Below are 113,961 nucleotides of genomic sequence, written 5' to 3' on the forward strand. Positions count from 1 at the left end.
CAAGCGTGCAGCCGGCGCCTGGCGGCGAGGGCGGCGGCCTGCGTCCTACGGCCTTGGGGCGAGCCGGCGGCCTTGCGGGGCGAGCCTGCGGGCCGGCGTCCGGGCGCGAGACCGGCGGCCTGCGAGCCCAGCGGCCTGGGTCGGGGGCCGGCGAGCCACCGCCGACCGCCCCCGCGGCCGGCGCCGGTGAACCAGTGGTCTGCGGGCCTCCCGCCAGCCACCCAACCGCCCGGCCGCCCAGGCACCCATCCGCCCGGTCGCCGCCCAGCCGGCCGCCCAGCCGCCGGCGCGCTCGAAGCGGTCCAGTGGGCGGGGGCGGCAGGCCCTACAGGCGGCGGTCCAGGGCATCCAGTGCCCGGCGGGCGACGGACGAGCTGCGGACGAGGCCCCCCAGGGTCGTGACCCCGCGGGTGATGTCCGTGAACGCCCGCCACGCCGGGCGGAAGCCGGTGATCGTCGCGTGAAGCAGCCCCGGCCGCTTCTCGAACAGGGCGAGCATCCGCCGCCCGACCGCCATCTCCACGCCCAGCCCCGCCTTGATGGCGAACGCGTAGTTCAGCGCCTGGCGCCGCGCGTCCACGGCGTCGTTCGCCTCGGCGATCCGTACCGCCCACTCCCCCGCCAGCCGCCCGGAACGCAGCGCGAAGGAGATGCCCTCGCGGGTCCACGGCTCCAGCAGCCCGGCCGCGTCGCCGCACACCAGCACCCGCCCGCGCGACAGTGGCGAGTCGTCGCTGCGGCACCGCGTCAGGTGCCCCGACGAGATGGCGGGCTCGAACCCGGCGAGCCCGAGCCGGGCGATGAAGTCCTCCAAGTACCGCTTCGTGGCCGACCCCTCGCCCCGCGCCGAGATCACGCCCACGGTCAGCGTGTCGCCCTTGGGGAACACCCACCCGTAACTGCCCGGCATCGGCCCCCAGTCGATGAGCACCCGCCCCGCCCAGTCCTCCGCGACCGTCTGCGGAACCGGGATCTCCGCCTCCAGGCCGAGGTCGACCTGGTCCAGCTTGACCCCGACATGCGCGCCTATCCGGCTGGCACTGCCGTCCGCGCCGACGACCGCCCGCGCGAGCACGACCTCGCCGTCGGCCAGCACGACCGCGACCGTACGCCGGTCCGGCACCGCCGTGCCGTGCTGCTCCACGCGCGACACCGTCACGCCCGTACGCAGTTCGGCGCCCGCCTTCTGCGCCTGCTCGACCAGGCCCGCGTCGAACTCGGGCCGGTTGAGCAGCCCGAAGAGCATCCGCTTCGAGCGCCGCGTCCGGGCGAAACGGCCGTTCAGGGAGAACGTGACGGCGTGCACACGGTCGCGCAACGGCAGTTCGAAGCCCGGCGGCAGGGCGTCGCGCGACGGGCCGATGATGCCGCCGCCGCACGTCTTGTAGCGCGGCAGTTCCGCCTTCTCCAGCACCAGCACCCGGCGGCCCGCGACGGCCGCCGCGTAGGCCGCGGACGCTCCCGCCGGCCCCGCGCCGACCACGACGACATCCCACACCGGCGCGGAGTTCTCGTTACCGGCGTCTGCGTTCTCGCTGCTCACGATGTGCTTCTGCTCCTGATCCCGACGCGACCCATGGCCCATGCTTGTGATCGCATCCTACGGCGCGGGCCGCCGACACCCGTTGTGGGAGGATCGGACTCGCGTTCGCCGTACGCACATGACACACCACGTCAGTCCTCACGTCGCACCCACCAGGAGCGTGCCCATGACCGCCCACCCGACCCGGCCGATCCCGCCGATCGCCGAGACCGTCGCCTCCCTGATGCCCCGCGCGAAGGCGGAGCTCGCGGAACTGGTGGCGTTCCAGTCGGTGGCGGACCCGGCTCAGTTCCCGCCGAGCGAGTGCCGGGCCGCGGCGGCCTGGGTGGCGGACGCGCTGCGGGCGGAGGACTTCCAGGACGTGTCGGTGCTCGACACCCCGGACGGTTCGCAGTCGGTGTACGGCTACCTCCCTGGACCCGAGGGCGCGCCGACGGTGCTGCTGTACGCGCACTACGACGTGCAGCCGCCGCTCGACCTGGCCGGCTGGGTCACCCCGCCGTTCGAGCTGACCGAGCGGGAGGACGGCCGCTGGTACGGGCGGGGTGCCGCCGACTGCAAGGGCGGCTTCATCATGCACCTGCTCGCGCTGCGCGCCCTCAAGGCGAACGGCGGGATACCGGTCGGCGTCAAGGTGATCGTCGAGGGTTCGGAGGAGCAGGGTACGGGCGGCCTGGAGCGGTACGCGGAGGCGCACCCCGAGCTGCTCGCCGCGGACGCGATCGTGATCGGTGACGCCGGGAACTTCCGGGCGGGTCTGCCGACCGTCACGGCGACGCTGCGCGGGATGACGATGGTGCGGGTCACGGTGGACACGCTGCAGGGCAACCTGCACTCGGGGCTGTTCGGCGGGGCCGCGCCGGACGCGCTGGCGGCGCTCATCCGCGTACTGGACTCGCTGCGGGGCGAGGACGGTTCGACCACGGTCGACGGGCTGGTGGCCGAGGGTGAGTGGCAGGGCCTGCAGTACCCGGAGGAGGACTTCCGCGGGGACGCCAAGGTGCTCGACGGGGTGGGGCTGATCGGTCATGGCTCGGTCGGCGACCGGCTGTGGGCGCGCCCGGCCGTCACGGTCATGGGCATCGACTGCCCGCCGGTCGTCGGCGCCACGCCGTCCGTCCAGGCCGGCGCCCGCGCTCTGATCAGCCTGCGGGTGCCGCCGGGCCAGGACGCCGCCGAGGCGACGAAGCTGCTGACCGCGCACCTGGAGGCGCACACGCCGTGGGGCGCGCGGGTGTCGGTGGAGCAGGTGGGACAGGGCCAGCCGTTCCGCGCGGACGTCACGAGCCCGGCGTACACGTCGATGGCGGAGGCGCTGCGGGCGGCGTACCCGGGTCAGGAGATGCAGGTCGCGGGTATGGGCGGGTCGATCCCGCTGTGCAACACGCTGGCGGCGCTCTACCCGGACACCGAGATCCTGCTGATCGGTCTGAGCGAGCCGGAGGCGCAGATCCACGCGGTGAACGAGAGCGTGTCGCCGGACGAGCTGGAGCGCATGTCGGTCGCGGAGGCGCTGTTCCTGGCGAACTACGCGGCTTCCGGGCGGGGTTGAGCCGAGAGCGGATCTGCTCACGGCAGAGGGGGCGGCGGCGGACGGGCGCCGGTGCGTACGTTCGCGGCATGACCATGAACGTGGATGTCATCGACGTACGGCCGCCCCGGCTGCTCATGCTCCGTTTCCCGATCGGCCAGGCGTATCTGTGGTGCGACGGGGACGGCGACGACCTGACCCTGATCGACGCGGGGTGGGCGGGCGCGGCGCCGCAGATCGAGGCGGCGGTACGGAGCCGGCGCCTCCGCCCGGAGAACCTGCGCCGCATCGTGCTCACCCACGGCCACCGCGACCATGTGGGTGCGGCGGGTGAGCTGGCCGAACGGTACGGGGCCGAGGTGCTGGCGCACGCCCTGGACGCGCCGGTCGTCCGCGGCGAGGCGCCGGTCCCCGACCCCGTCCTGCTCGACTGGGAGGTGCCGCTGTACGAGCACGGGCTGACGGTTCCGGTGGCGCCGCCGACGCGGGTGGACCGCGAGCTGGGGGACGGGGACGAGCTGGGTTTCGGCGACGGGGCGCGGGTGGTGCACACGCCGGGTCACACGGACGGTTCGATCGCGGTCCACCTGCCGCGCCACGGCGTGCTGTTCACCGGCGACACGGTGGCGTCGGTCGGGCAGGTGGCGCTGGGCGTGTTCCACGTGGACCGGGAGCGGGCCGAGGCGTCGATGCGGCGGCTGGCCGCGCTGGCACCGGAGACGGTGTGTTTCGGCCACGGGGACCCGCTGACGCGGGACGCGGCGGCGGTGCTGCGGGCGGCGGCGGACCGGGACGCCGCCGTCGCCACGACCGTACGGCCGTAGGGAGCCACCACCGCTCCACGCGAGACCGTGGCGTGCGCGCCTCAGCCGACCGGAACGCCGGCCTCGAGGTTCAGCACGGTGCCGCGTTCGCGGGCGCGCAGGGCCCAGCGGAGCCGTTCGTAACGGACCGGGGGCAGCATCCCGGACGCCTCGCCCTCGGTGACGAACCGCCAGCCGCGCAGCTCGGCGCCCGGCAGCAGGACGCGCCGGGCCTGGGCGGCGGTGAGCCGGCCGCCGTCGAAGAGGAACCGGAGGCCGCCGTAGCCGGGCGGCCGGGGCGGTTCCCAGTCGACGAGCAGGAGCCTGGGCACGGCGTCCAGTTCGAGCCCTATCTCCTCGGCGACCTCCCGCATCCCGGCGCGGGCGGGCGGTTCGCCGCGTTCGACGACCCCGCCGGGGAACTCCCAGCCGGGCTTGTAGGTGGGGTCGACGAGCAGCACGCGGTCCTGCTCGTCGAAGAGGAGGACCCCGGCGGCGAGGGTCTCGCCGGTCGGCTCCGGCGTCTGCACGATCCCGCACGCGCCGGCCGCCCCGCTGCGTACCGCCTCGGCGATGGCCCGGGCGGTCTCGGACGGGGTGAGGCGGCTGTTGTCGACGGCGTGGGCGTCTGTGGCCAGCCAGCCGCCGAGCGCCGCGCGGTACGGCTCGATGTGGTCGTACGCCCATTGCCGGACCCGCTCGTTGCCCTCCGGGTCGTCCTCGAGGTCCTCGCGAGCGGCGATACGTCCGCGCAGTATCGTTTCATCCGGCGTCAGAAGCACATGGTGTACGGCGATGCGACGGGAGGCGAGCCCGCCGAAGATCTCGTCGCGGTACTCCTGGCGCAGCAGCGTCATCGGCACCACCAGCACCCCGCCGACCTCGGCGAGCATCGCGGCGGCGGCGTCCACGACCATGCGCCGCCACATCGGCAGGTCCTGGTAGTCGGCCACCTCGGCGAGCCGCTTCTGCGGCAGCAGGTAACGCAGCGCCCCACCGATGATCTCGGGGTCGTAGACGGTGCTGTTCGGGATCAGATCGATCAGCTCGCGCGCGGCACTGGTCTTGCCGGCACCGAACGCACCGTTGATCCAGACGATCACGGTTCCCCCTCCTCCGTAGCCCCCAGTGGCTTGCCCGCAACACCCTGCCACGGAAACCCGCCGGGGTATGCGGGTGGCTGATCGCGCACGGAACTGTGGCCGGGCTGTTGCGCTTTCACGACCTCGGGCGGGGCAACGGAAACGTCTCACTGTACGAAGAGATGCCTGCGCGAGCCGTAACACTCCCGGGCGGGGTGTCGTTGGAGCAGGCGAGGGACAGGGGGTGCGCAATGACACGCACGGTGCTGGAGAGGTTTCCGGCGGGAGGTCCGCGTGGCTCGTGGCCGGCGGAGGAGTTCGCCCGGGCACGCCGGGACGAGGGCCTGGCGGCGGAGGTCGTCATGGACATCGACGCGGACGCGTTCCTCGTGATCGTCCCCCAGCCCCGCCCCCCGAAGCCCCGGGTCCCGGCCCCCACACACTGACGCGCTCCATCGGCCCGTGCGGGACCTCATGAGCGCCGCCCGGCACGGGACGGCCGGCGGCCCCGCACTCCGCCGGGCCCGTCTGCCCGTCGGCCCCATCGGCCCCTGGGCCCCATGGACGCCCGCCCGGCCCGGCGGCCCTGCATTCGCTCAGCCCCGTCGGCCCGTGGGGCTGTAAGGCCGTCGGGCTCCCCGGCACCCGTGCACGTCGGGGGCGGCGTCCCGGCGCGTCAGACGGTGGAGGTGGCCGCCGCGCGGTTGCGGGTGGGCGGGGTGGCCGCGGCGGCGGCGCCGAGGAGGCCGGCGTCCGTGCCGGTGAGGGCCGGGGCGACGGTGAGGCGCTGGACGAAGGAGAGCGTGGCGTAGTCGCGCAGGGACCGCCGCAGCGGGGCGAACAGGACGTCGCCGGCGCCCGCGACTCCGCCGCCGATCACCGCGATGTCGATCTCGACCAGCGTCGCGGTGGCGGCTATCCCGGCCGCCAGCGCCTGGGCGGCGCGTTCGAAGGACGCGGTGGCGACCGGGTCCCCGGCGCGGGCCGAGGCAGCCACCGCGGCGGCCGTGGTGTCGCCGTCGGGCCCGGGGCGCCAGCCGTTCTCCAGGGCGCGGCGGGCGATGTTGGGGCCGCTGGCGATCCGCTCGACGCAGCCGCGCGCCCCGCACGGGCACGGGTCGCCGTCCAGGTCGACGCTGATGTGGCCGATGTGACCGGCGTTGCCGGTCGGACCGGTGTGCAGGCGGCCGCCCAGCACCAGCCCGCCGCCGACGCCGGTGGAGACCACCAGGCACAGCGCGTTGTCGTAGCCGCGGGCGGCGCCCTGCCAGTGCTCGGCCGCCGTCATCGCCACGCCGTCGCCGACCAGCTCCACGGGCAGGCAGCCGCCGGTGGCCCGCCGTACCCGCTCGACGAGGGGATAACCGCGCCACCCGGGTACGTTGACGGGGCTGACCGTGCCCGCCGAGGCGTCCACCGGGCCCGCGCTGCCGATGCCGACGGCGCCGACGCCCGGCCACAGCGGTGACGCCGCGAGCTCGGCGAGGACCGCCTCGACGGCGCCCATCACCGTCTCGCCGTCCTCGCGCGCCGGGGTCGGCCGCTGCACCCGCAGCAGAATGCCGCCGCTGCCGTCCACCAGCGCGCCGGCGATCTTGGTGCCGCCTATGTCCAGCGCGGCGACGAGGTCGGAATGCATCGGTGTCGGATCCCCCGGTGAGAGCGTAAAGGCCCACGAACGACTGGCGGACCAGCGGTTTCGCGGCCTCGTTCAAGAGCGGTTCAAGAACCGTCCACCTCAGTCTCCCCTGCCCTGACAACGTTGTCCAGGCCCTATGCTCGACGCCACAGCCTTGCACACCCACCCGCACGCCGGACGACGAACGACAGGACAGCGCACTGTGGCCGAGACCGCCCGCCACCCCGCCCACCGCTACGGCAACCGGCCGACCATGAAGGACGTGGCCGCCCGCGCGGGCGTCGGGCTCAAGACCGTCTCCCGCGTGGTCAACGGCGAGGCGGGCGTCACGCCCGACACCGAGCGCCGCGTCCAGGAGGCCATCGAGGCGCTCGGCTTCCGCCGCAACGACAGCGCGCGGGTGCTGCGCAAGGGCCGTACGGCCTCCATCGGCCTGGTCCTGGAGGACCTCGCCGACCCGTTCTACGGCCCGCTCAGCCGCGCCGTCGAGGAGGTCGCCCGGGCGCACGGCGCGCTGCTCATCAACGGTTCAAGCGCCGAGGACCCGGACCGAGAGCAGGAGCTGGCCCTGGCACTGTGCGCCCGCCGCGTCGACGGGCTGATCGTGATCCCCGCCGGTACCGACCACCGATACCTGGAGCCGGAGATCCGGGCGGGCGTCGCCACGGTCTTCGTGGACCGCCCGGCCGGGCGGATCGACGCGGACGTGGTGCTGTCCGACAGCTTCGGCGGTGCCCGCGCGGGCGCCGCGCACCTGATCGCGCACGGGCACCGCCGGATCGGTTTCATCGGCGACCAGCCGCGCATCCACACCGCCGTGGAGCGGCTGCGGGGCTACCGCGCGGCGATGGAGGACGCCGACCTGGCGGTGGACGACGCCTGGGTGTCGCTGGGCTCGACGGAACCGGAGCGGGTACGGGAGGCCACGGCCGCGATGCTCTCCGGCCCGGAACCGGTGACGGCGGTCTTCGCGGGCAACAACCGGGTGACGGTGACCGTCGTACGGGAACTGGCCGGGCGGGACCGGCCGGTGGCGTTCGTCGGCTTCGACGACATCGAGCTCGCCGACCTGCTGGGCATCACGGTGATCGCGCAGGACGCCGCCGCGCTGGGGCGCACGGCGGCGGAGCGGCTGTTCCGGCGGCTGGACGGCTTCGACGACGCCCCGGCGCGGACCGTCCTGGACACGGTGCTGATCCCGCGCGGCTCGGGCGAGATCCCGCCGTCCTCCTGAGGAAGGGTCAGCAGACGGGGAGTCCGGGCACCGGCTGGTCGTTGTCGCCGCCCTGGATGTAGACGTCGCTGACGTACACACCGGTGTTGCCGCTGTCGTCGTCGGTCCGGCCCCACCAGACGTTGGTCCACTCGCCGTGGGTCTCCCGGCGGCCGAGGTTCGCCTGGCAGTAGAAGTAGTTGGTGCCCGCGTTGAGGATGCCGGCCTCGCTGCCGTCGGCCCGGTAGGACTTCGCGGTGCGCCAGACCTGGCAGTTGTACTTGCCGCCGCCTATGGAGTGGCAGACGGGCGCGGGCTCGCCCCCGCCGCCGGTCGTTGTCGTGGAGCCGCCGCCCGTACCGGAACCACCGCCGGTGGACCCCGATCCGGAGCCGGAGCCGGAGCCCGAGCCCGGTCCGGAGCCCGATCCCGTCGTGCCCGATGCGCCGCCGGTTCCGGTGGAAGCGCCTCCGTCCGTGCCGCCGCCGGCGGCCGGGGCGGAGGCGCGCGGCTTGTCCGCCGCCGTGGAGGACTTCAAGGGCGCCGGCGCGGAGGCGGACGGCTTGGCGGTGGGCGTCGCGCGTGACGCGGAGGGGACGGGGACGAGCGGGCGGCCCGGCTCCGGGCTCCCGCTGCGGTCGCCCTGCCGACCGGCCAGTTCCTGACCGGTCGGCACCTTGTCGCCGCCCATGAAGGCGTACGTCACGCCTCCCCCGGCCAGCAGAACGGCCACCGCCGCCACCGCGACGAGGACCCTGGCGCGGCTCTTGCGCCGCCCTACGGGGGCTCCGGGAACCGCCTGGGCCGGCGGAGCCGCTGGAGCGGCCGAAGCGACCGGCGCCGCCGGGCCGAAGCCCTGCGGCTGGTGCGGCAGGACGGTCCGCTCGGTCGGTACGTAGCCGGGAGCAGCGGGCCCGGGTTCACGCCCCTCCGCGACCTCCGCCAGGAGCCGCGCCGCACTCGCCGCGTCCGGCCGCCGCGCCGGGTCCTTGTCCATCAGCTGCCGCAGTACGGGTCCGAGGGCGCCCGCCCGCCGCGGTTCGGGCAGCGGGTCGGCGACGATCGCGGTGAGCGTCGACCACGTCGACGTACGCCGGAAGGGCGAGGCGCCCTCGACCGCCGCGTACAGCGTGGCGCCCAGCGCCCAGATGTCGGACGCCGGGGCCGGCTCCTGGCCCTGCGCCCGCTCGGGGGCCAGGTAGTCGAGCGAGCCGACGATCTCGCCGCTGCGCGTGAGGTGGGTGGTGGAGCCGTCACCGGGGTCGTCCATGGCGGCGATGCCGAAGTCGGTGAGGACGACCCGGCCCCCGCGGTCCAGCAGCACGTTGCCGGGCTTGACGTCGCGGTGGAGCACGCCGACCGCATGCGCGGCGTCGAGCGCCTCCAGCACCTTGGCGCCGATGGCGGCGGCCTCGCGCGGGTCCATGACGCCGCGCTCGGCGAGGACGTCGTCCAGGGAGGGCCCGTCGATGAGCTCCATGACGATGACCGGGCGGCCCTGGTGGTCGGCGACGTCGTGGACGGAGATGACCCCGGGGTGGCGCACCCGCGCGGCGGCCCGAGCCTCGCGCTGCATCCGCAGCCGCAGGTCGGCCAGCTCGTGGCCGGAGGAGTCCGTGTACGTACGGAGTTCCTTGAGCGCCACCTCGCGGCCGAGGACCTCGTCGACGGCGCGCCAGACGACGCCCATGCCGCCGCGGCCGAGCTGCCGGATCACCCGGTAGCGCCCGGCGATCAGTTCGTTCTCCCCCGAAGACACCGCTGCCCCGTTCCCTGTGTCGTGTTCCCGTCCGAACGCGTACAGAGTACGGGGCAGCTGTGACAGCGCCCGCAGGCGCTGGGCTTATTGGGCGGTGGCCGTCAGGTCGCCGCGGCGCGGGGCGGCGAAGCCGTCGAGGTCCGCGCGGGTCAGTCCGGTGAGGCGGGCGACCTCGTCGGTGTCGAGGGCGCCGCAGTCGATGCCGCGCAGCAGGTAGGAGCTGAGGGCCTTGGCGGTGGCGGGCTCGTCCATGACGTCGCCGCCGGCGTGGTTGGCGTACGCGGCCAGGCGGGCTGCGGCCTGCTCGAAGCCTTCCCGGTAGAAGGCGAAGACGGCGGCGTACCGGGTCGGCAGGTGGCCGGGGTGCATGTCCCAGCCCTGGTAGTAGGCGCGGGCCAGGGCGCGGCGGGTGAGGCCGTAGTGCAGGCGCCAGGCGTCGTGGACCTTCTCGGTGGTGCCGACCGGCAGGACGTTGGTGGAGCCGTCGGAGACGCGTACGCCGGTGCCGGCGGCGGCGACCTGCATGATCGCCTTGGCGTGGTCGGCGGCCGGGTGGTCGCTGGCCTGGTAGGCGGCGGAGACGCCCAGGCAGGCGCTGTAGTCGAAGGTGCCGTAGTGCAGGCCGGTGGCGCGGCCCTCGGCGGCGTCGATCATGCGGGCGACGGTGGCGGTGCCGTCGGGCGCGAGGATGGCCTGGCTGGTCTCGATCTGGATCTCGAAGCCGAGGCGGCCGGCGTCGAGGCCGTGGGCCTTCTCGAAGGCCTCCAGGAGCCGTACGAAGGCGCTGACCTGCTCGGCGTAGGTGACCTTGGGGAGGGTGAGGACGAGGCCGTCGGGCAGGCCGCCGGCCTCCATCAGGCCGGTGAGGAAGATGTCGGTGGTGCGGATGCCCCGGTCGCGTACGGCGGCCTCCATGCACTTCATGCGGATGCCCATGTACGGGGCGGCCGTGCCCTGCGCGTACGCCTCGGAGATCAGGCGGGCGGCGCGGGCGGCGTCGCTGTCCTCGTCCTTGCCGCCGTACCCGTCCTCGAAGTCGACGCGGAGGTCCTCGATGGGCTCGCGCTCCAGCTTGGCCCGTACGCGCGCGTGGACGTCGTCGGCGAGCTCCTCCGAGAGGCCGAGGACGGCGGCGAGGGAGGCGGCGTCGGGGGCGTGCTCGTCGAGCATGGCGAGGGCCTGGTCGCCCCAGGAGCGGATGGTTCCGGCGTCGAAGGCGTCGCCGGGCACGTACACGGTGTGGACCGGCTGGCGGGTGCCGGGGTCGCCCGGGTAGCGGCGCGCGAGCTCCTCGTCGACCGAGACGAGGGAGGCGCTGATGCCCTCGCTGACCGCGCCGGCGAGGCTCGTTGCCACCTTCTCCTGCTGACCCATTCCCACACCCTCCAGATTTCCACTACACGGAATCAACAATCCGTATGGTGAAGTTAATGGGTGGTCGTGACATGCGTCAATGGTCACCCCAACGGCGCGGGGCCGCGCGGTGGAGTTCACCGCACGGCCCCGGGGGCGGAGAGACGTCGCAGGTCAGCCCTTGCGGGACTTGATCTCCTCGGTCAGCTGCGGCACGACCTGGAAGAGGTCGCCGACCACGCCGTAGTCGACGAGGTCGAAGATCGGGGCCTCGGCGTCCTTGTTGATGGCCACGATGGTCTTCGAGGTCTGCATGCCCGCGCGGTGCTGGATCGCGCCGGAGATGCCGGAGGCGATGTACAGCTGCGGGGAGACCGACTTGCCGGTCTGGCCGACCTGGTTGGAGTGCGGGTACCAGCCGGCGTCCACGGCGGCGCGCGAGGCGCCGACGGCGGCACCGAGGGAGTCGGCGAGGGCCTCGATGATCGCGAAGTTCTCGGCGCCGTTGACACCGCGGCCGCCGGAGACCACGATCGCGGCCTCGGTCAGCTCGGGGCGGCCGGTCGACTCGCGCGGCGTGCGGGAGACGACCTTGGTGCCGGTGGCCTTCTCGGAGAACGAGACGGACAGGGCCTCGACGGCGCCGGCGGCCGGGGCGGCCTCCACGGGGGCCGAGTTCGGCTTGACCGTGATGACCGGGGTGCCCTTGGAGACACGGGACTTGGTGGTGAAGGAGGCGGCGAACGCGGACTGCGTGGCCACCGGGCCCTCGTCGCCGGCCTCGAGGTCGACGGCGTCGGTGATGATGCCGGAGCCGATGCGGACCGCCAGGCGGGCCGCGATCTCCTTGCCCTCGGCGGAGGACGGGACGAGCACGGCGGCGGGCGATACGGCCTCGTACGCGGCCTGGAGCGCGTCCACCTTCGGTACGACGAGGTAGTCGCCGAACTCGGGGGCATCGGCGGTGAGCACCTTGACCGCGCCGTGCTCGGCGAGCGTGGCGGCGGTGGCCTCGGCGCCGGAGCCGAGGGCGACGGCGACCGGCTCGCCGATGCGGCGGGCGAGGGTCAGCAGCTCCAGGGTGGGCTTGCGGACGGCGCCGTCCACGTGGTCGACGTAGACGAGAACTTCAGCCATGGGACTTCAATCTCCTGCGATGCGAAGAGTCTGGGGGCGGTGAGTGGCTCGCGCGAGCCTCAGATGCTGTGCTGGCCCGGGGGCAACCCCCGGACCCCCGGCAACTAGATGAACTTCTGGCTCGCGAGGTACTCGGCCAGCTGCTTGCCGCCCTCGCCCTCGTCCTTGACGATCGTGCCGGCCGTGCGGGCCGGACGCTCCGCCGCCGAGTCGACCGTGGTCCAGGAGCCCTCGAGGCCGACCTCGTCGGCGTCGATCTCCAGGTCCTCCAGGTCCAGGGACTCCACCGGCTTCTTCTTGGCGGCCATGATGCCCTTGAAGGACGGGTAGCGGGCCTCGCCCGACTGGTCCGTCACGGACACGACGGCCGGCAGGGACGCCTCCAGCGCCTCGGACGCGGTGTCGCCGTCACGGCGGCCCTTGACGGTGCCGTCCTCGACGGAGACCTCCGACAGGAGGGTGACCTGCGGGACGCCCAGGCGCTCGGCGAGGATCGCCGGCAGGACGCCCATGGTGCCGTCGGTGGACGCCATGCCGCAGATGACCAGGTCGTAACCGGTCTTCTCGATCGCCTTGGCGAGCACCAGCGAGGTGGCCATGACGTCCGAGCCGTGCAGGTCGTCGTCCTCGACGTGGACGGCCTTGTCGGCGCCCATGGACAGCGCCTTGCGCAGCGCGTCCTTGGCGTCCTCGGGGCCGACGGTCAGCACGGTGATCTCCGCGTCGTCGGCGTCGTCGGCGATCTGCAGCGCCTGCTCGACCGCGTACTCGTCCAGCTCCGACAGCAGGCCGTCGACGTCGTCGCGGTCGACGGTCAGGTCATCGGCGAAGTGCCGGTCGCCGGTGGCGTCGGGCACGTACTTCACACAGACAACGATCCTCAAGCTCACGCCGGCTCTCCTACACATCGTCATAACTGGGCTGCCTTGTTGCACGCAGCATAGGCGCCTGATGGGACGGTTTCCGCTTGGGGCGGTGGACGCCCCTCACGAAATATTACTCGTCAGTACACCCATTGCTTTCCCGGTAAGCAAGCGCTTTGAACTGTGACCTTGCCAACGCTCCGTAACCGGAATCTCCCGGCCGCCGGCTCAGTCGCGCAGAGCGTTGAAGCGGCCCTCGTGGTACAGCAGCGGACGGCCCGCGCCGTCCGGGTCACCGGCGACGACCTCGGCCACCATGAGGCGGTGGTCACCGGCCGGGACACGGGCGACGACCCGGCACACCAGCCAGGCGAGTACGCCGTCGAGCACCGGTACGCCCTCCGGGCCCGCACGCCAGCGGGTCGGCGCGCCGAAGCGGTCCGCGCCACTGCGGGCGAAGGTGGCCGCCAGGTCCCGCTGGTGCTCGCCGAGGATGTGGACGCCGACGTGGTCGGCCTCGGCGAGGACGGGCCAGCTGGAGGAGGAGGTCCCTACGCCGAACGAGATCATCGGGGGTTCGGCGGAGACCGAGGTGAGTGAGGTGGCGGTGAAGCCGACGGGCCGCTCCCCCTGTGCGGTGATCACGGCGACGCCCGCCGCGTGCCGCCGGAAGACGGAGCGGAGCAGGTCGGGCGTGGCGGGCCGGGAAGCCCCGGCGGCACGGGACGCCCCGGCGGCACGGGCAGTTCCAGCGGCATGGGAAGTGGCGAGGTCGGGCGAGACCGTCATGGAAGGGTCCTTCTGCGGATGGCGCGGGGAGGTGATCCGTGGTTGCTCAGACACCCGGACAGCGCGCGCTCGCGTCGCGGGCCAGGTCGGCAGTGGCCCGCCCATGAAGAAGGAGTTCCTGGGTCACGGCGTCAGCCTGACGAGGGATGGCATGCACAGTCAAGGGCGTCCCGGGAAGTGGGAGATGCGTCACGGCTCGTCACATGGCGTGTCCGAGCGCGACGATGACGTCGGCCTTGCGGGGCTGTCCGACCGCCTTGCGGACGATCCGGCCCTCGCGGTCGAGCACCAGCACGGTGGGGGTCTTCACGATCTCCAGCTCGCGTACGAGGCCGAGGTGGAGCTCGGCGTCGATCTCGACGTGGACCACGCCGTCGACCATCGCCGCGACCTCCGCCAGGGTGCGCCGGGTCGCGCGGCACGGCTGGCAGAAGGCGCTGGAGAACTGCACGAGCGTCGCCCGCTCCCCCAGCTCCGCACCCAGCTCGCCCGCACCGAGCGCTCTTCCGTGCACCTGCACCCCGGTCTCCCGTTCTCTCCCGCGTTCTCTTCCGTGATGACGCCGTCAAGGTGCAGCGCGCCGGAGGCGCGCGAGATTCCCGGCACGCCCTTGAAACGCCTCACCGGCGGACGTGACGTGATGAGAATCTCGCTGTCCGGAGTCGTCAGGACTGGCCTGTACGGCGCACATGGTGCACGATCGGCCCAATGCCGGATACCTACGGCTGCGTAACTTCTGGGGGAGAAGCCTCCCCAGGGATTGAAGAAGGGTCTTCTTCCAGATGGCAGAACTCGTCTATCGGCCGGTCATCGGCGCCGCCCTCACGATGTTCAAGGCGCTCGACCTGAAGATCGACACTCAGGGTTCGGAGAACATCCCGCGCACCGGCGGGGCGGTGCTGGTCAGCAACCACATCAGCTATCTGGACTTCATCTTCTCCGGCCTGGCGGCGCTGCCGCAGAAGCGCCTGGTCCGGTTCATGGCCAAGGACTCGGTGTTCCGGCACAAGATCTCCGGTCCGCTGATGCGCGGTATGAAGCACATCCCGGTCGACCGCGAGCAGGGCGAGGCGGCCTACCACCACGCGCTGGAGTCCCTGCGCGCGGGCGAGATCATCGGAGTCTTCCCCGAGGCGACCATCTCGCAGTCGTTCACGCTCAAGAGCTTCAAGTCGGGCGCCGCGCGACTGGCGCAGGAGGCCGGCGTACCGCTGATCCCGATGGCCCTGTGGGGCACCCAGCGGCTGTGGACCAAGGGGCGGCCGCGCAACTTCAAGCGCAGCCACATCCCGGTGACGATCCGGGTGGGCGAGCCGGTGGAGGCGCCGACCGACCAGTACGCGGGCGCGATCACCCGGCGGCTGCGCGAGCGGGTGCAGGAGCTGCTCGAAGCGGCGCAGCGCGCCTACCCCGTACGCCCCAAGGACGCGAGCGACACCTGGTGGGTCCCGGCACACCTCGGGGGCACCGCCCCGACCCCGGCCCAGGTCCGCGAAGCCGGCTGACCGGCATCCCGGCCCCCGACGGGGCTGGACCGCCGCACCGACGCACGCGACCACCCCGGCCACGGCCCGCCCGGCCGGGGTGACCCGGGGGCACGCCGCCACACCGGACGCCACCGACCGTCCCGGACACCGCCCGCCACCCCGGGCGAGCCCCCGCGCCGATACGCCGCCACCCCGGACACGGGCCATCTGCCTCCGGCTGAGCCGACGGCGCGGGGCGCCGCCACCCCGGGCAACGGCCACCCGCCCCCGGCGGGCGGAACTGGTTCGGCTTCTACAGGCCCGTGGGGAGCGTCCTGTCCAGGTGGGGCCGGTCCCGGGCGGCCTTCAGGGCGCCCAGACACGCCGGATGCGGTGCGGCGTACAGCAGCGGGTGGTCCACGTCATCGGACTCAGGCCGTACGGGGAACGCCAGCTGCTCACGGTCGGCCCTGAACTGCGCGTCCACGCCCGGCTTGTTGCCGCGCGGATCCTGCCGCACCCACCCACCCCGACCCGGCAACTTCACCGCGACCAGACCGTGCACCACCTCGAACCGCTGATAGCACAGGGCGGTGGGGATGGACCGGGCGCGCAGCAGCGCCGCCAGCGCGTGAGCCTTGGCGTAACAGATCCCGGTGCGCTGCTCCAGTACGTCGGAGGCGCGCCAGGTGACGCGTGGATCGTCGGCGTCCATCGAATGCGGAATGGTGTCGCGTACGAACTCGAAGGCGGCCTTTGCGTATGAGTATGCGTCACCATGCTCGGCAGCGAGCCGGTTCACGACCTCGCGGACGCGCGGGTGCTCATGGTCGATGACCTCATCTGCCGCCAGATACGCCGACAGTTCAGGGACTTGCTGGATCAGTTCCATGAGCGTTGACCATAGGGATGCGGCCGATCGGAGTCAATCAATTTCCGGTCGACCGCATACCTATGCAGGCACAGTCAGTGCGCCATCTCTCCCTTCAGCGCCAGGACGAACGCGTCCACGTCGTCCTCCGTGGTGTCGAAGGAGCACATCCAGCGCACATCGCCGGCCGCCTCGTCCCAGAAGTAGAACCGGAACCGCTCCTGCAGCCGCCGCGTCACCTCGTGCGGCAGCCGCGCGAACACCGCGTTCGCCTGGACCGGGTAGAGGATCTCCACGCCGTCCACGGCGCGCACGCCCTCCGCGAGCCGCTGCGCCATCGCGTTGGCGTGCCGGGCGTTGCGCAGCCACAAGTCCTTGGCGAGCAGCGCCTCGAACTGCACCGACACGAAACGCATCTTGGAGGCGAGCTGCATCGACATCTTGCGCAGGTGCTTCATATGGCTCACCGCGTCCGGGTTGAGCACGACCACGCACTCGCCCATGAGCATGCCGTTCTTCGTCCCGCCGAACGACAGGACGTCCACGCCGACCGCGTTGGTGAACGCCCGCATCGGTACGTTCAGCGAGGCGGCCGCGTTGGCTATCCGGGCACCGTCGAGGTGCACCTTCATGCCCAGGCCGTGGACGTGCTCGACGATGGCGCGGATCTCGTCGACCGTGTAGACGGTGCCCAGCTCGGTGTTCTGGGTGATCGAGACGACCTGCGGCATGGCGCGGTGCTCGTCGTCCCAGCCGAACGCCTGCCGGTCGATCAGCTCGGGCGTCAGCTTGCCGTCCGGGGTCGGGACGGTCAGCAGCTTCAGCCCGGCCATGCGCTCCGGCGCGCCGCCCTCGTCCACGTTGATGTGCGCGGTCTCGGCACAGATGACCGCGCCCCAGCGGTCGGTCAGCGCCTGGAGGGCGGTGACGTTGGCACCGGTGCCGTTGAACACCGGGTAGGCCTCGGCGGTCGGGCCGAAGTGGCTGTGCATCACCCGCTGGAGGTGCTCGGTGTACACGTCCTCGCCGTAGGAGACCTGGTGGCCTCCGTTGGCGAGGGCGAGGGCGGCGAGGATCTCGGGGTGGGCGCCCGCGTAGTTGTCGCTGGCGAAGCCCCGTACGTTCGGGTCGTGACGGCGCCGCGCATCTGTCCGGGTGGTGCTGGGTGTCACGGCTTGGGGGTCAGCCACAGGCGCTGTCCATTCACTTCCGGGGCGGGCTTGTCCCAGATGCCGGCGATCTCGTCGGCCAGATCCTTGACGTCCGTGAAGCCCGCGAACTTCGCGTTCGGGCGCTCGGCGCGCATGGCGTCGTGCACCAGAGCCTTCACGATCAGGATCGTAGCCGCGGCCTTCGGCCCCTCCTCGCCGCCCGCCTTGCGGAAGGCGTCGCCGAGCGCGAGCGTCCACGCCTCGGCCGCGGCCTTGGAGGCGGCGTACGCGGCGTTCCCGGCGGTCGGCTTGCTGGCGCCCGCCGCGCTGACCAGAACGTAGCGGCCGCGGTCACTGCGCAGCAGCCCGTCGTGGAAGGCGAGCGAGGTGTGCTGGACCGTACGGATCAGCAGCTTCTCCAGCAGGGTCCAGTCGGCGAGGTCGGTCTCGGCGAAGGTGGCGCTGCCGCGCCAGCCGCCGACCAGGTGGACCAGGCCGTCCACCCGGCCGAACTCCTTCTCGGTCTTGTCGGCCCACTCACGGGCCGCGCCGAGGTCGAGCAGGTCGACGGTGTCACCGATGACGGTCGCCCCGCCGTGCGCGTACCGGGCCGCGTCGACCGCCTCGGCGAGCCGCGCCGGGTCCGCGTCGGAGGCGACCACGGTCGCGCCGGCCTCCGCGAGGCGCAGCAGGGCGGCGCGGCCGGCCGCGCCCGCCGCTCCGGCCACCGCGACGACGGCGCCCTCGAGCGGGCCGCCGTTTCCGTTGCCCTTGCCGTTCATGGTCGTCGTCTCCTCCGTACGAGAGCTCACGCGGCGACCCTCTCGGTGGCCTTCTCGCCGGCCTGCTCGGCGGTGATGCCCTTGGCGGTGATCCCCTTGGTGGAGGCAATCACATTCTTCAGCTTCTTGGAGAGGGCCTCATAGAACATGCTCAGCGGAAACTCGTCCGGAAGCACGTCGTCGACGAGCTTGCGGGGCGGCAGGCTCAGGTCGAGGGCGTCGGGGCCCTTGGCCCAGCGCGAGCCGGGGTGCGGGGCGAGGTAGGTGGAGACCAGGTCGTACGCGGCGAACCAGTGGACCAGCTTCGGGCGGTCGATGCCGTCGCGGTACAGCTGCTCGATCTCGCCGCACAGCTGGTTGGTGACCTGCGGGGCGCGCTGCCAGTCGATCTTCAGCGTGTTGTCGGTCCAGCGCAGCACGTCGTGCTTGTGCAGGTACGCGAAGAGGAGCTGGCCGCCGAGGCCGTCGTAGTTGCGGTTGCGGTCGCCGGTGACCGGGAAGCGGAACATCCGGTCGAACAGCACCGCGTACTGGACGTCACGGCCGTGCGGGTTGCCCTCGGCGTCCAGCTTCACGGCCTCCTTGAAGGCGGTGAGGTCGCAGCGCAGCTCCTCCAGGCCGTACATCCAGAACGGCTGGCGCTGCTTGATCATGAAGGGGTCGAACGGCAGGTCGCCGTGGCTGTGGGTGCGGTCGTGGACCATGTCCCAGAGCACGAAGGCCTTCTCGCAGCGCTCCTGGTCGCCGAGCATCTCGCGGATGTCGTCGGGCAGGTCGAGGCCGAGGATGTCCACGGCCGCCTCGGTGACGCGGCGGAAGCGGGCGGCCTCGCGGTCGCAGAAGATGCCGCCCCAGCTGAAGCGCTCGGGGGCCTCGCGCACGGCGATGGTCTCCGGGAAGAGGACGGCCGAGTTGGTGTCGTACCCGGAGGTGAAGTCCTCGAAGGTGATGCCGCAGAAGAGCGGGTTGTCGTAGCGGGTGGCCTCCAGCTCGGCGAGCCACTCCGGCCAGACCATGCGCAGCACGACCGCTTCCAGGTTGCGGTCCGGGTTGCCGTTCTGCGTGTACATCGGGAACAGCACCAGGTGCTGGAGGCCGTCGACCCGGTTGGCGGCGGGCTGGAAGGCCAGCAGCGAGTCCAGGAAGTCCGGCACCGCGAAGCCGCTGTCGGCCCACGTGCGCAGGTCGGCGACGAGCGCCTGGTGGTACGCGGTGTCGTGCGGCAGCAGCGGGGAGAGCTGCTCGACGGCGGCGACGACCCGGTCGAGGGTGGTGTCGACGACCGCCCGGGAGGGCGCGCCCTCGGCGTCGAAGTCGATGGAACCGTCCGCCGACTGCCAGGGGCGGATCTCTTCCACGGCATTCTTGAGCTCGGGCCACGCCGGGTGCTCGACCACCCTGGCGTCCTGCCTGGCGTCGGCGGACATGTCCCCGCCGGCAACGTCCTGCACAAGAATTTCCGTCATCACACTTCCTCCACGGGAGAACCTCGCGTCAAGGCACCGTATCCATGGGTGGTTCTCCGCCACAAGGGGAGCAGGAAGAAATTATCCTGCCGACCCCCACCCTGGCCGCTGTTTTTCCTGTCCGGGGTGAGTGATGCAGCGGCATCCACCGAGCGGCGTCGCCAGTCGGCGGTCGGCGCGTACACCTCCGTCAACACCTCAAAGGCGCGCCCACGCACGGGTGAAAGAGCTCGCGGCGCGCCGGGCGGCACCGGTACGACGGACGGGGTCCTCCTTCCTCATCCGATCCTCCCGGAGCCGTACGCCATGAGCATCCGCGCCGTCCTGGTCGCCGCCCTCCTCACCGGCTTCGTCCTGGGCGTCGCCGCGCCCGGGCCGGATCACTCCCCTTCCCCGCGCGGGACGGGTTCCGTATCGGGCATGGATCGTTAGGCTGCGACGGTGCCGCGGGTGGCACGGCACCGCGCGGCAACCGCCGTCGACGGAAGCGAGAAGATCTTGAGTTTCCTCACCATCGGTCATCGCGGAGTCATGGGTGTCGAACCGGAGAACACCCTGCGGTCCTTCGTCCGCGCGGAGCACGCGGGCATGGACGTCATCGAACTGGACCTGCACCTGAGCAAGGACGGCGCGCTCGTCGTCATGCACGACGCCGACGTGGACCGGACGACCGACGGCACCGGGCCCATCGCCGACAGGACCCTCGCCGAGCTGCGGGAGCTCGACGCCGGGCTCGGCGAGCGCATCCCGGTGTTCGAGGAGGTCCTGGACGCGGTGCGGACACCGCTCCAGGCGGAGATCAAGGACGTGGCGGCCGCCCGGGCGCTGGCCGAGGTGATGCACCGGCGCGACCTGGCCGGGCGGGTGGAGGTGTCGTCCTTCCACGACGAGGCGGTCGCCGAGATCGCCCGGCTGGTGCCGGGAGTGCGGACGGTGCTCATCGCGAGCCACTGGGGCGACGACATCGTGGCGCGAGCGCGCGCCGTGGGCGCCGCCACGCTCGCGCTGAACATCCGCCGGCTCACGCTGGAGACCACGGAGCGGGCGCGCGCGGCGGGGCTGCGGGTCATCGGCTGGGTGGTCAACACGCCCCAGCACCTGCGGCTCGTCCGCGCCCTGGAGCTGGACGGCGCGACCACGGATCACCCTGAGATCCGGCGTACGGGCCGCTTCACGGCCTGACGGACCCGGTTCTGCTCATACGGCTCCGTCCGGCGGCCCGTGCCGGGCGGAGCCGGTGTGTCCCGTTCGTCACAGGTGTAACCGGAATGCGCTCGGGAACCCGCGACCTGGATCCAGCAGGTCTTCTCGTACAGCGTGTCCCGGCCATTCCCGGACACCGGAACGGACGCATATGAGCAGCGGTTTCATGGGTCCGGAGGGTTACGGCTCCGACCCGTTCAGCGAGTTTCTGGCCCGCTTCTTCGGGAGCGGGGCGGGATCGTCGCCCGCGGGTGGGCGGCCCATCCCCCGGTACATCGACATAGGGCGCCTCATGAGCGAGCCCGCGCGCCGGATGGTCGGCGACGCCGCCTCGTACGCGGCCGAACACGGCAGCACGGACCTGGAGACCGAGCACCTGTTGCGGGCGGCCCTGGCCACCGAGCCCACCCGTGACCTGATCGCCCGCGCGGGCGCCGATCCGGACGCCCTGGCCGAGGAGATCGACCGGACGGCCGGCGAGGGCCCGCCGCAGTCCCGGATCGCCGTCACGCCCGCCGTCAAGCGGGCGCTGCTCGACGCCCACGACCTGGCGCGGCACACGGGCGCGTCGTACATCGGTCCCGAGCACGTGCTCGCGGCGCTCGCCTCCAATCCGGATTCGGCGGCGGGGCGGATCCTGAACGCGGCCAAGTTCGACCCGGGCTCCGTGCAGGGCTCCGGCGCCGGGCGCGGCGGGCAGGGCCCGTGGGTGGGTGAAGCCGACCAGCGGCCCGCGCCGCAGCGCGGCACCCCGACGCTGGACAAGTACGGCCGCGACCTGACCGACATGGCCAAGGCGGGCCGTATCGACCCGGTGATCGGCCGGGACCTGGAGATCGAGCAGACCGTGGAGGTGCTGTCCCGGCGCGGCAAGAACAACCCCGTACTGATCGGTGATGCCGGTGTCGGCAAGACGGCCATCGTCGAGGGGCTGGCCCAGCGCATCGCCGAGCACGACGTACCGGACACGCTGCGCGACCGCCGGGTCGTCGCGCTGGACCTGTCCGGCGTCGTCGCCGGCACCCGCTACCGGGGCGACTTCGAGGAGCGGCTGAACAACATCATCGAGGAGATCCGCACCCACTCCGGCGAGCTGATCGTCTTCATCGACGAGCTGCACACGGTCGTCGGTGCGGGCGCGGGCAGCGGCGGCGGCGACAGCGGCTCCATGGACGCGGGCAACATGCTCAAGCCCGCCCTCGCCCGGGGCGAGCTGCACGTCATCGGCGCGACGACCATGGAGGAGTACCGCCGCTACATCGAGAAGGACGCGGCGCTCGCCCGCCGGTTCCAGCCGATCCTGGTGCCCGAGCCGAGCCCGGAGGACGCGCTGGAGATCCTGCGCGGCCTCCAGGACCGCTACGAGGCCCACCACCAGGTCCGCTACACCGACGAGGCGCTGCTGGCCGCCGTCGAGCTGTCCGACCGGTACCTCACCGAGCGGTTCCTGCCCGACAAGGCCATCGACCTGATCGACCAGGCGGGCGCCCGGGTGCGGCTGCGCACGCACACGAACACCGACGTACGGGCGCTGGAGCGGCAGGCGGAGCAGCTGGCCCGGGACAAGGACCAGGCGGTGGCCGCCGAGCAGTACGAGAAGGCGATGGAGCTGCGCGACCGCATCCAGGAGATCACCGAGCGGATCAAGGCGGGGCGCGTCGCACAGCCGGCCGGTGACGGGCCGGCCGTCGAGGTCACCGCGGAGGACATCGCGGAGGTCGTCAGCAGGCAGACCGGCATCCCGGTCAGCAGCCTCACCCAGGAGGAGAAGGACCGGCTCCTGGGCCTGGAGGAGCACCTGCGGCAGCGGGTGATCGGCCAGGACGAGGCCGTGACGGCCGTCGCCGAGGCGGTGCTGCGCTCCCGCGCGGGCCTCGCCGACCCACGGCGCCCGATCGGCAGCTTCCTGTTCCTCGGCCCGACCGGGGTGGGCAAGACGGAGCTCGCGCGGGCGCTGGCGGACGCGCTGTTCGGCAGCGACGAGCGGATGGTGCGCCTGGACATGAGCGAGTTCCAGGAGCGGCACACCGTCAGCCGGCTGGTCGGCGCCCCGCCCGGGTACGTGGGGCACGAGGAGGCCGGGCAGCTCACGGAGGCGGTGCGCCGTCACCCGTACTCGCTGCTCCTGCTGGACGAGGTGGAAAAGGCTCACCCGGACGTGTTCAACATCCTGCTCCAGGTGCTGGACGACGGGCGGCTGACCGACTCGCAGGGCCGTACGGTCGACTTCAAGAACACGGTCATCGTGATGACCAGCAACCTCGGCTCCGAGGCGATCGGTACCGGCCGTGGCCTGGTCGGCTTCGGCGCCACGGGCAGTGGTGCGGAGGGCGAGGCGATGCGGGAGCGGGCGCTGCGGCCGCTGCGCGAGCACTTCCGCCCCGAGTTCCTCAACCGTATCGACGAGATCGTCATCTTCCGGCGCCTCGACGAGGACCAGCTGCGCCGGATCACCGATCTGCTGCTGGAGGAGACGCGGCGGCGGATGCGCGCGCAGCACATCACGGTCGAGTTCGACCCGGACGCCGTCGACTGGATCGCGCAGCGCGGCCACCAGCCGGAGTACGGGGCGCGCCCGCTGCGGCGGACCATCCAGCGCGAGGTCGACAACCGGCTGTCCCGCCTGCTGCTGGACGGCCGCCTGCCGGCGGGCGCGCACGTGCGCGTCACGGTCGGCGACGGCCGGTTGGCGTTCCACACGGACGAGCCGCGTGAGGCGGACAGGCAGGGCGCGCCGCCCGGCGGAGCCGGCACAGTGGGCAAGCCGGGAGCGATGGACCGGCCGCCGGGGACGCCGCGTGAGCCGGGCTCGTCCCTGGGAGACGAACTGGGCGGGCCACCGCCCGCCGCCTAGGGTCCGGGCTCGGGGCCCGTGCCCAGGGGCCGCGCCCGGGGCCCGCGCCCAGGGCCCGCCTGGAACCCGCCGCCCAGGACACGCCCAGAACCCGCCTCCTAGGCCAGGTCCTTGACCAGCAGCTCGAACTGGAGGTCGTCGCGCTGCGGCACGCCGAATCGCTCGTCGCCGTACGGGAACGGCGTCATCCGTCCCGTACGGCGGTAGCCGCGCCGCTCGTACCAGGCGATCAGCTCGTCCCGTACCGAGATCACCGTCATGTGCATTTCGCGTACGCCCCACTCGGCGACGGCGAGCCGCTCCGCCTCCGCCATGACGCGCCGGCCGAGACCCCCGCCCTGGAGACCGGGACGGACCGCGAACATCCCGAAGTACGCGGCGTTCCCGCGGTGTTCGAGCTGGCAGCAGGCGATCGGCTCGCAGCCCCGCTCCACGACAAGGAGGCGGGAGCCGGGCGTGGCGATGACCTCGCGGACGCCGTCGGGGTCCGTGCGCTGCCCCTGGAGGATGTCCGCCTCGGTGGTCCAGCCGACCCTGCTGGAGTCGCCCCGGTATGCCGACTCGACCAGCTCGACGAGCGCCGGTACGTCGGCCTCGGTGGCGTCGCGGTAGGTCAGTTCGTCCGCGCTCCGGGGCGCTGCGGTGTCCATGGCTCTCCTTGAGGCTGGCGGTCCGCCACCGAGCCTAACGCGCCCTGTTCACGCTCCCCCTGTACGCCCCTGCGCTCGCGTGCGCCCTCGCCGGTCCGGGCATCGTCCCAGGAGCCGTCTCGTCGAGGGGGAGGTACGTCGTGCACGGACCTGCGATGTCCGGCTGGCTGCTGGTGGCACTGTGCGTGACGGCCGGTGCGTACTGCCTGGCGCGGATGAGGAGCTGTAGCGGCGCCGAGCGCCGGGCGGCGGTGGACGAGGCGGTGATGGGTTTCGGGATGGCCGCGATGGCGGTGCCCGCGGCGGTGGTGGCGCCGCCGGAGTGGGCGTGGGCGGTGTACGCGGTGGTGTTCGGCGCCGCGTCGGTACGCGCGCTGTGGTCGGCCCGGCGCGGCGCCGGCCACCATGTGCACCACCTGGTGGGCTCGCTGGCCATGGTCTACATGGCGGTGACGATGGCCGGGGGCGGCGGAGGGGCGCACACGGCGCACGGTGCGGCGGGCGGAGTGCCACTGGTGACGGGCCTGCTGCTGGCGTACTACACCGTGTACGTCTTGCGATCGGGTCTGCGACTGGTGCCGGTGGCTGTGGGGGCGTTCGGGCCGGTGGGGGGCGGCGGTTGGGGGACGGGTCCGGAGGTGGCTCTGGCCTGCCGTGTGTCGATGGGCCTGGCCATGGTGGCGATGCTGGTGGCCGTGTGACGGGTGCGGACCCGTTCGTGCCGTGAGTCGACCCGCCCTTTTCCTCTTGTCGGTTCCAGAGGCCTGAGGGGTTCCTTACGCCGGGTAACAAGATGATCAAGCGGCGGATCAATTTGTCCGCTGCTGTGATTCCGTGCGGCCTTGGTGAAGATTATTTGATCTTTTCTTGTGGATCCCGGGTGTGACATCGTCACGGCGTAAAGCGGCAGCGCCAGTTCGTGGGAGAGGCGAGCGCGCTGGCACATGCCGTGCGGAGGGATGGTGCGGTCTGGACGGCGAGCCGTTCAGCTGTCATGCCCATGACTGAAGCTGCCGACCGGCCGAGAGATTGCCAGGCAGAACATGTCAATGCTCAGAGACGTCGGCAGACGCCGGCGTCGCATACGGGACACACTGACCGGAGCCATCAGCGCGACGGCGCTCACAACCGCCGCCGCCGTCCTGCTGGGTGTGATCCAGGCCGTGCCCGCCGCGGCAGACACGGTGCCCGAAGAGGACGACACCACCTTCATACGTAACAGCGTCGGCGAGAGTCGGCGCCTCGACCGCTGTATCGCCGGCGTGGCGCTGCACGTCGGCGGTCCGAACATGAAGGCCAAGGCCGTCGAGGGCCTCACCGGCACCGTCGAGCAACTCCGCGAGACCGTCGGGAACATCGGCTGGATCGGCTTCGGCCCGCTGGGCCAGGCCTCCACCGCCGACGAGGAGGCGGCCAACGTCTTCGGCGACACGATCAGGGCCCGCAAGGAAGGCCTCGAAGCCGCCAACAAGCCCTACTGGGACTCGGCCTGGGCCAGCGACGACATGCAGGTGCACGCGCCGGACTTCGGCAAGAACGTGCTCGGCTTCACCTTCGTCGTCCAGAGGGAACTGGCCTGGCGCCTCGGCTGGGACGGCCACAGCAACGCCAGCCCGGAGGCCGTCGCCAAGGCCCACGAGATCACCGAGCAGAACCGCGGCAAGGACAGCTGGCACGACTGGGCCGCCGACGCCATGCTGTACCCGGGCTCGGTCGACGAGACCCGGTACTCGGGCGGTACGACCTCCAGTGACATCGCGTCCTACCTGCGGCGCGGCGGCTTCGCCGTCGAGGCGCCCGCCAAGGACTCCGCCGAGTACCGCGTCGAGGTCGAGGACCTCAAGCAGGCCTGGGCCGCCTGTGATTACCAGAACCCGATCGACCCCCGGCGCAAGCTCAACGATCCGGTCATGGCCGCGATGGCCGAGTGGGAGCTGGAGTACACCGGACAGGCCGCCCAGCGCGCCACGATCATCCAGGCGGAGGCCGACGCCGCCGGCGCCACCCGCGCCGCGGCCGACCACCTGATCGAGGCCCTCGGCCAGGCCTGGCTCGCCGACCAGATCCTGACCTGGCGCAAGTACTGGCAGGACGAGCTCGCCACCGACCCCGATCCCGTCTTCGACAAGCCCGACCAGGCGATGTACGAGCAGGCCGACGCGGACCTCGCCAAGATCCGCTCGCACGTGGCTTCCCTGGCCACCCAGGCCAAGGAGCAGGCCACCACGGCGGCCACCGCGGCGCAGAGGGCCGCGACCGCGCAGCAGGAGGCCTGGGCCGTCGCCGACACCACCCACGTGCCGCGCGGCCGCGGGCTGATGTACGCCCAGCAGTCGGTCCAGGTCGCCCGCGCGTCCTCCGCCGCCGCGGCGGCAGCCGCGAAGGCGACCGAGACCGCGCTCGCCGCCGCCAACGCCACGATCGCCGACAGCGACGCGCTGCTCGCCAAGGCCCAGACGCAGTCGCACGCGATCAACACGGAGTTCCGCCGCGTCGCCGCCGAGGAGGCCGCCTCCCAGGCCAAGGCCGCAGCCGACAGCGCCGAGGCCGGCGCCACGGCCGCCGCCACCAGCGCGACCGCGGCCAGGAGCGCGCAGACCACGGCCGAGCAGAAGCGGGACAAGGCCAGGACCGCCGCCGCCACGGCCGCCACCGAGCGCGCCAAGGCCCAGGCGGAGCAGGCCACCGCCGTCGCCTCCCGGGCCAAGGCCGCCACCGAGCGTGCCAAGGCGGAGGAGGCCGAGCAGCGGGCCGCCGCCCAGCAGACCACCGCGAAGAACGCCGATACGGCCGCCGGGAGCGCGACCAGCGACGCGACGGCGAAGCGCAAGGTCGCCGACGAGAAGGCGAAGGCCGCGCAGACCGCGCGAGAGAAGGCGATCGCCGCCCTCCAGGCGAGGCAGGCCACAGCGGCCCGCGCCGCCGCTCTCGAAGCAGCGGCCTCCGCCGCCGAGGGCACGGCCGCCGCCGCCGAAACCCGTGCCGCCGCCAACACCGCCCGTACGGCCGCCAACCAGGCCGCTGAGGCCGCGACCGCCGCCCAGGCCGCCGCGGACGAGGCCACCACGGCCGCCGTCACCGCCCGCGCCGCCGCCACCACGGCGGAGGGCGCCGCCAAGCGGGCCCAGGCCGGCGCGAACAGCGCGTGGTCGGCGTACTACGCCTCCGCCGGCGCGGCCTCCACGGCGCGCGCCGCCGCCGCTGCCGCGCTCGACGCGTCCCAGGACGCGGCGCTCCGCGCCGACAACGCCGCCACCGCCTCCGAGAACGCCACCGCGCTCGCCAAGAAGGCCGTGCAGGAGGCGGTCGCCGCAGGGACGAGCGCGGCCGAGGCGGTGAAGTCGGCCGCGACCGTCGTCGGCCGCGCCTACGCCGCCGGCCAGGCCGCGCTCGCCGCTCGCGACAGCGCCAAGGAGGCGGTCGCCGCCTCCGCCGAGGCCGTCACCATGGGCAGCCCGTACCAGGAGAAGGACAGTTCGGCAGCGTTCGCCGTGCTCGTCGGCCAGTCGTCGAAGACGATCGCCGAGCAGCAGGCGGCGGCGGCCGAGGCCAAGGCCAGCGAGGCGGCGGAGGCCGCCGAGGCCGCGCGGCAGGCCGCCGCGCAGGCGACCGGCGACGCGAAGCTCGCCGCCGAGGCCGCGGCCCGCGCCGCGGCCGACTCGGCCCGTGCCGTCGCGGCCGTGGCCCGCGCCCAGGCGTCCGCGGCCGAGGCCGCTGCTGCGCGGACGGCCGCGAAGACCGCGGCCGACACCGCCTCCGGCCACGCCGAGCAGGCCGGGAACGACGCCCTCAGCGCCCGTATCACCGCGGACGCGGCCAGCAGCGCGGCCCTGGAGGCCGACCGCGAGGCCACCGACGCCGAGCGGCACGCCGCCGAGGCGAACGGAAAGGCGGGACGCTCCGCCGAGGCCGCCGCGGAAGCCGCGCGCAAGGCGGCCGAGGCGGAGCAGGAGGCCAAGGCCGCGGAGGGCAAGGCGTCCGACGCGACGGGTCACAGCACCGCCGCCGAGGAGGCCGCGAAGAAGGCCGAGCAGGAACAACGTGAGAAGAACGAGGCCGCGCACAAGGCGGCCCTCGCCGAGGGCACCACGCCCATCAAGGGCGGCGCGGACAACTGGCCGAAGCTCGGCGGGCGCGAGGAGAAGATCCTCCTCGACGCCTGCGGCCAGGCCTGCGTCGACGACTACCGGAACGGCATCGCCGCCGTCTCCGTGAACGTCGTCGAGTGGGCCGGCGCCAACGGCGGACAGATCCTCTTCGCGCAGCTCGACCCGGCCAGGGTCAAGGAGTGCCTGGCCGCGTCGGACGTGGAGGAGTGCCTCTGGGAGCTGGTCGACATCCCGTCGTCCGCCGTGATCGTGGGCCGTATGCCCGCGCTCGCGGAGGCGATCGAGAAGGTCTCCACCGGCATGCGGAAGATCTTCGTCGACGCCGACCACGCCCTGCGCCGGCTCAACGAGCTGACCGCCGTCATCAGTGACGTCCGCAGCACCCCGCGCCTGGAGCGCTGCGTCGCGGGAGTCGCCCTGCACGCGGGCGGCGCCAAGATGAAGGCCAAGGCCATCGAGGGTCTCAGCGGCACCAACGGCCAGCTGCACGCCGTCATCGGCGACATCGGCTGGCTCGGGCTCATGCCGCTGGGGCAAGCCCGTGACCTGGACCGGCAGGCGAGCACCGCCTACATGGACGCGGTCGCGGCCCGTGAGGCCCTTCTGGAAGACGCCAACCGCCCGTACGCGATGAGCTCGTTCGACGACGGCATCACGCTGCACGCACCGGAGTTCGGCGCCGAGGTCCTCGGCTTCACGCTCGCGGCGCAGGCGAAGCTGGCAGATCGTCTCGGCTGGGACGCGCACACCAACGCCGGCCCGGAGGCGATCGCCAAGGCCCGGGAGATCACCGAGCAGAACCGCGGCAAGGACAGCTGGCACGACTGGGCCGCCGACGCCATGCTGCGGGACTCCAGCCTGACCAACACCCGGTTCACCGGCGGCACCACCTCCACCGACATCGCCACCTACCTGCGGCACGGCGGCTTCCCCGCCGGGAAGGTCGCCGAGGGCTCCGCGGCATTCCGCATCGAGGTCGAGAACCTCAAGCAGGCGTGGGCCACGTGCAACCACCAGGACCCGGTGGACCCGCGCAACGCCCTGAGCGAGGCCGTCTCGCAGGCCTCGGCCGAGTGGGAGGCGGAGTACGCCGCCCAGGCCGCCCCGCGCGCGGTCATCATGCAGGCGGAGGCCGACGCCGCCGCCGCCACGCGGGCCGCCGCCGACACCATGGTGGAGGCGATCGGGCAGGCGTGGCTCGCCGACCAGATCCTGCGTTGGCAGAAGTACTGGCACGACCAGCTCAAGAACGACCCGGACCACATCCTCAAGCCGAAGCAGGCCCTGTTCGACCGGGCCAAGACGGACCTGGCGAAGGCCCGCGGCAAGGTCCAGGCCCTGGTCACGACCGCCAAGGAGCAGGCCGGTCTGGCCAACACCGCCGCCCAGCGCGCGGTCACGGCCCAGCAGGACGCCTGGGCCGTCGCGGATGCCGCCGAGGTGCCGCGGGGCCGTGGCCTGATGTACGCCCAGCAGTCGGTCCAGGTCACCCGCGCCTCGGGCGCCGCGGCCACGGCCGCCGCGAAGGCGACCGAGACGGCGCTGAACGCGGCGAACGCCACGGTCGCGACGTCCGAGGCGCTGCTCGCCCTGGCGCAGACCCAGGCGCACGCGCTGAAAACCGAGTTCCGCCGTATCGCCGCCCAGGAGGCCGCCGCCCAGGCGAAGGCCGCGGCGGACAGCGCCGACGCCTACGCGGCCTCGGCCGCGGCGAACGCCGCGACGGCCAAGAAGGCCAAGGAGACCGCCCTCGCCGAGGAGGAGCAGGCCCGTCAGGCCGCGGCCGACGCCCAGGCGTCGCGCGCCGTCGCCGAGCTGGAGCGTGCCAACGCGGCGGCCTACCGGGCCACCGCGGAGAGCGAGCGGGACAAGGCCAAGGCCCACGAGGCCGACGCGGTCGCGCAGGGCCGGATCGCCGGTGACGCCCGACTCTCGGCCGAGGCCGCGGGGTCCACGGCGGCGGCCCGCAGGGGCGACGCCGAGCAGGCGGAACGCGATGCGGTCGCCGCCCGCGACAAGGCTTTGGAGGCCGAGCAGCGGCGGGACTCGTTGAACGCGAAGGCGGCGGCCCTGGAGGCCCATGCCGCCGCCGTCGACGGTACGGACGCGGCCGAGGCCGCCCGGGCCGCGGCGAACGACGCCCGTGCCGCCGCGAACACGGCGACCACGGCGGCCACCAACGCCCGCGCGGCTGCCAACGCGGCCACCGCCGCGGCCACCAACGCCCGCACGGCGGCCACCCAGGCCCAGGGCTCCGCGGCCCGTGCCAAGGCGGCGGCTGACGACACCTGGGCGTCCTACCTGGTCGCGGCCGGTTCGGCGGCCGCGGCGCACGCTGCTGCGGCCGAGGCCATCGACGCCTCCCAGGCGGCTGCGGCCGACGCCAAGGGCGCCAAGGAGCAGTCGGAGAAGGCCTCCGCGGCGGCCAAGGTCGCCAAGACGGAGGCGGCTGCCGCGCGTACCGAGGCGCTGCAGACCGCGTCCTGGGCGGCGATCACGGCCGGCAAGGCTCACGCGGCCGTGCAGGCCTCGCTCGCGGCCCGGGACTCCGCGGCAGCGGTGATCAAGCCGGCCAACGAGGCGATCGCCCTCGGCGGCCCGTATCAGGAGGTCGACAGCTCCGCCGCGTTCGCGGTGCTGACGGGCCAGCAGTCCCTGACGGTCTCACAGCAGCAGGCGGCGGCGGCCGCCGCCACCGCGTCCATGGCGGAAGGGTTCTCCGCCGAGGCGAAGGCTCTGGCCGAGCAGGCCGCCGCGGACATGAAGCTCGCGGCGCAGGCCGCCTCGGCGGCAGCAGCCGACGCCCTCCGTGCCGCCAAGGCGTACCAGCGCGCCCAGGCCTCGGCCACCCAGGCCGCGGCGGACGCCAAGGCCGCCCAGGCCTCGGCGAACCGGGCCGACGGCTACGCCCAGTCGGCGGGCGATGATGCGATGAAGGCCTGGTGGGCGGCGAGCGACGCCGAACAGGACGCCGCCGCGGCCGACAACGCGGCCACCGAGGCGGAGAAGGACGCGGCCAGCGCCCGCGCCGCCGCCACCCAGGCGGAGGCCGACGCCGCCAGTGCCCGCGACACCGCCACCCAGGCGGAGGCCGACGCGACGGCGGCGGAAAAGGCCGCCGTCGGAGCGTGGGACGCGGCGGCGGAGGCCCAGCAGGCCGCGGACCGCACGGAGACGGCGGGCAACGACCAGCAGATCTCGGAGGGTGTCACCACCGGGATCGGCGGGGTGTGGGCCGTCCTCGACCACATCGAGTACATCGGCGAACCGAAGAACGTCGTCAAGGACAACTGCAACCCGATCATCCACTTCGGCGACTGCACGGTCACGGCCGACATCACGTACAAGTCGCACGTCGACCTCTTCATGTGCCTGGCCTCGCCGGAAACCTATACGGGTGGCTGCCCGGACGCGGACACCGTCTACCTCGGCCCCGAGGTGGCGGAGGCCAAGACCGAGCGGCTCAGCTACACCCTCACGATGGTCGAGTTCAACTCGGGCATCGACCCGATCGACGTCCTGCTCGGCGACTTCATCGGGTGCGCCCAGAAGATCACACCGGGCGGCGCGTCGGGCAGCTGGGGCGACTGCGCGTGGGCTGCGGGCTGGTTCGTCGCCGGCGCGCTGTTCAAGTCGGCGAAGGCCGCGGTGACGGCGATGGACGCCGCCATCAAGACAGGCGTCGGCTTCACCGACGCCTGGCTGGCGCTGCGCTCGCTGGGCCTGGCCGAGGGCGCGCTCGCCGGTATTGCCGCCAAGGTGATCCAGCGGCTGCAGAAGGCCTGCCAGAAGGTCGACGACGTCACCCCCCGCGCCTACTCGTTCGCCGCCTACTCCACCTCCAGTACCTCGCCCGATCCGGGGTGCTGGTTCGAGACGGGAGGGCCCGGTTTCTGGGTGTTCACCAACGAGAACAAGTCGGCAAAGGCCGTCGCCTACGAATTCCAGATCACCGGAATCCCCGCTGGGTTGGGATACCAGCTCAGGAACACGCCGAACGACACCGGGGTGGTGGCGATCGACGGTTACAAAGCGGGTGTTCTGCAGGAGGCCAAGGGACCCACGTACGCGTTTCTGATGGGTATCCGGCCGACGCTCATTGCGGATGACTGGGTGCCGCAGGCTCTGAGGCAGGTCCGTGGGGCTCCTCCGGGTACTCCCATCAGTTGGTACATCGCCGAAGAGGCGCCTTATCTGGAGGCCAAGAAGCTGTTCGCGGCGAATCCTGAGCTCGCGCACATCAAGGTGATCTTCGAGCCGCCCGCCGCCCCGTAGCCGAGTCGTCGGCGACCCCGGGCCTCCCGGGGTCGCCGACGCCCGTCCGTGATACGGAGAGACCATGAGTTTTGACATCTTCGTGTGCCGGTTCGAGAACGGCGAGCCGGCACCCCTGGACATGAGCGCCGCACACGAGGTCCTCGCCCCCCATGTGGTGGCACGGGACCCCGGGTTGAACTTCCTGCAGGTGAGCACCGGGGCAGGGGAAGGGGCTGACGTCTACCTCAGCAGCCCCACCAATATCACCGTCAACCGCTTCGGAGGGGAGGGGATCATGAACCTCCTCGCCGAGCTGCTGCGGCGGCTCGACGCCGTGCTCATCGTTCCGGGCGGGCCGCTGATCCTCCTGCGGGACGAGGACCGAGAGCGCCTGGCCCCCGCGATGAGGGACGAGTGGCCGCTCGTCGTCGCCCACACCGGCGCGGAGATCACGGAGGCGATCCGGGCCTCCTGAGAGCACGCGGAAGGGGGCCGTCCCCGGTGACTCGCACGGGGACGGCCCCCTTCTCGTTCGTACGGGGAGCAACTTCTCGTTCGTACGGGAGCGGCTTCTCCTTCGTACGGGGAGCGGCCTCAGCCCTTCGTGCTCCCGATCTTCTCCAGCTGCGCCTTGACGACCGGCTCCGGGATCGCGGACTTCTTCGCGTCCAGCATGTTCACACCGTAGAACGCCGCGATCACCCCGCCGCTGCGCACGACCGTGTACGTCATGGGCACCTTCTGCTTGCCGATGTCGCCGGTGATCCGGTAGGCGACGGCCTCGTCGCCCAGCTTCGGCGCCGTGAGGCCCGCGACCTTGCCGTAGGTGAGGCCCAGCGTCTTGAAGCCCTTGGGACACGCGGTGACGGCCGCGCGGAGGTCCTTCATCACCCGGACGGCGTTCTCCTCGGAGTGGGAGACGAGCCACATGGAACCCACAGTGGCGTTGGTCGCCTCGACGGGCTGGAGCGAGCGGTGCGCCGCGCTGACCGGCTTGATGTGGGTGAAGCCGCCGATGAGGCTCGCGAGGGGCTGGCAGGTCTTGTTGTCGGCCTCCATGTTGCGGCCGGCCTCGACCTCCGCCTTCGCGATCTTCTTGGCGTCGAATCCGGCGGCCTTTCCGGTGAGGACCACCTTTTCGAGTGCCTTGCTGTCCAGGGCCCCCAGACGCTTCGCTTCGGCCTCCTCCTTGGCGTCCGCGCCCGACGTGCTTTTCGCGCTCGCCTTCGGCTTGTTCTCGCCGGAGTCCGCCGATTCGCCGCTGCATGCGGATATCGCCAGCAAGGCCGGCAATACGGCGGCAACGGGAAGGGCCCTTCGCAGTCTCATGTTCATTCCTGGCATCTCTCGCGGGCGTAAGAATGTGCAAAATGATCTTACCGGCGGCGGAGACGTGTTCTTATTACGTTTTGACGTCAGCTCAATCCATTCCGGTCCCCCGTCCGTCCACGTCGGCTCCGCCCGGGCGGCGGCTGGACACCTCGTCGCGCTCGGGCCCGTTCGGCGAGGGGCCGGCGCCGCGCTGGAATCCGTAGCGCGGGTGCTTCGGATTCCGTGGTGTGCGTCACTTGACGTCCCAGGCCATACCGGTGGGGAGTCCCCCGCTCCTATGGTGAGGGCATGCTGGTCTCCCTCGCGCTGCTCGGGCTCGGCCTTCTCACCGCCGTAGCGGCACCGCGTCTGCTGGCGCGGGTCGACTGGCCGGAGCGCGAGCCGGTCGTGGCGCTGTGGGTGTGGCAGTGCGTGGTGGCGGCCGTTCTGCTGTGCTTCGCGCTGTCGATGACGTTCAGCGCGGCGGCCGCCTGGCAGGCGGTACGGGGCCATGTGTTCGCCCCCGCGCCGCGCGCGGTGGTCGAGGCCTACGAGCTGGGCGCGCACGGCCCGTGGTCCGCCGTGCTGGCGGTGCTGCTGGCGTGCGGCGGTCTGTGGACGGGCGCGATGCTCACCCGGGAGGTACGCCGGGCCCGGGCGCGGCACCGGCGGCGGCACGCCGAACTCCTCGTACGTTCACCGCTGTTGCCGGGCGAGGAGCCCGGGGCGGAGCCGCTGGTGCTCCTGGAGGGCGAGCGGCCGGACGCCTGGTGGCTGCCGGGGACGGCACCCCGGCTGGTCGTCACCACGGCCGCGTTGCGCCGCCTGAAGGGGCGTCAGCTAGATGCGGTGCTCGCCCATGAGCAGGGGCACGCGCGGGCGCGGCACGACTGGCTGTTGCACTGCTCCACGGCGCTGGCGACCGGGTTCCCGCAGATCCCGGTGTTCGGCGCCTTCCGGGACCAGATGCACCGGCTCGTGGAGCTGGCCGCGGACGATGTGGCGTCCAGGCGGTACGGGCGGCTGACGATCGCGCTCGCGCTGGTGGAACTGAACGAGCACCGCGGGGTGTTCGGCCCGTGTCCCACCCCGGACGCCCAGCTGCCGCACCGGGTGAACCGCCTCCTGACGGCCGCGCCCCGCCTCACGGCCGGGCGGCGCGTGCGCCTGACGGCCGCCGCCGCGCTCGTACCGGTGGTGCCACTGCTGGTGGCGTTCGTACCGGCGCTGAGGGCCCTGGGGTAGCCGGCGCTGAGGGCCCTGGGGTAGCCGGAGGGCCGGCAGGGGATAGCCGGGCGGAGGTCGGGGAGGATCATCCCATGCCCTCCCCCACACGCTCTCCTTCCGTCTCCGTCTCCACCTCCGCCGTCGCCCTGTCGACGGGCGCCCTCGTGGCCGTGCTGCTGGTGCTCGTCGCCGCCGAGTGGGGGCCGCTGGTCTCGTTCGACCGGGTGGTGGCGGACCGGCTGCACGACTCGGCCGTACGCTCTCCGGGGCTCACTGTGACCAACCGGATCCTCAGCGACTGGGTGTGGGATCCGTGGACGATGCGCGTGCTGGTCGCGGTGGCCGTGGTGTGGTTGTGGTGGCGCCGGGAGCGGCTCCTGGCCGTGTGGGCGGGGGCGGCGAGCGTGTTCGGTGCGGCCGTGCAGCACCTGCTGAAGGCGGTGGTGGGCCGCGACCGGCCGCGGTGGCCGGATCCGGTCGACTCGGCGCACTTCGCGGCGTTCCCCTCGGGTCACGCGATGACGGCGGCGTTCACCTGCGGGCTGCTGCTGTGGCTGCTGACCCGGTTCGGCGCGGGCCGGCGCCTGCGGGCCGCCGCCCTGGTCGTCGGTGCCGTCTCCGTGGTGGGCGTGGGGCTGACCCGGCTGTACCTGGGCGTGCACTGGGCGTCGGACGTGGTGGGCGGCTGGCTGCTGGGGGTGTGTCTGGCGGCCGTCGCCGTCCTGACGTACGAGCGGACGGTCTTGTCGCGCCGCGGCTGAGCGGGCAAGGATCACCGCATGACGATCAAGAGCGTGCTCTTCGACTTCTCCGGAACCCTCTTCCGCGTCGAGCCCACCGACGTCTGGCTGCGCGCCGTCCTGGACGCGGCAGGCATCCAGGGCTCGGCGGCCGCCCCGGGGGCCGTCGCCCGGTGGGCGCGGGAGCTGGAGGCGGCCGGGGCCCTGCCCGGCGGGGCGGCTCCGCGACGCGTACCGGAGCGGCTGGCCGAGCTGTGGGCGACCCGCGACATGACCACGGAACGCCATCGCGCCGCGTACACCGGTCTCGCCCGACAGGTGGAGCTGCCCGCTCCGGGGCTGTACGACGCGCTCTACGACCGCCACATGACACCCGCCGCCTGGCGGCCGTACCCGGACGCGGCCGAGGTCCTGGGGGCGCTGCGCGAGCGGGGCCTCGGGGTCGCGGTGGTCAGCAACATCGGCTGGGACCTGCGGCCGGTGTTCCGCGCGCACGGCCTGGACCGCTTCGTGGACACCTACGTCCTGTCGTACGAACATGGTGTCCAGAAGCCGGACACCCGGCTGTTCCGGGTGGCGTGCGAGGCGCTCGGGCAGGAGCCGGGTGATGTGCTGATGGTCGGTGACAGCCGATATGCGGACGGCGGGGCGGCCAGCCTGGGCTGCGCCGTGCACTTCGTGGACCATCTGCCGGCCGAGGAGCGGCCCGATGGCCTCCGTCCGGTGCTGGAACTGCTCGGTTGACCGCGTGCGTCGGCGGCCATACCCGCCGGTCGGCCGCACGCGTCGATACAGGCCGTCCCGGACCGGACGATCCCCCGCGTCGCCCGGTCCGGTCGGCACGCCTCTGAGTATATTGGCTGCGAGCCAGTCAACGCAGGAGTTAAAGCATGTCCCCGCGCAGCGCATCGGTCAATGAAGAGCTGCGGCGGCGTTCGCGGGAGCGGCTGCTGCAGGCGACGGTGGAGCTGGTCTCCGAGCGGGGGTACGAGGCGACGACCCTGGCGGACATCGCGGACCGGGCCGGTTCGGCGCGTGGGCTGGTCTCGTACTACTTCCCCGGCAAGCGGCAGTTGCTCCAGTCGGCGGTGCACCGGCTGATGCACCTGACCCTGGAGGCGGCGCTGGAGCGCGAGCCGCGCAGCGAGGACGGGCGCGAGCGGCTGGCGCGAGCCATCGACGCGATCCTGGGCCTCGCGGTGGAGCAGCCCAAGCTGATGCGTACGCACATGGCCGGGATCCTCCAGGCGGAGGGGTTCGTGCAGTGTCCGGAGCAGCAGCGGCTGGCGTCCCTGTTGCGGGACACGGTGGACCGGTACGGGGTGCGGGACGTGGACGCGGATTATCCGTTGCTGCGGGCGCTGCTGATGGGGGCGGTGTTCGCGGTGCTGCTGCCGGGTGCGCCGATGCCGCGGGCGCGGCTGCGCGCCGAGCTGTTCCAGCGGTACGGGCTGGACTGGGAGCTGGGCGTCCCGCCGGACGACGGGCCGCCCGGCGGAACGCCCACGGGGCCGGCTCAGTCGTCGTCGTTGTCGTCGTTGTCGTCGTCGAAGTCGTCGAAGTAGTCCGGCTGGGTCTGGACGTTGAGCTCGTCCATCCGCACGCGCTTCGCCGCATCCGTACGACGGTCGTCGAGCCTGAGGACGTCGAAGCCCTTGCGTTCGTCGTTCGAGTAGATGTGACCGTTGTAGTAGTAGGCGGACCAGGAGCCGCCGCTCATGATCGTGTCCGTGGTGAGCGGTCCGCGCTCGAAGTAGGCGATCTCCCTGGGCTTGGCGGAGTCGGTGAAGTCCCATACCGAGACGCCGCCCTGGTACCAGGCCTGGACCATGAGGTCCTTGCCCTTGACCGGGATGAGGGAGCCGTTGTGGGCGACGCAGTTCTCGGTGTCCGCCTGGTGGCGGTCGATCTTGAAGTAGCTGCGGAAGACGAGCTTGCGCTTGTCGCCCTTGCCGACGATGTCGTAGATGCCGTCCGCGCCGCGGTGGGGGCCGGTGCGCTCGTTGCAGGTGGCGGCGGAGCCGCCGCCCAGCTCGTCGGTGAAGACGACCTTGTCGGCCTTCTGGTTGAAGGTCGCGGAGTGCCAGAAGGCGAAGTTGACGTTGTCCTGGACGCGGTCGATGACTCTCGGGTTCTCCGGGTCCTCGATGTTCATGAGGATGCCGTCGCCCATGCAGGCGCCGGCCGCCAGGTCCTTGGAGGGCAGCACGGTGATGTCGTGGCAGCCGGTGGTCTTGGAGACGCCCGGGTTGGTGGGCGCGCCGGGGTTGCCGCCGCCGTCGGGGCCCTCGCCCGGGAAGAGGACGGGGAAGTTCACGACCGCGGCCTTCTCGGGGGCCTTGCGCGGCACCTTGATGACCGAGATGCCGTCGTGCGGTGGCCGGCAGTCGGGGAAGGCGGCGTTCGGCGAGTACGAGGAGACGTAGACGTAGACGTTCCTGCGCTCCGGGACGAGGGTGTGCGTGTGCGAGCCACAGGCGGTCTCGACGGCGGCGACGTACTTGGGGTTCCGCTTGTCGCTGATGTCGAAGATCTTCATGCCCTCCCAGGAGGACTTCTCGGTCGCGGGCTGCGTAGTGCTGGTGCAGGAGTTGTCGCTGCGCGAGGAGTCGGTGGAGAGGAAGAGGAGGTTGCCGGAGACGGATACGTCGTTCTGGGAACCGGGGCAGAGGACCTGGGCGACGGTCGTGGGCGACGCGGGGTCGCTGATGTCGAAGATGCGGAAGCCGTCGTAGTTGCCGGCGAAGGCGTAACGGCCCTGGAAGGCGAGGTCCGAGTTGATGCCGGTGAAGGCATCGCGCGGGACGTTGGCGACGTGCGTGATGTTGTCGCTGTGGACGATCTCGTCCACGCCGGGAGTCTCACCGGAACGGATGGCCGCGAGGGCTTCCGCCTGCTGCTGTGAGGAGACCGTGCCCTGTGGGGCGGGAGCGTCTCCGGGGTCGGGTACGGCGGCCGCGGGGCCGGCCGTCAGGAGTGTCGCGAGGAGACCGGCCGCGGCGGTGGCCACGCCCAGACGTCTGCGTCGCACGTGAGTGGTGCGCAACGAGGTCACTGTGTCGTCCTCCCTTGTCGCCGTTCGGAGGTGAACGGGTCATGGACCCCGGCAGTATCTTCCTTTGCATGCACATCTCAATAGATGGCAACAGAGACTTCATGACGCGCCTCTGGAGGGTCCTCGTGTCGAAGCGCAGCGCAGGTGTCGCGGCGGCGGCCGCCCTGACCGCCGTACTCGCCCTGGCGGCATGCGAGTCCGCACCCGCCAGAACGGAGGACGGACCTCAGCCCCAGGCGGCGGCCGGGAAGGGCGGCCCGGCGGTGGTCGCGCCCGGAAAGCCGGGCGAACCCGCGCGTACGCTCTCGCCGGAGGAGGCGCGCGAGGCCGTCCCGCCCGACACGCCCAACTCGGCGGACTTCAGCTACGCGCAGATGATGATCGTCCACCATGGCCAGGCCCTGGAGATGACCGCGCTCGCCGCGAAGCAGGCGGCATCGACGCAGGTGAAGCAGGTGGCCGCGCGCATAGCAGCGGCGCAGCAGCCAGAAATCGACGCGATGCGGGGATGGCTGAAAAACAACGGTGGACCCAGGCCGCACACGGGCCATGACCACGGCACGATGCCCGGTATGGCGACGGACGCCCAGTTGGCCCAGTTGCGCGACGCGCGTGGCGAGGCCTTCGACGAGCTGTTCCTGAAGCTGATGATCACCCATCACCAGGGCGCGGTCACCATGGCCGGCGAGGTGCTGTCGGAGGGGAACAACGTCCAGGTGGAGGAGATGGCCAACGACGTGATCGCCCAGCAGACGGCCGAGATCAACCGTATGCGCTCCATGTGACGGTGTCCTGGGAACGATGGTGGTGGCCCCCCGGCACTCCGTCGGCGCACGTCCGTACGTACCGCACCTCCCCCCGTGGGCGCGGCGGTGCGATGCTGGGAGTCCCAGCGGGAAGGAGCGCAGCCGTGCTTCGTGTCGCCGTCGTCGGTTCCGGGCCCAGTGGGGTCTACACCGCCCAGTCCCTGGTCGAGCAGACCGCGGTACCGGACGTGCGGGTGCACGTCCTGGACCGGCTGCCGTGCCCGTACGGGCTCGTGCGCTACGGGGTCGCACCGGACCACGAGAAGATCAAGTCGTTGCAGAACAACCTCCGGACGGTCCTGGAGCACGAGCGCGTCGGCTTCATCGGCAATGTCGAGGTCGGCAGGGGCGGGCTGACGCCCGAGCGGCTGCTGGAGCTCTACCACGCGGTCGTCTACTGCGTCGGCGCGGCGCGGGACCGCCGTCTGGGCGTACCGGGCGAGGACCTGCCCGGGAGCTGCTCGGCCACCGACTTCGTGTCCTGGTACAGCGCGCACCCGGACGCCGCCGCCAACGGCTTCGTGCTGGGCGCCCGGTCGGCCGTGGTGATCGGCGTCGGGAACGTGGCCGTGGACGTCGCACGGATCCTGGCGCGCGGCCCCGAGGAGCTGCATCCCACCGACGTACCGGAGGCGGCGCTGGGCGCGCTGGCCGCGAGCCGGGTGCGGGAGGTGCACATGGTGGGCAGGCGGGGCCCGTCGCAGGCCAAGTTCACCACCAAGGAGCTGCGCGAACTGGGCGCGATGCCCCAGGCGCGGGTCGAGGTGGACCCCGCGGACCTGGCCCTGGACCCGGCGTACGCGGACCCGGCGGGCCTCCCGGCGGTCAACCGGCGCAATGTGGAGGTGGTGCGCGCCTGGGCGGAGGCCACCGGATGGGAGCCGCGGGAGCGGGTGATCCGGGTGCGGTTCTTCCTGCGGCCGGTGGAGGTGCTGGAGCGGGGCGGCAGGGCGGCGGGGGTACGTTTCGAGCGCACCGTTCCGGACGGTGCGGGCGGGGTGCGCGGGACCGGTGCGTACGAGGACGTCGAGGCGCAGCTGGTGCTGCGGGCGGTCGGTTACCGCGGGGTGCCCCTGGACGGGCTGCCGTTCGACGCGACGCGCGGGACGGTGCCGCACGCGTCGGGGCGGGTGCTGCGGGACGGGGTGCCCTCTGCGGGCGAGTACGTCGCGGGGTGGATCAAGCGCGGTCCCACCGGCGTGATCGGCACCAACCGGCCGTGCGCCAAGGAGACGGCCGGCTCCCTGCTGGCGGACGCCCCGGCCCTGGCCCGGCGGACGGTGGCGGACGACCCGCTCGCCGCCCTGCGCGCGTGGGGCCATCGGCCGGTGGAGTGGCCGGGCTGGCTGTCCATCGAACAGGCGGAGGCGGCCCTCGGCCGCACCCTGGGCCGCGGCCCGGTCAAGATCCCCGACTGGCAGGGCCTCCTGACGGCTGCCGGCCAGAGCTGAGCCGCCGCCCTGTCGCGGGTGGCCGGCCGCGGGGCGGTTACGGGCGGTTACGGGCTGTTACGGGCTGTTACGGGGTGCCCAGGCGGGCGGCCTGGCCTTCGGCGGCGGCGAGGACGGCCTCCAGGAGGCCGGGGAAGAGTGCGTCCAGGTCGGTGCGGCGGAGGCCGTTCATCTTGGCGGTGCCGCGGTAGGTCTGGCGGATGACGCCGCTCTCGCGCAGCACGCGGAAGTGGTGGGTGCTGGTCGACTTGGCGACCGGCAGTTCGATGTACGAGCAGGCCACCTCGGAACCGGCCGCAGCCAGTTCGCGGACGACGCGCAGCCGCATGGGGTCGGAGAGCGCGTGGAGCACGCCTTCGAGGCGGATCTCGTCGCGCGCGGGGTGCGCGAGCTCGCGCGGGCTGGTCGCGGTGGTCACGGCGGCTCCAGAGGCATCGGGTGGGTTCCCCATTGTACGAGGTCCCTCGTAGTTTGACAGTTCCCGTACTACGATGGTTATCGTACGAGTCGTACCCCACCGGTTCCGCCCTGAATGAAGTCCGCCGTGAGCGCACTGTTCGAGCCCCGCACCCTCCGGTCGCTGACCGTCCCCAACCGCGTCTGGATGGCCCCGATGTGCCAGTACAGCGCCGAGGCGTTCGGCCCGGACGCGGGCGTGGCGCACGACTGGCACTTCGCCCACTACGCGGCCCGCGCCGCCGGCGGCACCGGGCTGATCCTGCTGGAGGCGACCGCCGTGTCCCCCGAGGGCCGGATCAGCCCGTACGACCTCGGGATCTGGAACGACACCCAGGTCGAGGCGCTGCGCCGGATCACCGGTTTCCTCAAGGGCCAGGGCACCGTCCCCGGCATCCAGATCGCCCACGCGGGCCGCAAGGCCTCGACCGACCAGCCCTGGAAGGGCGGCGCCCCCGTGGGTGCCGAGGCGCACGGCTGGCAGCCGGTCGCCCCCAGCCCGCTGCCCTTCGACGACGGTCACCCCGTGCCGGACGAGCTGACGCGGGACCAGATACACGAGGTCGCCGGGCAGTTCACGGCCGCTGCGCGCCGCGCGCTGGACGCGGGCTTCCAGGTCGTCGAGATCCACGGGGCGCACGGTTACCTGATCGGCGAGTTCCTCTCCCCGTACAGCAATCACCGCACCGACGAGTACGGCGGCTCCTTCGAGAACCGGACGCGCTTCGCCCTGGAGGTCGTCGACGCGGTACGGGAGGTGTGGCCCGAGGAGCTGCCGCTGTTCTTCCGGATCTCGGCCACCGACTGGCTGGAGGGGACGGCCTGCTGGACGGGCGACGACACGGTCCGCTTCGCCGCGCTGCTCAAGGAGCACGGCGTCGACCTGCTCGACGTGTCGACCGGCGGCAACGCCCCGCGCGTCCGTATCCCCGTCGGCCCGGGCTACCAGGTGCCGTTCGCCGCGCGGGTGAAGGAGGAGACCGGGCTGCCGGTCGCCGCCGTCGGGCTGATCACCGAGGCCGAGCAGGCGGAGAAGATCGTCGCCAACGGCGAGGCGGACGCGGTGCTGCTGGGCCGCGAGCTGCTGCGCAACCCGTCCTGGGCGCGGCACGCGGCCCGTGAGCTCGGCGGTGACGTGCACGTGCCGGATCAGTACCACCGCTCGGTCTGACCTGGGCGTACGCCGCGTCCGGCCGCCACTGTCAGTGGGTGGGTGCAGACTGGCCCGTATCCGCGACAAAGGCGTCCAGGAGGTGTCGGCGATGACCGACGTGCTACTGACCGTAGGGACCCGCAAGGGACTGTTCATCGGCCGCAGGCGCGGCGGCCGGTGGGAGTTCGAGGGCCCGCACTTCAACGCGCAGGCCGTGTACGCGATCGGTATCGACATGCGCCGCACCGTGCCCCGGCTGCTGGCCGGCGGGGACAGCGCGCACTGGGGCCCCTCGGTGTTCCACTCGGACGACCTGGGGGCGACGTGGACGGAGCCGGCGCAGCCGGCCGTCAAGTTCCCCAAGGACACCGGGGCTTCGCTGGAGCGGTTGTGGCAGCTGCACCCGGCCGGGCCGGCGGCGCCCGGCGTGGTGTACGCGGGCACCGAGCCCGCCGCGCTGTTCCGCTCCGAGGACGGCGGGGAGACCTTCGAGCTGGTCCGGCCGCTGTGGGAGCACCCGACCCGGTCGCAGTGGGTGCCGGGCGGCGGCGGTGAAGGGCTCCACACGGTGGTCACGGACCCGAGAGACCCGGACGCCGTGACGGTCGCGGTGTCGGCGGCCGGGGTGTTCCGCACCCGCGACGGCGGCGCGACCTGGTCGCCGTCCAACCAGGGCGTGTCGGCGGTCTTCCTGCCGGACCCCAACCCGGTCTTCGGGCAGTGCGTGCACAAGATCGCCCAGGACGCGGGCGATCCGGACCGGCTGTACCTGCAGAACCACTGGGGGGTGTACCGCAGCGACGACGCGGGCGCCAAGTGGACCGACATCGGCGCGGGGCTGCCCTCCGACTTCGGCTTCGCGGCGGCCGCCCACCCGCACCGCGCCGATGTGGCGTACGTCTTCCCCATCACGGCCGACTCCGACCGGGTGCCGGCCCAGCGGCGGTGCCGCGTCTACCGGACGAGTGACGCGGGCGGCAGTTGGGAAGCCCTGACGGCCGGCCTGCCGGAGGGCGATCACTACGGCACGGTGCTGCGCGACGCGATGTGCACGGACGACGCGGACCCGGCCGGCGTCTACTTCGGCAACCGCAACGGCGAGGTGTACGCGAGCGCCGACGAGGGCGACAGCTGGCGGTTGCTGGCCTCCCACCTGCCGGATGTGCTGTGCGTGCGGGCGGCGGTGATCGGGTGAGGGGCGGGGCTGGTGCGCCGGCAGAGTGACGGCCGTGGCAGCACGACCCTGGACGACCGGCTGCCGCCGGACCGCATCGGCTGCGGGCGTTCCAGCAGCCGTTCCACGAGGTGCGGGTCGTGATCGTCGGACAGGGCCCGCACCCGACACCCGTCCACGCGGTGGCGTGAGGAACGCGCCGCGCCCGTCAGCACGCCGTCCGGCGCCGACCTGCGCCTGTCACGTGGCGAAGTCATTCACGCACATGAGGTGACGGCAGCTTCGTTCGTTTCCGGTCCGGCCAGGACGCGGCAGTGGCGGCCGTAGCGACGGCGATGGCCGCCAGCCGCCGGTAGTCGAGACTGCCGGGGGTGTCGGTCGGCTGGTGGTAGTGGGGGTTACGGAAGTTCGCCGTGTCGGTGAGCATCAGGGCCGGAGTCCCCGTGTTCCAGAAGGCCGCGTGGTCGCTGCGGTCGAGATGGGCCAGCGGGGGCACCACGAGGCCGGCGAGCGCGCCCAGCGGGCCCAGCGGACGCGGGTCGCACAGGGCGACGCAGGACAGCACGGGCTCCGTGGCCTGCGCGGCACCGCGCCAGAGGGCGGCCGCCGCCCGCGTCGAGCGGCGGTGGACCACGAGGGTGAAGTCGCCGCGCAGCCCAGCCGAGCGGACCTCGGCGGCCACGCGGGGGAAGGCCGTGCCGAAGCCCATCGGCATCTGCTGACTTCCGGGCTCGGTCGTGAAGTACCCGACGGACTCCAGGCAGATCATGCCCATGACGTTGCGGTTGCGGCGGATCCACTGAGCCGCGAACCGGGAACCGATCAGGCCCAGTTCCTCCATGTCGAAGACCATGAACGTGACGTCAGGCGCCCCGGGCAGCCCGCCGAGGAGCCGCGCCGTCTCCAGCAGTGCGGCCACTCCCGAGGCATTGTCGTCGGCGCCCGGGCTGCCGTCGACGGTGTCCAGGTGGGCGCCGACGACCACGATGGGGCGGTGAGGGCCCACCGGGGGTTCAGCCAGCAGGTTCGCACCGGTCAGCCGCGGGTGGAGGCGGAATTCGAGCGGCAGCGCCTGGTGACCGCGGCGGTCGGTGGAGCCGAGGCGCCACCATACGTCGAACGGCTGCCGCCAGGTCCGCCAGCCCGCCGCGGTCAGTTCGGTCGTCACATAAGCCTCTGCCCGCAGCATGGCCTCGGGCGCGCGCGTCCGGCTGCGCGGGCGGTCGGCGAGGAACTCGACGTCCTGGCGCAGGCGCTGCGGGTCCGCGCGCCGGGTCAGTTCGCGTACGACCTCGGGTATGTGGGTCGGGAGCACACCGTCACCACCTTCCCTCGTACGGTCCATGGTGGCGCAGGTGACCGGCACGCGCCCCTGTACGGGCGTCACAATGGGGATGAGAGGCACGCCTGCCGTTGTGGAGAGGCGGTCGATTCCCGTGCGGTACACAGCTGTGACGGCCCTGAGCCATGCCGGGCTGCTCCGCCATGGCAACGAGGACAGCCTCGTCGTCGGGCCGTGGACGCTGTGCGGCACCGAGACGATGAGTCCCCAGTCGCTGGTGTTCCCCCTCGGCCCCCCGCTTGTCGTGGCGGTCGCCGACGGGCTGGGCGGGCAGCCGGCCGGCGAGGTGGCCAGTTCACTGGTCGTCCGTCGGCTCGCCTCGCTGGGCCCTTCCCTGAGTGGCGAGGAGGCCGTCCGTGACGCCCTGGACGACTGCAACCACGCGGTGTACTCGGCCGCTGAGGGCCATCCGGAGCTGGCCACCATGGGAACCACGGTCGCGGGAGCCGTTGTGCTGGCGGAGGCGCTGCTGACGTTCAACGTGGGCGACAGCAAGGTCTACGAGGCAGGTCAGGACGGGCTTCGCCAGGTGAGCGTCGACGACAGCCCACCACCGGCCCCGGGGCGGCGTACCACGTCGGCCGTCACGCAGACGCTCGGCGGCGGCTATGCCTTCAGCGCCGTGACGCCCCATGTGACGGCCTCCCCGCTCACCACCGGCGATCGCGTCCTGATCTGCAGCGACGGGCTGACCGATCCGGTGCCGGACGACGAGTTGGAGGGCCTGCTGCGGTTCCACGACGACGGCAGAGCCGCCTTCGAGCTGTGGAAGGCCGCCATGGAGGCCGGAGGCCCCGACAACATCACCCTGGCGCTGGTGCGCATCGGCGACTAGACCGGGGAGACGGGAAACGCGCCACAGACCCCCCTTGGACGGCCGCATGCCCAACCGCCCAGCGGCCGCGTTACGGCGGCCGCGAATCACCGTCGAGTGGCCGCGTTACGGCAGCCGCCAGTCGATCGGCTGCGCGCCCTGCCGGGCCAGCAGCTCGTTCGTACGGCTGAACGGCCGCGAGCCGAAGAAGCCCCGGTCGGCGGACATGGGGGACGGATGCGCCGACTCGATCGCCGGAAGGTCGCCGAGCAACGGACGGAGATTGCGTGCGTCCCGTCCCCACAGCACGGACACCAGCGGCTTGCCGCGCGCCACGAGCGCCTTGATGGCCTGCTCGGTCACCTCCTCCCACCCCTTGCCACGGTGCGCGGCCGGCTTGCGCGGCGCCGTGGTCAGCGCCCTGTTGAGCAGCAGCACCCCCTGCCGGGTCCACGGCGTCAGGTCTCCGTTGGACGGCCGGGGCAGCCCCAGGTCGGAGTTCATCTCCCGGAAGATGTTCTCCAGACTGCCCGGCAACGGCCGCACCTCGGGCGCCACGGAGAAGCTCAGCCCCACCGCATGGCCCGGCGTCGGGTACGGGTCCTGTCCGACGATCAGGACCCGCACCTCGTGGAACGGCTGCTGGAACGCCCGCAGCACATGCGGTCCGGCCGGCAGATAGGTGCGCCCGGCGGCGATCTCCGTACGGAGGAAGTCGCCCATCCCGGCGATGCGTTCGGCCACCGGCGCGAGGGCGTCCGCCCACCCCGGCTCGACGATTTCTTTCAACGGTCGTGCTGCCACGGCACGTCACCCTACCGGCCTACCACGTGCGCTCCGAACGTCCGAGCAAGCCGCTCACGTCGATCCTGCCCACTGATCCCGCGGTCCGGGCAATACGGTGGCTTCCATGAAGCGTCCCGTGGACGGACCGGAACGGTGCGGCGCCCTGGAGCAGCCGCGGGGCGGGCGGCCGAGGAGCGCCGCATGAGCGCCGGCGCGTGGGTGCTGGGGGTCGACTCCGGCGGGTCGGGGCTGCGGATCGCGCTCGCGACCGTACTGCGCCACGGCGGCGCCGACGAGGCCGGTACCGAGGGCGGTGTACGTGACGTCGAGAGCGTGGTGTTCGGGGAGCCGGTGCGTACCGGGGCGGGCGGGATCGACGCGGGGCATCTGCTGGAGCGGCTGGTGCCCGCCGCCGAGGGGCTGCTCGGGCGCGCCGGGGCCGGCCGGCTCGCGGCGGTGGCGGTCGGGGCGGCCGGGATGGCGACGCTCGGCGACGAGCTGCGCGCCACGCTGCCGGAGGCGCTGCGGCGCTCGCTCGGGGCGGGCCGGCTCGCGCTGGCCGCCGACGCGGTCACCGCGTACGCCGGGGCGCTCGGGCAGCGGCCCGGGGCGGTCGTCGCGGCGGGCACCGGCCTGATCGCGCTCGGCACGGACCTGTCCGGCTGGCGCCGCGCGGACGGCTGGGGGCACCTGCTGGGCGACTGCGGCAGCGGGGCGTGGATCGGCCGCGCCGGGCTGGAGGCGGCCATGCGCGCCCACGACGGGCGGCGCGGCGGCTCGGCGGCGCTGCTGGAGCGCGTCGAGGCGGTGTTCGGGCCCCCGGCGACGCTGCCGGGCCGGCTCTACCCGCGCGCCGACCGGCCCGCCGTGCTCGCCTCGTTCGCGCCCGATGTGGCCCGGTGCGCCACGGGCGGCGACCCGGTGTCGGCCGGCATCCTGGCGCTGGCCGCCCGGCACATCGCCGAGGCGGCGGCCGCCGTCTGCCCGGTCGGCGACGGCCCGGAGAAGAGCCCGGAAGACGGCCCGGAGGAGGAGGACGGCCCGGAGGACAGCCCGGAGGACCGGCCGGAAGTGGCCCTGACCGGTGGCCTGTTCCAGATGGGCGACCCGCTCCTCGTACCCCTGCGTGCCGAGCTGGCGGAGCAGCTCCCGTACGCGCGGACGGTGACCGCCGCCGGGGACCCGCTGGCCGGCTCGCTCGCCGTCGCGGCGGCCCTCGCCACGGACACGCTCCGGCTGCCTCGCGAGCCGGGCATGCTGGACATCATCCATGAGTCACGTACGCATGGGACATAGCCGGACAGAGGGCGCCCGACCGGGCCCTCCCCAAGCGTCGGAACAGGTAAAGCCAGTAGCATGCCGGGCCATGAGCTCCCCCACTGGGCCCGCTTCCGGCCTGCCTGTACGAATGCCGCGACCCCGACAGTCCGGGCGGCACCGTCGCCCTGAACCCGTGGCGGCCCCCGAGGGCGCGCCCGCGCTCGTTCTCGCCGTTCCCGGTGCCCCTTCCGCCGCTGTCCGCAGCCTGGCGGAAGAGGTCGTGAGCATCGCTCGTTCCGAGCTGCCCGGCCTGGAGGCCGCGATCGGTTTCGTGGACGGCGACAACTCCGAGCACCCCACGCTTTCGGCCGTCCTGGAGCGGGCCGCCGCGCTGCGTGTCGAGCGGTACGAGTTCGCCAGGGCCGCCGGCCGTGAGGTCGCCGAGCCCGAGGGTCCGGCCGCCGTGGTGGTTCCGCTCCTCGCGGGTCCCGACAGCGCCCAGACGGACCGCATACGGCAGGCCGTCGCGGACAGCGGCGCGGCCGCCGAGCTGACCGACGTACTGGGTCCGCACCCGCTGCTCGCGGAGGCGCTGCACGTGCGCCTGTCCGAGGCGGGGCTGGCCCGCGCCGACCGGGCGCGGCTGTTCACGGTCGCCACGGCGGCCGACGGCATCGTCCTTGCCACGGTGGGCGGCGAGGAGGCCGTGCAGGCGGCCGGGATCACCGGCATGCTGCTGGCCGCGCGGCTGGCCGTCCCGGTGATGGCGGCGGGACTGGACCAGGAGGGCTCGGTTGCGGCCGTCGCCGAGCAGCTGCGCGGCTCCGGCTCGGCGCAGCTGGCGCTCGCGCCGTACCTGATCGGCCCGGAGCTGGCCGAGGGCCTCCTGGACGACGCCGCGAAGGCGGCGGACTGCCCGGTGGCCGAGCCGCTGGGCGCGTACCCGGCGGTCGGCAAGCTGGTGCTGTCGCAGTACACGACGGCGCTGGGCATCGCGCCGCAGCCGTCGGGGGCTCCGGTTCGCTGACCGGCACGAGTCGTACGGGGGGGCCCGCGCGGACAGACGTCCGGTGCGGGCCCTTTCCGTTGCCGTACGTCTCAGGCGAAGGCCACGCAGGACGCCGCCGTGGCCTCGATGGCGCCCGCCCGGCTCGGCACTCCCGTCGCGGGGTCGATGTCGAACCAGGTGACGTCGCCGGAGCGCTCGTTGGCCACGTACAGCCGCCGCCCCTCCGGGTGCAGGGCGAGGTCCCGGGGCCAGTGCCCGCCGCACGGGACGGTGGCGACCGGGCGGGGCCGTTCCCGGGTGTCGTCGAGCGCCAGGACGGCGATGGTGTCGTCACCGCGCACCGCCGCCCACAGGAACCGCCCGTCGGGCGACGCGACGATGCCGGAGGGGTGGCTCACGGCCTCCGTGTCCGGCTCCATCGGCAGGACGGCCGTCTCGGCCACGGGTGCGAGGGTGCCCGTGGCGGGGTTCCAGCGGCAGACGGTGAGCGTGGGGGCGAGTTCGGCGAGGACGTAGACGTGGCTGGCGGACGGGTGGAAGGCGAGGTGGCGCGGGCCGCTGCCCGGGCGCAGCGCGGTCTCGCCGTGCGGTGTCGGTTCGCCCGTCGAGGGGTCGAGGGCGCAGACGTGTACGGAGTCGGTCCCGAGGTCCACGGCCAGCAGCCAGCGGCCGCCGGGGGCGGGTACCACCTGGTGGGCGTGCGGGCCGGCCTGCCGGTCCGGGTGCGGGCCGCCGCCCCGGTGCCGCAGCACCCGGGCGGCGGGCTTCGGCGCGCCGTCCGGGGCCAGCGGCAGGGCGCTCACGCTGCCGGAGCCGTAGTTGGCGGTGAGGACGTGTCCGTGGGCGAGCGCCAGGTGGGTCGGGTGCGCACCGCCCACCGGGGTGGGGGCGCCGAGCAGCCGGGGCGCGGGCCCCGTGACGTCGAAGGCGGCGACGGTGCCCTCCTCGGTCTCGCCGGCCGCGTACAGCAGGTCGCCGCCGGGCGCGGCCACCAGGAAGGACGGGTCCGCGACCGCGTCGGACGCGCCCGTCACGGTCAGCGCGCCCGTCGTCCGGTCCACGGCGGCCGCGACGACGCCGCGTCCGCCCGCCGAGGTGAACGAGCCGATGTAGGCCCGACCGCCGCTCTGCCGTGCCTCGTCCGCCACCGCGCTGCCCCTCTCCGCCTGCCGGCCCCGTGCGCACCCGACGCTAGCAGGTCTAGACCAAGGGGTCTCGGGGTTCGGGGTCACGCGCCGATCAGCGGTTCGCGCGGGGAGGTGCGCAGGGGCGTGGCGAGCTCGGTGAGCGCCCGCTCCAGGCTGTGCAGGTGGGCCAGCGCGGGCTCCAGCACGGTGGCGTGCTGCGCGTCGACGGGAGCCGTACGGGCCTCCCGCGCCTTCTCCGGCGTCGTGAGCGCTTCGACGGCCGCCTCCACGCGCCAGCACGCGGCGGCCAGCCGGGCGTCGTGGGACGCCTCCGGGTCCGCAGCGATGGAGGCCAGGCCCCGTACCTCGCGGGCGCAGGCGTCGAGCAGCGCCAGCACCTGACGGGCGCGGCCCTTGCGGGCGCGCAGCGGGCTCAGCGGGTGCACGAGCGGCGCCAGGGAGAGCCGTACGCGGCCGAGGAGGGCCTCCAGTTCGGCGACGTGCGGGGAGGGGTCGGCGCCCGGGGTTCCGGACAGGCGGGCGGCGGCCTCCGCGGTGCAGACGTGCACGCAGCGCAGGGCGCGCTGGATCCAGGCGTCCGTCGTGGCGTGGGTGGTGATGGGCAGCACGAAGAGCACGGCCAGCACCGCTCCGAGTGCGCCAACACCGGTCTCCATGGCGCGCAGGGCGAGCAGGGCCGGGTCCAGGACCCCCAGGAGGCCGTAGAGCGCCCCCGCCATCAGCGTCACGGACAGCATCATCCAGGTGTAGGAGACGGCGGCCGTGTAGAAGATGCCGAAGACGCAGACCCCGACCAGGACAGCGGTGGGGACGGCGGCACCCCCCAGGGGGACGACGACCACCAGGCCGACGGCGATGCCGATGAGCGTGCCGAGCACCCTGCGGAAGCCGCGTACGAGCGTCTCACCGCGCGAGGCGGTGTTGACGAAGATCCACCAGGTGGCGCCGACGGCCCAGTACCAGCGCTCCCCGGACAGCGCCTGGCCGATCACCAGCGCCACGGCACCGCCGACGGTCGCCTGGACCGCCTGGCGCGTGGTGGTGCGGGCCAGCCCCCGGCCCTGGTCCGGCACCTGGACGGCGGGCGGAGTCATGCGCCGCTCGTAGCACCACAGGCCGAAGCGGACCGCCGAGGAGGAGAGCAGGGACAGGGCGACGGCGGCGTACAGCTCGGGGAGCTGGCCGGGCAGGGTGTGCAGGAACTGCGTCACGAAGAACGTCATGAACGCGAACACGCCCAGGGAGTGTCCGCGCGGCCCCCAGCGGCGGGCGTAGACCCCGGCGCCCATGACGGCCAGGAAGGCCACGTCCCGCCCCACGGGGTGGTCGTGCAGGACGGCGGCGAGGGCGAGCACCGGGAACCCGACGGCGGGCAGCAGGGCGGTGGTGACGGCCTGCTTGCGAACGGTGGCGTCCGTGACGGTGAAGAGCGCGAGGAGCGCGGCGAGACCGCCGGTGATGGCCGCCGCGAGAGAGAGCCCGGCCAGCCCGCACACAGCGACCGCCACGCTGATGCCGAGGACGGCCCGGGCGGCGCTGCGCAGTCGCAGCCGCCCCGGATCCGGAGCCACGAACACCCTCTTCAGCACAGTTTCCCGCCCCTTCGACGTTTACGACGTACACGCATGAAAAAGGCGCCGCGGAATCCGCAGCGCCATCGACACCCCCATGACACCATCTTCCGGCCCGATGGCTCAACTCATTCCCACACGACTGGGCCATTGGACCAGGTGGGCGGTCGGCCCGGATGTATGGATCGGGCCAATGGGCCAGCTCAAGGTGGGGCGCGGCCCCGGTCGATGAAGAGAGGGAAGCGAGCCGACCATCAGGACCGTGCCAGGGGAGTGCACATGCCGACCACGACGGAGCCGACGCCGAAGCCACCGCTGAGCGGGGACAGAGTGGCCGTCGGCTCACCCGTCCCCTTCGCCGTACGGCACCGGCGTCTCGTATCCGTACTCGCGCTCGTGCTGATGGCCCTGTCGGGACTGGTGGGGCGCGATGTGGCCGACCGGCTGTCCTCGGGTGGCATCGTGCCGCCCGGGGCCGAGTCGCTGCGCGCGGAGGAGATCCTCCGGCGGGATTTCCGGGCAGGGAGGCCGGACCTCGTACTGCTCGCCCGTACGGAGGCCCCCGGCCGTCGTGGCGTGGACGCCCCCGCCGCCGTCACAGCCGCCCGCCTGGTGGAGCGGCGCCTGGCCGCCGACCCGGGGGTCGCCCGGATCCAGTCGTACTGGACGCCTGGCGGGACGCCGGGCCGGGAGGCCGGCCGGGAGAACAGTCGGCAGCCGGGCCCGGCAACGGGTCGGGAGACCGGTCCGGAGGCGGACGCCGCGACCGGTCCCGTCACCGGTCCCACCACCAGCCCCACGACCGGGCCAGCCGCCGCCCTTCGGGCGCGGGACGGGCGGGGCGCGCTGGTGCTGGCGTGGCTGCGGGGTGGTGACCGGGAGCGGGGCAGGACCGCCGAGCGCGTGGTGCCGGAGGTGACCGGACGGTTCGGGCCGCTGGAGGTGACGGCCGGGGGCGAGGCGGCCACACGCGTGGAGGTGGCCCGGCAGGCGTCCCGCGACGCCCGGGTGAGCGAGCTGGTCGCCCTGCCGGTCACCGCGACGCTCCTGCTGCTGGTGTTCGGCTCGCTGGTGGCCGCCGCGCTGCCCGTGCTCGTCGGGGTGTTCGCCGCGCTCGGCACCACCGCGCTGCTGCGCAGGCTCACCGACGTCACCGAGATCTCGGTGTACGCGCTCAACATCGGCACCGCCCTGGCCTTCGCCCTCGCGATCGACTACAGCCTGTTCCTGGTCAGCCGGTACCGCGAGGAGCGGGCGAACGGCGCGGTGACCGCCCAGGCCCTGCACACGGCGCTGCGCACCGCCGGCCGGGCGGTGGCCTTCTCGGCCGCCACCGTGGCGTGCAGCATGGCCGCCCTGCTGGTCTTCCCGCACCCGCTGCTGCGCTCGCTCGGGTACGCGGGCGTAGCGGTCACCGTCATGGCCGCCGTCGGCAGTCTGGTCGTCCTCCCGGCGGTACTCGCGCTGCTCGGCGACCGGCTCGAACGCCTGGACGTGTTCGCCCGGTGGCGCCGCCGCTCCCCGGCGGACCGGGCGACAGCGGCGGCGACGGGTGGCTGGGGGCGCATCGCCCTGGCGGTGATGCGGCGGCCGCTGGCGACGGGGATCCCGGTCACCTGCCTGCTGGTGCTGCTGGCCGTCCCGTTCACGGACGTACGGTTCGCGATGTCCGACGACCGGGTGCTGCCCGCGGGCACCGCCGCCGGGGGTGTGGGCGCGGCACTGCGCCAGGACTTCCCCGACTCACCGGTCGGTGCGACCGGCATCGCCCTGCCCGGCCTCGACGCCCGATCCCGAGCCGTGGAGCTGGACCGCTACGCGCGGCGCGTCTCCGCCGTGGACGGGGTGGCGCGGGTGGACACGGCGACCGGAACGTACCGCCAGGGGCGGCTCGTCGCCCGCCCCTCCTCGTCGTCGTCGGGCCGCTTCGGGTCACCGCGTGGCGCGTACCTGTCGGTCGCCACGGTCGGCGAGCCGGGCGATCCGGCCACCGCCGACCGCGTCGAGGCGATCAGGGACGTGCCGGCACCCACCCGCGCCTGGGTGGGCGGGTTCGGCGCGAAGGTCGCCGATGTACGAGGGGCGATCGGCGAGCGCCTCGGACTGGCCCTGACACTGGTGGGCGCGTCCATGTTCGCCCTGGTCCTGGGGCTGACCCGGCGGCCCGTGCTGGCCGTCAAGGCGCTCGTCCTGAACACGCTCAGCCTCTGTGCGACCTTCGGCGCCCTGGTGTTCCTCTTCCAGCAGGGCCATCTGCGGTGGCTGGTGGGGGACTTCGTGGCGACGGGTTCCCTCGACGTGCAGCTGCCGGTGGTGACGTTCTGCGTCGCCTTCGGCCTGTCCATGGACTACGAGTGCATGCTGCTGTCCCGCATGGTGGAGGAGCACCGGGCGGGGGCGGACACGGTGACGGCGGTCGCCCGGGGACTGGACCGTACCGCCCGGCTCTTCACCTGGTCGGCCCTCATCCTGGCCGTGGTGATGGTGGCGCTGGCGACGTCGGGCCTCGTCTTCCTGAAGGCGGTCGGGGTGGGGCTGGCACTGGCCGCCATCCTGGACGCGACCGTCGTACGCGGCCTGCTGGTCCCCGCCGTGATGCGCCTGGCCGGTCGCGCCAACTGGTGGTCGCCGTCGTGGCTGCGGGGCAAGGGAGCACAGGGTGGGCCATTGGTACGGTGATACGGAGGAATTGCCGTACCACGAGGGGGCCGACGGACCATGGCGGTGGACGAGCTGGACACCCGCATCCTGCGGCTGCTGCTCGAGCAGCCGCGCACCAGCGTGCGCGAATACGCGCGGATCCTGGGCATCGCGCGCGGCACCCTGCAGGCACGGCTGGACCGGCTGGAGCGGGACGGGGTGATCACCGGTACGGGGCCGGTGCTCTCCCCCGCCGCGCTCGGGCACCCGGTGCTCGCGTTCGTGCACATCGAGGTCACCCAGGGGCACCTGGACGAGGTGGGCGACGCGCTCGCCGCCATCCCCGAGATCGTCGAGGCGTTCTCGATCACCGGCGGCGGGGATCTGCTCACCCGGGTCGTGGCGCGGGACAACGGGCACCTGGAGGACGTCATCCAGCGGCTGATCCAGCTGCCGGGTGTGGTGCGTACGCGTACGGAGATGGCGTTGCGCGAGCGAGTGCCGCACCGGCTGCTGCCGCTGGTGGAGGCGGTGGGCCGGGCCTCCGCCTCCGCCCCCGGCCAGAAGTGAGCCGGGGCCCGTGAGCACCACCCGCACCGCGGTCATCTTCGATCTCGACGGCACGCTGGTCGACAGCGAGCCGAACTACTACGAGGCGGGCCGCCGGCTCCTGGAGCGCTACGACGTCACGGACTTCGGCTGGGACCGCCACACCGACTTCATCGGCATCGGGACGCGCGAGACGCTGGAGGCCCTCAAGGAGGAGTACGGGATCGACGCGCCGGTCGAGGAGCTGCTGGCCGGCAAGAACCGGCACTACCTGGAGCTGGCGCGCGCCGCGACCGAGGTGTTCCCCGAGATGCGGGCGTTCGTGGAGCTGCTGCACGCGCGGGGCGTGCCGATGGCCGTCGCGTCCGGTTCGTCGCGCGCCGCGATCGAGGCGGTCCTCGGCGGGACGGGGCTGGACGCGTACCTGACCACCCTGGTGTCGGCGGAGGAGGTCGAACGGGGCAAGCCGGCGCCGGACCCGTCGAAAATGCGTTGCCCCGCTCGAGCCCGGCGCGGGAGGCTTCCCGCCATGTCCGACAACGTATCGAGCGGTTCACGCGGTGTGGCCGCCCTCTTCTCCCATGGCCGGCTGACGGCCATCCCGCGCAAGCCGGCCCGCCGCGAGCAGCTGCTCGTCCATCTCACCGAGACGCTGTTCGAGCGGGACCGGTCCTACACGGAGCCCGAGGTCAACGAGGCGCTGCGCACGGTGCACGAGGACTGCTCGGCACTGCGCCGCTACCTGGTGGTCGGCGGGTTGCTGACCCGGACCCGGGACGGCGCCAGCTACCGCCGGGCCGCGTAACGGTCAGAACCGGGCGTGGGCGGTGATGTCCGCGCCGAACTGGTCGATCATCGCCGGGGTCACGGTCGGCCGGCACTGGGCGATGGCCTCCAGGTAGTCCTCGGTGCTCGCGCCCGGTGCCCGCCCCTGGTCCCGGTCGCCCAGGTCCCGCTCGAAGGCCGTCTGGGCGGCGATCCGGGCGGCGTGCTCGATGTCGGCCGGGGTGAACAGGTCGCTGGCGGCCACCAGGACGGACACGTCCACATCCGACCGGCCGTCCGTGTACCGGGACCAGATGGCGGCGCGCGCCGCCTTGTCCGGCGTACCGATCGGGATGAGGTAGTCGAACCTGCCGGGCCGCAGGAACGCCGGGTCGAGCGAGCGGATGGAGTTGGTGGCGCACACCAGCAGGCGTTCGTCGCCCTCGCGGAACCGGGGTATCAGCTTGAGCAGTTCGTTGGTGACGCCGTGCATCCCGCCGGGCTGCGCGGGCTCGGTGCGTACGGGGGCGATCTCCTCGACCTCGTCGATGAAGACCAGCACCCGCTCCAGCTCCGAGATGCGGGCGAACGCGCTGCGCAGCGCGGCCGCCAGGTTGCCCTCGTCGGCCAGCCGGGAGGGCAGGAGTTCGACGAAGGGCCAGCCGAGCCGGGAGGCGATGCCGCGGGCGAAGGTGGTCTTGCCGGTGCCGGGCGGCCCGAACAGGGTGATGGCGCGCGGCGGCCGTACGCCGTGCCGGGCGGCCCTCTCGGGCTGGGCGAGCGGCAGGACGACCCGCCGCTCGATGAGGTCCTTCTCCGCCTCCATGCCGGCGACCTTGGCCCACAGGTCGCCCGGCAGGAAGCTGCCACCGAGGTCCTCCAGGAGGTTGGCGGCGGGCCCGTGCAGTGGTTCGACCTTCTCGAAGTAGGCCACGGCGGGCTGCCGGGTGTAGCCGGCGTTGAGCAGGCCCTCGCCGACCAGTTCCTCCTCGGGCAGGACGTAGGCGATCCGCCCGACGCGGGCGGCGACGAGGCGCCGCTCCAGCTCGACCAGCAGCGCGCTCGCCAGCCCCCGGCCGCGCCAGGCCGGGGAGATGGCGATACGCATCACCCAGGCGCGCTCCCCGGCCACGCAGGCGAGCGCCGCACCGATGGGTGCGCCCTGGTGGACGGCGACGACCGCCGGCTGGCGGGACGTCAGCGCGCCGATGCACTCGGCGAGTGAGAACACGGACTCCTGTCCGAGCTCGGCCGTGGTGTCGATCAAGTGGACGACCGCCGCGAGATCGCTTTCACGGTAGTCGTGGATCAGCCAGTTCACCGGTACCACCCCTCTTTGGTGCTGTTCCGGCGAGGCTAGGGGCGGCCGCATGCCGGGTCGTGTGCCGCTGTGCACAAGGGAGCGGCGCCGACTACGACGTTGTGGAGGTGGACGTCCGGACGGTGGACGTGAGGGGTGCGCGGTCGACAGGATCCCGGATGACACACGTTTCCAGGGGCGGAAGGCGGAACGTACGCATGGCGAAGCACTGGGCGGACTTCCAGTACGAGATCTACCTGAACGGCATGACCGGCGCCGTACCGAGGCTGCCGACGGATCTGACGCGCCTGGAGGAGCTCACCGAGCGGCGCCTGGGCCCCGGCCCGGTCGGTTACGTGGCGGGCAGCGCGGGCAGCGGCAGCACGGCGGCCGCCAACCGGGCGGCGCTGGAGCGGCGGCGGATCGTGCCGCGGATGCTGCGGGACGTGCACGAGCGGGACCTGTCGGTCGAGGTGCTGGGCCGCGCGCTCCCGGCGCCGCTCGCCCTCGCGCCCGTGGGCGTGCTGTCGATCATGCACCCGGACGCGGAACCCGCCGCGGCGCGGGCCGCCGCCGCGCACGGCGTCCCGTACATCCTGTCGTCCGCGTCCAGTACGCCCATGGAGCAGGTCGCGGAGGCGATGGGCGACGCGGAGCGGTGGTTCCAGCTGTACTGGGCGAAGGACCGTGAAGTCACGCGGTCCTTCCTGGACCGGGCGAAGGCGGCGGGGTTCACCGCGCTGTTCGTCACGCTGGACACGCCCCTGCTGGCGTGGCGGCCGCGCGACCTGGACCAGGCGTACCTGCCGTTCCTGCACGGCGTGGGCACCGCGAACTACTTCACCGACCCGGCGTTCCAGGCGGGGCTGGCCAAGCCCGTGCACGAGGACCCGAACGCGGCGGTCATGCACTTCGTCTCCATGTTCGCCGACCCCGCCAAGACGTGGCCGGACCTGGGGTTCCTGCGGGAGAACTGGGACGGTCCGATCGTGCTCAAGGGCATCCTGCACCCGGACGACGCCCGGCGCGCCGCGCAGGCGGGCATGGACGGCGTGGTGGTGTCCAACCACGGCGGCCGCCAGGTGGCCGGTTCCGTCGCGGCCGCCGACGCCCTGCCCCGGGTCGCCGAGGCGGTCGGCGACCGGCTGAGCGTGCTGTTCGACAGCGGCATCCGCACGGGCGACGACATCTTCAAGGCGCTCGCGCTGGGCGCGGACTCGGTGCTGGTGGGGCGTCCGTACGCGTACGGGCTCGGCCTCGACGGACAGGCGGGCGTCGAGCACGTCATCCGCTGCCTGCTCGCCGAACTCGACCTGACCCTGGCGCTGTCCGGGCACTCCACGCCCACCACGCCGGGCCCGGACGACCTCGTCGAGGAGAGGACGACCGCATGACCGCCGTGACCGCCCTGAAGAACGTGCTCGCCGTCGTCGCGCCCCGCCTGGGCGGCCGCACCGCCGGCGCCGCGCTCGCCACGGTCTTCCCCGACCACGCCCGGGTCACCGTCGTCGAGACCACCGACGAGGACCCGGTCGCGCTGCGCGAGGCGCACGTCGTCATCACCGCCCTCGCCCCGGTCACCGCCGGGCACATCGCCGCCGCACCGCACCTGGAGCTCGTCCAGTGCGCCGGTCACGGTTACGACGACGTCGACGTGGACGCCGCCCGCCGACGCGGCATCCCCGTGTGCACGATCGGCTCCAGCGGCGCCGAGAAGCAGGCCGTCGCCGAGCACACCTTCGCGCTCATGCTGGCCCTCGCCAAGCAGCTGGTCCCCGCCCACACCGCGCTCGTCGACGCCGACTGGGCGCTGCCCCGGTTGCGGCACTCCCTCACCGAGCTGGCCGGAAAGACCCTCGGCGTCATCGGCCTCGGCTCGATCGGCGAGGAAGTCGCCCGCCGCGCCGTGGCGTTCGACATGAGCATCGTGTACGCCGGACGGCGCCGCGCCTCCCCCGACACGGAGGCCCGCCTCGGCGGCGCCCGCCACCTGCCGCTCGACGACCTCCTCCGCACCGCCGACTACGTCACCCTGCACGCCCCGCTCACCGACGCCACCCGCCACCTGCTGGACGCCGAGCGCCTGGCCCTCCTCAAGCCGACCGCCTTCGTCATCAACACCGCCCGCGGCGCCCTCATCGACCAGGCCGCCCTCGCGGCGGCCCTGGAGTCCGGCGCCCTCGCCGGCGCGGCCCTGGACGTCTTCGAACCCGAACCGCCCCCGCCGTCCCTGCGCCTGCTCAAGGCCCCGAACGTCGTCCTGTCCCCGCACGCCGCCGGCGTCACCCGCGAGACCGTGGTCCGCATCGCCCTCGCCGCGGTCGAGAACGTCGCCGGCCACCTGTCCGGCAGGCCGGTACGGGACGTCGTGCCGTAGCGGCCCTACCCGGCGGGCCGGAACCGTACCCGACGGCCCGGGCTGTCCTTCTCGCGTGGGCCCGCAGAACGGGGCATCGATCGGTGGCGCCCGTGCCCCGCGGCCACTCGGCCCGGGGGGACCTCCGCGAGAACCGGTTCTCCCATGGCACGCGTCCTCGTCTGAAGTGCGGTCAGTGATCGGCGCGTTCGGGTGGGTGCGGTGGATCTGCGGGTTCACCGACGAGGCAGCGCTCGCCCGGTTCGCGCAGCGGCGCGCGTCCGGTGAGCAGCCGACGGAGTACGCGGCGCTGCTGGGCGCGCATCGTGGATGAGGTCGTGCCGTCCCTGGGCGAGCCCGCCGGTCTCGCCGTCGACATCGCCACCGAGGACGGGTCGATGTTTTCCCGCCGGTCGTCGGCATCGTTCCGGACGGGGCCGCCGCCGACGCCGGTGAGGCGAAGGAGGGTCGCGGCCATGAGCGGTGACGGCGGGGACCTGCACTTCGACAAGGCGTCCGTCGTCAAGTTCACCCAGGGCGTGGGGTCGATCACCGACCAGCTGGGGGAACTCGGCGGCGCCACCGGTTCGGTGATGGGCAAGGGCTTCTCGGAGCTGGCGATGACGGGGATGGAGGCCGGGCACCACGGCCTCTCGGCGGGTCTGCCGGCCGTCGGCTGCTCACCGAGTGCCTGGACCTGGTCACCGCGCCGGTCGTCGACGACGTGGTGGACGGCGAGCCGGCCGCCCTGGCCCGTCTCCGGGCCACAGACGAGACCCTGCGCGCCCAGCGCGAGGACCGGCAACGGGCCGACGCCCTGCTGGAGCTGATCGCCACCATGGTGGAGGACTACGCCGGCCGGCCGGGCGGAAACCGTGAACCACCGGGCTGACCAGCCCATGGCACGGCGGCACTGATCCTGATCAGCCCAGGAAGCTCAACCGCACCTGGCGGTCCGGGTTGTCCTTGTTGGTGTCGACCAGGCAGACCGACTGCCAGGTCCCCAGGGCCATCTCGCCGCCGACGACCGGGATCGTGGCGTGCGGGGGGACCAGGGCAGGGAGGACGTGGTCGCGGCCGTGGCCGGGGCTGCCGTGGCGGTGCTGCCAGCGGTCGTCGGCGGGGAGGAGGGTGTGGAGGGCGGCCAGGAGGTCGTCGTCGCTGCCGGCGCCGGTTTCGAGGATGGCCACGCCGGTGGTGGCGTGCGGGGTGAAGACGTTCAGCAGGCCGTCGCGGCCCGCCGCGGCCTCCCGGAGGAAGGAGGCGCAGGCGCCGGTCAGGTCGTGGACCGTTTCCTTGTTGCCGGTGGTGATGCGCAGCGTACGGGTGGTGAATGCGTCGCTCATGCCCCCATGGTGTCACCGTGCGGCGCCCGCGCGCGGCGCCGTGGACGTGACGAGTCGTCGGACGTCACGATGGGGGCATGGTGATGGATGACGCGTCAGCGCAGGTGTCACTGCCCGGGTCCGTCGACGTCGTGGTCATCGGCGGGGGCGTCATCGGGGCGAGCATCGCGTTCCACCTCGCCGAGGCGGGGGCCGGGCGGGTGCTGGTGGTGGAGCGGGACACGCCCGCGTCCGGGTCGTCGGGGAAACCGATCGGCGGTGTGCGGGCGCAGTTCTCGGATCCGGTCAATGTACGGCTGGGGCAGCGGAGCCTGGAGGCGTGGCGGGCGTTCGGGGAGCGGCCCGGGGCGGAGGTCGGGCTGGAAGGGGTGGGGTACCTGTTTCTGCTCGGGGACGAGGGCGAGGTGGCGGTCTTCCGGGACGGCATGGAGGTGCAGCACGCGTACGGCGTGCCCAGCCGCCTGCTGAGCCCCCGCGAGGCGCACGCGCTGTGCCCGTACGTCGACCCGTCCTCGATCGTGGCCGCCGCCCACTCCCCCGCCGACGGGTACGCACTGCCCCGCGCGGCCGTCACCGGTTACCTGCGGGCCGCCGCCGCACTCGGGGCGGGTGTCGTCACCCGGTGCGCCGTCACCGGGATCGAGACGTCCGGCGGGGCCGTGCGCGCGGTGCGGACGACCGCCGGGACCGTGCGTACCGGGGTGGTGATCTGTGCGGCGGGGGCCTGGTCGCGGGCGGTCGGCGCGATGGCGGGGGTCGACCTGCCCGTCACGCCGCTGCGCCGGCAGATAGCCCTGACCGGCCCCCTGGAGCCGGCTCCGCCGCGCGTGCCGTTCACCCTCGACTACAACTCCACGCTGTACTTCCACGGCGACGGCGCCGGGGGGCTGGTGCTGGGGATGTCCGATCCGCGCGAACAGCCCGGTTTCGGGCGGGAGTTCGGCACGGAGTGGCTGGAGCTGTTCCGTGAGGCGGCCGCCCGGCGCGCGCCCGCGCTGGTGGACGTGCCGGTGACGGGCGGCTGGGCGGGCCTGTACGAGATGACACCCGACCGCGACGCGCTGATCGGTGAGGCCCCGGGCGTCAGCCGGTTCCTGTACGCGACGGGCTTCTCCGGACACGGCTTCCTCCAGGCGCCGGCCGTCGGCGAGGTGGTGCGGGACCTGTATCTGGGCAGGGCGCCGTTCGTCGACGTCGCACCGCTCTCCGCCGGCCGGTTCGAGGGCGCCGCCACCGGGTGGCGCTCGGAGGCGCACATCATCTGAGGAGTTCCTATGGTTCCCGCCTGGCGGCTGCGCGCCGCGTTCGCCCGTCGGCTCTCGGACATGTACGGCGCCGAAGTGCCCGCGTACACCACGCTGCTGGAGGTGGCGGGGCAGGTCAACGACGACGTACTGAGGAAGAGCGGGGCGGCGGCGGAGCGGCTGGGGAGCATCGAACGGGTGACCGCCGAGCGGCACGGCGCGATCCGGGTCGGTACGCCGCGCGAGCTGCGGCAGGTGGCGCGGGTGTTCGGCGCGCTGGGGATGGAGCCGGTGGGCTTCTACGATCTGCGGGACGCCGCCGGCAGCGCCGTACCGGTCGTGTCGACGGCCTTCCGGCCCGTCCGGGCCGAGGAGCTGGCGCGCAACCCGTTCCGGGTGTTCACCTCGCTGCTGACGTGCGACGACCGGCGGTTCTTCGACGCGGACCTCCAGGCACGGCTGGAGGAGTTCCTGGCGCGGCGGCAGCTGTTCCCGCCGGAACTGCTGGAGCTGGCCGAGCTCGGGGAGCGGGAGGGCGGGCTGCCGGAGGAGCTGGCGGAGCGGTTCCTGGCCCTGGCCGTCGCGGCGTTCGAGCTGTCGCCGGGGCCGGTGGACCGGGCCTGGTACGAGGAGTTGGAGGAGGTCTCCGCCGTCGCGGCCGACATCGGTGGGGTCACCAGCACCCACATCAACCACCTCACGCCCCGCGTCCTGGACATCGACGAGCTGTACCGGCGCATGGAGGACCGGGGCGTCGCCATGATCGACCGGATCCAGGGGCCGCCGCGCTGGGACGGGCCGGACGTGCTGCTGCGCCAGACGTCGTTCCGGGCGCTCGCCGAGCCGCGCGCGTTCCGCGAGCCGGACGGGCGGGTGACCGGCGGGTCGCTGCGGGTGCGGTTCGGCGAGGTGGAGGCGCGCGGCATCGCCCTCACCCGGGCGGGGCGGGCCCTGTACGACGAGCTGGTCACCGAGCCGGCCGAGGTGTGGGCGGCCCGCTTCCCGCGCACCGAGCGCGAACTGGCCGTGCGGCGGCTGGCGTTCTTCACGTACGGGCCCGTCGCCGGCCGCCCGAGGGACGGCGCCCGGCCGCCGCGCGACCTCGCCGGGCTGCTGGACGGTGGCTGGGTCACCGCGCACCCGATCGTCTACGAGGACTTCCTGCCGCGCTCGGCTGCCGGGATCTTCCAGTCGAACCTCGACCGGGCCGGGACGCGGGACGCCGGCGCGCGGGCGGCCGCGGCGTACGACCAGGAGTGGCTGGCGGGGGCCATGGAACGCCCGGTGCACGACCCGTTCGACCTCTGTGCCGCGCAGCAGGACCGCTCACTGGCGCGCACGCTCCACGCCCTTGATCTTGAGGAGACACCATGACCCCGTCGTTGCCGACCACCGACAAGCTCCGCGCCCGCGCCGAGAGCGCGCTGCTGCGCTGCGGCGCCGAACTGCCCACCGCCGAGGGCGAGGTGGTCTCGCGTACGCCGGTCACGGGCGGCGTCCTGCGCCGGATGCCGGCCGCCTCCCCCGACGACGTGGCGGCGGCGGTCGGCGCGGCCGCCGAGGCGTTCCGCAGGTGGCGCACGGTCCCGGCGCCCGTGCGGGGAGCGCTGGTCAAGCGGCTGGGCGAGCTGATGAGCGCGCACAAGGAGGACCTGGCGGAGCTGGTCACCGTCGAGGCGGGCAAGATCCGCTCGGAGGCGCTCGGCGAGGTGCAGGAGATGATCGACATCTGCGACTTCGCGGTCGGTCTGTCGCGTCAGCTGTACGGGCGGACGATGGCGTCCGAGCGGCCCGGCCACCGGCTGTCGGAGACCTGGCACCCGCTGGGTGTGGTGGGCGTGATCTCGGCGTTCAACTTCCCGGTCGCGGTGTGGGCCTGGAACACGGCGGTCGCGCTGGTCTGCGGTGACACCGTGGTCTGGAAGCCCTCGGAGCTGACGCCGCTCACCGCGCTCGCGTGCGACGCGCTGCTGACGCGGGCGGCCGCCGAGTCGGGCGCCCCCGCCGGCGTACACCGGCTGGTCGTCGGCGGGCGGGAGACGGGCGAGCGGCTGGTGGACGATTCCAGGGTGGCGCTGGTGAGCGCGACCGGGTCGGTGCGGATGGGGCGGGAGGTGGCGCCACGGGTGGCCGCGCGGTTCGGGCGGTGCCTGCTGGAGCTGGGCGGCAACAACGCGGCGGTGGTCACCCCGTCGGCCGACCTGGACCTGGCGGTGCGGGGCATCGTGTTCTCGGCGGCGGGCACGGCGGGGCAGCGGTGCACGACGCTGCGCCGGCTGATCGTCCACGAGGACGTGGCGGACCACCTGGTGGAGAAGGTGGTCCACGCCTATGGGCAGCTGCCGGTCGGTGACCCGTTCGAGGCGCGGACGCTGGTCGGGCCGCTGATCGACGAGCGGGCACGGCGGGCGATGGCTCAGGCGCTGGAGGAGGCGCAGGCGGACGGCGGCAAGGTGCTGACCGGTGGGGAGCGGGTGCTGGCGGAGGAGGCGCCGGAGGCGTCGTACGTGCGGCCGGCGGTGGTGCGGATGCCGGCGCAGACGGAGGTGGTGCGGCGGGAGACCTTCGCGCCGGTCCTGTACGTCCTCACGTACCGCACGCTCGACGAGGCGATCGCCCTGCACAACGGCGTTCCGCAGGGGCTGTCGTCGAGCATCTTCACGCGTGACCAGCGGGAGGCGGAGCGGTTCCTGGCCGCCGACGGTTCCGACTGCGGCATCGCGAACGTCAACATCGGCACGTCGGGCGCCGAGATCGGCGGGGCGTTCGGCGGCGAGAAGGAGACCGGGGGCGGCCGTGAGTCGGGGTCGGACGCGTGGCGGGCGTACATGCGGCGGGCGACGAACACGGTGAACTACGGGGACGACCTGCCGCTGGCGCAGGGGGTGCACTTCCTGTAGGCGGCGCCGGGGAAGATCCACGGCCGACCGCCGGTTAGTAGAACCATGAACTACTTCGTGGACGTGGTCGTGATCGGCGCGGGTCAGGCGGGGCTGTCCGCCGCGTACCACCTGCGGCGGACCGGGCTGGAGCCGGACCGGGACTTCGTCGTCCTCGACCACGCCCCGCGCCCGGGCGGCGCCTGGCAGTTCCGCTGGCCGTCCCTGACGTACGGCCGCGTCCACGGGATGCACGCGCTGCCCGGCATGGATCTGACCGGCGCCGACGCCGGCCGCCCGTCGTCGGAGGTGATCGGCGAGTACTTCGCGCGGTACGAGGAGCGGTTCGGGCTGCGGGTGCACCGGCCCGTGGGCGTGACGGCGGTCCGGGACGGCGAGGGCGGCCGGCTCCTGGTGGAGACCTCGGAGGGCACGTACGCTGCGCGCGCCCTGATCAACGCGACCGGTACCTGGGACCGGCCGTTCTGGCCGCGCTACCCGGGCCAGGAGACCTTCCGGGGGCGGCAGCTGCACACGGCGGACTATCCGGGGCCGGAGGAGTTCGCCGGGCTGCGGGTGATCGTGGTGGGCGGCGGCGCGTCGGGGACGCAGCACCTGATGGAGATCGCGGAGGTGGCCGCGGACACGACGTGGGTCACCCGCCGTGAGCCCGTCTGGCGCGAGGGCCCCTTCGGCGAGGCGGAGGGCCGGGCGGCGGTGGCCCTGGTGGAGGAGCGGGTACGGCGCGGGCTGCCGCCGCGGAGCGTGGTGAGCGTGACGGGGCTGCCCCTGAACGACGCCACCCGGCGGGCGCGCGAGCGCGGGATCCTGGACCGGCTGCCGATGTTCGACCGGATCACCCCGACGGGCGTGGCGTGGGACGACCGGGGCGCGGTCGACGCGGACGTCATCCTGTGGGCGACCGGCTTCCGCGCGGCCATCGACCACCTGGCGCCCCTGCGGCTGCGCGAACCCGGCGGCGGCATCCGCGTGGACGACACCCGCGCGGTACGCGACGAGCGCGTCCACCTCGTCGGTTACGGCCCCTCGGCCTCGACGATCGGCGCCAACAGGGCAGGCCGCGCGGCCGCCCGCGACATCCGGCGCCTTCTGGAGCGCGACCGTGCCCCGGTAACGGCCTGACCCCCACGCCGGACGCCGGGCCGCCGGACGTCAGTTCGGCGCGGACGCGCGGTACTCGTTGAACTCCCGGACGTTGCGCTGGTGCTCCTGGTAGTCGGCGGTGAAGCGCGTGTCGCCCGGCTGCACGGTGACGAAGTACAGCCAGTCGCCGGGCGGCGGGGCGACCGCCGCCCGCATGGCCTGCTCGCCGGGGTTGGCGATGGGCGTGGGCGGCAGGCCCTGGCGGTTGTACGTGTTGTACGGGTTGTCCATCCTGGTGTCGGCGTGTGACGTGTCGAGCGTGGAGCGCCCCAGCCCGTAGTTGAGCGTCGAGTCCATCTGGAGCGCCATGCCCTGGGCGAGCCGGTTGTGGACGACCCGGGCGACCTTGCCCATGTCCTCCGGGGTGTCCGCCTCCGCCTGCACGATGCTGGCGATGGTCACCGTCTGGTACAGGCTCACGCCGTTGCGCTGGGTGCCCGCACCGAGGCCGTCCGCCCGGAACCGTTCATGGGCGGTCCTCACCATGTAGTCCAGCAGGCCGCGCGGGGTCGTCTTCTTGTACACCGGGTACGTGGCGGGGAAGAGGAACCCCTCGGGGTTGCCTTGCGCGTCGGCCGGCAGCTTCAGCTTGCCGCTCTCGGCGATCTGCCGGGTCGTGCCGGGCGGCACCTTGAGCGCCCGGTCGGCCGCGTCGTACACCTGGCCCGCCCGCCAGCCCTCCGGGATGAGCAGCATCGTCGGCTTCTCCGGGGGCGGCGGGGCCGGGGGCTCCTTCAGGAGCAACGGCACCAGCACCGCGGCGGCCACGACGACGAGCAGGCCGGCGCCCAGGGCCAGCCAGCCCCGGCGGGTCATGCGCGGCCTGCGCCGGGGCGCGCCCTGCGGGGGCTGCGGGGACTGCGGGGACTCGTTCACCATGCGGGCACGCTAACCCGATAATGACGCAAATCCGGGCAATTCGAGCATTCGCCGTCACCCAAGACCACGCGCGAACGCGCGAACACAGGCTCGGATGTTCGCCCGAACGCATGATCGCCGCCGATTTCGCTGACCCGTCCGCCTGCGCCGCATGATGCTTACGGGGCGCAAGCGACGGGCTGCAGACCACGGTTGCGCAGTCCCACACATGCACGTAAGGCACAAGGAGAACGCACTACATGAACGTCATCACCGACCTGCTCGCCGGCGTCATCCACTTCGTCGGCTGGCTCGTCTGACGATCGTTTCCCCCAGGCGCCGTCGCTCCCCCGTCCCACGGGAGCGGCGGCGCCGTCGCGTCGGAACGGCCGGGTCAGGACGTGGCCGGGGCCAGTTCGGCGTCGCCGCGCACCAGTGCGGCATACCGGCCGCCCCGCTCCATCAGCTCGTCATGGCCGCCGCGCTCGGCGATGCGGCCGCCGTCCAGGACGACGATCTCGTCGGCGTCCCTGACGGTGGAGAGCCGGTGGGCGATGGTGATGGTGGTGCGGCCGGCGGAGAGCGCGTCGATCGCCTGCTGCACGGCCTGTTCCGTACGGGTGTCCAGCGCGCTGGTCGCCTCGTCGAGGATCAGCACGGGCGGGTCGCGCAGGATGGTCCGGGCGATGGCCAGGCGCTGCTTCTCGCCGCCGGAGAAGCGGTAGCCGCGCTCGCCGACCAGGGTGTCGTACCCGTCCGGCAGGGACGCGATGTGGTCGTGGATCTGGGCCGCCCTGGCGGCCGCCTCGATCTCCTCGTCCGTCGCGTCCGGCCGGGCGAACCGGAGGTTGTCGGCGACGGAGGCGTGGAAGAGGTAGGTCTCCTGGGAGACCACGCCCACCCCTCGGGCGAGGCTGTCGAAGTCCAGGTCGCGTATGTCGACGCCGTCGAGGGTCACACGGCCGCCGGTGACGTCGTACAGCCTCGGCACGAGGTAGCTGAGCGTGGACTTGCCGGAGCCGGTGGGCCCGACGACGGCCAGGCTGCCGCCCGCCGGCACGGTGATGTCGATACCGCCGAGCGTCTCGCCGCTCTTCGCGTCGTACTCGAAATCGACGTCCTCGAAGCGCACCTCGCCGCGGATCCCGTCGAGCCGGACCGGGTCGGCGGGCTCGGTGATGTCGACCGGCAGGTCCAGGTACTCGAAGATCCGCTGGAAGAGGGCGAGGGAGGTCTGGATCTCCACGCCGGTCGAGAGCAGGCTCACGGTGGGCCGGAACAGGCCCTGCTGGAGCGAGACGAACGCGACGAGCGTACCGATGGAGATGGCGGGACCGCCCGCCTGGAGCGCCAGACCGGCCGCCCAGTAGATCAGGGCGGGCATGGCGGCCATGACGATTCCTATGGTCGACATCCGCCACCGGCCGGCCATCGAGGCGCGCACTTCGAGGCCGACGAGGCGCTCGGACTCGGCGGCGAAGGACGTCGTGAGGGAGTCCGCGCGGCCCATGGTGCGGCCCAGCAGGATGCCGCTGACGGAGAGCGACTCGGTGACGGTCGCGGCCATGGCGGCCATCTGCTTCTGCCGCTGCGTGGTGATCATCTTGCGCTCCCGGCCGACCCGGCGGCTGATCCACACGAACAGCGGCAGCAGGAGCAGCGAGACGACCGTCAGGCGCCAGTCGAGCGCCAGCATGGCGACGACGGTGGCCACGACGGCGGTCAGATTGGACACCAGGGACGTCGCGGTGGAGGTGACCGTCGCCTGCATGCCGCCGATGTCGTTGGCGATGCGGGACTGGACCTCACCGGTGCGGGTGCGGGTGAAGAACGCGAGCGGCATGCGCTGCAACTGCGCGTAGACGGCGGTGCGCAGGTCGTGCATGACGCGCTGGCCGACCGTCGTGGAGATCAGCGTCTGCAGCACGCCGAAGACGCTGGTCACCACGGCGGTGAGGATCATGCCGAGGGCGAGCAGCGTGAGCAGGCCCGTGCGCCCCTGGGGGATGGCGGTGTCGAGGATCTCGCGGAGCAGGAACGGCGAGGCGACCGAAACCAGCGACGAGGCGCCGACGAGCAGGCCGACCACCGCCAGCCGGCCGCGATAGGGACGGAAGAGCCGGAGGATGCGCCGGATCTGGGCCGGCGGCTGCTCCGGATCGGGAGGCGGTGGCGTCCAGGTGGACTCTGCGTGGATGCGCATGGGCTCCTTCGAGGGGTCGAGTGCCGTAGGGACGTACGGCGATCATCTGAGAGGATAGCTCATTGTTACCTATCCTCACAATGAACAAGGTCCTGTTATCCTCCTGTCATGAACTCCCCCGACGCCGACGGCCTGCTGGCCGAGCAGTTGCTCCGGCTGACCCGGCGCCTCCACCGCAGCCAGAAGCGGCAGCTGGAGTCGGCCGACATAGCGATCACGCCCGCCCAGTCCCGGCTGCTGCGCACGGTCGCGCACTACGACCACCCGCCCCGCATGGCGGATCTCGCCGCCCGGCTGGAGGTGGTGCCCCGCGCGGTGACCAGCCTCGTGGACGGTCTGGAGGCGAGCGGCCGGGTCCGCCGCGCCCCCGATCCGGCCAACCGCCGGGTGGTGCGGATCGAGCTCACCGACGCCGGGCGGGACACGCTGCGGCAGCTGCGCAGCGCGCGCCGGGCCGCCGCAGAGGACATCCTGGCTCCATTGACCGCCGAACAGCGCGAGGTGCTCGGCGGCCTGCTGTCCGCTCTGGTCGACGGAGTGCCGGAGCGGCGCTGCTGAGGCGAGGCCCGACGTCGAGGGGACCGATGACATGCCGCTGCTGGAGCCGAACCCCGACGACCTCCGCCCCGGCACGCACCGCGGCCCGTCCCCCGACCGCGTACCGGACCTGGTGGCGCACGGCTCACCCGGACGGCTGCGGGACGAACTGCTCGCCCTCTTCGGCCCCGACAAGGTGCTGTGGCAGGTCTCCGACCTGGTCCGGTACGCGTCGGACGCCAGCCCCTACCGCTTCGTCCCGCAGGTCGTCGTGGTCGCCGAGGACGTCGACGACATCTCGGCGATCCTGTCGTACGCGCACGACAAGGGCCGCGAGGTGGTGTTCCGGGCCGCCGGGACGAGCCTGAACGGTCAGGCGCAGGGCGAGGACATCCTGGTGGACGTGCGCCGGCACTGGGCGGGGATCGAGGTGCTGGACGGCGGCGCCCGTGCCCGGGTCCGGCCCGGCACCACCGTCGCCCGCGCCAACGCCGGCCTCGCCCGGTACGGCCGGGTACTGGGCCCCGACCCGGCGAGCGCCGTGGCCTGCACGATCGGCGGAGTCGTCGCCAACAACGCGTCCGGGATGACGGCCGGCACGGCCCGCAATTCGTACCGTACGGTCGCGTCCCTCACCGTCGTGCTGCCGTCCGGCACGGTCGTCGACACGGCCGGCCCGGCCGCCGACGACGAACTGGCACGCGCCGAGCCCGAGCTGTGCGCGGAGCTGCTCGCCGTCAAGGCGGAGATCGAGGCCGACCCGGAGCTGACGGCCCGTATCCGCGCCAAGTACGAGCTGAAGAACACCAACGGCTACCGCCTCGACGCCTACCTGGACGGCTCCACGCCCGTCGAGATCCTGCGCGGGCTGATGGTCGGCTCGCAGGGCACGTTCGGGTTCCTCTCCGAGGTCGTGTTCGACACCCTGCCGCTGGACCGCGAGGTCGCGGCGGCGCTGCTGTTCTTCCCGTCGCTGCCGGCCGCCGCGGCCGCCGTGCCGCGCTTCACCGAGGCCGGGGCGGTCGCCGTGGAGCTGATGGACGGCAACACCCTGCGGGCCTCGGTACGGGTGGACGGGGTGCCCGCCGACTGGGCGCGGCTGCCCGGGCCGACCACAGCTCTGCTGGTGGAGTTCCGGGCGCCCGACACGGCGGCCCTGGAGGCGTACGAACGGGCGGCGGCAGGCGTCCTCGGGGACGTCGAACTGGTGGCGCCCGTGGCGTCGGTGACCAACGCGTTCACCCGGGACGCCCGCACGATCGGCGGCTACTGGAAGGCGCGCAAGGCGTTCGTCGCCGCGGCGGGCGGCAGCCGCCCGTCCGGTACGACGCTGATCACCGAGGACTTCGCGGTGCCGCCGTCGCGGCTGGCCGAGGCGTGCGAGGCGCTGCTGGCGCTCCAGGCGGAGCACGGCTTCGACGCGGCCGTCGCCGGGCACGCGGCCCATGGCAACCTGCACTTCCTGCTGGCCTTCGACCCGGCCGACCCCGACGACGTCGACCGCTACGCCGCCTTCATGGACGCCTTCTGCAAGCTGACGGTCGAGCGGTTCGACGGCTCCCTCAAGGCCGAGCACGCCACCGGCCGGAACATCGCGCCGTTCCTGGAGCTGGAGTGGGGGCCCAAGGCCACGGAACTGATGTGGCGTACGAAGCGGGCCTTCGACCCGGAGGGGGTGCTGGCGCCGCGGGTCGTCCTCGACCGGGACCCGCGGGCCCATCTGCGCGGCCTGAAGACGGTGCCCAAGGTGGAGGCGGTCGCCGACGCGTGCATCGAGTGCGGTTTCTGCGAGCCGACCTGCCCGAGCCAGGACCTGACGACGACGCCCCGTCAGCGGATCGTGCTGCGCCGCGAAATGATGCGGCAGAGCCCCGGTTCGCCCGTCGAGGACAGCCTTCTCACGGCGTACGGCTATACGGCCGTGGACACCTGCGCGGGCGACTCGACGTGCGCGCTCGCCTGCCCGGTGGGCATCGACACGGGTGCGCTGATGAAGCGGCTGAGGCACGCCCGGCACTCGGCGCGCGAGGAGCGGATGGCGGCGCTGGCCGCGCGGCGCTTCGCGGCCGTGGAGGCCTCGGCGCGGCTCGCGGTCGCCACCGGGCGGCGGCTCGGCGACCGGCTGCCGGCGTCCGTCACGGGACTGCTCCGCAAGGCGGTACGGCCCGACCTGGTGCCCGAGTGGCTGCCGGAGATCCCCGGCGCGGCCGCCGGCGACCTGCCCGCCACGGAGCGGACGGGCGCTGTCGCCGTGTACTACCCGGCCTGTGTGAACCGGATCTTCGGCGAGCCGGCCGGGTTCGACGGCCCGTCCCTGCCCCAGGCGGTGGTCGCGCTGTCGGCGCGGGCCGGAAAACCCGTGTGGATCCCGGACGACGTGACGGGCACGTGCTGCGCCACGATCTGGCACTCCAAGGGGTACGAGGAGGGCGCGCGCGTGATGGCCGACCGGGTCGTCGAGGCCGCGTGGGGCTGGACGGCGGGCGGGCGGCTGCCGCTCGTCGTGGACGCCTCCTCCTGCGCGCTGGGCCTGGCGCGCGAGGTGGTGCCGTACCTGAGCGCGCACCACCGCGAGCTGCACGCCGAGCTGACGGTGATCGACTCGGTGGTGTGGGCCGCCGACGACCTGCTGCCGCACCTGACGGTACGGCGGAAGGCCGCCTCGGCGGTCGTCCACCCCACCTGCGCGATGCGGCACCTCGGCGACGAGGACCGGCTGCCCGCGCTCGCCGCGGCGTGCGCCGATGAGGTCGTCGTCCCGGACGACGCCGGCTGCTGTGCCTTCGCGGGCGACCGGGGGATGCTGCACCCGGAACTGACGGAATCGGCGACGGCCCGGGAGGCGGCCGAGGTGACGGCGCGGACGTTCGACGCGTACCTCTCCGCGAACCGCATGTGCGAGCTCGGCATGCAGCACGCCACGGGCCGCCCCTACCACTCCGCGCTCCTCCAACTGGACCTGGCGACCCGCCCCTGAGCCCCCGCGGGGGCCCGCGTCCTGGGCGTCAGCCCTAGTCGCCCGAGAATGCGAGGTACAGGTTCCGGTCCTCGCGGCACCGCACGCCCCAGGCCACGAGCCGTTGCGTCACCTCGCGTTCGGCACCGCACAGCCGAGCGAGGTCGGAGCCCTTCAGCTCCCGCACCAACCGCTCCACTGCCTCACCGCGCAGTGCGGTGTCCGCGTACGGGTCCAGGCCGGCCAGGGTCGGCAGACGGTGCCGGCCGAGCCGCGAGACCGCGCTCCAGAACTCGTCGGCGCCGTCGTCGACGACGTACGACTCCAGCACGCCCATCTCCGGACGCGGCCCGGGTGTTCGGCCCGTCCGGAGCTTCGACGCCCCACGGCGAAGCTCAATGGTGAGCCCCACTGCGGTCATTCCCCTTCCAAGAGTCCATGTGCTCGAAACGAGAGTCCAATCTGCCCTCTTGCGTATCACCAACCCCAACAGCCAGGGTCCTTCCCGGGATTCATGAACCAGCCGCGCACACAACGCACTGGAGGTTCGATGAACGACACAGCCCCCGGGAACCAGGACCGGTCCCAGGACTCGCCCAGCCGTCGGTCCGTACTGCGGACCACCGCCGGGGTGGCGGGAGCCGGACTGGGGCTCGGCGCGCTGGGCGGTACCGCTGCCGCCGCCGAGAACGAAGCACCGGAGACCACCGCCACTCCCCCGCGCCAGGGCCACACCATGGCCGGCGTGCCCTTCGAACGGCGCTCCACCGTCCGCGTCGCGATCGTCGGGCTCGGCAACCGCGGCGGCAGCATGATCGACCTGTTCCTCGCCGTCCCCGGCGTACGCGTGGTCGCCGTCTGCGATCCCGTGAAGGCCAAGACCGAGCAGGCCGCGGCCAAGGTCGTGAGGGCCGGGCAGCCGTCGCCCGCCGTCTACGCCAACGGGGAGAACGACTACGAGAACCTCTGCGAGCGCGGCGACGTCGACCTCGTCTATGTGGCGACCCCCTGGGACGTCCACTTCGCCATGGCGAAGACGGCGATGCTGAACGGCAAGCACGTCGGCGTCGAGTGCCCCCTCGCGATGCGCCTGGACGAGCTGTGGGAGCTCGTCGACCTCTCCGAGCGCACCCGCCGCCACTGCATGCAGCTGGAGAACTGCTGTTACGGCAAGAACGAGATGCGGGTGCTGCGCATGGCGCACGCCGGCAAGTTCGGCGAGCTGCTGCACGGGGCCGGGGCGTACAACCACGACCTGCGGGGCCTGATGTTCTCCCCCACGTACTACGAAGGCCCCTGGCGCCGCTTGTGGCACACCCGGCTGCGGGGCGACCTCTACCCCAACCACGGCTTCGGGCCGGTCGCCAACTACATGGACATCAACCGGGGCGACCGCGCGGTCAGCATCAGCAGCTTCGGTACGCCGGCGCTGGGCCTGGCCGAGTACCGCGAGGCCAACGTGGAGCCGAGCGACCCGAGCTGGAAGGAGACGTACATCGAGAGCGACCGCACCATCAGCATGGTGCAGACCGCGAAGGGCCGGGTGATCCGGCTGGAGCACGATGTGTCGACCCCGCACCCGTACAGCAGGATCAACAGCCTGGGCGGCACGAAGGGCGTCTTCGAGGACTACCCGGCCCGCATATACATCGAGCCGGACCACGACGACGACCAGTGGGCCGACTTCTCGGCGTACGCGGCGGAGTTCGACCACTGGCTGTGGAAGGAGCACGCCAACCCGCCCGGCGGCCACGGCGGGATGGACTACATCATGGTGTACCGGCTGATGCAGTGCATGCAGCTCGGCCTCGTCCCCGACTTCGACGTGTACGACGGGGCGACCTGGACGGCCCCGGTGCCGCTCAGCCACGCCTCGATCAAGGCGAAGGGCGCGCCGCAGCGGATACCGGACTTCACCCGCGGCGAGTGGACGAAGGCCCGGTCGGGAGTGGACTCGGTCAAGCCGGCGTGAGAAGCGAAGGGAGCGGGCCCGGTCCCGGGCCCGCTCCTCGCGGTCAGCAGCGGCGGCGGTCCTCCGTCGCCGTCCCCTGCGCCGTCTTAAGACTCCGGTCGTAGCAGCCGCCGGGGCCGTACAGCCGGTAGCGCTCCGCGCTGGTGCCGACGGCGTGCCGCTGGTCGCGCGGGACGCCGGTGGTGTACGTCGCGTCGCCCGCGTACGTGTCGTCCAGCCGTGACCATCGCGTCCGCTTCCCGTTCCGGAGGACCAGGGTGCCGGCGCGGTCGGCGAGCGTCAGCACGGTGCGCAGCCGGTCGCCGGCGCCGAGAGTCGTCTCGCCGTCCATGGTGTACGTGCGGTGGGTGCGGGTGCTGGTCCCGCCCCGGCTGACGGTCTCGTCGTCCCGCCACGTCGCCGTCAGCGCGTCCCGGCTCTCGCCGTCGGTCCAGCGGTGTACGGAGGTGTGGGCCACGGCACGGGTCACGGTCGTCGTGACGCGGCCGTGCGAGGTGTTCAGGTGACCGGCGACGGTGAGCCGGTGGGCGGCCTCGGTGTCGAGGCGGTGCTCAGGACCGGGCGTGTACACCGACGAGTTGGCGGGCGCGCTCTCCTCGTGGCGGGTCAGCGCGCCGGTGACGACCTCGCGGCCCTCGTCCTGCCAGACGAGCACGTTCGCCGGAGTCGACCAGCCGGTCCGCCCGGCCGGTACGCCGGCGACGGAGACCTCGACGCGGTGCGGGCGACCGTCGTTGAGCAGTGCGGCGAACGGCGTGAGGTCGTAGCGGACCGGCCTGACGTCGAAGGCGCGGGGGCCGGGGATCACGTACCAGAGGAAGGGGTTGGACCAGCCACCGGTCCACACCGTCGGGAAGGGGGCGGCTATCCCGGCGAGCCGACCGTCGACGGAGATCCGCACCTCCCGGTGCGGTCCGCCCGGCGCCTTGCACGAGTAGGGCGCGGCGTCCGGGACGGTCATGTACCAGTATTCCTCGCAGCCGCCGCCGGAGCCGGTGGCGTACACCTCGGCGAGGATCCGTTCGGAGTTGCGCGGGGTCGTCAGGGACGGGGTGCCGAGCGGGATCACCCGGTCGGGCACGTCTGCGGGATCGTGGTTCCCCGCGTAGAACGTCAGCGTCACCGTGACGTCGATGACGCCGGTGTACGTGTCGTTGACGACGTTGCCGATGAGCATCTCCACCGGTTGCGGGCGGCGCAGGGTGTCGCTGTAACGGGTGATGTCGGTCTCCACCGACCAGGTGATGCCGTCGGGGGACGGCTGCGGGGTGGACGTACGGAAGACCTCGACGCCGCCGATGGCGAGGTGGCCCAGCCGGTCGTACTGCCGCCCCTTCACCTTGCCGTCGAGCCGCAGCACCACCGTGCTCCACCGGTCGCCGCAGCCCTCCGGGGGCGTGTACGTCCCCTTGTAGGGCGTGAAGTCGCGGAACTGCGCCTCGGCGAGGGTCATCCGGCACGAGGGGGCGCCGGACGGCCGGGGCACGGGCGGAGCCGCGGTGACCGGATCGTGCCAGTCGGTGCCGAACTCGGCCGGGGGCTGGGGTGGGGCGGCGGAGGAGGGCGGGGCCGACGTGAACAGCGCGGTGACCGCCAGCAGTCCACCCATGAGCATGCTCATGACTTTTCGTTGTGTCATGGGTCGGGAGTGAAGCGCGGGACGGCCTTCCGACGCCAGAGGCCGCTGTTGAACCTTGGCGCGTTCTGTGCCGTCCTACCGGAAAATCGATTGCCGACGGCGGGCCCGGAAGGCCAACCTTGCACGGTTTCCCCCGCCCTCCGTCGATGAAATCCCTGGGACCGCATGAAGATTCAGCACCTTCCGTACGCCGATCCAGGTGACCCCGACGTCAGGTCGGGCGCGCGCTTCCTGCTGTGGCTGGGGCGCAACCAGCTGGGCGGTCAGATCAGGTCCCTGCTGTGGGGCCTGCTGCTGCACCTCGGCATCGCCGGGCTCCCCCTCGGCGTGGGCCTCGCGGTGCAGGCCGTCATCGACCGCTCGGGCAGTGGCCTGGCGTGGGCCGGTGCCCTGATCGCCCTGCTCGGCGCGGCCATCGCGGTGGGCGACACGATGCAGCACCGCACCGCCGTCACCAACTGGATCACCGCCGCCGCCCGCGTCCAGCAGCTGCTGGCACGCAAGACGGCCGAGCTGGGCTCGCTGCTGACCCGGCGGGTCGCCGCGGGCGAGGTCGTCGCCGTCTCCACCGGGGACGTCGAGAAGATCGGCTGGTTCGTGGAGACGCTGTCGCGGTTCGCCGCGGCGGCCACCACGCTCGTCCTGGTCTGCGTCGGCCTAGTGGTCTACCAGCCCGCCCTCGGCGTCGTCGTCGCCGTCGGCGTGCCCGTCCTGGCGCTCGCCGCCCTGCCGCTGCTCCCCCGCGCCACCCGGCGCGCGGACATCCAGCGGGAGAAGGCCGGCCGCGCCACCGAGCTGGCCTCGGACACCGTCGCCGGCCTGCGCGTCCTGCGCGGCATCGGCGGCGAGGAACTGTTCCTCCGCCGCTACCGCGAGGCCTCCCAGGAGGTGCGCCGCGCCGCCGTGCGCAGCGCCCGCATGTGGGCCCTGATCGCGGCGATCCAGGTGCTGCTGCCGGGACTGCTGCTGGTCGTGGTGGTGCTGTACGGGGCGAAGCTCGCCCTGGAGGGCCGCGTGTCGGTCGGCGAACTGGTCACCGTGTACGGCGCGGTCACGCTCACGCATCATCCCTTGCGCAACTTCGAGGAGATCGCCATGGCGTACTCCTTCTCGCGCCCCTCCGCGAAACGCGCCGCCCGGGTGCTGTCCCTGACGCGTACGTCGACCACGGTGACCGGCGCGGCGCGGGAGCGGCAGGGCGGGGACCTGTACGACCCGGTGACCGGGCTGGTCGCCCCGGCCGGTCTGTTCACCGCCGTCGTGTGCGGCGACCCGGACGCCGCCGGGACGCTCGCCGACCGGCTCGGCGGCCACCCGTCCGAGGACCCGGCGGGGCACGTCTCCGTCCTGCTCGGCGGGGTGCCCCTGGACGAACTGCCGCTCGACGCGGCGCGCTCCGCCGTCCTCGTACAGGACAAGGACCCGGTGTTGCTGTCCGGCACCCTGCACGAGCTGCTGGACGTGCCGTCGTCGGGGAAGGTGAGCGCCGGGGACGCCCTGGCGGCGGCCCAGTGCGGTGACGTGCTGGACGCGCTCGCCCAGGCGTCGGTGGACACCGGCGGCGACCCGATGCGCACGCGGATCACCGAGCGCGGCCGGTCGCTGTCCGGCGGGCAGCGGCAACGCCTGGCGCTGGCCCGGTCGTTGGTCACCGACCCCGGGGTGCTGGTGCTGGACGAGCCGACGTCGGCGGTGGACTCGCACACCGAGGCGCGGATCGCGACGGGCGTCCAGCGGCTGCGCACCGGCCGTACCACCGTGGTGCTGGCCTCGTCGCCGCTGCTGCTCGACCTCGCGGACCGGGTGGTCCTGGTCCATGAGGGCGAGGCGGTGGCGGTGGGCACGCACCGCGAACTGCTGGCCACCGAGGAGCGCTACCGCGCGGTGGTCACGCGGGAGACCGAAGAGGAAGCCCTTGTGGACATCGAGGAGTCGGCATGACCGCCGTGATCGGCATGGTGCCGCCGGAGTACGACCCGGCGGCCCCGGAGTCCGCGACCACGCTGCCGGTGGGCACCGCCGCGACCGTCCGGGCGTACGTGACGGAGCTGTTGCGCCGCCACCGCACGGCGTTCGCCGCGCTCGTGGCGGTCAACGCGGTCGCGGTCGTCGCCTCGATGGTGGGCCCGTACCTGCTCGGCTCGCTGGTCGACCGGCTCGCGGCGGGCGCGCGTGAGCTCCATCTTCCGGTGACCGTCGGGGCGTTCGTGGTGGCGCTGGCCGTGCAGACGGTGTTCGTCCGGCTGGTGCGGCTGCGTGGCGCGATGCTCGGCGAGGAGATGCTGGCCGACCTGCGCGAGGACTTCCTCGTACGGTCGGTGGGGCTGCCGCCGGGCGTGCTGGAGCGGGCCGGCACCGGCGACCTGCTGTCGCGGATCACCACGGACATCGACCGGCTGGCCAACGCCATGCGCGAGGCGGTGCCGCAGCTCGCCGTCGGCGTGGTGTGGGCGAGCCTGCTGATGGGCGGGCTGGCGGTGACGGCGCCACCGCTGGCCCTCGCCGTGCTGGTGGCCGCGCCGCTGCTGATCGCGGGCTGCCGCTGGTACTTCCGGCGCGCGCCGTCCGCGTACCGTTCGGAGGCCGCCGGGTACGCGGCGGTCGCCGCCGTCCTCGCCGAGACGGTCGACGCGGGCCGGACGGTCGAGGCGCACCGGCTGGGCGCGCGGCGGATCGCGCTGTCCGACCGGCGGATCAAGGAGTGGACGGCGTGGGAGCGGTACACGCTCTTCCTGCGCTCGGTCCTCTTCCCGGTCGTCAACCTCACGCACACCACGGTCCTGGCCGCCGTCCTGATGATCGGCGGTGTGTTCGTCCTGAACGACTGGATGGACGTGGGGCAGCTGACCACGGGCGCGCTGCTCGCGCAGATGCTGGTCGACCCCGTCGGGATCATCCTGCGCTGGTACGACGAGCTCCAGGTGGCCCAGGTGTCGCTGGCCCGGCTCGTCGGCGTCCGGGACATCGAGCCGGAGAGCGGCGACGAGGCGGTACGGCCGGACGGGCGCGAGGTGCGGGCGGAGGAGGTGCGCTTCGGCTACCGCGAGGGCGTCGACGTACTGCACCGGGTGTCGATGGACGTCCCGCCGGGCACCCGGGTGGCGCTGGTGGGCCCGTCGGGCGCGGGCAAGTCGACGCTGGGCCGGCTGCTGGCCGGGATCTACGCACCGCGCGCCGGGCGGGTCACCCTCGGCGCGGCCGAACTGTCGCGGATGCCCGCCGAGCGCGTCCGGGAGCATGTGGCGCTGGTCAACCAGGAGCACCACGTCTTCGTCGGTACGCTCCGCGACAACCTGCTGCTCGCGCGGACCGGCGCCGAGGACGCGGAGCTGTGGGCGGCCCTCGGGGCGGTCGACGCGGACGGGTGGGCGCGGGCGCTGGACGACGGCCTCGACACCGAGGTCGGCTCGGGCGGCCTGACGCTGACCCCGGCGCAGGCCCAGCAGATCGCACTGGCCCGCCTGGTGCTGGCCGACCCGCACACCCTGGTGCTGGACGAGGCGACGTCCCTCCTGGACCCGCGCGCCGCCCGCCACCTGGAGCGGTCCCTGGCGCGGGTCCTGGACGGCCGTACGGTGGTGGCGATCGCGCACCGGCTCCACACGGCCCACGACGCGGACGTGATCGCGGTCGTCGAGGGCGGCCGGATCAGCGAGCTGGGCAGCCATGACGACCTGGTGGCGGCGGGCGGCGCGTACGCGGCGCTGTGGCGGTCCTGGCACGGGTAGGAACGGGGCGCCCCCGTGCCGCCTACCGCCGCCACCTGGGGGCCGGCGGACGGTTCAGCGGACGATCTTGACACCGAAGTGGCTGCCGACGCCGCCGAGGGCGAGGCCGATGGCCATGTGGAGGTGGGCGTACATCTCCATACCGCGCGCGGCGTGCAGGTCTCCGAGGTCGAGCACGTCCTTCCAGCCGTAGGCGCGCAGCAGTCAAGGGGGCGGCGTCCTTCGCGTCGGGGTCGTTGCCGGCGAGGAACATGGTGTGGTCGCCACCGGCGATGCCGGCGGGGTTCACGACGGTCGCCTGTTCCTGGGTGACGAACGTCTTGACGACCTTGGTGTCGGGCAGGGCGCGCTGGATCCGTTCGGCGAGGCTGTCGGTGTCGACCGGGTCCAGGCGCGGCATGACCCCCCAGGCGGTGGGCCACGGGTGCTCGGTGTCGCCTTCCTGCTGGTAGACGTAGGGCACGGCGTAGTCGATCAGGACCTTCCCGGCCAGCGCGGGGGCGGGGCCGGCGGTCAGGGCCGTGACCGCGTGGGCACCGTCGATGCCGTTGATGACCAGCTCACCGGCGGCCGCCGCGTCGGCGAACGTGGCCAGGGTGAGCTCGGGGTGTTCGGCGAGGAAGGCGGAGAAGGGAGGGGTGCCCATCATGTCGGGCTCGCTACGGGCCAGGGTCGCCTCCGGACTGCGGGTGCCGACGGTGACGTCGTGGCCGAGGTCGATGAGCTTCGCGGCGTGGCAGCGGGCGCCGGCACCGGTACCGAGAATGGCGATCTTCATGGCTCAGGTCCTCCAGGACGGTGTGAGGGTGAAGAGCGAACAGTAGGGATATTTGTCACTGTTTGCCCCTTAGGCATGTTTTTCACCCTAGGACCCTTATAGGACGGGCCGTGTCCTATAAGCACCCGGACGACCCGGCGAGCGGTCCCCCGCCGGGCCGCCCGGTGTGCCCCGTCAGCCGGCGCCGTGGACCTCCAGGGCCGCGCGGACCGCTGACTCAAGGGCGCCTTCGATCCAGGCGGGTTTGACCGAGGTGTGGCAGCCGGCGAAGTGGAGCGGGCCTTCCTGGGTGCGCATGTCCAGGAAAATCTCGGTGTGCTGGCCGGGCAGCAGGACGGACGCCTCACCGTACGCGTACGGGTCGCGGTGCCAGCTCTGGGTGCGGCCGACGCCGGTGAAGAAGACCTCCAGCCGCTGCCCGTACACCTCCTGCATGCCGCGCAGGGCCAGCGCGTACCGGGCCTCGTCGTCGTAGGAGTCCCAGCGCCTGGCGTCGTCCGCCCAGCTGTAGGAGGCGAGGACGACGCCGCCGTCGCTGCCGGGGACGGGGTGGGACGGGTTGAACATGAAGCGGTTGGCGTTGTCGGTGACCGAGCCGCCGCCGATGACCTCGGCGGCCTCGGGCTGGTCGCGGGAGACCCAGGCGTTGGCCGCGTAGTGCGTGCGCTGGTTCTCGGAGAGGTTCCCTCGGAGTACGGAGGGGTGCTCGCCGAGCCGCCGGCCGTCCAGCGGCACCTGGCCCTTGCGGTACGTGTCGTACAGCCCGGGTTCCATGGCGTCCAGTTCGCGCCGCCAGTCGTCCTCGCCGAACTCCCACCAGCGGCGGCTGAATTCGAGGAGCACCTTGGTGGCGCTGTCGTAGTGCACCTCGCATACGGCGCGGCGCTTCTCGTACGACAGCTGGGGGGAGACCTGGACGTGCCGGAGCCCGGAGAAGGGGATGGTCACGATCGCCGCGTCACCCGTGAACCGCTCGCGGACCACCTTGCCGCCCCGGCCCTCGGAGACCGTGTCGACGATGACCCGTTCACCCGCCTCGCGAGTCTCGATGCGGGTGACGCGCCGGTCGAAGCGGACGTCGTCGCGCACCTGGTCCAGGAGCGCATCGGCGAGGACGGCGGTGCCGCCGTTCAGCTCGTAGAAGGCGGTGCCGGGGCTGATCAGGGACGCGCTGATGAAGCTGTGCAGGAAGGAGAGCGGCAGCCTGGAGGTCATGTTCTCCAGGGTTCCGATCAGGTCGATCGTGCGCTCGTCGAGCCCCGCGTACTCGGTGAGGAAGCGGTACATGGACCAGTCGCCGAACCGCTGGATCACACGGGCCCAGCCTTCGAGCAGTTCGGGCATCTGCTTGTCGGCCCGGGTGCCGTCGGGGCGGCGGGTGCTGTACTCGTCGCGTACGGGGTCGAGGGCCTGGCGCACGATGTCCGCCGCCGGGACGTTCTCGTACTTCTGCGGCACACCGAAGGAGCGGTTGATCGCCTGCGGGTTCTTGGCGTAGTCGGCGCGGCGGGCCCGGATGCCGTTGACGCGGATCCAGGTCCGGTACTGGGGCTTTCCTGCCGGGTCGGTGTCGACGTAGTAGAAGGGGCGGCGCTCGATGCCGAGCTTGTCGATCAGGCCGATGACGAGCGGGTGGCTGCCGGGGATGCGCATGGCGCCGGCCTCGGCGTACTGCTGGGGATCGGCGAACGGCTGGGCGGCGTGCTCGTGGCCGCCGGTGCGGAAGGTCTTGATGCGGCCGCCGGCGCGGTTTCCGTTGGCCTCGACGACGGTGACGTGGTGGCCGGCCCGCTTGAGGAGAGCCGCGGCGACCATGCCGGCCGGTCCGGCACCGAGGACGAGGATCTTCTTGGGCCCGGCGGCCGCCCTGGGCAGCCCGCCGCCGAGCAGGATCTGCTCGTAGCGCGGGACCAGGGGCCGGTTGTCCTGGTCGAGGACGAGTAGGGCGCGGGCGACGGCGAGGCAGGTCTGCCAGTCGGCGGTGGAGCGGGGTGCGGCCGCCGGCGCCTCCGGTGCCGCTGCGGCAGGGTTTGCGGGGAGGGCGGCCACGGCCGCCACCGAGCCTGCGCCCACAGAGAACTGACGACGTGTCAGATGCAGGGAATTCATGATCAGAAGAAAGCGGATCTTCACGTTCCGCGGAACCGCTTCGCGCTCCGTTCACCCGAACGGGAAGACCGGACGACGAGGGTCAGATGAAATTGAGCGCCGCCGCCCCGCCCACCCCGCCCAGCAGCATGAACGCCGGCATCAGCACCTTCAGCTCCACCCAGCTGCCCGCCCGGAACCGCATCCCCTTCGGCGGCCCCACCGGGTACCAGCGCTTGCCCCCGACCGGGATCGGCCACAGGATCGGGCAGCCCGAGACGGTCAGGGCGTCGCCGATGTCATGGACGAGGGCGCCCAGCACGATCGGCAGGCCCAGCCACAGGTACTCCTGGCCGGGCGCGGTGAACAGCCAGTCCGAGCCGTTGCCCGGCTTGTCCAGGACGCCCGCCAGGATCCACGCGCTGGTGGCGCCCAGCAGCCACACCAGGACGTCGCTGGACATCCGGGCCGCCCGCCACAGCAGGCCCTCCACCGCCAGCACCAGGTGGATGAAGAGGATCGCCAGGACCGCCCACCGGCCGCCCGTGACGGCCAGCACGGAAGCGCCCGCGCCACAGAGCACGGCCCACACCCAGGTGTGCGTGAGCGTGCGGTGGCCGCCGCTCCGGCGGGCGTCGGCCCGCGTCTTGGTGGCCTTGTAGACGGCGTACGACAGCTTGTCGACGATCTCGCACACCCCGCGCGAGACGGGACCGAAGGCCCGCGAGATGGTCGCCGACTTGTGGTCGAGGTCGGGCGCGAGGGCCGCGCCTGCGCAGATCAGGGCGCCGACGACGAGCACCGGCCACGGCATCGGGTGGCCCGCGGCGGCGGTCGCGGCTCCCACCCCCAGCCACGCGGCCGCGCCGGATAGTGAGTGCGCCGGTCCCATCATGTGCGTTCCCCGCCCCGTTTGTTCTTGTCCTGCACCCCGGTTGACGGGACAGCGTACCGTTCGTGATCTTCACACGAACGGCCGGTTCCCGCTTCCGGGCGTGAGCCAGGCAAGATGGGGGCGTGACCCTTATCGATCAGCTGCCGCCCGACGCCGACCCCGATGCCCTCTTCGAGGCCTTCTCGTCATGGGCGGAGACCCAGGGCATCAGCCTCTACCCCGCCCAGGAGGAGGCGCTGATCGAGGTGGTATCCGGGGCGAACGTGATCCTCTCCACACCGACCGGATCGGGAAAGTCGCTGGTCGCGGCAGGTGCGCACTTCACGGCGCTCGCCCATGACCAGGTGACCTTCTACACCGCGCCGATCAAGGCGCTGGTGTCGGAGAAGTTCTTCGACCTGTGCAAGCTCTTCGGCACCGAGAACGTGGGCATGCTGACCGGCGACGCGTCCGTGAACGCCGACGCGCCCGTGATCTGCTGCACGGCGGAGGTGCTGGCGTCGATCGCGCTGCGTGACGGCAAGGACGCGGACATCGGCCAGGTCGTGATGGACGAGTTCCACTTCTACGCCGAGCCGGACCGCGGCTGGGCCTGGCAGATCCCGCTGCTGGAACTGCCGCAGGCGCAGTTCGTCCTGATGTCGGCGACGCTCGGCGACGTGGCGATGTTCGAGAAGGACCTCACGCGCCGCACCGGCCGCCCCACCTCGGTGGTCCGCTCGGCAACCCGGCCGGTCCCGCTCTCGTACGAGTACAAGCTCACGCCCATCACCGAGACGCTGACCGAGCTGCTGGAGACCAAGCAGGCGCCGGTCTACATCGTCCACTTCACCCAGGCGCAGGCCGTGGAGCGGGCGCAGTCGCTGATGAGCATCAACATGTGCTCACGCGAGGAGAAGGACAAGATCGCCGAGCTGATCGGCAACTTCCGCTTCACCACCAAGTTCGGCAAGAACCTCTCGCGGTACGTGCGGCACGGCATCGGCGTGCACCACGCCGGCATGCTGCCCAAGTACCGGCGGCTGGTCGAGAAGCTGGCGCAGGCCGGGCTGCTGAAGGTGATCTGCGGGACGGACACCCTGGGAGTCGGGGTCAATGTCCCGATTCGTACGGTATTGTTCACGGCGCTCACCAAGTACGACGGCAACCGGGTGCGTACGCTGCGTGCCCGCGAGTTCCACCAGATCGCGGGCCGCGCGGGGCGCGCGGGCTTCGACACGGCCGGGTTCGTGGTGGCGCAGGCGCCCGAGCACGTCATCGAGAACGAGAAGGCCCTCGCCAAGGCGGGCGACGACCCGAAGAAGCGCCGCAAGGTGGTGCGGAAGAAGGCCCCCGAGGGATTCGTCGGCTGGACCGAGAACACCTTCGAGAAGCTGATCGCCTCCGAGCCGGAGCCGCTCACCTCCCGCTTCCGTGTCACCCACACCATGCTGCTGTCGGTGATCGCCCGGCCCGGCGACGCCTTCCGGGCGATGCGCCGACTCCTGGAGGACAACCACGAGCCGCGCAAGAACCAGCTGCGGCACATCCGGCGCGCCATCGCGATCTACCGCTCGCTGCTGGACGGCGGGGTCGTCGAGCAGCTCGACACGCCCGACGCCGAGGGCCGCACGATCCGGCTCACCGTCGACCTCCAGCAGGACTTCGCGCTGAACCAGCCGCTGTCGACGTTCGCGCTCGCGGCGTTCGACCTGCTGGACCCCGAGTCCCCCTCGTACGCCCTGGACATGGTGTCGGTCGTCGAGTCGACGCTGGACGACCCGCGCCAGATCCTCGCCGCCCAGCAGAACAAGGCGCGCGGCGAGGCGGTCGGCGCGATGAAGGCGGACGGCGTCGAGTACGAGGAGCGGATGGAGCGGCTCCAGGACATCTCGTACCCGAAGCCGCTCGAAGAGCTGCTGTGGCACGCGTACAACACGTACAAGAAGTCGCACCCGTGGGTCGGCGACCACCCCGTCTCGCCGAAGTCCGTCATCCGTGACATGTACGAGCGGGCGCTGTCCTTCACGGAGTTCACGTCGTTCTACGAGCTGGCGCGCACCGAGGGCATCGTGCTGCGGTACCTGGCGTCCGCGTACAAGACGCTGGACCACACCATCCCGGACGACCTCAAGACCGAGGACCTTCAGGACCTGATCGCCTGGCTGGGCGAGATGGTGCGGCAGGTCGACTCCTCGCTGCTGGACGAGTGGGAGCAGCTGGCCAACCCGGAGGTCGAGACCGCCGAGGAGGCCCAGGAGAAGGCCGACCAGGTCAAGCCGGTCACGGCCAACGCCCGCGCCTTCCGGGTGCTGGTGCGCAACGCGCTGTTCCGCCGCGTGGAGCTGGCCGCGCTGGACCAGCTCCAGGAACTGGGCGAGATGGACGCGGAGTCCGGCTGGGACGAGGAGCGGTGGGCGGAGGCGATGGACGCGTACTGGGACGAGTACGACGACCTCGGCACCGGCCCGGACGCACGCGGTCCGAAGCTGCTCGCCATCGAGGAGGAGCCGGAGCACGGCCTGTGGCGCGTCCGGCAGACCTTCGCCGACCCGAACGGCGACCATGACTGGGGCATCAGCGCGGAGGTGGACCTGGCGGCCTCGGACGAGGAGGGCCGCGCGGTCGTCCGCGTCACCGACGTCGGCCAGCTGTAGGAGGACTCGTATGACGAACCCCGCCGAGAGACTCGTCGACCTGCTCGACCTGGAGCAGATCGAGGTCAACATCTTCCGTGGCGCCAGCCCGCAGGAGTCCCTGCAACGGGTCTTCGGCGGGCAGGTCGCCGGCCAGGCCCTGGTCGCGGCCGGCCGCACCACCGAGGGCGACCGGCCGGTGCACTCGCTGCACGCGTACTTCCTGCGGCCCGGCATCCCCGGCGTGCCGATCGTGTACCAGGTCGAACGGGTGCGGGACGGCCGGTCGTTCACCACCCGCCGGGTCACCGCGATCCAGCGCGGCAAGACGATCTTCAACCTGACGGCCTCCTTCCACCAGCCGGAGGAGGCGGGCTTCGAGCACCAGCTGCCGCCGCGCCTGGAGTTCCCGCCGCCGGAGGACCTGCCCTCCGTCACGGACGAGATCCGCGAGCACCTGGGCGCGCTGCCGGAGGCACTGGAGCGGATGGCCAGGCGCCAGCCGTTCGACATCCGGTACGTCGACCGGCTGCGCTGGACGCAGGAGGAGGTCAAGGAGGCCGACCCGCGCAGCGCGGTGTGGATGCGCGCGGTGGGCCCGCTGGGCGACGACCCGCTGGTCCACACGTGCGCGCTGACGTACGCCTCCGACATGACCCTGCTGGACGCGGTCCGCATCCCGGTCGAACCGCTGTGGGGGCCGCGGGGGTTCGACATGGCGTCGCTGGACCACGCGATGTGGTTCCACCGCCCGTTCCGTACGGACGAGTGGTTCCTGTACGACCAGGAGTCCCCGATCGCGACGGGCGGCCGGGGCCTGGCGCGCGGCCGGATCTACGACCGGGAGGGCCGGCTGCTGGTGTCGGTGGTGCAGGAGGGGTTGTTCCGCCGCCACTGAGCCTTACAGGCCTGGCAGTGCGTCCTGCTCGACCTCGTGGCGCCGCGTCCTGATGTCGGGGCCCGCCGGATGCAGCTTGGCGTCACAGGCCGGCCCGAGACCCGTGCGCCGTGAGGCGGCACCGGTCAACGGCCGCCCGCACAGCCGGCACCGCACCGGCCGGGGGCCGGCCGCGACGGGCTCTGTCTCCAGCGGAGGCTGTTCCTGGTGCACACCCGCCTGTCTACCAGGCGGGCATGTTTTCATCGACCCTGTTGGTAGTGCCCTTCGAGGAGGAGTCCCGCATGTCCCTGTACGACATCCCGCTGCGCACCCTGTCCGGCGACCCGACGACCCTGGCCGCGTACCAGGGCAAGGTCGTCCTGGTCGTCAACGTCGCCTCCAAGTGCGGCCTGACCCCGCAGTACGAGGGCCTGGAGCGGCTCCAGAAGCAGTACGGCGACCGGGGCTTCACGGTGCTGGGCGTGCCGTGCAACCAGTTCGGCGGCCAGGAGCCGGGTACGGCGGAGGAGATCGGGACGTTCTGCTCGGCGACGTACGGCGTGACCTTCCCGCTCCTGGAGAAGACGGACGTCAACGGCCCGAGCCGGCACCCGCTGTACGGGGAGCTGACGAAGACCGCGGACGCGGCGGGCGAGGCCGGGGACGTGCAGTGGAACTTCGAGAAGTTCCTGATCTCCCCGGAGGGCGAGGTCACCCGCTTCCGCCCGCGTACGGAGCCGGAGTCCGCCGAGCTGGTCGCGGCGATCGAGGCGCGGCTGCCCGCCTGATATCCGGAGGCGCGCGGGGCGCTGGTCGCGTAGGGTCCGCCGGATGACGATCTCTCATGACGTGGCCGGAGACGGTCCAGTAGTGGTGCTCCTGCATTCCGGCGTGTGCGACCGTCGGATGTGGGACCCGCAGTGGCCGGCTCTGATCGCCGCCGGGCACCGGGTGGTGCGCTGCGACTTCCGCGGTTTCGGCCGGACCCCCGCGCCGGACCGGCCGCACAACGATGCCGAGGACGTACTGGACCTCCTGGACGCCCTCGGCATCGAGCGGGCCACGCTGGTCGCCTCCTCCTATGGCGGTCGCGTCGCCCTGGAGATCGCCGCGCGCCGGCCGGACCGGGTGAGCTCCATGGCACTGCTGTGTCCGGCGCTTCCCGGCCACGAACCGAGCGCCGAACTGCGCGCGTTCGGCGCCCGGGAGGACGCGCTGCTGGAGGCGGGCGACATCGCGGGAGCGGTGGAACTCAACGTCGACACCTTCCTGGGCCCGGAGGCGGACGAGGCCACGCGGGAGGCGGTGCGCGGGATGCAGCGGAACGCCTTCGATGTGCAGCTGGCCGTCACGGAGGAGTTCGGGCGGATCACGGTCGACTTCGACCTGTCGGCGATCAAGGCGCCCAGCCTCGTCCTGTCGGGCGCGCACGACCTGGCGGACTTCCGGCAGATCGCCGCCGGGCTCCCCGATGTGCTGACGGACGCCCGCCATGTCGAGCTGCCGTGGGCCGGTCATCTGCCCAGCGTGGAGCGGACCTCCGCGGTGACCGATCTGCTGATCGACTTCCTGCGCGGGTAGGATCCGGGCGGCCCGTCGGTCCGGATAGGACGGTCAGCGGGCCGGGCAGGCCGACCACAGTCCGGCGCCGGCCTGGCGGGCGGCTTCCTCGGCCCTGGTCATCGTGGGCCAGTACTTGTCGTTGGGCTCGAACAGCACCTTGGTGGCGTGGCCGCTGCGGACGAGGGACTCGTTGACGAAGACGTCCTTGTCGTTCCACACGTAGAGCAGATACCGGTCGAACCTGTCCTTGAGCTCGACATCGCGCTCCGTGCGCAGCCTGCTGCCGATGGGCAGTAGTTCGGCGGTGCGGGCGGTGGCCTCGCGGCTGAAGCAGTCACCGCGCTCAGGGGTGTCGATCTCCAGCAGGCGTACGCGCGCGACGGCCCCGTCGGGGATGACCCGGCCGTCGCCCCGCACCTCGATGGTGTCGCCGTCGATGATGCGCAGCACGACCGGTCCGCGCTGCCCTCCGGGCTGTGGCTCGTCCGCACCGGCCGGTGCCACTCCTACGAGGCCCACGGCGGTGGCGAGGAAGGCCGCGACCGCGCCGTTCCTGCTGCGGCGCGTCCATGAGGAAGGGCGCATGACGCCCCCTCTCATCAGGGGTTTCCGTCCTTCTCAGTACAGCACCGGCGTGCCGTTCACGCGACCGCGCTCAGGGTGTCCGCGAGGCGGTGGCGGGTGGCGCGGGCGGCGGGGAGGGTGGCGAGTGCGACCGCGCCGGTGACGGCGGCGGCCGTGAGGGCCAGGAGGTGGGGCAGCGGCGGGGCGTGGGCGATGCCGGCGCCGATGCCGGTGGCGTGGGCCTCGTGGTCGATCAGCCAGTGGGCGAAGGGGACGCCGAGGGCGGTGCCGAGGAGCGCGGCGGCCAGGGCGGTGCAGCCGATCGCGGTGACCGTGACGGTGGTGATCTGGCGCGGGGACAGGCCGATGGCCTTGAGCGCGAGCAGGTCGCGTTCGCCGTCCCGGACGGTGCCGCCGATGGCGGTGGACAGTTCGGTGAGGCCGATGAGGGCGAGGACGGCGATCAGGCCGAAGACGACGCCGCGGAGCGCGGAGAGGCGGTCGGCGGGGCTGGTGACCTCGTGGATGTCGAGCCGACCGGCGGAGGCGTCGGCGAGCTCGGCGCTCACCGTGCGGGGGTCGGCGCCGGGGCGCAGTTGGAGCTGGTAGAGGCTGGGGCGCAGGCCGGGGTCGTTCTCGCGGAGGGTGTCGAGCGAGGTGGAGACGACCCGGCCGGCGTTCTCGGGTTCGATGCTGCGGCCGACGATGTGCAGCACCTGCGGGTGGCCGCCGACGGTCAGCCGTACCCAGTCGCCGACGCGGGCGCCGAGCAGGTCGAGCAGGCCCTGTCCGGCAACGGCCTCGTCGGGGCCGTGGGCCGCGCGGCCTTCGGCGATGGAGTACGGGTAGGGCCGCTCGCGGGTGCCGAGGCCGCGCAGCGCGATGGTGCCGGTCTGGCCGGGGACCAGTGCGGCGACCTCCAGGCCGGGGTGGGCGGCGGTGACGTTCTTGTTGGCCCGGAGCAGCGCGGTCGCGTCGCGGTCGGTGAGCGTGCCGTCGGGGCGGGCGGTGAGCGCGGCGGCGAGGCCGACCTGCTCGGGGCGGCTGTCGAAGCGTTCGATGGTGGTCCACGCGCCGAGCGCCACGGTGATCAGCAGCAGCGGCAGGGCGAGGCGCACGATGGTGGCCGGGGCGCGGCGCCCCCGCGCGAAGGCGCGGTGCCAGCCGAGGACCAGCGCGGGCGGGACGCGCAGCCCGAGCGCCTTCCTGGCCGCGCCGGACAGCCCGCCGCCCGGGGCGGCGGCCGGCGGCAGCACCGGTACGGGCGGTACGCGGCCCGCCCGCCAGGCGGCCAGACACGTGGCCGCCCCGATGAACAGCACGGCCGCGACCGGGACGAGGAGGAGGCCCGGGAGGTGGCCCGGCAGGCCCTGCCAGACCTGGACCGCGTCACCGAGCCGGCCCGGCAGCCGGCCGCCCAGCGTCCGGACGAGCAGGACGGCCAGGGCGGCCCCGAGCACGGCGAAGGCGAGGTGCTGGACGAGGAAGATCCGTACGACCTGGCCGGGGGTGAAGCCGACGGCCTTGAGGACGGAGATGTCCCGGAGGTGGCCGCGCACCCGCGTACTGATGGCGCCGAACACGGCGAGCGCGGCGGCGATGAGGGCGCCGAGGCCGAAGAGCCCGAGGACCTGGCCGAGCAGCCGGGTGTCGCCCTGTGCGTCGGCGCGGGCCTGCTGCCAGGTGCTCACGTCCGTGACGGCACCGGCTCCCAGCGTGGTGACGGCGCGCTGGACCGTGTAGTCGGTGTCGCCGGGGTCGGCGAGCCGCAGGCCGACGACCTGTCCGGCGGTGCGGTCCTCGGGCACGGCGCGCGGCAGGGCCCAGACGGTCCCGGGCCGTTCGCCGGGACGGTAGCGGCGCTCGGCGGTCTCGGCGACGCCGAGGACGGTCAGCGTGCGTCCCGCGACAGTGAGCCGGTCTCCGGGTTCGGCCCACAGGGCGCGGGCGAGGCCCGCTTCGAGGACGACGCCGTCGGGGGCGGCGGGGTCGAGCCAGCGGCCGGACGTCACCAGCGGGCGGCCCGTGGCGGGCAGGCCGGCGCCGGTGGCCCGTAGCTCCACGCCCGCGCGGGCGCCGCGCGAGGCGACGGTGGTGGTGGCGGTGCGGTACGGGCCGGAGACGGCGGCGACGCCGTTGATGGCGGCGAGCCGGCCGGTGTCGGCGGCGGACTGGGTGTGGAGCCAGACGTGGGCGCCCCGGGACTGGGTGAAGGCCCGCTGCCAGGGGTTGGTGGCGTACCCGAACAGCGCGGTCGCGAGGAGCAGCGAGGCGACGATCCCGGCGGTGGCGGCGACGAGGAAGAGCGCCTCGCCCCGGTGGGTGCGGAGGTCGGCGTGCGCCCAGCGCAGCATGGCCCGCATCGCCGGTCAGTCCTTCAGTTCGTTCAGCGCGATGACGCCGGCCGGGCCGGTGCGGCGCGGCGGCGTCCCGCCCAGCTCGGCGTCGTCGGCTATCCGGCCGTCGAAGAAGCTGATCACCCGGTCCGCGGCGCTGGCGAGCCGGGCGTCGTGGGTGACGAGGACGATGGTCTGGCCGCGCTGGTGGAAGCGGGTCAGCAGCCGCATGACCTCGCGGGTGCCCTTGCTGTCGAGGCTGCCGGCCGGTTCGTCGGCGAGCAGCAGGCGCGGCTGGTTGACCAGGGCGCGGGCGAGGGCGACGCGCTGCTGTTCGCCGCCGGACAGCTGGCCCGGCATGCTGCGCGCTTTGCCTTCCAGGCCCAGCTCGGCGAGGAGCTTCTCGCGTTCGGCGCGGGCCTGCTTGGCGGAGGTGCCGGCGAGGAGGGCGGGCAGTTCGACGTTGTCGGCGACGGTGAGGTTGGAGACGAGGTTGAAGAACTGGAAGACGATGCCGATGCGGCGGCGCCGTTCGACCGCCCAGCGCGCCTCGCTGTAGCCGTCGGTCCGCTCGCCGTCGAGCCACAGGGAGCCGCTGTCGGGGCGCTGGAGGCCGCCGAGCAGGTGCAGCAGAGTGGACTTCCCGGCGCCGGACGGGCCGGTGACGGCGACGAATTCGCCGTGCCGTACGGAGAGGTCGACGCCGCGTACGGCATGGGCGGGGGCGCCCTCACCGTAGTGGGTCTTGGTGAGGCCCTCGGCCCGCAAGAGCGGTATGGAGGTGTCCGTCACTGCAGGTCCTCCAGTTCCTCCTGGCAGCGCTCCAGCCAGTCGAGGTCGGCCTGGAGGTGCAGCATGGCCCCCTCGATCAGCAGGTGCGACATGCGGTTGTCCCGGTCTTCGGTCGCGGCCAGCTTGGAGAGGTTGCGCATGGTGTTGAGGTACTCGCGTCGCTGTTTGTTGATGAGGGCGATCTGGTCGGCGAGTCCGGTGCGCGGGGCGAGGGCGAGCTTCATGAAGAACTCGTCCCGGACCCTCGGTTCGTCGGCCGTCTCCTCGAACCAGGCGCGCAGTGCTTCCCGCCCGGCGTCGGTGAGGCGGTAGATCTTCTTGTTGGGCCGGCTCTCCTGGGCGATCTCCTCGCCCTCGATGAGGCCGGACTTCTCCAGCCGGCCGAGGGTCACGTAGATCTGGCCGACGTTGGTGGGAGGGTACGCGGCGCCCAGCAGTTGCTCAAGGTCCTGCTTGAGCTCGTAGCCGTGGGCGGGGCCGCGGGCGAGGAGGGCGAGGAGAGGAAGGCGCACTCGTGCTGTCCTCCTCCGCGTGCTCCCGATGTGATGGGGGCTCTAGTATCGCCCATGCCTAACGGGTATACATGCCCGAGACGCGGACGCCGATGTCATGCGCCGGGTGCACAGGGAGGAACCTATGCGGTGGATACGTGCCGCGGGTAGGGGTCTCCTGGTCGTCATGGTCATTCTGACCGGGTACGCGGCTTCCGGTACCGCCCCGGCGGGCCAGGTGCCCCAGGGTGGACGGGGTCCGATGACCCTGGCCACGGCCGGGGACCTCACCGGCTACCTGGGCCGGGTGCTGGACGGCTGGAACCGTGCGCACCCGGGCGAGAAGGTCACGCTGGTGGAGCTGCCGGATTCGGCGGACGAGACGCGGGCCCAGATGATCACCGATCTCCGGTCGGGGGCGGGCCGGTTCGACATCCTCAACATCGACGTGGCCTGGACGTCGGAGTTCGCTGCCGCCGGGTGGATCGCGCCGCTGGACCGTGGGCGTTTCCCGTTGAACAGCTTCCTGCCGCCGGTGGTCGACACGGCGACGTACGACGGAAAGCTGTACGCCGTCCCGTATGTCACGAATGCCGGGATGCTCTTCTACCGCAAGGACGTCCTCGACCGCGAGGGCGAGCGGCCGCCGCGCACCTGGGCGGAGCTGGAGCGGCAGGCGCGGACGATCGCCCCGGGGTACGGCCTCGGAGGGTACGCGGGCCAGTTCCTGCCGTACGAGGGGCTGACGGTGAACGCCGCCGAGGCCGTGTACTCGGCGGGCGGCACGATCCTCGGCGACGAGGGCGAGCGGGTCACGGTGGACTCGGCGGCGGCCCGCTCGGGGATCGGGTTCCTCGCCCGGGGCGTACGGGACGGCTGGATCCCCCGGGAAGCGCTGACGTACACGGAGGAGGAGTCGCGACAGGCGTTCCAGGAGGGCAGGCTGCTGTTCCTGCGCAACTGGCCGTACGCCTACGCCGGCGCGTCCGGCAAGGACTCCCGGGTGGCGGGGAAGTTCGGCGCGGTGCCGCTGCCGGGGCCGGAGGGGCCGGGCACGAGCGTGCTGGGCGGGTCGAACCTGGCGGTGAGCAGCCATGCGCGGCACCCGGAGTCGGCGCGGGACCTCATCGCGTACCTCACGAGTGAGCAGGTGCAGCGCCGCGTACTGAGCGAGGGCGCGCTGCCGCCGGTGCGGGCGGCGCTCTACGAGGACCCGGCGCTGGTGCGGCGGTTCCCGTACCTGCCCGCGTTGCGGGCGAGCGTGCTGTCGGCGGCGCCGCGCCCCAAGAGCCCGCATTACGAGCAGGTCAGCCTGGCCGTGCAGGCCGTGGCGCATGACGCGATGGCGCAGCACCAGACGCCCGAGGCGGCCGTGCGGCGGCTGGCCGGGGAGCTCGCGGCCATCGCACACCGCCGCTGACACTTCACCCTCCCCGCGGCGATCTAGTTACCAGTTAGGTATTCACATGGTGGCCAAACCCTGACCGGACCGTGGGTCATAAGGGATATACGCCGCCAACTCCCGCCGATTTCTGCACCACCGTTGACACCTTGCCGTCACGCCTACTTAACATGTATGCATAACCGCTACCCGCTCTGGATGGCGCGCACCCCTTCACGAAGAAACAGGTCAACGGGTGATGCTCACAGCTCCGGCCGGCGACGGCCTCTCGCAGCGCCTCACGCACCGATCGACCCACCCCTGGTGGCGCGACGCGGTGATCTACCAGGTGTACGTCCGCAGCTTCCTGGACAGCACCGGTGACGGCATCGGCGACCTCGCCGGGGTCCGCGCCGGGCTTCCCTACCTCAAGAAGCTCGGCGTCGACGGCATCTGGCTGAGCCCCTTCTACCCGTCACCGCAGGCCGACCACGGCTACGACGTCGCCGACTACTGCGATGTGGACCCCGTCTTCGGCGACCTGGACGAGTTCGGCCGGCTGGTGGCGGACGCGCACCGGCTCGGGATCAAGGTGCTGCTGGACATCGTCCCCAACCACTGCTCCAGCGAGCACGCCTGGTTCCGCGAGGCGCTCGCCTCCGGCCCCGGCAGCGAGGCCCGCGCCCGGTTCCACTTCGCCGAGGGGCGCGGCCCGGGCGGGGACGTGCCGCCCAACAACTGGCACGCCATGTTCGGCGGTCCGGCGTGGAGCCGGGTCGTCGAGGAGGACGGCACGCCCGGCCAGTGGTACCTGCACATGTTCACGCCCGAGCAGCCGGACCTGAACTGGCGCAATCCCGAGGTGCCCGCCCACTTCGAGCACGTGCTGCGGTTCTGGCTGGACCGGGGCGTCGACGGGTTCCGGATCGACGTGGCCGCCGGGCTGTTCAAGCACCCGGACCTGCCCGACGCCCCCGACCCCGAGGCCGACGCCCGCACCCGCGACTCGGTCAACCCGCTCGCCTGGAACCAGCCCGAGGTGCACGACGTGTGGCGGCACTGGCGCGCGGTGTGCGAGGAGTACACGACTTGTGACAGCCGCGAGCGGCTGCTCGTCGGCGAGGTCTCCGTACCCAGCGCCCGCGAACACGCCAAGTACGTACGCCCCGACGAGCTGCACCAGGCGTTCTTCTTCGACCTGCTGAGCGCGCCCTGGGACGCCGCCACCTTCCGTACGGTCATCGACGAGGCGATCCGGGACATCGCGGGCACCGGCTCCACCGTCACCTGGGTGCTCAACAACCACGACCAGGTGCGCACGGTGACCCGCTACGGCGAGTCCGGCACCGAGGGCAGCGGCCTGGGCGCCGCCCGGGCGCGCGCCGCGGCGCTGCTGATGCTGGCGCTGCCGGGCGCCGCGTACATCTACCAGGGCGAGGAGCTGGGCCTGCCGGAGGTCGTGGACCTGCCGGACGAGGTGCTCACCGATCCGATCTTCCGGCGCACCGGCAGCCGGGCCCGGATCCGTGACGGCTGCCGCGTACCGCTGCCGTGGTCGGGGCACGCCTCGCCGTTCGGGTTCAGCACGGGCGCCGAGAGCGCCAAGCCGTGGCTGCCGCAGCCCGGCTGGTTCGCCGAGCACGCCACCGACCGGGCGCTCGCCGACACGCGCTCGTTCTGGCACCTGTACCGCGACGGCCTCCAACTGAGGCACGGGCTGCCGCAGTTGGGCGAGGGAACCATGCGCTGGCTGGAGTCCCCGCCCGGTGTCCTGGCCTTCGAGCGCGGCGAGGGCCTCGTCTGCGCCGTCAACTTCACCGCCGACCCGGTGCCCGCGCCGGTCTCCGGCGCCCCCCTGCTGTCCAGCGGCCCTTGCCCGGTCGGCGTACTGCCCGGATCCACCGCCGCCTGGTGGACCGGTGACCACACCACCTCGGAGGTATCACGATGATGACGCGACGACGGATGGCGATGGCGTGCTGTTCGGCGCTGACCCTGGCGCTGGGGGCGACCGCCTGTGGCGGCGGCCCGGTCAGCGCGGGCGGCGGGAGCAAGGAGCTCAGCGGCCAGACCCTCGATGTGGCCGGTGTCTGGTCCGGCGCCGAGCAGAAGAACTTCCAGAAGGTGCTGGACGCCTTCACGGCGAAGACCGGGGCCAAGACCCGGTTCACGTCGACCGGTGACAACGTCTCCACGGTCGTCGGCAGCAAGATCGAGGGCGGCAACGCGCCCGACGTCGTGATGGTCCCGCAGGTCGGCGTGCTCCAGCAGTTCGCGAAGAAGGGCTGGCTGAGGCCGCTCTCCGACAAGACCGCGAGCGCCGTCAACGCCAACTACGCGCCCGTCTGGAAGGAGTACGGCACGGTCGACGGCACGCTGTACGGCCTGTACTTCAAGGCGGCCCACAAGTCGACCGTCTGGTACAGCCCGGAGGCGTTCGAGCAGGCGGGCGTCACGCCGCCGAAGACGTACGAGGAGATGCTCAAGAGCGCGCAGGCCGTCTCCGACTCCGGCCTGCCCGCCTTCGCGGTCGCCGGCGAGGACGGCTGGACGCTCACCGACTGGTTCGAGAACATCTACCTCTCCCAGGCCGGGCCGGACAAGTACGACCAGCTCGCCACGCACGAGATCCCGTGGACCGACCCCACCGTGGTGAAGGCCCTGACCACGCTCGGGCAGCTGTTCTCCGACAAGAAGCTGATCGCGGGCGGCCAGAAGGGCGCGCTGAGCACCGACTTCCCCGGCTCCGTCGAGAAGGTCTTCGGCCCCGAGCCGGAGGCCGGGATGGTGTACGAGGGCGACTTCGTCGCCGGGATCGCCAAGGACCAGTTCGGCAAGAAGGTCGGCCAGGACGCCCGCTTCTTCCCCTTTCCCTCGGTCGCGGGCGGCAAGGCCCCGGTGGTCAGCGGCGGTGACGCGGCGGTCGTCCTGAAGGACGGCAAGAACCAGAAGGCCGCGACGGCGTTCCTGGAGTACCTGGCGACGCCCGAGGCGGCCGCCGTGTGGGCGGAGGCGGGCGGGTTCCTGTCCCCCAACCGGAAGCTGGACCTCGCCTCGTACGGTGACGACACGCTGCGCGAGACGGCCACGTCCCTGATCTTCGCCGGGGACTCGGTGCGCTTCGACATGTCGGACCAGGCCCCGGCCTCGTTCGGCGGCACCAAGGGCGTGGGCGAGTGGAAGCTGCTCCAGGACTTCCTGCGCGACCCCTCGAACCCGGCGGCGACCGCGGCGGCGCTGGAAGCCGCGGCGGCCAAGGCGTACAAGGACTGACGACATGACCACCCTCACCACTCCCGTGGGGGCCGCGAGTCCCCGGCGGCGCGCCCAGCGCCGCCGGCGGACCATCGCCGTCGCCTTCGTTCTGCCCGCACTGCTGCTCCTCGGCGCGCTGGTCGTCCACCCCGTCCTGTTCTCGGTCGGCCGCAGCTTCTTCGACGCCGGCGGGAGCCGGTTCGTCGGCGGGGAGAACTACGCGGAGATGTTCCGCGACCCCGCCACCCTGACCGCCATCCGCAACAGCGCCATCTGGGTCGTCGTCGCCCCGACGCTGCTCACCGGGCTCGGGCTGATCCTCGCCGTGCTGGTGGAGAAGGTCCGCTGGGCCACCGCGTTCAAACTGCTGCTGTTCATGCCGATGGCCGTCTCCTTCCTGGCGGCCGGCATCATCTTCCGGCTCGCCTACGAGGAGGACCCCGACAAGGGTGTGCTCAACGCGGCGGTGGTCGGTGTGCACGACGCCTTCAAGGGCTCGTCCTCGTACCCGACGGCCAGGGCCCGGGACGGTCAGGGCCTTCAGAAGGGCCCGGACGGGTCGTACGGCACGGCCGCGGCCGTCGCGCCGGGCAGCGCCGTGAGCCTGGGGTTCGTGGGTGTGCCGCCCAAGGACGTGCCGGGGGAGGCGAAGCCCGCCGCGGTGCAAGCCGCCGCGGACGAGGTGCGCGGTGCCGTCTACCTGGACTTCACGCCCGGCGGCGGCGGGCGGCCGGGCGTGATCGACCCCGAAGAGCGCGGGCTGCCGGGCATGACGGTGGAGGCGGTACGGGACGGGAAGGCGGTCGCCACGGCGACGACGGCGCCCGACGGCTCGTTCCGCTTCGCGGACCTGGCCCCGGGCACGTACACGGTGAAGCTGCCCGCGGCGAACTTCGCGCCGCCGTACGAGGGCGTCTCCTGGCTCGGTCCTGCCCTCGTCACCCCGGCGATCATCGGCGCCTACCTGTGGATCTGGACCGGTTTCGCCATGGTGCTCATCGGCGCCGGACTGTCGTCGCTGCCGCGCGACGCGCTGGAGGCGGCGCGGATGGACGGGGCGAGCGAGTGGCAGGTGTTCCGCCGGATCACCGTGCCGCTGCTGGCACCGGTGCTGACGGTGGTCTTCGTGACCCTGGTGATCAATGTGATGAAGGTCTTCGACCTGATCTACATCATCGCGCCGGGCCCGGTGCAGGAGGACGCCACCGTACTGGCCACCCAGATGTGGCTGGTCTCCTTCGGCGGCGGGAACAACCAGGGGCTGGGCAGTGCGCTCGGTGTGCTGCTCCTGCTGCTGGTGATCCCCGCCATGGTGTTCAACGTCCGCCGTTTCCGAAGGAGCCAGTCTTGAGCGCGACCGTCACCGCACCTCCTTCGCAAGCGACCGCTCCTCCCCCGCCCGTCCGGCCGGCACCCGCCCGGCCCCGGGGCGGCCGCCTCCGCCGCCGGCTGGGCAACAGCCTGGTGCAGGCGTTCCTCGCGGTGGTCGGCCTCGTCTGGATCACCCCGGTGGCCGGGCTGCTGCTGTCCTCGCTGCGCTCGGCCAACGACAACGCGGCGAGCGGCTGGTGGACCGCGCTCACCAGCCCGGGTCAGCTGTCTCTCGACAACTACACGGCGCTGCTGGGCAACGCGGGCATCACCCGGGCGTTCTGGAACACGGTGCTGATCTCGGTACCGACGACCGTCCTCGTCGTCGCCATCGCCGCCCTCGCCGGATACGCCTTCGCCTGGCTGGAGTTCCCCGGCCGCGACTGGATCTTCCTGATGGTGGTGGCCCTGCTGGTGGTCCCGGTCCAGGTGGGCCTGCTACCGGTCGCCAAGCTCTTCGGGCAACTGGGCCTGTTCGGCACGATCCCGGGCGTGGTGCTGTTCCACGTCGCGTACGGGCTGCCGTTCGCCGTCTTCCTGCTGCGCAACTACTTCGCCGACATCCCGCGCGAAATGCTGGAGGCCGCGCGGATGGACGGCGGCGGCGAGTGGCGGATCTTCACCCGACTGGTCCTGCCGGTGGGCCGGCCCGCGATCGCGAGCCTGGCGATCTTCCAGTTCCTGTGGGTGTGGAACGACATGCTGGTGGCGCTGCTGTTCGCCGACAGCTCCTCCCAGCCGCTGACGGTGGAACTCCAGTCCCAGGTCCGCCAGTTCGGCTCCAACATCGACGTCCTGGCGCCCGGCGCCTTCCTGTCCCTGATCGTGCCGGTGGTGGTCTTCTTCGCCTTCCAGCGGCACTTCGTGCAGGGCGTGATGGCGGGGTCCGTGAAGTGAGGTCACGGGTACGGAAGGGGCGCCTCGCTCGGGGGAGGCGCCCCGCCGTGCCCGGCTCAGCGGATCGGCATGCCGGACAGGGTGCGGGCGATGACGAGGCGCTGGACCTCGCTGGTGCCCTCGAAAATGGTGTAGATCGCGCTGTCCCGGTGCATGCGCTCGACCGGGTACTCGCGGGTGAAGCCGTTGCCGCCGAGGATCTGGACGGCCTGGGCGGTGACCTTCTTGGCGACCTCGCTGGCGTACAGCTTGGACATCGAGCCCTCGGCGGAGGTGAACGGCTTGCCGGTGGTCGCCATCCAGGAGGCGCGCCAGACCAGGAGGCGGGCGGCGTCGATCTGGGTGCGCATGTCGGCGAGCTGGAAGGCGACGCCCTGGTTGTCGATGATGGGGCGGCCGAACTGGACGCGGGTCCTGGCGTAGTCCAGGGCCACTTCGTACGCGGCGCGGGCGGTGCCCACCGCCATGGCGCCGACGGCGGGGCGGGACGCCTCGAAGGTGGCCATGGCGGCGTTCTTGACGCGCTCGCCTTGGGTCTTCGCCTTCTCCCGGGCGCGGGCGAGGCGCTCGTCGAGCTTCTCCTTGCCGCCGAGCAGGCAGGAGCCGGGGACGCGGACGTCTTCGAGGACGACCTCGGCGGTGTGGGAGGCGCGGATGCCGTGCTTCTTGAACTTCTGGCCCTGGGAGAGGCCGGGGGTGTTCGGCGGGACGATGAAGGAGGCGTGCCCCTTGGAGCCGAGCTCGGGGTCGACCACGGCGACGACGACGTGGACGTTGGCGATGCCGCCGTTGGTGGCCCAGGTCTTGGTGCCGTTGAGGACCCATTCGTCCTTGGCCTCGTCATAGACGGCGCGGGTACGCATGGCGGCGACGTCCGAGCCGGCGTCGGGCTCGGAGGAGCAGAAGGCGGCGACCTTGACGTCGTCGGGGTCGCCGTACATCTGCGGGATCCAGGTGCCGATCTGTTCCTCGGTGCCGTTGGCGAGGACGCCGACGGCCGCCAGGCCCGTGCCGACGATGGACAGGGCGATGCCCGCGTCGCCCCAGAACAGCTCCTCCATGGTCATGGGGATGCCGAGGCCGGTGGGGTCGAAGAACTGCTGGGCGTAGAAGTCGAGGGAGTAGATGCCGACCTTGGCGGCTTCCTGGATGATGGGCCAGGGGGTCTCCTCGCGCTCGTCCCACTCGGAGGCGGCCGGTCGTATCACGTCCTTGGCGAAGCCGTGCAGCCAGTCACGGACCTGCTTCTGGTCGTCGTTGAGTTCAAACGTGAACTCGGCCATGTTCCCTCCCGGCGTGTTACTTGCGGTAACAGCAGTCTGTTACTGGTAAGTAGCAGCTGTCAACCGGCCGGCCCGCCGGGGTGGGTGTTACGTTGCGCGGGTCTTACGGACATCGCACGGGCGGGGAGACACCCTATGGACACCACACACCGGACCGACCAGCAGCGGTCGGCCGACCAGCGGCGACGCGAACTGCTCGAGGCCGCGGACCGGGTGGTCCTCCGCGACGGGCCGCAGGCGTCCATGAACGCCATCGCCGCCGAGGCCGGCATCACCAAGCCGATCCTCTACCGGCACTTCGGCGACAAGGGCGGCCTGTACCGGGCGCTGGCCAAGCGCCACACGGACGCCCTGCTGTCCGCCCTGCGCGCCGCGCTGGACGCGCCCGCCGACCGGCGTGAGCGGGTGGAGGCGACGCTCGACACGTACCTCGCCGCGATCGAGGCGCGGCCGCAGGTGTACCGGTTCCTGATGCACCCCTCGGAGGACACCGGCACCGGCCAGCAGTCGGAGCAGGGCTTCGACATAGGCCGCCACTCGGCACCCGTGCTGCGCCGCATGGGCGAGGAGCTCGCGCAGGTGATCGCCGAGCGCGTCGACCTGGGGCCGGGCAGCGAGGCGCTGGCGCGGGTCTGGGGCCACGGCATCGTCGGCATGATGCACGCGGCGGGCGACTGGTGGCTCGGCGAACGCCCCTGCTCCCGGGAGGAGTTGGTCCGAGGCCTGGCGGACCTGCTGTGGGGCCGCCTGGAGCAGGTCGACGACAGGGCGGGCGGGCCGGGGTTCTAGGGCGGGTGCGGGGCCGCGGCCCGCAGCCGTCAGTGGGCGCGCGCCCAGGGGGCGCGTTTCGCCGCCCGCAGGGCGCGGGCGCGGCGCCAGCCGGAGAGGCGGTCCGGGTAGACCATGCCCTCCAGGTGGTCGCACTCGTGCTGGAGGCAGCGGGCGAAGAAGCCCGTGCCCTCGACGCGCACCGGCGTACCCAGGAGGTCGACACCCTCGACCACCGCGCGGTCGAAGCGTTCCGTGCCCGCCTCGATGCCCGGGAGGGACAGGCAGCCCTCCGGGCCGCGCAGCGTGACGCCGTCCGCCTCCACCAGGCGCGGGTTGACGAGGTGGCCGAGGTGGCGGACGTCCTCGTCGTCGGGGCAGTCGTAGACGAAGACCCGCAGGCCCACCCCGACCTGGTTCGCCGCGAGGCCGACGCCGTTCGCCGCGTACATCGTCGCGAACATGTCCTCGATGAGCCGGGACAGGGACGGGCCGAAGTCGGTGACGGGCTCGCAGGGGGTGTGCAGGACCGGGTCGCCGAGCAGGGTCATGGCTCGTACATGGCCGGAACTGCCGGGGATCGGCCGGTTTCGCATGGCGTCCAGCGTACGTTCCACCCGGACCGCGGGTTTAGGCAGGTGGCGCGGTTCGGGCGCCCGGCCGGACCTGGATAGGCTGAGCCCGGACCCACGCTAGGAGGAACAAGGACGATGGCAGGCAACACGGAGCCGCTGTCGCCGCGCGCCAAGCTGGCCGTGACGGCAGGAAAGGCCGCAGCGGCGGTGTCACGCGCCGCGGGACGCGGCAGCGGATCGGTGATCGGCGGCAAGGTGGCGCTCAAGCTCGACCCCGACCTGCTGGGGCGGCTGGCGCAGCACCTGGACGTCGTCCTGGTGTCGGCGACCAACGGCAAGACCACCACCACGCGGCTGATCGCCGAGGCGCTGCGGGCCAGTGGCCCGGTCGTCTCGAACGCGCTCGGCGCGAACATGCCCGCGGGCATCACCTCCGCCCTCGCGGGCGGCTCGGACGCCAAGTACGGCGTGATCGAGGTGGACGAGAAGTACCTCGCGGGTGTCGCGCGCGATGTCACGCCCAAGGCGATCGCGCTGCTCAACCTCTCCCGCGACCAGTTGGACCGCGCCGCCGAGACCCGGATGCTCGCCGAGAAGTGGCGCGAGGGCCTGTCCGGTACGAAGGCGGTCGTCATCGCCAACGCCGACGACCCGCTCGTCGTGTGGGCCGCGTCCTCCTGCCCCAACGTCGTGTGGGTGGCGGCCGGTCAGGAGTGGAAGGACGACGCCTGGTCGTGCCCCGCCTGCGGCGGTGTGATGCAGCGGCCGGGCGACGACTGGTTCTGCGGTGAGTGCGGCTTCCGCCGCCCCGCGCCGAGCTGGGCGCTCAGCGGCGACCACGTGCTGGATCCGCACGGCTCGGCCTGGCCGATCCACCTCCAGCTGCCGGGCCGCGCCAACCGGGCGAACGCCGCCACCTCCGCGGCTGTCGCGGCCGTGTTCGGCGTACCGCCGCAGGTGGCGCTGGAGCGCATGTACCAGGTGCAGGCGGTGGCCGGCCGGTACGACGTGGTCTCCTTCCAAGGCCGCGACCTGCGGCTGCTGCTGGCGAAGAACCCGGCCGGCTGGCTCGAGACGTTTTCGCTCATCGACCCGCCGCCGACGCCGGTCATCCTGTCCGTCAACGCCCGTGGCGCGGACGGCACGGACACCTCCTGGCTCTGGGACGTCGACTACACGCGGCTGGCCGGGCACCCGATCGTGGTGATCGGCGACCGCCGGCTGGACCTGGCGGTGCGGCTCGAAGTCGCGGGCCTGGACTTCCGGGTGTGCGAGACCGTCGACGAGGCGGCGCAGCTCTCCCCGCCCGGGCGGATCGAGCTGATCGCCAACTACACCGCGTTCCAGGACGTCCGCCGCCGCGTCGGCAACTGACCCTCAGAAGGATGAGCATGAGCGACAGCAGTCTGCGTCTCGTGTGGGTCTACCCGGACCTGCTCAGTACGTACGGAGACCAGGGCAACGCCCTCGTGGTGGAGCGGCGCGCCCGCCAGCGGGGGCTGGATGTGCAGCGGGTGGACGTGCGCAGCGACCAGCCGATCCCGACGTCCGGCGACATCTACCTGATCGGTGGCGGCGAGGACCGGCCGCAGCGGCTGGCGGCCGAGCGGCTGCGCCGTGACGGCGGCCTGAACCGGGCCTCCGAGAACGGCGCGATCATCTTCTCGGTGTGCGCCGGGTACCAGATCCTGGGCCACGAGTTCATCAACGACCTCGGGGAGCGGGAGCCGGGCCTCGGCCTGCTCGACGTGATCTCGACGCGCGGCGAGGGCGCCCGGTGCGTCGGTGACGTGCTGGCGGACATCGACCCGCGCCTGGGCCTGCCCCAGCTGACCGGTTTCGAGAACCACCAGGGCGTCACGCACCTCGGTCCGACGGCCCGCCCGTTCGCCCGGACGGTGTTCGGCAACGGCAACGGCACCGGGGACGGCACCGAAGGCGCGTACAACGACACCGTTTTCGGGACGTACATGCACGGACCGGTCATGGCGCGCAATCCGCAGATCGCGGACCTGCTGCTGAAGCTGGCCCTCGATGTGAACGCGCTGCCGCCGACCGACGACCGGTGGTACGAGGCGTTGCGCGCCGAGCGCATCGCGGCGGCCGCGCAGCCGGCCTGACGGACCGTCGGTCCCCAGGTTTTGTCGGTTCGTACGACTACCGTCCAGTAGTCGGACGCTCGTTTCGGCCCCGTCACCCAACGCCGGTAGGGTGGCGGGGATCCAACCGGACGACGTGGTCCGGGAGTCGGCCCACGTTGCAAAGGTATTTCGGGCTATGCGCATTGGTGTGCTCACCTCCGGCGGCGACTGCCCCGGTCTGAACGCCGTCATCCGTTCCGTCGTGCACCGCGCCGTCGTCGACCACGGGGACGAGGTCATCGGCTTCCACGACGGCTGGAAGGGCCTCCTGGAGTGCGACTACCGCAAGCTCGACCTGGACGCGGTGGCCGGCATCCTGGCCCGTGGCGGTACGATCCTCGGCTCCTCCCGCGTCCAGCCGGCGCATCTCGTCGACGGCGTCGAGCGGGCCAAGGGACACGTCGCCGACCTCGGCCTCGACGCGATCATCCCGATCGGCGGCGAGGGCACCCTCAAGGCGGCCAACCTGCTCTCCGAGGCGGGGCTGCCGATCGTCGGCGTACCGAAGACCATCGACAACGACATCGCGTCGACCGACGTCACCTTCGGCTTCGACACGGCCGTCGGGGTCGCCACGGAGGCGCTGGACCGGCTGAAGACCACCGCCGAGTCCCACCAGCGCGTGCTGATCGTCGAGGTCATGGGCCGCCACACCGGCTGGATCGCCCTGCACTCCGGCATGGCCGCGGGTGCGCACGCGATCGTCGTCCCCGAGCGGCCCTTCGACATCGACGAGCTGACCGCCCGGGTCGGCGCGCGCTTCGAGGCGGGCAAGAAGTTCGCGATCGTGGTGGTGGCGGAGGGCGCCAAGCCGCGCGCGGGCACGATGGAGTTCAACGAGGGCGGCAAGGACATCTACGGGCACGAGCGGTTCGCGGGCGTGGCCCAGCAGCTGGCCGGCGAGCTGGAGCAGCGGCTCGGCAAGGAGGCCCGCGCGGTGATCCTCGGCCACGTCCAGCGGGGCGGCACGCCGACCGCGTACGACAGGGTCCTGGCCACCCGGTTCGGCTGGCACGCGGTGGAGGCGGCGCACCGGGGCGAGTTCGGCATGCTGACCGCGCTGCGCGGCACGGACATCGTGATGGTGCCGCTGGCCGCGGCCGTGGAGACGCTGAAGACGGTGCCGTCGGAGCGGTACGACGAGGCCGAGACCGTCCTGTGATGTCGGTTGTGTGCTGAATGAACCGCCCCCGGTCGCAGCCGCGACCGGGGGCGGTTCTAGTCTGGACCGGCAAGCGGACAACCCAGCACGAAACGAGACAGGAGCCGGCGGATGGATCACAGCGGGCACGGGATGCACGGCATGCCCATGGATCTGCCGCCCTTCACGCTGGGGCGCGGGCTCGCGTTCTCGCCGGACACCTTCTTCCTCGTCGGCTGCCTGCTGGCCCTCGGCCTGTACGCGTGGGGTGTCGCCCGGCTGCGCGGGCGCGGCGACGGCTGGCCGGTCGGCCGGACGGTGTTCTTCGTCGTCGGCGTCCTGAGCGTCGCGCTGGTGATGTGCACCGGGCTGAACGACTACGGCATGGTCATGTTCAGCGTCCACATGGTGCAGCACATGGTCATCAGCATGCTGTCGCCGATCCTGCTGCTGCTCGGCGCGCCGGTGACGCTGGCGCTGCGCGCGCTGCCGGTCGCGTCACGGCGGGGGGACAAGGGGCCGCGCGAGCTGCTGCTGGCGTTGCTGCACAGCCGCTACATGCGGATCGTCACGCACCCGGCGTTCACGATCCCGCTGTTCATCGCGAGCCTGTACGCCCTGTACTTCACGCCGCTGTTCGACTTCCTGATGAGCTCCAAGCCGGGGCACATCGCGATGATGGTGCACTTCCTCGCCGTCGGACTGGTCTTCTTCTGGCCGATCATGGGCGTGGACCCGGGGCCGCACCGGCCCGGCTATGTGATGCGGATGCTGGAGCTGTTCGCGGGCATGCCCTTCCACGCCTTCTTCGGCATCGCGCTGATGATGGCGACGGAGCCGATGGTCAAGGTGTACGAGAACCCGCCGGCCTCGCTCGGCATCGACGCGCTGGCCGACCAGAACGCGGCGGGCGGCATCGCCTGGGCGTTCAGCGAGATCCCCTCCGTGCTGGTGCTGATCGCACTGGTGTACCAGTGGTACCGGTCCGAGCAGCGCCAGGCGGTACGCAAGGACCGGGCGGCCGACCGGGACGGGGACAAGGAGCTGGCGGCGTACAACGCCTACCTGGCCTCGCTGCAGGCGCGCGGACAGTAGCGCGGACCCCTGTTCTGGGGTGACCATGGCGGTACGGCCGCCATGAGGAGGACGCGCATGTCCGGTTCCACGAAGACCATGGGTGGGCTCACCATCGGGGCGCTGGTGGTGACGACGGCGTACACGGTGGCGCTCGGCAGCAACGGCTGGCTGTGGTTCGGCTGGGTGGTGCTCGGGCTGGTGACGATCGGGATGGCCGCCACGCGCGACACGTGAGCCGGGCCGTGGGCACGGCTCACCACTGCGGAGCGTGAGCACGACGCTACGTGCTGTGGCACGTTCAGCTGCTTGGCGTGGAGTCCCGCACCGCGACCAGGCCGTTGAAGACGCCGACGTACGCCGTGCCGTCCGGGCCCAGGGTGATGGGGGCCCAGTTGTTGTCGTACAGCGGGCCTGTGCCGGTGAGCCTGCGCCAGCGTTCCTCGCCGGTGCGGAAGTCGACGGCCGTCAGGTACCAGGCGTCGATGCCGAGCGGGTGCGGGTCCTTGCTGTAGAAGTACAGCAGCCCGTTGGCGGTCGAGAGTTTCGGGACGGTCGACGGTGAGCGGACCGGGCTTTCCCAGACGGTGTCGCAGCCGCTGCCGTCGGCCCGTACGTCGATCCGGGTCACGCCGCCGGTCACGCTGCGGCCGAAGGTGAGCGAGGTGACGTTCTCGTAGCCGTAGTTGTTCTCGACGACCAGGCTGTTGCCCCAGGAGATCAGGGAATTGTCGGTGGTCGACCGGCCGTGGGTGAACACCGGCACCGTGCACACCAGTCGGCGGTCGTCCGGCACGCCGGGCTCGCGCCGGTGGACGAGGACGTTCATCCGGTCGTCCGCGTTGTCCGTGATCGCCACGTAGCGGTGTCCGCCCGCTCCGAACAGGTCGGGCGTGGTGCCCGAGCCCTGGTTCACCGAGCCGGGTTTGGCGCCGCTGCCCCGGTCGTAGACCTGCCGCCAGACCACCTCCGGAGTGCCGTCGGGCCCGGCCCGGAAGCTGTAGAGCGCGTGGTCGGAGACGATCGAGACGCCGTCCTCGGCCACGGAGAAGGAGTTCTGGATCTCCTCGCCGGGCAGCCGGAAGGACCGCACCGTGCCGTCGGCGGGGTCGAGCGTGCCCACCCTCCCCTGACGGGTCACCCACCAGACGCGGCCTTCCCAGTCCGGCATCACCGATGTCACGGGGTCGCACTCGCCACTGGGGCGGAGGTTGGTCCACGTCACGCAGTCGTGCGGGACGTGCGCCGTCAGGTCCCAGTCCGCGTCGACGGTGAACCGCCATGTCCCGTCGGCGCCCCGGGTGTGGGCCAGGCGCACGATGTGCTGGCGGGAGTCGGCGAGCACGAGCCGGTCCTCGTTGTCGAGGTACGAGTACGCTCCGCCGGAGGTGTCCTTGAAGATCCGGGAGAAGTCCAGCCGGGTGATGGCCTCGACGGTGGACGGGCGCTGTGGCAGCGCGTACTCGGCGAGTGTGGCCAGCGAGGCGGGATCCAGCAGCTTGACGACGAAGCCCGAGAACGTGCCGCAGACAGTGACGATACGGCCGGCGCGGTCGAAGGTGACGTTCGCGCACTCCCCGCCCAGCACCGCCATGGATGCGCTGCGTACGACGGGGGCATGGCCCAGCGGGCCGCTCCATGGGTACGTGCCGCTGCCCGCCGCGTCCGCGTGCATTCCGCTGCGGCCGTTGGGCGCGAGGTACGGATGCTGCGGCGGGTCGTCACCGGGCACCGGCCCGGGCGTGGCGGCGGCGCCCGTGTATCCGGGCACGAGCCGGTGGCCGGGAGCGAGGGGGATGTCGTCGGCGTGGGCGCCCGTCAGTGGCAGCAGCGCCCAGGCGAGGAGGAATGCGGCGAGCACGGTGACACCGCCCCGCCGGATCGTGGTCGGCATGCGGTGACGCTAGGACGACGATGTTGACACGTCCATGGCCATGAGGGCCTGTTCACGTGACTGTCGCACAACGCCCGGTGGGTTCAGAAGCGGAAGAGCGGGCCCGTCTCGGTGTCCAGGACACACGCGTTCGGGTAGGTCTTGCGCCAGTCGAGCCGGAGGCCGCGCCACTCGCCCACGGCACGGGCCGTGACCGGGTCGAACCTCTTGGTGCACGGGTGCTGGTCGCCGCGCAGCCGGTCGAGGTTCCCGCGCGCCGTGTCGAGAGCCGCACAGGCGCCCTCGGCGTGGGGATGGGGCCCGGCGGGACGGGGCGAGCAGCGCAGCCGGACGCCCCGGATCCAGCTCTCGTCGCCGCCCGAGACGGTGAGGAACAGGCCACGGTCGCGGTGGGGGTCGGGGGCGGGATCGTGGGTGTCGGCGTGGACGGGAACGGCAGCGGCGAGCGCGAGGAGAACGGCTGCGGCGGCAGTGACGCGGAGGGACATCTCGTACTCCCGGGGCTCCTGGTGCGGGCACACGCAGGGCCAGAGCACTCCCGGCCGGGCGCACCTGCCAAGCCGACGCGCCGCGCGGTAGCGCGTACGGCCCACAGCGGCCTCACGCGGGCACCCGTTCCCTGCCGCGCCGGGCGGCCGCGACCGCCGCCAGCACCAGGCCCACACCGAGCACGATCAGGCCGCGCAGCCACACCTCGGGCTCGATCCGGGTAGCGAGCAGGACGCAGGAGGCGGCGCCGAGCACCGGGATCACGGTCGGCGCCCGGAAGTGGCCGGGCACCCCCTGGTCGCGGCGCAGGACGAGGGCGGCGGTGTTGACCAGGAAGAAGACCACGAGGAGCAGCAGCACCAGGGTGGAGGCGAGGGTGGCGACGCTGCCGGTGAGGGCGAGCAGCATCGACAGGACGGTCGTGGCCGCGATCGCCGCCCACGGCGTGCGGCGGCCGGGCAGCACCTTCGTCAGGGCGGCGGGCAGCAGGCCGTCCCGGGCCATGCCGTAGGCGAGCCGGGAGGACATGATGCCGGTCAGCAGGGCGCCGTTGGCGACGGCGACCAGCGCGATGGCGCTGAACAGCCACACCGGCACGCCACCCGCCGCCTTCACCACTTCCAGGAGCGGCCCGCTGGACTTCGCGAGCGTACTGGTCGGTACGGCGGCGGAGGCGGCCAGGCCGACGAGGACGTACACCGCTCCGGCCGTGATGAGCGCGCCGAAGAGGGCGCGCGGGTAGGAGCGCCGGGGGTCGCGGGTCTCCTCGGCGACGTTGACGGAGGTCTCGAAGCCGACGAAGGAGTAGTACGCCAGGACGGCGCCGCTCAGGACGGCGCCGGCCGCGCCCTGCTCGGCCGTACCGAGCTGGGTGAGGCGTGCGGGGTCGCCGTCGCCCCGCAGCAGGAGCCGGGCACCGAGCACGACGATGATCGCCAGGCCGCCCACCTCGATGACGGTGGCGACGACGTTGGCGCGCGTGGACTCCCGGATGCCGCGGGCGTTGAGCAGGGCGAGGGCGGCCAGGAACAGGACCGCGACCACGGCGACGGGGACGGTGACGAAGGCCGTCAGGTAGTCCCCGGCGAAGCCCCGGGCGAGCGCGGCGACCGAGACGACCCCGGCGGCGAGCATGCAGAAGCCCGCGAGGAACCCGGCGAACGGCCCGTAGGCGCGGGTGGCGTAGTGCGAGGCGCCGCCGGCGCGGGGGTACTTGGTGGCGAGCTCCGCGTAGGACGCGGCCGTGAGCAGGGCGAGCGCGAGGGCGGCGGAGAGCGGCACCCAGACGGCGCCGCCCGCGTCGGCGGCGACCTGGCCGATCAGGACGTACACACCGGCGCCGAGGACGTCGCCGAGAATGAAGAAGTAGAGCAGGGGTGTGGTCAGGGCGCGCTTGAGCGGCTGGTCATTCGCTGTCGTCGACATGAGGGCCCGTCTTCCCCGGACGGGGGGCGCCAGACGGGACGTTCGTCCCGGGGTGGGGGCGGCAGGCCCTGGCGGGGAGGGAGGCCCGGCGGGGCGGCAGGCGTGGCGGGGAGGGAGGCCCGGCGGGGCGGCAGGCGTGGCGGGGAGGGAGGCCCGGCGGGGCGGCAGGCCCGGCGGGGCGGCAGGCGCGGCGGGCGAGGGGCTGGAGGTCAGCGGCGCATGGGGCCCCAGGGGCGGCGTTGGCGGGCCACTTCCGCCTCCGCCTCGCCGATGACGGCCAGGTCGATCCAGCTGACCGGCACGATGTCGGACAGGAGCGGCTCGTTGTCCGGGCCCCGGGCGACCTCGCGGCCGCGGAGCATCCAGGGGCGTACGTCGCCGTCCCGGTCGCGGCGCAGATGGCAGTAGTCGTACAGCCGGCGGGCCACCCACAGCCGGAGCGGGCGGTCGCCCCACCACGACTCGACCTGGAGCGGGTTCGCGGACAGGCCCGGCATCGGGATCCCCGTGAGTTCGTCGACGCTGCGGGTCGCGCCGAGGTCGTGGGCCGGTCCCCGGGACCAGCGGACGTAGAGCGGTCCCTGCCGTTCGACCAGCTCGCCGAGCTCCTCGAGGGACCGCACGGTGGGCAGCACGGTCTCTCCGTCGGGGGCCGCTCTCCGGCCGGCCGTGTGGGCCATGGGCTTCACCCTCCTCGGTGCCTCGTGGTGCGGAGGACCACCACGTACCCAGCCATTTTCGGGCGACGCGCGGGTTCCCACCACGCGACCGCCGTCCCACCCCCCGCTCGGGGCGCACACGGCAGGGCGCACACGCTGCGCACAGCGGCGCAAGGGGGCGCTCGGGCCGGTGGGGCGCGCGCCCCCGAACGTACCCGGGCAATGTTCCTCCCACGCCGCCCGGGGAAGCCGGATGGGTGACCATACGGGTGCCCGCCATGCGCGCATCGGGGCGGATGACAGGGAGGGGACGGGCATGACCAGGGTGCTGGTATTGCACAGCGTCAGTCTGCTGAGGTCGGCGCTGGTGGCGCTGCTGAAATCGGAGGGATCGTTCGACGTGTTCTCGGCCGGCTGGCGCACCGCGAGCAGGCACGCCGATTCCTTACGGCCGGACGTGTGCGTGGTGGACCTCGACTGTCCGGGGGCGGCGGAACTGCTGGACGGGGGCGCGGAGGCGGACCGCGCGGTACTGGGCGCGCGGGCGGCGCTGCTGGTGCTCGCGTCGGCGGGGCGGCCGGGGGCGCTGCGCCGGGCGTTCGAGGCACGGGCGCTGGGATACGTCGACAAGCACGGCTCGCCGCACCGGCTGGTGCGGGGCATTCACAAGGTCGCCGAGGGCGAGCGGTTCGTGGACGAGTCGCTCGCCTTCGGGTTTCTGGAGGCGTCCAGAATGCCGTTGACGGCGCGTGAGCTGAGCGTGCTGGCCCGCGCGGCGGAGGGGGAGTCGATCGCGGAGATAGCGCGGGGCCTGCACCTGTCGAACGGGACGGTGCGCAATTACATGGCGTCGGCGACCCGGAAGGTGGGCGCGCGGAACCGGATCGACGCGATCCGTATTTCGCAGGGCGCGGGGTGGGTGTAGGGGGCCGCCGGAGTCAGGCCGCGTCGGGGTGCCAGAGGCCGACGAGGTCCCTGTACAGGCCCGAGCGCGCGAGGAGTTCGCCGTGCGGGGCGCACTGGGCGCGGTTCCCGTCCAGGACCAGGACCCGGTCGGCCCGTACGGCGGACGAGATGCGGTGGGCGACGACGAGGAGGGTGCCGGGCCGGTCGGCCAGGGCCCGTTCGGCGTGCTCCTCGGTGTCGGGGTCGAGGTGGCACGTCGCCTCGTCCAGGAGGAGGAGCGGGGCGGGCGACAGGTAGGCGCGGCCGAGCGCCAGCCTCTGCCGCTCGCCGTGCGACAGGCGGCGCGGGTCGATCACCGCGTCCGGGCCGCCGAGCCGCTGCACGAGGGGGGCGAGCCCGAGGGCGTCCACCGCCCGCTCGACCTGGGCGGGCGTGGCGTCGGGGCGGAGGTAGCGGAGGTTGTCGAGGACGGTGCCGGTGAAGACGTACGCCTGCTGGGGCAGGAGCGCGGGTACGCCGGTCACGGCGACCGTGCCGCCGGTCGGGGCCAGCAGCCCGGCGAGCAGGGCGGTCAGGGTGGACTTGCCGATGCCGCTCGGGCCCACCACGGCGAGGTGCTCCCCCGGCTCGACGACCAGGTCGAGGCCGTCCAGCACCGGGCGCGCCCCGGGACCGTACGCGAAGGTGACGCCCCGCAGCTCGGCGGCGGGCGGGACCGGGCGGAGGAGGGCGGGGGGCTGCGGGCGTGCCGGGCGTGCCGGCGGGTCGGCCGGCGGGTCGGTGAAGCGCTCCAGGACGACCAGCAGCCGCGTGCCGGCCGCCCCGACCGCGGTCATCAGCGCGTCCAGCGCGGGCAGCAGTGCCTGTACGAGGTAGGTGAGGGCGCCGAGCAGGGCGCCCGCGGTGACCCCGCCGCGCAGCAGCCACGGGGTGGCCAGCAGCAGTGCGACGACCGGCAGCCGGCCCGCCGCGCCCAGGGCGAGCGTGCGCACGGCCGCCCAGCGCGCCAGGCGCCGGGAGAGCCGGGCTTCGGCGTCGATCAGCCGTCCGGCCTCGGCGGCGACGTGCCGCTCGCCGCCGCACGCCACCACGTCCCGCAGCCCGGCGCCGACCGCGCCGACGCGGGCCGACAGCGCCTCGTCGGCGTCGAGGAAGGCGCGTTGCACGGCGGCCATGGGGGCGAGCGTGGCGAGGAACATCACGAGCCCGAGCAGGAGCGGCGGCAGCACGACGAGCGTCAGCGCGGGTTCCAGGGCGGCCATGCCGAGCAGCGCGCCGAGGGCGGTGAAGACGAAGGAGCGGGCGGTCAGGACGAGTCCGGCGAAGCTGTCGCGGGCGATCTCGGTCTGGTGGGTGAGCCGGGAGACGGCCGCGCCGCCGGCCGCGCTCTCGGCGCGCGCCGGGTCCGCCACCGCTTCGTCGAGGGCGTGCGACACGGCCCGGCGGACCAGTCCGTCCCGCAGTGGTTCGACCAGGCCCGCGAGGCCGCCGAAGACCCCGCGTACGGCGAGCCCGCCGAGCAGCGTCCCGACGGCGGCCACGGTCAGCCACAGCAGGCCGACGCCGGTGCGCCCGGCGAGGAAACCGTCGTCCAGGGCGCGGGCGACTCCGTACCCGCCGAGGAAGGTGTGGGCGGACTCCAGCAGGGACCAGGCGGCCAGCCGCAGCAGGTCGCGCTTGCGCCGCCGCAGGAATCGCCGCGCTTCGGGCCGGACCCGGCGTGCCGACGTCATCCCTCCT

At 72.8% G+C, this 113,961-nt stretch carries 95 protein-coding genes and 3 pseudogenes (1 of these 98 running past the window's edge); 55 read left to right on the top strand and 43 right to left on the bottom strand.

All coding sequences use genetic code 11. The annotated features are described in order from the left end of the window. Positions 1-325: 325 nt before the first annotated feature. Complete coding sequence (locus BKD26_RS06095; RefSeq protein ID WP_084896565.1) at positions 326-1,585, bottom strand: geranylgeranyl reductase family protein; 1,260 nt, start codon at positions 1,583-1,585, stop codon at positions 326-328. A 124-nt stretch (positions 1,586-1,709) separates the two neighbouring features. Here BKD26_RS06095 and BKD26_RS06100 point away from each other — a divergent pair, with 124 nt between their 5' ends. Continuing rightward, complete coding sequence (locus BKD26_RS06100; protein ID WP_084896567.1) at positions 1,710-3,095, top strand: dipeptidase; 1,386 nt, start codon at positions 1,710-1,712, stop codon at positions 3,093-3,095. Between the two features lie 68 nt (positions 3,096-3,163). Then, entirely contained in the window at positions 3,164-3,898 is a 735-nt protein-coding gene (locus BKD26_RS06105; protein WP_241518558.1) for an MBL fold metallo-hydrolase, read from the top strand. A 41-nt stretch (positions 3,899-3,939) separates the two neighbouring features. On the opposite strand, the gene BKD26_RS06110 is transcribed toward BKD26_RS06105, so the two are convergent. Beyond that, positions 3,940-4,980 (bottom strand): NUDIX domain-containing protein, encoded by a 1,041-nt coding sequence (locus BKD26_RS06110; protein WP_084896569.1) that lies wholly within the window; start codon positions 4,978-4,980, stop codon positions 3,940-3,942. Between the two features lie 230 nt (positions 4,981-5,210). Here BKD26_RS06110 and BKD26_RS06115 point away from each other — a divergent pair, with 230 nt between their 5' ends. Beyond that, positions 5,211-5,405: a hypothetical protein gene (locus BKD26_RS06115; RefSeq protein ID WP_084896991.1), complete on the top strand. Its 195-nt coding sequence runs from the start codon at positions 5,211-5,213 to the stop codon at positions 5,403-5,405. A 230-nt stretch (positions 5,406-5,635) separates the two neighbouring features. Here the strand turns inward: BKD26_RS06115 and BKD26_RS06120 are convergent, their stop codons facing one another. Further along, positions 5,636-6,598: an ROK family protein gene (locus BKD26_RS06120; protein WP_084896571.1), complete on the bottom strand. Its 963-nt coding sequence runs from the start codon at positions 6,596-6,598 to the stop codon at positions 5,636-5,638. Positions 6,599-6,851: 253 nt separating this feature from the next. Between BKD26_RS06120 and BKD26_RS06125 the strand changes: the two genes are divergently transcribed. Continuing rightward, positions 6,852-7,832, top strand: a complete 981-nt coding sequence (locus tag BKD26_RS06125) for a LacI family DNA-binding transcriptional regulator (RefSeq protein WP_241518569.1) — start codon at positions 6,852-6,854, stop codon at positions 7,830-7,832. Between the two features lie 7 nt (positions 7,833-7,839). Here the strand turns inward: BKD26_RS06125 and BKD26_RS06130 are convergent, their stop codons facing one another. From BKD26_RS06130 to BKD26_RS06155, 6 genes are all read right to left on the bottom strand, one after another. Beyond that, positions 7,840-9,570: a serine/threonine-protein kinase gene (locus BKD26_RS06130; RefSeq protein WP_084896576.1), complete on the bottom strand. Its 1,731-nt coding sequence runs from the start codon at positions 9,568-9,570 to the stop codon at positions 7,840-7,842. 84 nt (positions 9,571-9,654) lie between these two features. Continuing rightward, positions 9,655-10,944, bottom strand: coding sequence for an aldolase/citrate lyase family protein (locus BKD26_RS06135; RefSeq protein WP_084896578.1), 1,290 nt, complete (start codon positions 10,942-10,944; stop codon positions 9,655-9,657). A gap of 153 nt (positions 10,945-11,097) precedes the next feature. Beyond that, on the bottom strand, positions 11,098-12,060 hold the full coding sequence (locus tag BKD26_RS06140) for an electron transfer flavoprotein subunit alpha/FixB family protein (RefSeq protein WP_084896580.1): 963 nt from the start codon (positions 12,058-12,060) through the stop codon (positions 11,098-11,100). Positions 12,061-12,164: 104 nt separating this feature from the next. After that, on the bottom strand, positions 12,165-12,950 hold the full coding sequence (locus BKD26_RS06145) for an electron transfer flavoprotein subunit beta/FixA family protein (RefSeq protein WP_084896582.1): 786 nt from the start codon (positions 12,948-12,950) through the stop codon (positions 12,165-12,167). A 201-nt stretch (positions 12,951-13,151) separates the two neighbouring features. Then, positions 13,152-13,712: a flavin reductase family protein gene (locus tag BKD26_RS06150; RefSeq protein WP_084896584.1), complete on the bottom strand. Its 561-nt coding sequence runs from the start codon at positions 13,710-13,712 to the stop codon at positions 13,152-13,154. A gap of 199 nt (positions 13,713-13,911) precedes the next feature. Then, positions 13,912-14,232 carry a thioredoxin family protein gene (locus tag BKD26_RS06155; RefSeq protein ID WP_084896586.1) on the bottom strand — a complete coding sequence of 107 codons (321 nt, stop codon included), beginning with the start codon at positions 14,230-14,232 and terminating at the stop codon, positions 13,912-13,914. 262 nt (positions 14,233-14,494) lie between these two features. Between BKD26_RS06155 and BKD26_RS06160 the strand changes: the two genes are divergently transcribed. After that, positions 14,495-15,217, top strand: coding sequence for a lysophospholipid acyltransferase family protein (locus BKD26_RS06160; protein ID WP_084896588.1), 723 nt, complete (start codon positions 14,495-14,497; stop codon positions 15,215-15,217). A gap of 274 nt (positions 15,218-15,491) precedes the next feature. Here the strand turns inward: BKD26_RS06160 and BKD26_RS06165 are convergent, their stop codons facing one another. From BKD26_RS06165 to BKD26_RS06180, 4 genes are all read right to left on the bottom strand, one after another. After that, positions 15,492-16,070 (bottom strand): transglutaminase family protein, encoded by a 579-nt coding sequence (locus BKD26_RS06165; RefSeq protein ID WP_084896590.1) that lies wholly within the window; start codon positions 16,068-16,070, stop codon positions 15,492-15,494. A gap of 74 nt (positions 16,071-16,144) precedes the next feature. Beyond that, the gene (locus BKD26_RS06170; protein WP_084896592.1) at positions 16,145-17,221 is read right to left on the bottom strand and encodes a low specificity L-threonine aldolase; all 1,077 of its coding nucleotides are present in this window, start codon (positions 17,219-17,221) and stop codon (positions 16,145-16,147) included. Then, positions 17,218-17,982: an SDR family NAD(P)-dependent oxidoreductase gene (locus BKD26_RS06175; protein ID WP_084896594.1), complete on the bottom strand. Its 765-nt coding sequence runs from the start codon at positions 17,980-17,982 to the stop codon at positions 17,218-17,220. Before BKD26_RS06175 ends, BKD26_RS06170 begins: the two co-directional genes overlap by 4 nt. 26 nt (positions 17,983-18,008) lie before the next feature. After that, positions 18,009-19,448: a DUF6421 family protein gene (locus BKD26_RS06180; RefSeq protein WP_084896596.1), complete on the bottom strand. Its 1,440-nt coding sequence runs from the start codon at positions 19,446-19,448 to the stop codon at positions 18,009-18,011. A gap of 126 nt (positions 19,449-19,574) precedes the next feature. Here BKD26_RS06180 and BKD26_RS39705 point away from each other — a divergent pair, with 126 nt between their 5' ends. From BKD26_RS39705 to BKD26_RS06190, 3 genes are all read left to right on the top strand, one after another. After that, positions 19,575-19,880 (top strand): hypothetical protein, encoded by a 306-nt coding sequence (locus BKD26_RS39705; RefSeq protein ID WP_143662617.1) that lies wholly within the window; start codon positions 19,575-19,577, stop codon positions 19,878-19,880. Between the two features lie 66 nt (positions 19,881-19,946). Next, positions 19,947-20,630: a glycerophosphodiester phosphodiesterase family protein gene (locus BKD26_RS06185; RefSeq protein WP_084896992.1), complete on the top strand. Its 684-nt coding sequence runs from the start codon at positions 19,947-19,949 to the stop codon at positions 20,628-20,630. A 172-nt stretch (positions 20,631-20,802) separates the two neighbouring features. Continuing rightward, on the top strand, positions 20,803-23,505 hold the full coding sequence (locus tag BKD26_RS06190) for an ATP-dependent Clp protease ATP-binding subunit (protein ID WP_084896598.1): 2,703 nt from the start codon (positions 20,803-20,805) through the stop codon (positions 23,503-23,505). 98 nt (positions 23,506-23,603) lie between these two features. Here BKD26_RS06190 and BKD26_RS06195 read toward each other — a convergent pair whose 3' ends face one another. Further along, positions 23,604-24,155 (bottom strand): GNAT family N-acetyltransferase, encoded by a 552-nt coding sequence (locus BKD26_RS06195; RefSeq protein WP_084896600.1) that lies wholly within the window; start codon positions 24,153-24,155, stop codon positions 23,604-23,606. A 140-nt stretch (positions 24,156-24,295) separates the two neighbouring features. Here BKD26_RS06195 and BKD26_RS06200 point away from each other — a divergent pair, with 140 nt between their 5' ends. The 3 genes from BKD26_RS06200 to BKD26_RS06210 all read left to right on the top strand — a co-directional run bounded on the left by BKD26_RS06200 (position 24,296) and on the right by BKD26_RS06210 (position 32,996). Further along, the gene (locus BKD26_RS06200; RefSeq protein ID WP_084896602.1) at positions 24,296-24,856 is read left to right on the top strand and encodes a DUF5134 domain-containing protein; all 561 of its coding nucleotides are present in this window, start codon (positions 24,296-24,298) and stop codon (positions 24,854-24,856) included. A gap of 348 nt (positions 24,857-25,204) precedes the next feature. Further along, entirely contained in the window at positions 25,205-32,539 is a 7,335-nt protein-coding gene (locus tag BKD26_RS06205; protein ID WP_241518559.1) for a restriction endonuclease fold toxin 5 domain-containing protein, read from the top strand. Between the two features lie 64 nt (positions 32,540-32,603). After that, the gene (locus tag BKD26_RS06210) at positions 32,604-32,996 is read left to right on the top strand and encodes a hypothetical protein (protein ID WP_084896604.1); all 393 of its coding nucleotides are present in this window, start codon (positions 32,604-32,606) and stop codon (positions 32,994-32,996) included. 119 nt (positions 32,997-33,115) lie between these two features. Here the strand turns inward: BKD26_RS06210 and BKD26_RS06215 are convergent, their stop codons facing one another. Next, positions 33,116-33,850, bottom strand: a complete 735-nt coding sequence (locus BKD26_RS06215; protein ID WP_084896606.1) for a hypothetical protein — start codon at positions 33,848-33,850, stop codon at positions 33,116-33,118. Between the two features lie 291 nt (positions 33,851-34,141). On the opposite strand from BKD26_RS06215, the gene BKD26_RS06220 reads away from it, so the two are divergent. The 4 genes from BKD26_RS06220 to BKD26_RS06235 all read left to right on the top strand — a co-directional run bounded on the left by BKD26_RS06220 (position 34,142) and on the right by BKD26_RS06235 (position 37,364). Further along, positions 34,142-35,077, top strand: coding sequence for a M56 family metallopeptidase (locus BKD26_RS06220; protein ID WP_084896608.1), 936 nt, complete (start codon positions 34,142-34,144; stop codon positions 35,075-35,077). Between the two features lie 74 nt (positions 35,078-35,151). After that, positions 35,152-35,820, top strand: coding sequence for a phosphatase PAP2 family protein (locus tag BKD26_RS06225; RefSeq protein ID WP_084896610.1), 669 nt, complete (start codon positions 35,152-35,154; stop codon positions 35,818-35,820). An 18-nt stretch (positions 35,821-35,838) separates the two neighbouring features. Continuing rightward, on the top strand, positions 35,839-36,543 hold the full coding sequence (locus tag BKD26_RS06230; RefSeq protein ID WP_084896613.1) for an HAD-IA family hydrolase: 705 nt from the start codon (positions 35,839-35,841) through the stop codon (positions 36,541-36,543). A 146-nt stretch (positions 36,544-36,689) separates the two neighbouring features. Further along, on the top strand, positions 36,690-37,364 hold the full coding sequence (locus tag BKD26_RS06235; protein ID WP_084896615.1) for a TetR/AcrR family transcriptional regulator: 675 nt from the start codon (positions 36,690-36,692) through the stop codon (positions 37,362-37,364). Here BKD26_RS06235 and BKD26_RS06240 read toward each other — a convergent pair. After that, positions 37,316-38,854 carry a hypothetical protein gene (locus BKD26_RS06240; protein ID WP_084896618.1) on the bottom strand — a complete coding sequence of 513 codons (1,539 nt, stop codon included), beginning with the start codon at positions 38,852-38,854 and terminating at the stop codon, positions 37,316-37,318. The genes BKD26_RS06235 and BKD26_RS06240 overlap by 49 nt on opposite strands. Before the next feature lie 101 nt (positions 38,855-38,955). On the opposite strand from BKD26_RS06240, the gene BKD26_RS06245 reads away from it, so the two are divergent. Both BKD26_RS06245 and BKD26_RS06250 read left to right on the top strand, forming a co-directional pair. Beyond that, positions 38,956-39,639, top strand: a complete 684-nt coding sequence (locus BKD26_RS06245) for a DUF305 domain-containing protein (protein ID WP_084896620.1) — start codon at positions 38,956-38,958, stop codon at positions 39,637-39,639. A gap of 125 nt (positions 39,640-39,764) precedes the next feature. Beyond that, the gene (locus BKD26_RS06250; protein ID WP_084896623.1) at positions 39,765-41,111 is read left to right on the top strand and encodes an FAD-dependent oxidoreductase; all 1,347 of its coding nucleotides are present in this window, start codon (positions 39,765-39,767) and stop codon (positions 41,109-41,111) included. Positions 41,112-41,178: 67 nt separating this feature from the next. On the opposite strand, the gene BKD26_RS06255 is transcribed toward BKD26_RS06250, so the two are convergent. Further along, positions 41,179-41,529, bottom strand: a complete 351-nt coding sequence (locus tag BKD26_RS06255; RefSeq protein ID WP_084896625.1) for a helix-turn-helix transcriptional regulator — start codon at positions 41,527-41,529, stop codon at positions 41,179-41,181. Positions 41,530-41,655: 126 nt separating this feature from the next. Between BKD26_RS06255 and BKD26_RS06260 the strand changes: the two genes are divergently transcribed. The 3 genes and pseudogenes from BKD26_RS06260 to BKD26_RS38995 form a co-directional block, all read left to right on the top strand. Next, the gene (locus BKD26_RS06260) at positions 41,656-42,738 is read left to right on the top strand and encodes an NADH:flavin oxidoreductase/NADH oxidase (RefSeq protein ID WP_084896627.1); all 1,083 of its coding nucleotides are present in this window, start codon (positions 41,656-41,658) and stop codon (positions 42,736-42,738) included. Positions 42,739-42,829: 91 nt separating this feature from the next. Further along, on the top strand, positions 42,830-43,915 hold the full coding sequence (locus BKD26_RS06265; protein WP_084896629.1) for a sialidase family protein: 1,086 nt from the start codon (positions 42,830-42,832) through the stop codon (positions 43,913-43,915). 65 nt (positions 43,916-43,980) lie between these two features. After that, a pseudogene (locus BKD26_RS38995) lies at positions 43,981-44,079 on the top strand (uracil-DNA glycosylase); the annotation flags it as partial. Positions 44,080-44,147: 68 nt separating this feature from the next. Here the strand turns inward: BKD26_RS38995 and BKD26_RS41975 are convergent. Continuing rightward, positions 44,148-45,209, bottom strand: a complete 1,062-nt coding sequence (locus tag BKD26_RS41975; protein ID WP_277622351.1) for a M28 family peptidase — start codon at positions 45,207-45,209, stop codon at positions 44,148-44,150. Between the two features lie 121 nt (positions 45,210-45,330). On the opposite strand from BKD26_RS41975, the gene BKD26_RS06275 reads away from it, so the two are divergent. Beyond that, entirely contained in the window at positions 45,331-46,071 is a 741-nt protein-coding gene (locus BKD26_RS06275; RefSeq protein WP_084896631.1) for a protein phosphatase 2C domain-containing protein, read from the top strand. 105 nt (positions 46,072-46,176) lie between these two features. Here BKD26_RS06275 and BKD26_RS06280 read toward each other — a convergent pair whose 3' ends face one another. Beyond that, a complete protein-coding gene (locus tag BKD26_RS06280; RefSeq protein ID WP_084896634.1) occupies positions 46,177-46,854 on the bottom strand; it encodes a uracil-DNA glycosylase in 678 nt (225 codons plus the stop codon). Positions 46,855-47,037: 183 nt separating this feature from the next. On the opposite strand from BKD26_RS06280, the gene BKD26_RS06285 reads away from it, so the two are divergent. Both BKD26_RS06285 and BKD26_RS06290 read left to right on the top strand, forming a co-directional pair. Then, positions 47,038-48,132: a BadF/BadG/BcrA/BcrD ATPase family protein gene (locus tag BKD26_RS06285; protein ID WP_084896636.1), complete on the top strand. Its 1,095-nt coding sequence runs from the start codon at positions 47,038-47,040 to the stop codon at positions 48,130-48,132. 70 nt (positions 48,133-48,202) lie between these two features. Then, entirely contained in the window at positions 48,203-49,123 is a 921-nt protein-coding gene (locus BKD26_RS06290; protein WP_084896638.1) for a hypothetical protein, read from the top strand. Between the two features lie 71 nt (positions 49,124-49,194). Here the strand turns inward: BKD26_RS06290 and BKD26_RS06295 are convergent, their stop codons facing one another. Next, positions 49,195-50,253 carry a lactonase family protein gene (locus BKD26_RS06295; protein WP_084896641.1) on the bottom strand — a complete coding sequence of 353 codons (1,059 nt, stop codon included), beginning with the start codon at positions 50,251-50,253 and terminating at the stop codon, positions 49,195-49,197. 80 nt (positions 50,254-50,333) lie between these two features. After that, positions 50,334-51,842 carry an FUSC family protein gene (locus BKD26_RS06300; RefSeq protein ID WP_084896643.1) on the bottom strand — a complete coding sequence of 503 codons (1,509 nt, stop codon included), beginning with the start codon at positions 51,840-51,842 and terminating at the stop codon, positions 50,334-50,336. Between the two features lie 261 nt (positions 51,843-52,103). Here BKD26_RS06300 and BKD26_RS06305 point away from each other — a divergent pair, with 261 nt between their 5' ends. From BKD26_RS06305 to BKD26_RS06315, 3 genes are read left to right on the top strand one after another with little or no spacing between them, the layout of a single operon-like run. After that, complete coding sequence (locus BKD26_RS06305; protein ID WP_179166438.1) at positions 52,104-54,503, top strand: MMPL family transporter; 2,400 nt, start codon at positions 52,104-52,106, stop codon at positions 54,501-54,503. Positions 54,504-54,542: 39 nt separating this feature from the next. Further along, positions 54,543-55,034: an Lrp/AsnC family transcriptional regulator gene (locus tag BKD26_RS06310; protein WP_084896648.1), complete on the top strand. Its 492-nt coding sequence runs from the start codon at positions 54,543-54,545 to the stop codon at positions 55,032-55,034. 10 nt (positions 55,035-55,044) lie between these two features. Beyond that, the gene (locus BKD26_RS06315; protein ID WP_084896650.1) at positions 55,045-55,818 is read left to right on the top strand and encodes an HAD hydrolase-like protein; all 774 of its coding nucleotides are present in this window, start codon (positions 55,045-55,047) and stop codon (positions 55,816-55,818) included. A 3-nt stretch (positions 55,819-55,821) separates the two neighbouring features. Here the strand turns inward: BKD26_RS06315 and BKD26_RS06320 are convergent, their stop codons facing one another. Continuing rightward, entirely contained in the window at positions 55,822-57,099 is a 1,278-nt protein-coding gene (locus BKD26_RS06320) for a bifunctional GNAT family N-acetyltransferase/ATP-binding protein (RefSeq protein WP_084896994.1), read from the bottom strand. A 197-nt stretch (positions 57,100-57,296) separates the two neighbouring features. Here BKD26_RS06320 and BKD26_RS06325 point away from each other — a divergent pair, with 197 nt between their 5' ends. From BKD26_RS06325 to BKD26_RS06340, 4 genes and pseudogenes are all read left to right on the top strand, one after another. Continuing rightward, positions 57,297-58,472, top strand: a complete 1,176-nt coding sequence (locus BKD26_RS06325) for a lactate 2-monooxygenase (RefSeq protein ID WP_084896653.1) — start codon at positions 57,297-57,299, stop codon at positions 58,470-58,472. 5 nt (positions 58,473-58,477) lie between these two features. Further along, positions 58,478-59,455, top strand: coding sequence for an NAD(P)-dependent oxidoreductase (locus BKD26_RS06330; protein ID WP_179166453.1), 978 nt, complete (start codon positions 58,478-58,480; stop codon positions 59,453-59,455). A gap of 166 nt (positions 59,456-59,621) precedes the next feature. Continuing rightward, positions 59,622-59,921 (top strand): annotated as a pseudogene (locus BKD26_RS06335) (SseB family protein). Then, positions 59,911-60,090, top strand: a pseudogene (locus BKD26_RS06340) (hypothetical protein); the annotation flags it as partial. The pseudogenes BKD26_RS06335 and BKD26_RS06340, both read left to right, overlap by 11 nt. 267 nt (positions 60,091-60,357) lie before the next feature. Here BKD26_RS06340 and BKD26_RS06345 read toward each other — a convergent pair. Next, a complete protein-coding gene (locus tag BKD26_RS06345) occupies positions 60,358-60,780 on the bottom strand; it encodes a YjbQ family protein (protein WP_084896658.1) in 423 nt (140 codons plus the stop codon). Positions 60,781-60,857: 77 nt separating this feature from the next. Between BKD26_RS06345 and BKD26_RS06350 the strand changes: the two genes are divergently transcribed. From BKD26_RS06350 to BKD26_RS06365, 4 genes are read left to right on the top strand one after another with little or no spacing between them, the layout of a single operon-like run. Continuing rightward, positions 60,858-62,045 carry an FAD-binding oxidoreductase gene (locus BKD26_RS06350; RefSeq protein ID WP_084896660.1) on the top strand — a complete coding sequence of 396 codons (1,188 nt, stop codon included), beginning with the start codon at positions 60,858-60,860 and terminating at the stop codon, positions 62,043-62,045. Positions 62,046-62,054: 9 nt separating this feature from the next. Next, positions 62,055-63,398: a VOC family protein gene (locus BKD26_RS06355; RefSeq protein WP_084896662.1), complete on the top strand. Its 1,344-nt coding sequence runs from the start codon at positions 62,055-62,057 to the stop codon at positions 63,396-63,398. Continuing rightward, complete coding sequence (locus tag BKD26_RS06360) at positions 63,395-64,924, top strand: aldehyde dehydrogenase family protein (protein WP_084896664.1); 1,530 nt, start codon at positions 63,395-63,397, stop codon at positions 64,922-64,924. Before BKD26_RS06355 ends, BKD26_RS06360 begins: the two co-directional genes overlap by 4 nt. A 45-nt stretch (positions 64,925-64,969) precedes the next feature. Continuing rightward, positions 64,970-66,046: an NAD(P)-binding domain-containing protein gene (locus BKD26_RS06365; RefSeq protein ID WP_084896666.1), complete on the top strand. Its 1,077-nt coding sequence runs from the start codon at positions 64,970-64,972 to the stop codon at positions 66,044-66,046. A gap of 30 nt (positions 66,047-66,076) precedes the next feature. On the opposite strand, the gene mltG is transcribed toward BKD26_RS06365, so the two are convergent. Continuing rightward, a complete protein-coding gene (mltG, locus tag BKD26_RS06370) occupies positions 66,077-66,946 on the bottom strand; it encodes an endolytic transglycosylase MltG (RefSeq protein WP_084896669.1) in 870 nt (289 codons plus the stop codon). A 373-nt stretch (positions 66,947-67,319) separates the two neighbouring features. Next, positions 67,320-69,128: an ABC transporter ATP-binding protein gene (locus BKD26_RS06375; protein ID WP_084896671.1), complete on the bottom strand. Its 1,809-nt coding sequence runs from the start codon at positions 69,126-69,128 to the stop codon at positions 67,320-67,322. Between the two features lie 108 nt (positions 69,129-69,236). Between BKD26_RS06375 and BKD26_RS06380 the strand changes: the two genes are divergently transcribed. Both BKD26_RS06380 and BKD26_RS06385 read left to right on the top strand, forming a co-directional pair. Further along, positions 69,237-69,686 (top strand): MarR family transcriptional regulator, encoded by a 450-nt coding sequence (locus BKD26_RS06380; RefSeq protein WP_084896673.1) that lies wholly within the window; start codon positions 69,237-69,239, stop codon positions 69,684-69,686. Positions 69,687-69,717: 31 nt separating this feature from the next. Then, the gene (locus tag BKD26_RS06385; protein ID WP_084896676.1) at positions 69,718-72,642 is read left to right on the top strand and encodes an FAD-binding and (Fe-S)-binding domain-containing protein; all 2,925 of its coding nucleotides are present in this window, start codon (positions 69,718-69,720) and stop codon (positions 72,640-72,642) included. Between the two features lie 34 nt (positions 72,643-72,676). On the opposite strand, the gene BKD26_RS06390 is transcribed toward BKD26_RS06385, so the two are convergent. Further along, a complete protein-coding gene (locus tag BKD26_RS06390; RefSeq protein ID WP_143662618.1) occupies positions 72,677-72,952 on the bottom strand; it encodes a hypothetical protein in 276 nt (91 codons plus the stop codon). Between the two features lie 219 nt (positions 72,953-73,171). Between BKD26_RS06390 and BKD26_RS06395 the strand changes: the two genes are divergently transcribed. Beyond that, entirely contained in the window at positions 73,172-74,593 is a 1,422-nt protein-coding gene (locus BKD26_RS06395) for a Gfo/Idh/MocA family oxidoreductase (RefSeq protein WP_084896681.1), read from the top strand. 43 nt (positions 74,594-74,636) lie between these two features. Here the strand turns inward: BKD26_RS06395 and BKD26_RS06400 are convergent, their stop codons facing one another. After that, a complete protein-coding gene (locus BKD26_RS06400; RefSeq protein WP_179166439.1) occupies positions 74,637-76,232 on the bottom strand; it encodes a peptide-N4-asparagine amidase in 1,596 nt (531 codons plus the stop codon). A 165-nt stretch (positions 76,233-76,397) separates the two neighbouring features. Between BKD26_RS06400 and BKD26_RS06405 the strand changes: the two genes are divergently transcribed. Both BKD26_RS06405 and BKD26_RS06410 read left to right on the top strand, forming a co-directional pair. Further along, positions 76,398-78,173, top strand: a complete 1,776-nt coding sequence (locus BKD26_RS06405; protein ID WP_084896686.1) for an ABC transporter ATP-binding protein — start codon at positions 76,398-76,400, stop codon at positions 78,171-78,173. Positions 78,174-78,178: 5 nt separating this feature from the next. Further along, positions 78,179-79,960, top strand: coding sequence for an ABC transporter ATP-binding protein (locus tag BKD26_RS06410; RefSeq protein ID WP_084896995.1), 1,782 nt, complete (start codon positions 78,179-78,181; stop codon positions 79,958-79,960). A gap of 22 nt (positions 79,961-79,982) precedes the next feature. Here the strand turns inward: BKD26_RS06410 and BKD26_RS06415 are convergent, their stop codons facing one another. The 3 genes from BKD26_RS06415 to BKD26_RS06425 all read right to left on the bottom strand — a co-directional run bounded on the left by BKD26_RS06415 (position 79,983) and on the right by BKD26_RS06425 (position 83,721). Beyond that, positions 79,983-80,738 carry an NAD(P)-binding domain-containing protein gene (locus BKD26_RS06415; protein WP_347104337.1) on the bottom strand — a complete coding sequence of 252 codons (756 nt, stop codon included), beginning with the start codon at positions 80,736-80,738 and terminating at the stop codon, positions 79,983-79,985. Positions 80,739-80,912: 174 nt separating this feature from the next. Next, entirely contained in the window at positions 80,913-82,847 is a 1,935-nt protein-coding gene (locus BKD26_RS06420; protein ID WP_084896996.1) for an NAD(P)/FAD-dependent oxidoreductase, read from the bottom strand. An 82-nt stretch (positions 82,848-82,929) separates the two neighbouring features. Continuing rightward, positions 82,930-83,721, bottom strand: a complete 792-nt coding sequence (locus BKD26_RS06425) for a metal-dependent hydrolase (RefSeq protein ID WP_084896688.1) — start codon at positions 83,719-83,721, stop codon at positions 82,930-82,932. Between the two features lie 122 nt (positions 83,722-83,843). On the opposite strand from BKD26_RS06425, the gene BKD26_RS06430 reads away from it, so the two are divergent. Continuing rightward, a complete protein-coding gene (locus tag BKD26_RS06430) occupies positions 83,844-86,357 on the top strand; it encodes a DEAD/DEAH box helicase (protein WP_084896691.1) in 2,514 nt (837 codons plus the stop codon). 10 nt (positions 86,358-86,367) lie between these two features. Then, a complete protein-coding gene (locus BKD26_RS06435) occupies positions 86,368-87,234 on the top strand; it encodes an acyl-CoA thioesterase II (RefSeq protein WP_084896693.1) in 867 nt (288 codons plus the stop codon). A 3-nt stretch (positions 87,235-87,237) separates the two neighbouring features. Here BKD26_RS06435 and BKD26_RS41190 read toward each other — a convergent pair whose 3' ends face one another. After that, on the bottom strand, positions 87,238-87,447 hold the full coding sequence (locus BKD26_RS41190) for a DUF6011 domain-containing protein (RefSeq protein ID WP_084896696.1): 210 nt from the start codon (positions 87,445-87,447) through the stop codon (positions 87,238-87,240). Between the two features lie 71 nt (positions 87,448-87,518). Between BKD26_RS41190 and BKD26_RS06445 the strand changes: the two genes are divergently transcribed. Beyond that, positions 87,519-88,004 carry a glutathione peroxidase gene (locus tag BKD26_RS06445; RefSeq protein ID WP_084896699.1) on the top strand — a complete coding sequence of 162 codons (486 nt, stop codon included), beginning with the start codon at positions 87,519-87,521 and terminating at the stop codon, positions 88,002-88,004. A 43-nt stretch (positions 88,005-88,047) separates the two neighbouring features. Beyond that, positions 88,048-88,797, top strand: coding sequence for an alpha/beta hydrolase (locus tag BKD26_RS06450; protein WP_084896701.1), 750 nt, complete (start codon positions 88,048-88,050; stop codon positions 88,795-88,797). A 33-nt stretch (positions 88,798-88,830) separates the two neighbouring features. Here BKD26_RS06450 and BKD26_RS06455 read toward each other — a convergent pair whose 3' ends face one another. From BKD26_RS06455 to BKD26_RS06470, 4 genes are read right to left on the bottom strand one after another with little or no spacing between them, the layout of a single operon-like run. Next, complete coding sequence (locus BKD26_RS06455; protein ID WP_084896703.1) at positions 88,831-89,364, bottom strand: thermonuclease family protein; 534 nt, start codon at positions 89,362-89,364, stop codon at positions 88,831-88,833. 56 nt (positions 89,365-89,420) lie between these two features. Beyond that, positions 89,421-91,706, bottom strand: coding sequence for an FtsX-like permease family protein (locus BKD26_RS06460; protein WP_084896706.1), 2,286 nt, complete (start codon positions 91,704-91,706; stop codon positions 89,421-89,423). Positions 91,707-91,712: 6 nt separating this feature from the next. Further along, positions 91,713-92,471, bottom strand: a complete 759-nt coding sequence (locus BKD26_RS06465; protein WP_084896708.1) for an ABC transporter ATP-binding protein — start codon at positions 92,469-92,471, stop codon at positions 91,713-91,715. Beyond that, complete coding sequence (locus BKD26_RS06470; RefSeq protein ID WP_084896710.1) at positions 92,468-92,983, bottom strand: PadR family transcriptional regulator; 516 nt, start codon at positions 92,981-92,983, stop codon at positions 92,468-92,470. The genes BKD26_RS06465 and BKD26_RS06470 overlap by 4 nt, the downstream gene beginning before the upstream one ends. 124 nt (positions 92,984-93,107) lie before the next feature. On the opposite strand from BKD26_RS06470, the gene BKD26_RS06475 reads away from it, so the two are divergent. The 5 genes from BKD26_RS06475 (at position 93,108) to BKD26_RS06495 (ending at position 99,866) form a co-directional block, all read left to right on the top strand. Further along, positions 93,108-94,382: an ABC transporter substrate-binding protein gene (locus tag BKD26_RS06475; protein WP_084896713.1), complete on the top strand. Its 1,275-nt coding sequence runs from the start codon at positions 93,108-93,110 to the stop codon at positions 94,380-94,382. Positions 94,383-94,602: 220 nt separating this feature from the next. Then, on the top strand, positions 94,603-96,294 hold the full coding sequence (locus BKD26_RS06480; RefSeq protein WP_084896715.1) for a glycoside hydrolase family 13 protein: 1,692 nt from the start codon (positions 94,603-94,605) through the stop codon (positions 96,292-96,294). After that, positions 96,291-97,616: an ABC transporter substrate-binding protein gene (locus BKD26_RS06485; protein ID WP_084896717.1), complete on the top strand. Its 1,326-nt coding sequence runs from the start codon at positions 96,291-96,293 to the stop codon at positions 97,614-97,616. The genes BKD26_RS06480 and BKD26_RS06485 overlap by 4 nt, the downstream gene beginning before the upstream one ends. Before the next feature lie 4 nt (positions 97,617-97,620). Further along, positions 97,621-98,949 (top strand): ABC transporter permease subunit, encoded by a 1,329-nt coding sequence (locus tag BKD26_RS06490; RefSeq protein WP_084896719.1) that lies wholly within the window; start codon positions 97,621-97,623, stop codon positions 98,947-98,949. A 98-nt stretch (positions 98,950-99,047) separates the two neighbouring features. Then, positions 99,048-99,866: a carbohydrate ABC transporter permease gene (locus BKD26_RS06495; protein WP_084896997.1), complete on the top strand. Its 819-nt coding sequence runs from the start codon at positions 99,048-99,050 to the stop codon at positions 99,864-99,866. Between the two features lie 56 nt (positions 99,867-99,922). Here the strand turns inward: BKD26_RS06495 and BKD26_RS06500 are convergent, their stop codons facing one another. After that, positions 99,923-101,149 carry an acyl-CoA dehydrogenase family protein gene (locus BKD26_RS06500; RefSeq protein WP_084896721.1) on the bottom strand — a complete coding sequence of 409 codons (1,227 nt, stop codon included), beginning with the start codon at positions 101,147-101,149 and terminating at the stop codon, positions 99,923-99,925. Between the two features lie 135 nt (positions 101,150-101,284). Between BKD26_RS06500 and BKD26_RS06505 the strand changes: the two genes are divergently transcribed. Next, positions 101,285-101,938: a TetR family transcriptional regulator gene (locus BKD26_RS06505; protein ID WP_084896723.1), complete on the top strand. Its 654-nt coding sequence runs from the start codon at positions 101,285-101,287 to the stop codon at positions 101,936-101,938. Positions 101,939-101,967: 29 nt separating this feature from the next. Here the strand turns inward: BKD26_RS06505 and def are convergent, their stop codons facing one another. Next, positions 101,968-102,513: a peptide deformylase gene (gene def / locus BKD26_RS06510; protein ID WP_084896998.1), complete on the bottom strand. Its 546-nt coding sequence runs from the start codon at positions 102,511-102,513 to the stop codon at positions 101,968-101,970. A 114-nt stretch (positions 102,514-102,627) separates the two neighbouring features. On the opposite strand from def, the gene BKD26_RS06515 reads away from it, so the two are divergent. From BKD26_RS06515 to BKD26_RS40140, 5 genes are all read left to right on the top strand, one after another. Continuing rightward, on the top strand, positions 102,628-103,866 hold the full coding sequence (locus BKD26_RS06515) for a MurT ligase domain-containing protein (RefSeq protein ID WP_084896725.1): 1,239 nt from the start codon (positions 102,628-102,630) through the stop codon (positions 103,864-103,866). A gap of 17 nt (positions 103,867-103,883) precedes the next feature. After that, positions 103,884-104,612, top strand: coding sequence for a glutamine amidotransferase (locus BKD26_RS06520; RefSeq protein ID WP_084896727.1), 729 nt, complete (start codon positions 103,884-103,886; stop codon positions 104,610-104,612). A gap of 157 nt (positions 104,613-104,769) precedes the next feature. Next, on the top strand, positions 104,770-105,795 hold the full coding sequence (locus BKD26_RS06525) for a 6-phosphofructokinase (protein WP_084896729.1): 1,026 nt from the start codon (positions 104,770-104,772) through the stop codon (positions 105,793-105,795). A 111-nt stretch (positions 105,796-105,906) separates the two neighbouring features. Beyond that, on the top strand, positions 105,907-106,869 hold the full coding sequence (locus tag BKD26_RS06530; RefSeq protein WP_084896731.1) for a cytochrome c oxidase assembly protein: 963 nt from the start codon (positions 105,907-105,909) through the stop codon (positions 106,867-106,869). 57 nt (positions 106,870-106,926) lie between these two features. Beyond that, positions 106,927-107,085, top strand: a complete 159-nt coding sequence (locus BKD26_RS40140) for a hypothetical protein (protein ID WP_179166440.1) — start codon at positions 106,927-106,929, stop codon at positions 107,083-107,085. A gap of 64 nt (positions 107,086-107,149) precedes the next feature. Here BKD26_RS40140 and BKD26_RS06535 read toward each other — a convergent pair whose 3' ends face one another. The 4 genes from BKD26_RS06535 to BKD26_RS06550 all read right to left on the bottom strand — a co-directional run bounded on the left by BKD26_RS06535 (position 107,150) and on the right by BKD26_RS06550 (position 111,336). Then, the gene (locus BKD26_RS06535; RefSeq protein ID WP_084896733.1) at positions 107,150-108,742 is read right to left on the bottom strand and encodes a hypothetical protein; all 1,593 of its coding nucleotides are present in this window, start codon (positions 108,740-108,742) and stop codon (positions 107,150-107,152) included. Between the two features lie 83 nt (positions 108,743-108,825). Beyond that, a complete protein-coding gene (locus BKD26_RS06540) occupies positions 108,826-109,230 on the bottom strand; it encodes an SSI family serine proteinase inhibitor (RefSeq protein ID WP_084896999.1) in 405 nt (134 codons plus the stop codon). A gap of 112 nt (positions 109,231-109,342) precedes the next feature. Continuing rightward, entirely contained in the window at positions 109,343-110,656 is a 1,314-nt protein-coding gene (locus BKD26_RS06545) for an APC family permease (RefSeq protein WP_084896735.1), read from the bottom strand. A 209-nt stretch (positions 110,657-110,865) separates the two neighbouring features. Next, on the bottom strand, positions 110,866-111,336 hold the full coding sequence (locus BKD26_RS06550; RefSeq protein ID WP_084896738.1) for a DUF6098 family protein: 471 nt from the start codon (positions 111,334-111,336) through the stop codon (positions 110,866-110,868). A gap of 295 nt (positions 111,337-111,631) precedes the next feature. Between BKD26_RS06550 and BKD26_RS06555 the strand changes: the two genes are divergently transcribed. Further along, positions 111,632-112,240, top strand: coding sequence for a response regulator transcription factor (locus tag BKD26_RS06555; RefSeq protein WP_084897000.1), 609 nt, complete (start codon positions 111,632-111,634; stop codon positions 112,238-112,240). A gap of 13 nt (positions 112,241-112,253) precedes the next feature. Here the strand turns inward: BKD26_RS06555 and BKD26_RS06560 are convergent, their stop codons facing one another. Beyond that, complete coding sequence (locus BKD26_RS06560; RefSeq protein ID WP_107417774.1) at positions 112,254-113,954, bottom strand: ABC transporter ATP-binding protein; 1,701 nt, start codon at positions 113,952-113,954, stop codon at positions 112,254-112,256. Next, on the bottom strand, positions 113,951-113,961 hold the 3' portion of the coding sequence (locus BKD26_RS06565) for an ABC transporter ATP-binding protein (RefSeq protein ID WP_241518571.1). It continues 1,672 nt past the right edge of the window; the window shows 11 of its 1,683 coding nt (coding positions 1,673-1,683); its start codon lies off the right edge, out of view; it ends in the stop codon at positions 113,951-113,953. Before BKD26_RS06565 ends, BKD26_RS06560 begins: the two co-directional genes overlap by 4 nt.

It is taken from the genome of Streptomyces sp. CB03238, from assembly GCF_002099185.1.
In the GTDB taxonomy this organism is placed as follows: domain Bacteria; phylum Actinomycetota; class Actinomycetes; order Streptomycetales; family Streptomycetaceae; genus Streptomyces.

What these genes read in the sequence shown, in the direction of transcription:
- BKD26_RS06095 (WP_084896565.1), bottom strand. Translation starts at nt 1,585, where the DNA reads ATGGGCCATGGGTCGCGTCGGGATCAGGAGCAGAAGCACATCGTGAGC.
- BKD26_RS06100 (WP_084896567.1), top strand. Translation starts at nt 1,710, where the DNA reads ATGACCGCCCACCCGACCCGGCCGATCCCGCCGATCGCCGAGACCGTC.
- BKD26_RS06105 (WP_241518558.1), top strand. Translation starts at nt 3,164, where the DNA reads ATGACCATGAACGTGGATGTCATCGACGTACGGCCGCCCCGGCTGCTC.
- BKD26_RS06115 (WP_084896991.1), top strand. Translation starts at nt 5,211, where the DNA reads ATGACACGCACGGTGCTGGAGAGGTTTCCGGCGGGAGGTCCGCGTGGC.
- BKD26_RS06120 (WP_084896571.1), bottom strand. Translation starts at nt 6,598, where the DNA reads ATGCATTCCGACCTCGTCGCCGCGCTGGACATAGGCGGCACCAAGATC.
- BKD26_RS06125 (WP_241518569.1), top strand. Translation starts at nt 6,852, where the DNA reads ATGAAGGACGTGGCCGCCCGCGCGGGCGTCGGGCTCAAGACCGTCTCC.
- BKD26_RS06135 (WP_084896578.1), bottom strand. Translation starts at nt 10,944, where the DNA reads ATGGGTCAGCAGGAGAAGGTGGCAACGAGCCTCGCCGGCGCGGTCAGC.
- BKD26_RS06140 (WP_084896580.1), bottom strand. Translation starts at nt 12,060, where the DNA reads ATGGCTGAAGTTCTCGTCTACGTCGACCACGTGGACGGCGCCGTCCGC.
- BKD26_RS06150 (WP_084896584.1), bottom strand. Translation starts at nt 13,712, where the DNA reads ATGACGGTCTCGCCCGACCTCGCCACTTCCCATGCCGCTGGAACTGCC.
- BKD26_RS06160 (WP_084896588.1), top strand. Translation starts at nt 14,495, where the DNA reads ATGGCAGAACTCGTCTATCGGCCGGTCATCGGCGCCGCCCTCACGATG.
- BKD26_RS06165 (WP_084896590.1), bottom strand. Translation starts at nt 16,070, where the DNA reads ATGGAACTGATCCAGCAAGTCCCTGAACTGTCGGCGTATCTGGCGGCA.
- BKD26_RS06175 (WP_084896594.1), bottom strand. Translation starts at nt 17,982, where the DNA reads ATGAACGGCAAGGGCAACGGAAACGGCGGCCCGCTCGAGGGCGCCGTC.
- BKD26_RS06180 (WP_084896596.1), bottom strand. Translation starts at nt 19,448, where the DNA reads ATGACGGAAATTCTTGTGCAGGACGTTGCCGGCGGGGACATGTCCGCC.
- BKD26_RS06190 (WP_084896598.1), top strand. Translation starts at nt 20,803, where the DNA reads ATGAGCAGCGGTTTCATGGGTCCGGAGGGTTACGGCTCCGACCCGTTC.
- BKD26_RS06195 (WP_084896600.1), bottom strand. Translation starts at nt 24,155, where the DNA reads ATGGACACCGCAGCGCCCCGGAGCGCGGACGAACTGACCTACCGCGAC.
- BKD26_RS06205 (WP_241518559.1), top strand. Translation starts at nt 25,205, where the DNA reads ATGCTCAGAGACGTCGGCAGACGCCGGCGTCGCATACGGGACACACTG.
- BKD26_RS06210 (WP_084896604.1), top strand. Translation starts at nt 32,604, where the DNA reads ATGAGTTTTGACATCTTCGTGTGCCGGTTCGAGAACGGCGAGCCGGCA.
- BKD26_RS06215 (WP_084896606.1), bottom strand. Translation starts at nt 33,850, where the DNA reads ATGAGACTGCGAAGGGCCCTTCCCGTTGCCGCCGTATTGCCGGCCTTG.
- BKD26_RS06220 (WP_084896608.1), top strand. Translation starts at nt 34,142, where the DNA reads ATGCTGGTCTCCCTCGCGCTGCTCGGGCTCGGCCTTCTCACCGCCGTA.
- BKD26_RS06225 (WP_084896610.1), top strand. Translation starts at nt 35,152, where the DNA reads ATGCCCTCCCCCACACGCTCTCCTTCCGTCTCCGTCTCCACCTCCGCC.
- BKD26_RS06230 (WP_084896613.1), top strand. Translation starts at nt 35,839, where the DNA reads ATGACGATCAAGAGCGTGCTCTTCGACTTCTCCGGAACCCTCTTCCGC.
- BKD26_RS06235 (WP_084896615.1), top strand. Translation starts at nt 36,690, where the DNA reads ATGTCCCCGCGCAGCGCATCGGTCAATGAAGAGCTGCGGCGGCGTTCG.
- BKD26_RS06245 (WP_084896620.1), top strand. Translation starts at nt 38,956, where the DNA reads ATGACGCGCCTCTGGAGGGTCCTCGTGTCGAAGCGCAGCGCAGGTGTC.
- BKD26_RS06265 (WP_084896629.1), top strand. Translation starts at nt 42,830, where the DNA reads ATGACCGACGTGCTACTGACCGTAGGGACCCGCAAGGGACTGTTCATC.
- BKD26_RS06285 (WP_084896636.1), top strand. Translation starts at nt 47,038, where the DNA reads ATGAGCGCCGGCGCGTGGGTGCTGGGGGTCGACTCCGGCGGGTCGGGG.
- BKD26_RS06290 (WP_084896638.1), top strand. Translation starts at nt 48,203, where the DNA reads ATGAGCTCCCCCACTGGGCCCGCTTCCGGCCTGCCTGTACGAATGCCG.
- BKD26_RS06305 (WP_179166438.1), top strand. Translation starts at nt 52,104, where the DNA reads ATGCCGACCACGACGGAGCCGACGCCGAAGCCACCGCTGAGCGGGGAC.
- BKD26_RS06310 (WP_084896648.1), top strand. Translation starts at nt 54,543, where the DNA reads ATGGCGGTGGACGAGCTGGACACCCGCATCCTGCGGCTGCTGCTCGAG.
- BKD26_RS06325 (WP_084896653.1), top strand. Translation starts at nt 57,297, where the DNA reads ATGGCGAAGCACTGGGCGGACTTCCAGTACGAGATCTACCTGAACGGC.
- BKD26_RS06345 (WP_084896658.1), bottom strand. Translation starts at nt 60,780, where the DNA reads ATGAGCGACGCATTCACCACCCGTACGCTGCGCATCACCACCGGCAAC.
- BKD26_RS06350 (WP_084896660.1), top strand. Translation starts at nt 60,858, where the DNA reads ATGGTGATGGATGACGCGTCAGCGCAGGTGTCACTGCCCGGGTCCGTC.
- BKD26_RS06355 (WP_084896662.1), top strand. Translation starts at nt 62,055, where the DNA reads ATGGTTCCCGCCTGGCGGCTGCGCGCCGCGTTCGCCCGTCGGCTCTCG.
- BKD26_RS06360 (WP_084896664.1), top strand. Translation starts at nt 63,395, where the DNA reads ATGACCCCGTCGTTGCCGACCACCGACAAGCTCCGCGCCCGCGCCGAG.
- BKD26_RS06365 (WP_084896666.1), top strand. Translation starts at nt 64,970, where the DNA reads ATGAACTACTTCGTGGACGTGGTCGTGATCGGCGCGGGTCAGGCGGGG.
- mltG (WP_084896669.1), bottom strand. Translation starts at nt 66,946, where the DNA reads ATGGTGAACGAGTCCCCGCAGTCCCCGCAGCCCCCGCAGGGCGCGCCC.
- BKD26_RS06375 (WP_084896671.1), bottom strand. Translation starts at nt 69,128, where the DNA reads ATGCGCATCCACGCAGAGTCCACCTGGACGCCACCGCCTCCCGATCCG.
- BKD26_RS06380 (WP_084896673.1), top strand. Translation starts at nt 69,237, where the DNA reads ATGAACTCCCCCGACGCCGACGGCCTGCTGGCCGAGCAGTTGCTCCGG.
- BKD26_RS06385 (WP_084896676.1), top strand. Translation starts at nt 69,718, where the DNA reads ATGCCGCTGCTGGAGCCGAACCCCGACGACCTCCGCCCCGGCACGCAC.
- BKD26_RS06395 (WP_084896681.1), top strand. Translation starts at nt 73,172, where the DNA reads ATGAACGACACAGCCCCCGGGAACCAGGACCGGTCCCAGGACTCGCCC.
- BKD26_RS06400 (WP_179166439.1), bottom strand. Translation starts at nt 76,232, where the DNA reads ATGACACAACGAAAAGTCATGAGCATGCTCATGGGTGGACTGCTGGCG.
- BKD26_RS06405 (WP_084896686.1), top strand. Translation starts at nt 76,398, where the DNA reads ATGAAGATTCAGCACCTTCCGTACGCCGATCCAGGTGACCCCGACGTC.
- BKD26_RS06415 (WP_347104337.1), bottom strand. Translation starts at nt 80,738, where the DNA reads ATGAAGATCGCCATTCTCGGTACCGGTGCCGGCGCCCGCTGCCACGCC.
- BKD26_RS06420 (WP_084896996.1), bottom strand. Translation starts at nt 82,847, where the DNA reads ATGAATTCCCTGCATCTGACACGTCGTCAGTTCTCTGTGGGCGCAGGC.
- BKD26_RS06425 (WP_084896688.1), bottom strand. Translation starts at nt 83,721, where the DNA reads ATGATGGGACCGGCGCACTCACTATCCGGCGCGGCCGCGTGGCTGGGG.
- BKD26_RS06435 (WP_084896693.1), top strand. Translation starts at nt 86,368, where the DNA reads ATGACGAACCCCGCCGAGAGACTCGTCGACCTGCTCGACCTGGAGCAG.
- BKD26_RS06445 (WP_084896699.1), top strand. Translation starts at nt 87,519, where the DNA reads ATGTCCCTGTACGACATCCCGCTGCGCACCCTGTCCGGCGACCCGACG.
- BKD26_RS06450 (WP_084896701.1), top strand. Translation starts at nt 88,048, where the DNA reads ATGACGATCTCTCATGACGTGGCCGGAGACGGTCCAGTAGTGGTGCTC.
- BKD26_RS06455 (WP_084896703.1), bottom strand. Translation starts at nt 89,364, where the DNA reads ATGCGCCCTTCCTCATGGACGCGCCGCAGCAGGAACGGCGCGGTCGCG.
- BKD26_RS06460 (WP_084896706.1), bottom strand. Translation starts at nt 91,706, where the DNA reads ATGCGGGCCATGCTGCGCTGGGCGCACGCCGACCTCCGCACCCACCGG.
- BKD26_RS06475 (WP_084896713.1), top strand. Translation starts at nt 93,108, where the DNA reads ATGCGGTGGATACGTGCCGCGGGTAGGGGTCTCCTGGTCGTCATGGTC.
- BKD26_RS06480 (WP_084896715.1), top strand. Translation starts at nt 94,603, where the DNA reads ATGCTCACAGCTCCGGCCGGCGACGGCCTCTCGCAGCGCCTCACGCAC.
- BKD26_RS06485 (WP_084896717.1), top strand. Translation starts at nt 96,291, where the DNA reads ATGATGACGCGACGACGGATGGCGATGGCGTGCTGTTCGGCGCTGACC.
- BKD26_RS06490 (WP_084896719.1), top strand. Translation starts at nt 97,621, where the DNA reads ATGACCACCCTCACCACTCCCGTGGGGGCCGCGAGTCCCCGGCGGCGC.
- BKD26_RS06500 (WP_084896721.1), bottom strand. Translation starts at nt 101,149, where the DNA reads ATGGCCGAGTTCACGTTTGAACTCAACGACGACCAGAAGCAGGTCCGT.
- BKD26_RS06505 (WP_084896723.1), top strand. Translation starts at nt 101,285, where the DNA reads ATGGACACCACACACCGGACCGACCAGCAGCGGTCGGCCGACCAGCGG.
- def (WP_084896998.1), bottom strand. Translation starts at nt 102,513, where the DNA reads ATGCGAAACCGGCCGATCCCCGGCAGTTCCGGCCATGTACGAGCCATG.
- BKD26_RS06515 (WP_084896725.1), top strand. Translation starts at nt 102,628, where the DNA reads ATGGCAGGCAACACGGAGCCGCTGTCGCCGCGCGCCAAGCTGGCCGTG.
- BKD26_RS06520 (WP_084896727.1), top strand. Translation starts at nt 103,884, where the DNA reads ATGAGCGACAGCAGTCTGCGTCTCGTGTGGGTCTACCCGGACCTGCTC.
- BKD26_RS06525 (WP_084896729.1), top strand. Translation starts at nt 104,770, where the DNA reads ATGCGCATTGGTGTGCTCACCTCCGGCGGCGACTGCCCCGGTCTGAAC.
- BKD26_RS06530 (WP_084896731.1), top strand. Translation starts at nt 105,907, where the DNA reads ATGGATCACAGCGGGCACGGGATGCACGGCATGCCCATGGATCTGCCG.
- BKD26_RS40140 (WP_179166440.1), top strand. Translation starts at nt 106,927, where the DNA reads ATGTCCGGTTCCACGAAGACCATGGGTGGGCTCACCATCGGGGCGCTG.
- BKD26_RS06535 (WP_084896733.1), bottom strand. Translation starts at nt 108,742, where the DNA reads ATGCCGACCACGATCCGGCGGGGCGGTGTCACCGTGCTCGCCGCATTC.
- BKD26_RS06540 (WP_084896999.1), bottom strand. Translation starts at nt 109,230, where the DNA reads ATGTCCCTCCGCGTCACTGCCGCCGCAGCCGTTCTCCTCGCGCTCGCC.
- BKD26_RS06545 (WP_084896735.1), bottom strand. Translation starts at nt 110,656, where the DNA reads ATGTCGACGACAGCGAATGACCAGCCGCTCAAGCGCGCCCTGACCACA.
- BKD26_RS06550 (WP_084896738.1), bottom strand. Translation starts at nt 111,336, where the DNA reads ATGGCCCACACGGCCGGCCGGAGAGCGGCCCCCGACGGAGAGACCGTG.
- BKD26_RS06555 (WP_084897000.1), top strand. Translation starts at nt 111,632, where the DNA reads ATGACCAGGGTGCTGGTATTGCACAGCGTCAGTCTGCTGAGGTCGGCG.
- BKD26_RS06560 (WP_107417774.1), bottom strand. Translation starts at nt 113,954, where the DNA reads ATGACGTCGGCACGCCGGGTCCGGCCCGAAGCGCGGCGATTCCTGCGG.